At 62.8% G+C, this 110,137-nt stretch carries 116 protein-coding genes and 1 pseudogene (2 of these 117 only partly in view); 58 read left to right on the top strand and 59 right to left on the bottom strand.

Annotation, left to right across the window (positions count from 1 at the left end):
* Positions 1-541, top strand: the 3' portion of a protein-coding gene (gene bioB / locus AC0KWY_RS10330; RefSeq protein WP_474029562.1) for a biotin synthase BioB. 443 nt of this gene lie to the left of the window's left edge; 541 of the gene's 984 nt are visible here — the last part of the coding sequence; its start codon lies off the left edge, out of view; it ends in the stop codon at positions 539-541.
* The gene (locus AC0KWY_RS10325) at positions 538-1,425 is read left to right on the top strand and encodes a methyltransferase domain-containing protein (protein WP_474029561.1); all 888 of its coding nucleotides are present in this window, start codon (positions 538-540) and stop codon (positions 1,423-1,425) included. Before bioB ends, AC0KWY_RS10325 begins: the two co-directional genes overlap by 4 nt.
* A 4-nt stretch (positions 1,426-1,429) precedes the next feature.
* Here the strand turns inward: AC0KWY_RS10325 and AC0KWY_RS10320 are convergent, their stop codons facing one another.
* The 4 genes from AC0KWY_RS10320 to AC0KWY_RS10305 all read right to left on the bottom strand — a co-directional run bounded on the left by AC0KWY_RS10320 (position 1,430) and on the right by AC0KWY_RS10305 (position 4,163).
* Entirely contained in the window at positions 1,430-2,092 is a 663-nt protein-coding gene (locus AC0KWY_RS10320; RefSeq protein WP_474029560.1) for a protein-methionine-sulfoxide reductase heme-binding subunit MsrQ, read from the bottom strand.
* Between the two features lie 18 nt (positions 2,093-2,110).
* A complete protein-coding gene (locus AC0KWY_RS10315) occupies positions 2,111-2,959 on the bottom strand; it encodes an HDOD domain-containing protein (protein ID WP_474029559.1) in 849 nt (282 codons plus the stop codon).
* Positions 2,960-2,962: 3 nt separating this feature from the next.
* Complete coding sequence (locus tag AC0KWY_RS10310) at positions 2,963-3,394, bottom strand: CBS domain-containing protein (RefSeq protein ID WP_474029558.1); 432 nt, start codon at positions 3,392-3,394, stop codon at positions 2,963-2,965.
* 133 nt (positions 3,395-3,527) lie between these two features.
* On the bottom strand, positions 3,528-4,163 hold the full coding sequence (locus AC0KWY_RS10305; RefSeq protein ID WP_474029557.1) for a c-type cytochrome: 636 nt from the start codon (positions 4,161-4,163) through the stop codon (positions 3,528-3,530).
* A 108-nt stretch (positions 4,164-4,271) separates the two neighbouring features.
* Between AC0KWY_RS10305 and yihA the strand changes: the two genes are divergently transcribed.
* Together yihA and hemB are read left to right on the top strand one after the other, a co-directional pair.
* Positions 4,272-4,970 carry a ribosome biogenesis GTP-binding protein YihA/YsxC gene (yihA, locus tag AC0KWY_RS10300; RefSeq protein ID WP_474029556.1) on the top strand — a complete coding sequence of 233 codons (699 nt, stop codon included), beginning with the start codon at positions 4,272-4,274 and terminating at the stop codon, positions 4,968-4,970.
* A gap of 106 nt (positions 4,971-5,076) precedes the next feature.
* Complete coding sequence (gene hemB, locus AC0KWY_RS10295) at positions 5,077-6,072, top strand: porphobilinogen synthase (RefSeq protein ID WP_474029555.1); 996 nt, start codon at positions 5,077-5,079, stop codon at positions 6,070-6,072.
* A gap of 51 nt (positions 6,073-6,123) precedes the next feature.
* Here hemB and slmA read toward each other — a convergent pair whose 3' ends face one another.
* The 15 genes from slmA to AC0KWY_RS10220 form a co-directional block, all read right to left on the bottom strand.
* Positions 6,124-6,726: a nucleoid occlusion factor SlmA gene (gene slmA, locus AC0KWY_RS10290; RefSeq protein ID WP_474029554.1), complete on the bottom strand. Its 603-nt coding sequence runs from the start codon at positions 6,724-6,726 to the stop codon at positions 6,124-6,126.
* Positions 6,727-6,760: 34 nt separating this feature from the next.
* A complete protein-coding gene (locus tag AC0KWY_RS10285) occupies positions 6,761-7,402 on the bottom strand; it encodes a pyrimidine 5'-nucleotidase (protein WP_474029553.1) in 642 nt (213 codons plus the stop codon).
* Between the two features lie 3 nt (positions 7,403-7,405).
* A complete protein-coding gene (gene argB / locus AC0KWY_RS10280) occupies positions 7,406-8,293 on the bottom strand; it encodes an acetylglutamate kinase (RefSeq protein WP_474029552.1) in 888 nt (295 codons plus the stop codon).
* Between the two features lie 84 nt (positions 8,294-8,377).
* Positions 8,378-8,794 carry an Hsp20/alpha crystallin family protein gene (locus tag AC0KWY_RS10275; protein ID WP_474029551.1) on the bottom strand — a complete coding sequence of 139 codons (417 nt, stop codon included), beginning with the start codon at positions 8,792-8,794 and terminating at the stop codon, positions 8,378-8,380.
* A gap of 61 nt (positions 8,795-8,855) precedes the next feature.
* Complete coding sequence (nudB, locus tag AC0KWY_RS10270) at positions 8,856-9,317, bottom strand: dihydroneopterin triphosphate diphosphatase (protein ID WP_474029550.1); 462 nt, start codon at positions 9,315-9,317, stop codon at positions 8,856-8,858.
* The gene (locus AC0KWY_RS10265) at positions 9,302-9,685 is read right to left on the bottom strand and encodes a barstar family protein (RefSeq protein ID WP_474029549.1); all 384 of its coding nucleotides are present in this window, start codon (positions 9,683-9,685) and stop codon (positions 9,302-9,304) included. Before AC0KWY_RS10265 ends, nudB begins: the two co-directional genes overlap by 16 nt.
* 3 nt (positions 9,686-9,688) lie before the next feature.
* Positions 9,689-10,045, bottom strand: coding sequence for a guanyl-specific ribonuclease (locus AC0KWY_RS10260; protein WP_474029548.1), 357 nt, complete (start codon positions 10,043-10,045; stop codon positions 9,689-9,691).
* Positions 10,046-10,048: 3 nt separating this feature from the next.
* The gene (gene aspS / locus AC0KWY_RS10255) at positions 10,049-11,848 is read right to left on the bottom strand and encodes an aspartate--tRNA ligase (protein ID WP_474029547.1); all 1,800 of its coding nucleotides are present in this window, start codon (positions 11,846-11,848) and stop codon (positions 10,049-10,051) included.
* 19 nt (positions 11,849-11,867) lie between these two features.
* Positions 11,868-12,482, bottom strand: a complete 615-nt coding sequence (locus tag AC0KWY_RS10250; protein WP_474029714.1) for a DUF502 domain-containing protein — start codon at positions 12,480-12,482, stop codon at positions 11,868-11,870.
* Positions 12,482-12,730, bottom strand: a complete 249-nt coding sequence (locus AC0KWY_RS10245) for an FmdB family zinc ribbon protein (protein WP_474029546.1) — start codon at positions 12,728-12,730, stop codon at positions 12,482-12,484. The genes AC0KWY_RS10250 and AC0KWY_RS10245 overlap by 1 nt, the downstream gene beginning before the upstream one ends.
* Before the next feature lie 69 nt (positions 12,731-12,799).
* Positions 12,800-13,654, bottom strand: a complete 855-nt coding sequence (locus tag AC0KWY_RS10240; RefSeq protein ID WP_474029545.1) for a prepilin peptidase — start codon at positions 13,652-13,654, stop codon at positions 12,800-12,802.
* Positions 13,654-14,883 carry a type II secretion system F family protein gene (locus AC0KWY_RS10235; RefSeq protein ID WP_474029544.1) on the bottom strand — a complete coding sequence of 410 codons (1,230 nt, stop codon included), beginning with the start codon at positions 14,881-14,883 and terminating at the stop codon, positions 13,654-13,656. The genes AC0KWY_RS10240 and AC0KWY_RS10235 overlap by 1 nt, the downstream gene beginning before the upstream one ends.
* 16 nt (positions 14,884-14,899) lie before the next feature.
* Complete coding sequence (pilB, locus tag AC0KWY_RS10230; protein ID WP_474029543.1) at positions 14,900-16,615, bottom strand: type IV-A pilus assembly ATPase PilB; 1,716 nt, start codon at positions 16,613-16,615, stop codon at positions 14,900-14,902.
* 51 nt (positions 16,616-16,666) lie between these two features.
* Positions 16,667-17,974 carry an HlyC/CorC family transporter gene (locus AC0KWY_RS10225; RefSeq protein WP_474029542.1) on the bottom strand — a complete coding sequence of 436 codons (1,308 nt, stop codon included), beginning with the start codon at positions 17,972-17,974 and terminating at the stop codon, positions 16,667-16,669.
* Entirely contained in the window at positions 17,975-18,814 is an 840-nt protein-coding gene (locus AC0KWY_RS10220) for a cytochrome C assembly family protein (RefSeq protein WP_474029541.1), read from the bottom strand.
* A 29-nt stretch (positions 18,815-18,843) separates the two neighbouring features.
* Between AC0KWY_RS10220 and ffh the strand changes: the two genes are divergently transcribed.
* A complete protein-coding gene (gene ffh, locus AC0KWY_RS10215; protein ID WP_474029540.1) occupies positions 18,844-20,214 on the top strand; it encodes a signal recognition particle protein in 1,371 nt (456 codons plus the stop codon).
* On the opposite strand, the gene AC0KWY_RS10210 is transcribed toward ffh, so the two are convergent.
* Both AC0KWY_RS10210 and AC0KWY_RS10205 read right to left on the bottom strand, forming a co-directional pair.
* Positions 20,215-20,829: a lytic transglycosylase domain-containing protein gene (locus AC0KWY_RS10210; protein WP_474029539.1), complete on the bottom strand. Its 615-nt coding sequence runs from the start codon at positions 20,827-20,829 to the stop codon at positions 20,215-20,217.
* Positions 20,817-22,548, bottom strand: a pseudogene (locus tag AC0KWY_RS10205) (proline--tRNA ligase). Before AC0KWY_RS10205 ends, AC0KWY_RS10210 begins: the two are co-directional and overlap by 13 nt.
* A gap of 124 nt (positions 22,549-22,672) precedes the next feature.
* Here AC0KWY_RS10205 and AC0KWY_RS10200 point away from each other — a divergent pair.
* From AC0KWY_RS10200 to coq7, 3 genes are read left to right on the top strand one after another with little or no spacing between them, the layout of a single operon-like run.
* Positions 22,673-23,212, top strand: a complete 540-nt coding sequence (locus tag AC0KWY_RS10200; RefSeq protein WP_474029538.1) for an RNA pyrophosphohydrolase — start codon at positions 22,673-22,675, stop codon at positions 23,210-23,212.
* The gene (locus AC0KWY_RS10195) at positions 23,209-23,742 is read left to right on the top strand and encodes a CNP1-like family protein (protein ID WP_474029537.1); all 534 of its coding nucleotides are present in this window, start codon (positions 23,209-23,211) and stop codon (positions 23,740-23,742) included. Before AC0KWY_RS10200 ends, AC0KWY_RS10195 begins: the two co-directional genes overlap by 4 nt.
* A gap of 4 nt (positions 23,743-23,746) precedes the next feature.
* Positions 23,747-24,373, top strand: a complete 627-nt coding sequence (coq7, locus tag AC0KWY_RS10190; protein WP_474029536.1) for a 2-polyprenyl-3-methyl-6-methoxy-1,4-benzoquinone monooxygenase — start codon at positions 23,747-23,749, stop codon at positions 24,371-24,373.
* Between the two features lie 10 nt (positions 24,374-24,383).
* Here coq7 and AC0KWY_RS10185 read toward each other — a convergent pair whose 3' ends face one another.
* Positions 24,384-24,827, bottom strand: coding sequence for an OsmC family protein (locus tag AC0KWY_RS10185; RefSeq protein ID WP_474029535.1), 444 nt, complete (start codon positions 24,825-24,827; stop codon positions 24,384-24,386).
* Between the two features lie 577 nt (positions 24,828-25,404).
* Here AC0KWY_RS10185 and rplM point away from each other — a divergent pair.
* The 12 genes from rplM to AC0KWY_RS10125 all read left to right on the top strand — a co-directional run bounded on the left by rplM (position 25,405) and on the right by AC0KWY_RS10125 (position 34,245).
* Complete coding sequence (rplM, locus tag AC0KWY_RS10180; RefSeq protein ID WP_474029534.1) at positions 25,405-25,833, top strand: 50S ribosomal protein L13; 429 nt, start codon at positions 25,405-25,407, stop codon at positions 25,831-25,833.
* Between the two features lie 9 nt (positions 25,834-25,842).
* Complete coding sequence (rpsI, locus tag AC0KWY_RS10175; protein WP_474029533.1) at positions 25,843-26,235, top strand: 30S ribosomal protein S9; 393 nt, start codon at positions 25,843-25,845, stop codon at positions 26,233-26,235.
* A gap of 302 nt (positions 26,236-26,537) precedes the next feature.
* Positions 26,538-27,245 (top strand): DUF6776 family protein, encoded by a 708-nt coding sequence (locus tag AC0KWY_RS10170; RefSeq protein ID WP_474029532.1) that lies wholly within the window; start codon positions 26,538-26,540, stop codon positions 27,243-27,245.
* 43 nt (positions 27,246-27,288) lie between these two features.
* The gene (locus AC0KWY_RS10165; protein WP_474029531.1) at positions 27,289-27,690 is read left to right on the top strand and encodes a bactofilin family protein; all 402 of its coding nucleotides are present in this window, start codon (positions 27,289-27,291) and stop codon (positions 27,688-27,690) included.
* A gap of 35 nt (positions 27,691-27,725) precedes the next feature.
* Positions 27,726-28,076 (top strand): iron-sulfur cluster insertion protein ErpA, encoded by a 351-nt coding sequence (erpA, locus tag AC0KWY_RS10160; RefSeq protein ID WP_474029530.1) that lies wholly within the window; start codon positions 27,726-27,728, stop codon positions 28,074-28,076.
* Positions 28,077-28,862: 786 nt separating this feature from the next.
* On the top strand, positions 28,863-30,290 hold the full coding sequence (ccoN, locus tag AC0KWY_RS10155; protein ID WP_474029529.1) for a cytochrome-c oxidase, cbb3-type subunit I: 1,428 nt from the start codon (positions 28,863-28,865) through the stop codon (positions 30,288-30,290).
* A 16-nt stretch (positions 30,291-30,306) separates the two neighbouring features.
* Positions 30,307-30,942, top strand: a complete 636-nt coding sequence (gene ccoO / locus AC0KWY_RS10150) for a cytochrome-c oxidase, cbb3-type subunit II (protein ID WP_474029528.1) — start codon at positions 30,307-30,309, stop codon at positions 30,940-30,942.
* Positions 30,943-30,947: 5 nt separating this feature from the next.
* Positions 30,948-31,124 carry a cbb3-type cytochrome oxidase subunit 3 gene (locus tag AC0KWY_RS10145; RefSeq protein ID WP_474029527.1) on the top strand — a complete coding sequence of 59 codons (177 nt, stop codon included), beginning with the start codon at positions 30,948-30,950 and terminating at the stop codon, positions 31,122-31,124.
* Positions 31,125-31,139: 15 nt separating this feature from the next.
* A complete protein-coding gene (ccoP, locus tag AC0KWY_RS10140; RefSeq protein WP_474029526.1) occupies positions 31,140-32,033 on the top strand; it encodes a cytochrome-c oxidase, cbb3-type subunit III in 894 nt (297 codons plus the stop codon).
* Between the two features lie 112 nt (positions 32,034-32,145).
* Complete coding sequence (gene ccoG / locus AC0KWY_RS10135; protein WP_474029525.1) at positions 32,146-33,558, top strand: cytochrome c oxidase accessory protein CcoG; 1,413 nt, start codon at positions 32,146-32,148, stop codon at positions 33,556-33,558.
* A 13-nt stretch (positions 33,559-33,571) separates the two neighbouring features.
* A complete protein-coding gene (locus AC0KWY_RS10130; protein WP_474029524.1) occupies positions 33,572-34,078 on the top strand; it encodes a FixH family protein in 507 nt (168 codons plus the stop codon).
* Positions 34,079-34,104: 26 nt separating this feature from the next.
* Positions 34,105-34,245 carry a DUF3149 domain-containing protein gene (locus tag AC0KWY_RS10125; RefSeq protein WP_474029523.1) on the top strand — a complete coding sequence of 47 codons (141 nt, stop codon included), beginning with the start codon at positions 34,105-34,107 and terminating at the stop codon, positions 34,243-34,245.
* An 80-nt stretch (positions 34,246-34,325) separates the two neighbouring features.
* On the opposite strand, the gene AC0KWY_RS10120 is transcribed toward AC0KWY_RS10125, so the two are convergent.
* Positions 34,326-34,997, bottom strand: a complete 672-nt coding sequence (locus AC0KWY_RS10120; protein ID WP_474029522.1) for an NUDIX hydrolase — start codon at positions 34,995-34,997, stop codon at positions 34,326-34,328.
* A gap of 36 nt (positions 34,998-35,033) precedes the next feature.
* Between AC0KWY_RS10120 and motA the strand changes: the two genes are divergently transcribed.
* From motA to motD, 23 genes are all read left to right on the top strand, one after another.
* The gene (motA, locus tag AC0KWY_RS10115; protein ID WP_474029521.1) at positions 35,034-35,891 is read left to right on the top strand and encodes a flagellar motor stator protein MotA; all 858 of its coding nucleotides are present in this window, start codon (positions 35,034-35,036) and stop codon (positions 35,889-35,891) included.
* Between the two features lie 26 nt (positions 35,892-35,917).
* Positions 35,918-36,859 (top strand): flagellar motor protein MotB, encoded by a 942-nt coding sequence (motB, locus tag AC0KWY_RS10110; protein ID WP_474029520.1) that lies wholly within the window; start codon positions 35,918-35,920, stop codon positions 36,857-36,859.
* 84 nt (positions 36,860-36,943) lie between these two features.
* A complete protein-coding gene (locus AC0KWY_RS10105; protein ID WP_474029519.1) occupies positions 36,944-37,309 on the top strand; it encodes a response regulator in 366 nt (121 codons plus the stop codon).
* A 94-nt stretch (positions 37,310-37,403) separates the two neighbouring features.
* Positions 37,404-39,656 carry a chemotaxis protein CheW gene (locus tag AC0KWY_RS10100; protein ID WP_474029518.1) on the top strand — a complete coding sequence of 751 codons (2,253 nt, stop codon included), beginning with the start codon at positions 37,404-37,406 and terminating at the stop codon, positions 39,654-39,656.
* On the top strand, positions 39,656-40,156 hold the full coding sequence (locus tag AC0KWY_RS10095; protein ID WP_474029517.1) for a chemotaxis protein CheW: 501 nt from the start codon (positions 39,656-39,658) through the stop codon (positions 40,154-40,156). Before AC0KWY_RS10100 ends, AC0KWY_RS10095 begins: the two co-directional genes overlap by 1 nt.
* A gap of 40 nt (positions 40,157-40,196) precedes the next feature.
* Positions 40,197-42,581: a methyl-accepting chemotaxis protein gene (locus AC0KWY_RS10090; RefSeq protein ID WP_474029516.1), complete on the top strand. Its 2,385-nt coding sequence runs from the start codon at positions 40,197-40,199 to the stop codon at positions 42,579-42,581.
* 22 nt (positions 42,582-42,603) lie between these two features.
* The gene (locus AC0KWY_RS10085) at positions 42,604-45,423 is read left to right on the top strand and encodes a methyl-accepting chemotaxis protein (RefSeq protein WP_474029515.1); all 2,820 of its coding nucleotides are present in this window, start codon (positions 42,604-42,606) and stop codon (positions 45,421-45,423) included.
* A gap of 1 nt (position 45,424) precedes the next feature.
* Positions 45,425-46,327: a CheR family methyltransferase gene (locus AC0KWY_RS10080; protein WP_474029514.1), complete on the top strand. Its 903-nt coding sequence runs from the start codon at positions 45,425-45,427 to the stop codon at positions 46,325-46,327.
* Between the two features lie 11 nt (positions 46,328-46,338).
* Positions 46,339-46,947 carry a chemoreceptor glutamine deamidase CheD gene (gene cheD / locus AC0KWY_RS10075; RefSeq protein ID WP_474029513.1) on the top strand — a complete coding sequence of 203 codons (609 nt, stop codon included), beginning with the start codon at positions 46,339-46,341 and terminating at the stop codon, positions 46,945-46,947.
* Positions 46,948-46,975: 28 nt separating this feature from the next.
* Positions 46,976-48,049, top strand: coding sequence for a protein-glutamate methylesterase/protein-glutamine glutaminase (locus AC0KWY_RS10070; protein WP_474029512.1), 1,074 nt, complete (start codon positions 46,976-46,978; stop codon positions 48,047-48,049).
* A gap of 73 nt (positions 48,050-48,122) precedes the next feature.
* Entirely contained in the window at positions 48,123-48,428 is a 306-nt protein-coding gene (locus tag AC0KWY_RS10065) for an STAS domain-containing protein (protein WP_474029511.1), read from the top strand.
* 129 nt (positions 48,429-48,557) lie between these two features.
* A complete protein-coding gene (locus AC0KWY_RS10060) occupies positions 48,558-49,538 on the top strand; it encodes a chemotaxis protein (protein ID WP_474029510.1) in 981 nt (326 codons plus the stop codon).
* Between the two features lie 17 nt (positions 49,539-49,555).
* Complete coding sequence (locus AC0KWY_RS10055) at positions 49,556-50,494, top strand: chemotaxis protein (RefSeq protein WP_474029509.1); 939 nt, start codon at positions 49,556-49,558, stop codon at positions 50,492-50,494.
* A gap of 23 nt (positions 50,495-50,517) precedes the next feature.
* Complete coding sequence (gene cheY, locus AC0KWY_RS10050) at positions 50,518-50,913, top strand: chemotaxis response regulator CheY (protein WP_474029507.1); 396 nt, start codon at positions 50,518-50,520, stop codon at positions 50,911-50,913.
* A gap of 9 nt (positions 50,914-50,922) precedes the next feature.
* Positions 50,923-51,750 (top strand): protein phosphatase CheZ, encoded by an 828-nt coding sequence (gene cheZ, locus AC0KWY_RS10045; RefSeq protein WP_474029506.1) that lies wholly within the window; start codon positions 50,923-50,925, stop codon positions 51,748-51,750.
* A 12-nt stretch (positions 51,751-51,762) separates the two neighbouring features.
* Positions 51,763-53,649, top strand: a complete 1,887-nt coding sequence (locus AC0KWY_RS10040; protein ID WP_474029505.1) for a chemotaxis protein CheA — start codon at positions 51,763-51,765, stop codon at positions 53,647-53,649.
* 184 nt (positions 53,650-53,833) lie between these two features.
* Positions 53,834-54,967, top strand: a complete 1,134-nt coding sequence (gene flhB / locus AC0KWY_RS10035; RefSeq protein ID WP_474029504.1) for a flagellar biosynthesis protein FlhB — start codon at positions 53,834-53,836, stop codon at positions 54,965-54,967.
* 15 nt (positions 54,968-54,982) lie between these two features.
* A complete protein-coding gene (gene flhA, locus AC0KWY_RS10030) occupies positions 54,983-57,052 on the top strand; it encodes a flagellar biosynthesis protein FlhA (RefSeq protein WP_474029503.1) in 2,070 nt (689 codons plus the stop codon).
* Complete coding sequence (gene flhF / locus AC0KWY_RS10025; RefSeq protein ID WP_474029502.1) at positions 57,049-58,479, top strand: flagellar biosynthesis protein FlhF; 1,431 nt, start codon at positions 57,049-57,051, stop codon at positions 58,477-58,479. Before flhA ends, flhF begins: the two co-directional genes overlap by 4 nt.
* On the top strand, positions 58,472-59,359 hold the full coding sequence (locus AC0KWY_RS10020) for a MinD/ParA family ATP-binding protein (RefSeq protein WP_474029501.1): 888 nt from the start codon (positions 58,472-58,474) through the stop codon (positions 59,357-59,359). The genes flhF and AC0KWY_RS10020 overlap by 8 nt, the downstream gene beginning before the upstream one ends.
* Positions 59,359-60,114: an RNA polymerase sigma factor FliA gene (locus tag AC0KWY_RS10015; protein WP_474029500.1), complete on the top strand. Its 756-nt coding sequence runs from the start codon at positions 59,359-59,361 to the stop codon at positions 60,112-60,114. Before AC0KWY_RS10020 ends, AC0KWY_RS10015 begins: the two co-directional genes overlap by 1 nt.
* Positions 60,107-60,847, top strand: a complete 741-nt coding sequence (locus tag AC0KWY_RS10010) for a flagellar motor protein (protein WP_474029499.1) — start codon at positions 60,107-60,109, stop codon at positions 60,845-60,847. Before AC0KWY_RS10015 ends, AC0KWY_RS10010 begins: the two co-directional genes overlap by 8 nt.
* The gene (gene motD, locus AC0KWY_RS10005; protein WP_474029498.1) at positions 60,847-61,641 is read left to right on the top strand and encodes a flagellar motor protein MotD; all 795 of its coding nucleotides are present in this window, start codon (positions 60,847-60,849) and stop codon (positions 61,639-61,641) included. Before AC0KWY_RS10010 ends, motD begins: the two co-directional genes overlap by 1 nt.
* 36 nt (positions 61,642-61,677) lie before the next feature.
* On the opposite strand, the gene AC0KWY_RS10000 is transcribed toward motD, so the two are convergent.
* The 3 genes from AC0KWY_RS10000 to flgA all read right to left on the bottom strand — a co-directional run bounded on the left by AC0KWY_RS10000 (position 61,678) and on the right by flgA (position 63,158).
* Entirely contained in the window at positions 61,678-62,142 is a 465-nt protein-coding gene (locus AC0KWY_RS10000) for a flagella synthesis protein FlgN (RefSeq protein WP_474029497.1), read from the bottom strand.
* Positions 62,142-62,420: a flagellar biosynthesis anti-sigma factor FlgM gene (gene flgM / locus AC0KWY_RS09995; protein ID WP_474029496.1), complete on the bottom strand. Its 279-nt coding sequence runs from the start codon at positions 62,418-62,420 to the stop codon at positions 62,142-62,144. Before flgM ends, AC0KWY_RS10000 begins: the two co-directional genes overlap by 1 nt.
* A gap of 63 nt (positions 62,421-62,483) precedes the next feature.
* Positions 62,484-63,158: a flagellar basal body P-ring formation chaperone FlgA gene (gene flgA, locus AC0KWY_RS09990; protein ID WP_474029495.1), complete on the bottom strand. Its 675-nt coding sequence runs from the start codon at positions 63,156-63,158 to the stop codon at positions 62,484-62,486.
* Between the two features lie 93 nt (positions 63,159-63,251).
* Between flgA and flgB the strand changes: the two genes are divergently transcribed.
* From flgB to AC0KWY_RS09930, 12 genes are read left to right on the top strand one after another with little or no spacing between them, the layout of a single operon-like run.
* Positions 63,252-63,662, top strand: coding sequence for a flagellar basal body rod protein FlgB (gene flgB, locus AC0KWY_RS09985; protein WP_474029494.1), 411 nt, complete (start codon positions 63,252-63,254; stop codon positions 63,660-63,662).
* Positions 63,663-63,676: 14 nt separating this feature from the next.
* Complete coding sequence (gene flgC / locus AC0KWY_RS09980) at positions 63,677-64,093, top strand: flagellar basal body rod protein FlgC (RefSeq protein WP_474029493.1); 417 nt, start codon at positions 63,677-63,679, stop codon at positions 64,091-64,093.
* 12 nt (positions 64,094-64,105) lie between these two features.
* Positions 64,106-64,777, top strand: coding sequence for a flagellar hook assembly protein FlgD (locus AC0KWY_RS09975; protein WP_474029492.1), 672 nt, complete (start codon positions 64,106-64,108; stop codon positions 64,775-64,777).
* A gap of 13 nt (positions 64,778-64,790) precedes the next feature.
* Entirely contained in the window at positions 64,791-66,047 is a 1,257-nt protein-coding gene (flgE, locus tag AC0KWY_RS09970) for a flagellar hook protein FlgE (protein ID WP_474029491.1), read from the top strand.
* A gap of 34 nt (positions 66,048-66,081) precedes the next feature.
* On the top strand, positions 66,082-66,825 hold the full coding sequence (gene flgF, locus AC0KWY_RS09965; protein WP_474029490.1) for a flagellar basal-body rod protein FlgF: 744 nt from the start codon (positions 66,082-66,084) through the stop codon (positions 66,823-66,825).
* 12 nt (positions 66,826-66,837) lie between these two features.
* A complete protein-coding gene (gene flgG, locus AC0KWY_RS09960) occupies positions 66,838-67,620 on the top strand; it encodes a flagellar basal-body rod protein FlgG (RefSeq protein WP_474029489.1) in 783 nt (260 codons plus the stop codon).
* Between the two features lie 9 nt (positions 67,621-67,629).
* On the top strand, positions 67,630-68,286 hold the full coding sequence (locus AC0KWY_RS09955; protein WP_474029488.1) for a flagellar basal body L-ring protein FlgH: 657 nt from the start codon (positions 67,630-67,632) through the stop codon (positions 68,284-68,286).
* Between the two features lie 24 nt (positions 68,287-68,310).
* Positions 68,311-69,402, top strand: a complete 1,092-nt coding sequence (locus AC0KWY_RS09950) for a flagellar basal body P-ring protein FlgI (RefSeq protein WP_474029487.1) — start codon at positions 68,311-68,313, stop codon at positions 69,400-69,402.
* Positions 69,403-69,411: 9 nt separating this feature from the next.
* Complete coding sequence (flgJ, locus tag AC0KWY_RS09945) at positions 69,412-70,392, top strand: flagellar assembly peptidoglycan hydrolase FlgJ (protein ID WP_474029486.1); 981 nt, start codon at positions 69,412-69,414, stop codon at positions 70,390-70,392.
* A gap of 53 nt (positions 70,393-70,445) precedes the next feature.
* Positions 70,446-72,458 (top strand): flagellar hook-associated protein FlgK, encoded by a 2,013-nt coding sequence (flgK, locus tag AC0KWY_RS09940; protein WP_474029485.1) that lies wholly within the window; start codon positions 70,446-70,448, stop codon positions 72,456-72,458.
* A gap of 11 nt (positions 72,459-72,469) precedes the next feature.
* Positions 72,470-73,390, top strand: a complete 921-nt coding sequence (gene flgL / locus AC0KWY_RS09935) for a flagellar hook-associated protein FlgL (protein ID WP_474029484.1) — start codon at positions 72,470-72,472, stop codon at positions 73,388-73,390.
* On the top strand, positions 73,387-73,830 hold the full coding sequence (locus tag AC0KWY_RS09930) for a hypothetical protein (protein ID WP_474029483.1): 444 nt from the start codon (positions 73,387-73,389) through the stop codon (positions 73,828-73,830). Before flgL ends, AC0KWY_RS09930 begins: the two co-directional genes overlap by 4 nt.
* Here AC0KWY_RS09930 and fliR read toward each other — a convergent pair.
* The 13 genes from fliR to fliF form a co-directional block, all read right to left on the bottom strand.
* Positions 73,824-74,609, bottom strand: a complete 786-nt coding sequence (fliR, locus tag AC0KWY_RS09925; RefSeq protein WP_474029482.1) for a flagellar biosynthetic protein FliR — start codon at positions 74,607-74,609, stop codon at positions 73,824-73,826. The genes AC0KWY_RS09930 and fliR overlap by 7 nt on opposite strands.
* Position 74,610: 1 nt before the next feature.
* Positions 74,611-74,880 carry a flagellar biosynthesis protein FliQ gene (gene fliQ / locus AC0KWY_RS09920; protein ID WP_474029481.1) on the bottom strand — a complete coding sequence of 90 codons (270 nt, stop codon included), beginning with the start codon at positions 74,878-74,880 and terminating at the stop codon, positions 74,611-74,613.
* Positions 74,877-75,620, bottom strand: coding sequence for a flagellar type III secretion system pore protein FliP (gene fliP, locus AC0KWY_RS09915; RefSeq protein ID WP_474029480.1), 744 nt, complete (start codon positions 75,618-75,620; stop codon positions 74,877-74,879). The genes fliQ and fliP overlap by 4 nt, the downstream gene beginning before the upstream one ends.
* Complete coding sequence (fliO, locus tag AC0KWY_RS09910; RefSeq protein WP_474029479.1) at positions 75,610-76,029, bottom strand: flagellar biosynthetic protein FliO; 420 nt, start codon at positions 76,027-76,029, stop codon at positions 75,610-75,612. Before fliO ends, fliP begins: the two co-directional genes overlap by 11 nt.
* An 89-nt stretch (positions 76,030-76,118) precedes the next feature.
* Positions 76,119-76,559 (bottom strand): flagellar motor switch protein FliN, encoded by a 441-nt coding sequence (gene fliN, locus AC0KWY_RS09905; RefSeq protein WP_474029478.1) that lies wholly within the window; start codon positions 76,557-76,559, stop codon positions 76,119-76,121.
* Complete coding sequence (gene fliM, locus AC0KWY_RS09900) at positions 76,552-77,565, bottom strand: flagellar motor switch protein FliM (RefSeq protein ID WP_474029477.1); 1,014 nt, start codon at positions 77,563-77,565, stop codon at positions 76,552-76,554. The genes fliN and fliM overlap by 8 nt, the downstream gene beginning before the upstream one ends.
* Positions 77,566-77,571: 6 nt before the next feature.
* Entirely contained in the window at positions 77,572-78,141 is a 570-nt protein-coding gene (locus tag AC0KWY_RS09895) for a flagellar basal body-associated FliL family protein (RefSeq protein WP_474029476.1), read from the bottom strand.
* Between the two features lie 37 nt (positions 78,142-78,178).
* Complete coding sequence (locus AC0KWY_RS09890; RefSeq protein ID WP_474029475.1) at positions 78,179-80,275, bottom strand: flagellar hook-length control protein FliK; 2,097 nt, start codon at positions 80,273-80,275, stop codon at positions 78,179-78,181.
* A gap of 51 nt (positions 80,276-80,326) precedes the next feature.
* On the bottom strand, positions 80,327-80,785 hold the full coding sequence (gene fliJ, locus AC0KWY_RS09885; RefSeq protein WP_474029474.1) for a flagellar export protein FliJ: 459 nt from the start codon (positions 80,783-80,785) through the stop codon (positions 80,327-80,329).
* A 3-nt stretch (positions 80,786-80,788) separates the two neighbouring features.
* The gene (gene fliI / locus AC0KWY_RS09880; protein ID WP_474029472.1) at positions 80,789-82,207 is read right to left on the bottom strand and encodes a flagellar protein export ATPase FliI; all 1,419 of its coding nucleotides are present in this window, start codon (positions 82,205-82,207) and stop codon (positions 80,789-80,791) included.
* On the bottom strand, positions 82,192-82,905 hold the full coding sequence (locus tag AC0KWY_RS09875) for a flagellar assembly protein FliH (RefSeq protein ID WP_474029471.1): 714 nt from the start codon (positions 82,903-82,905) through the stop codon (positions 82,192-82,194). Before AC0KWY_RS09875 ends, fliI begins: the two co-directional genes overlap by 16 nt.
* A gap of 3 nt (positions 82,906-82,908) precedes the next feature.
* The gene (gene fliG, locus AC0KWY_RS09870) at positions 82,909-83,907 is read right to left on the bottom strand and encodes a flagellar motor switch protein FliG (protein ID WP_474029470.1); all 999 of its coding nucleotides are present in this window, start codon (positions 83,905-83,907) and stop codon (positions 82,909-82,911) included.
* Positions 83,897-85,636 (bottom strand): flagellar basal-body MS-ring/collar protein FliF, encoded by a 1,740-nt coding sequence (fliF, locus tag AC0KWY_RS09865; RefSeq protein ID WP_474029469.1) that lies wholly within the window; start codon positions 85,634-85,636, stop codon positions 83,897-83,899. Before fliF ends, fliG begins: the two co-directional genes overlap by 11 nt.
* 107 nt (positions 85,637-85,743) lie before the next feature.
* On the opposite strand from fliF, the gene AC0KWY_RS09860 reads away from it, so the two are divergent.
* The 3 genes from AC0KWY_RS09860 to fliE are packed head-to-tail and all read left to right on the top strand — an operon-like array spanning position 85,744 to position 88,658.
* Entirely contained in the window at positions 85,744-86,916 is a 1,173-nt protein-coding gene (locus AC0KWY_RS09860) for a sensor histidine kinase (RefSeq protein WP_474029468.1), read from the top strand.
* A 15-nt stretch (positions 86,917-86,931) separates the two neighbouring features.
* A complete protein-coding gene (locus tag AC0KWY_RS09855; RefSeq protein WP_474029467.1) occupies positions 86,932-88,284 on the top strand; it encodes a sigma-54-dependent transcriptional regulator in 1,353 nt (450 codons plus the stop codon).
* Positions 88,285-88,331: 47 nt separating this feature from the next.
* Positions 88,332-88,658, top strand: coding sequence for a flagellar hook-basal body complex protein FliE (fliE, locus tag AC0KWY_RS09850; protein WP_474029466.1), 327 nt, complete (start codon positions 88,332-88,334; stop codon positions 88,656-88,658).
* Positions 88,659-88,670: 12 nt separating this feature from the next.
* On the opposite strand, the gene AC0KWY_RS09845 is transcribed toward fliE, so the two are convergent.
* The 20 genes from AC0KWY_RS09845 to AC0KWY_RS09750 all read right to left on the bottom strand — a co-directional run.
* The gene (locus tag AC0KWY_RS09845) at positions 88,671-89,462 is read right to left on the bottom strand and encodes a flagellar brake protein (RefSeq protein ID WP_474029465.1); all 792 of its coding nucleotides are present in this window, start codon (positions 89,460-89,462) and stop codon (positions 88,671-88,673) included.
* Between the two features lie 22 nt (positions 89,463-89,484).
* Entirely contained in the window at positions 89,485-89,781 is a 297-nt protein-coding gene (locus AC0KWY_RS09840) for an EscU/YscU/HrcU family type III secretion system export apparatus switch protein (protein ID WP_474029464.1), read from the bottom strand.
* Positions 89,747-91,786, bottom strand: coding sequence for a flagellar hook-length control protein FliK (gene fliK, locus AC0KWY_RS09835; protein WP_474029463.1), 2,040 nt, complete (start codon positions 91,784-91,786; stop codon positions 89,747-89,749). Before fliK ends, AC0KWY_RS09840 begins: the two co-directional genes overlap by 35 nt.
* Positions 91,783-92,049: a hypothetical protein gene (locus tag AC0KWY_RS09830; protein WP_474029462.1), complete on the bottom strand. Its 267-nt coding sequence runs from the start codon at positions 92,047-92,049 to the stop codon at positions 91,783-91,785. The genes fliK and AC0KWY_RS09830 overlap by 4 nt, the downstream gene beginning before the upstream one ends.
* Positions 92,050-92,087: 38 nt before the next feature.
* Positions 92,088-92,507, bottom strand: coding sequence for a flagellar export chaperone FliS (gene fliS / locus AC0KWY_RS09825; RefSeq protein ID WP_474029461.1), 420 nt, complete (start codon positions 92,505-92,507; stop codon positions 92,088-92,090).
* 45 nt (positions 92,508-92,552) lie between these two features.
* On the bottom strand, positions 92,553-93,908 hold the full coding sequence (gene fliD, locus AC0KWY_RS09820; RefSeq protein WP_474029460.1) for a flagellar filament capping protein FliD: 1,356 nt from the start codon (positions 93,906-93,908) through the stop codon (positions 92,553-92,555).
* Positions 93,909-93,937: 29 nt separating this feature from the next.
* Positions 93,938-94,363: a flagellar protein FlaG gene (locus AC0KWY_RS09815; RefSeq protein WP_474029459.1), complete on the bottom strand. Its 426-nt coding sequence runs from the start codon at positions 94,361-94,363 to the stop codon at positions 93,938-93,940.
* Positions 94,364-94,443: 80 nt separating this feature from the next.
* Positions 94,444-95,118, bottom strand: coding sequence for a flagellin (locus tag AC0KWY_RS09810; protein ID WP_474029458.1), 675 nt, complete (start codon positions 95,116-95,118; stop codon positions 94,444-94,446).
* A gap of 158 nt (positions 95,119-95,276) precedes the next feature.
* Complete coding sequence (locus AC0KWY_RS09805) at positions 95,277-98,879, bottom strand: glycosyltransferase (RefSeq protein ID WP_474029457.1); 3,603 nt, start codon at positions 98,877-98,879, stop codon at positions 95,277-95,279.
* Positions 98,876-100,600 (bottom strand): tetratricopeptide repeat protein, encoded by a 1,725-nt coding sequence (locus tag AC0KWY_RS09800; protein WP_474029456.1) that lies wholly within the window; start codon positions 100,598-100,600, stop codon positions 98,876-98,878. Before AC0KWY_RS09800 ends, AC0KWY_RS09805 begins: the two co-directional genes overlap by 4 nt.
* A complete protein-coding gene (locus tag AC0KWY_RS09795) occupies positions 100,503-101,477 on the bottom strand; it encodes a hypothetical protein (RefSeq protein ID WP_474029455.1) in 975 nt (324 codons plus the stop codon). The genes AC0KWY_RS09800 and AC0KWY_RS09795 overlap by 98 nt, the downstream gene beginning before the upstream one ends.
* Before the next feature lie 52 nt (positions 101,478-101,529).
* Positions 101,530-102,459, bottom strand: coding sequence for a transketolase family protein (locus tag AC0KWY_RS09790; protein ID WP_474029454.1), 930 nt, complete (start codon positions 102,457-102,459; stop codon positions 101,530-101,532).
* Between the two features lie 88 nt (positions 102,460-102,547).
* Positions 102,548-103,477: an O-fucosyltransferase family protein gene (locus AC0KWY_RS09785; RefSeq protein WP_474029453.1), complete on the bottom strand. Its 930-nt coding sequence runs from the start codon at positions 103,475-103,477 to the stop codon at positions 102,548-102,550.
* Between the two features lie 56 nt (positions 103,478-103,533).
* The gene (locus AC0KWY_RS09780) at positions 103,534-104,352 is read right to left on the bottom strand and encodes a transketolase (protein ID WP_474029452.1); all 819 of its coding nucleotides are present in this window, start codon (positions 104,350-104,352) and stop codon (positions 103,534-103,536) included.
* Between the two features lie 13 nt (positions 104,353-104,365).
* Positions 104,366-105,109 (bottom strand): SDR family NAD(P)-dependent oxidoreductase, encoded by a 744-nt coding sequence (locus AC0KWY_RS09775; RefSeq protein WP_474029451.1) that lies wholly within the window; start codon positions 105,107-105,109, stop codon positions 104,366-104,368.
* Positions 105,110-105,170: 61 nt separating this feature from the next.
* Entirely contained in the window at positions 105,171-106,049 is an 879-nt protein-coding gene (locus tag AC0KWY_RS09770) for an FkbM family methyltransferase (RefSeq protein ID WP_474029450.1), read from the bottom strand.
* Between the two features lie 29 nt (positions 106,050-106,078).
* Positions 106,079-107,233, bottom strand: coding sequence for a hypothetical protein (locus AC0KWY_RS09765; protein ID WP_474029449.1), 1,155 nt, complete (start codon positions 107,231-107,233; stop codon positions 106,079-106,081).
* Positions 107,226-108,392, bottom strand: coding sequence for an iron-containing alcohol dehydrogenase (locus tag AC0KWY_RS09760; RefSeq protein WP_474029448.1), 1,167 nt, complete (start codon positions 108,390-108,392; stop codon positions 107,226-107,228). Before AC0KWY_RS09760 ends, AC0KWY_RS09765 begins: the two co-directional genes overlap by 8 nt.
* A 2-nt stretch (positions 108,393-108,394) precedes the next feature.
* Positions 108,395-109,678: a radical SAM protein gene (locus AC0KWY_RS09755; RefSeq protein ID WP_474029447.1), complete on the bottom strand. Its 1,284-nt coding sequence runs from the start codon at positions 109,676-109,678 to the stop codon at positions 108,395-108,397.
* Positions 109,679-109,818: 140 nt separating this feature from the next.
* On the bottom strand, positions 109,819-110,137 hold the 3' portion of the coding sequence (locus AC0KWY_RS09750; protein WP_474029446.1) for a mannose-1-phosphate guanylyltransferase/mannose-6-phosphate isomerase. 1,097 nt of this gene lie beyond the right edge of the window; the window shows 319 of its 1,416 coding nt (coding positions 1,098-1,416); the start codon falls outside the window, past its right edge — the gene reads right to left on this strand; its stop codon occupies positions 109,819-109,821.

The following is a 110,137-nucleotide window of genomic DNA, read 5'->3' as shown; positions in this document are numbered from 1 at the left end:
CAAGGAAGGTCAGGCCGGCAAGTTGAAGGAGGCCGGGCTCGACTACTACAACCACAACCTCGACACCGACAAGGATTTCTACGGCCAGGTGATCCGCACGCACACCCATGACGATCGGCTCGATACGCTCGATCAGGTGCGCGAAGCCGGCATCAACGTCTGCTCCGGCGGCATCATCGGCATGGGCGAATCGCGCAAGAACCGCGCCGCGCTGCTGGTCCAGTTGGCCAACCTGCCGACGCCGCCGGAATCGGTGCCGATCAACAACCTGGTGCCGATTCCCGGCACCCCGCTGGCCGAGCAGCCGCGTCTCGATCCCTTCGAGTTCGTGCGCACCGTCGCCGCCGCCCGCATCACCATGCCCGCTTCCTGGGTTCGCCTGTCGGCCGGCCGTCAGGAAATGAGCGACGAGCTGCAGGCGCTCTGTTTCATGGCCGGCGCCAACTCGATGTTCTACGGCGACGCGCTGCTGACCACCGGCAATCCCGATGTCGACCGCGACGATGCCCTGTTCGCCCGCCTCGGCCTGCGTGCGGTGTGAGTCAGGCTGACGCCGTCAGTTTCGTCGACCGCCATGCCGTCGCGCGCCGCTTTGCGCGCGCGGCAGCGGATTATGCGCAGCACGATTTCCTGGCCAGGGAGATCGATCGCCGCATGCTTGAGCGCCTCGATTATGTCCGTCTGCAGCCGCGGCGCATCCTTGATTTGGGATGCAGTCGGGGCGGTAGTTTTCCGGGCTTGCTCGAGCGTTATCCGCAGGCTCGCCTGCTCGGCGTCGATATCGCGCGCCCGATGCTGGCGGCGGCACGGCCGGCAAAACCCGGCTGGCGGCGCTGGCTGGGGCTCGATGGCGCCGCGCCCGACCGTCTGCAGGCGGCGGCGGAATCCCTGCCGCTGGCCGGGGCCTCGGTCTCCCTGGTGTGGTCGAATCTGCTGCTGCACTGGCTCGACCATCCGCTGCCGGCGCTGGCCGAAGCCCATCGCGTGCTCGAGGTCGGCGGGCTGCTGATGTTCTCGACGCTGGGGCCGGATACGCTGCAGGAGTTGCGCGCCGCCTTCGCCGATGGCTATGCCCACACGCAGCGCTTCACCGACATGCACGATCTCGGCGACATGCTGGTCGAAAGCGGCTACGCCGATCCGGTGATGGACATGGAAGTGCTGACCTTGACCTACGACGACATCGACAGTCTGTTCGCGGAACTGCGTGGTGCCGGTTCGGCCTGTGCGATGCACGCCAGGCGCCACGGCCTGACCGGCAAGGGGCGCCTGCAGGCGGTGCGCGAGGCTTATGAGCGGCTACGTAGTGCAGGTCGCCTGCCGGCAAGTTTCGAGGTGATTTACGGTCACGCCTGGAAGGCGGCGCCGAAGAAAACCGCCGATGGCCGCGCGATCATCCGTTTCGAGCGGGGCGGTCGTCCCTGAAGCGCTAATCCGGGCGTTTGCGGTAGAACTTCACCGCCTGCACCCGCTGGTCGGGCGCCGGTGTCGCCTTGCGTCGCCGTTCCTGGATCCGCCACCACAGCAGCAGGCCGAGGAAAACGGCGTAGCTCAGCGCCGCCGGGAGCTCTTCCGTCTTGCTCTGCCATAGCAGGTGCACGCAAGCCAGGATGGCGATCAGGTAGATGTTGCGGTGCAGTTCCTGCCATTTGCGCCCGCCGAGACGGCGAATCGCCATCGCGTTCGAGGTGGCGGCGAGCGGGATCATCAGAGCCAGGGCGGCCACGCCGACGGCGATGAAGGGGCGCTTGAGCACGTCGCGGGCGATCGCGGTGACGTCGAAACCGTGGTTGTAGCCAATGAAGCTGAACAGGTGCAGCAGACCGTAGGCAAAGGCGAACAGGCCGAGCATCCGGCGCAGGCGCAGCAGCCAGTGCTGCCCGGTGAGCGCGCGCGCCGGCGAGATGCAGAGCGTGAGCAGCAGGAAATTCAGCGTCCAGGTGCCGGTGAAGGCTTGCAGCGCTTCCGCAGGCTCCGGGCCCAGCGCGTTGTTTTGCAGTTGCCAGCCAAGCCAGGCCAGCGGTAAAAGCCCGCCGATGAAAACGAGCGTCTTGACGGCGTTGACGGGAATGTGGGTGGGCTTTTCGGTCATTTGCGGAGGTGTTCTGGCCTAGCGGCGAATGCCGAGCGCCGAGCGCAGCTCTTGGATATCGTCCTCAGCCTCCTGGACGAGGTCCTGGTAGCGGGCGCGGTCGGCGTCGCGCAGTTCCCGCGCGTCGGCTTCGTCGCTTTCTCCCATCCATTCCCGGTCGCCGCCGGCCAGCAGGTTGGCAAAGTAGAGGACGTCGCGCACGCTGCACGGGGTTTCGACGTTACACAGACAGTCGTGGTCGCTGATTGCTTCAATGATCCGCTCCGGGATTCCCAAGGCGTGCAGCAGGCTTTCGCCGATTCCTTCGTGCCAGCCGCAGAGCAGTTCCATCATGGCCTCCTGATTGCTCCGGTACTCCGGATATTCGGCCGCCCGGTACAGCAGGTAAAAAACGCCGATGTCGTGGACCAGGCCGGCCATCATGGCATCTTCCGGATTGATGCGGCCGATCCGTCTGGCCAGCACCCGGGCAATTGCCGCGACGTTGAGCGAATGGGTCCAGGCGCGATGCGCAATTGGCTCGTAAGCGGCAAGGTTGCGCGACTTGAGCATCTGGTCCATGGCCACTGCCAGCGAGATCGTGCGCACCGAGTCGAAACCGATACGGCCGATGGCTGTGCCCAGGTCGCTGATGGTTTTGGCGGCCGGATTGTAGGCAACGGAGTTGGCCAGGCGCAGCAGCTTGCTGGAGATCAGGGGCTCGATGCTGACCACCTGGACCACCCGGTCGATGTTGGCGAAAGGATCCTTCAGCGTGTTGCGCACGAGCAGCGCGGCGTCCATGCAGGTCGGAAAATTGATATCGCCGGAAAGCTCGTGGGCAATGTCCTCGAGAATGCGGAAATGCAGGCTGTCGTGCGCGCTCATGACTCAGCTGGCGATGTAACGCTCTAGTTCCTCGATCAGGAATTGCTGGGAGCAGATGATTTCCTTGACCATGTCGCCGATCGAGAGAATGCCGAGAACCTGCTGTTGATCGTCGAGTACCGGCAGATGCCGGAAGCGTTTTTCGGTCATCAGCGTCATGCATTCTTCCAGGGTGCTGTCCAGACTGACGTAGGCGACGCGGGAACTCATCATTTCGCGAACCGGGGTTTCCTTGGGGGAGAGGTTGTTCCGGATCTGTTTCCTGGCGTAGTCGCGTTCGGAAAAAATGCCGACCAGGCGGCCGTCTTCAAGGACCAGCAAGGCTCCGACATTGTGCTCGGCCATGATGCAGAGGGCGTGGAAAACGCTGTCGTCGGGAGCGACAGCTGCAAGAACCTGGGATTTGCCAGCCAGCAATTGCTTGAGCGTCTTCATGGTCAGTCTCCGCGTTGTTGTTTGTGGTGCGGACAGTCTAATCCCGGCGGCAATGCGCGACAAGAAAGCTTCCCGGATCGCGCAAAAACAAAGGGCAGCCCGCAGGCTGCCCTGAACCGATGCGGCGCAGTTATCAGCGCAGGCCGGCGGCGTAGTCGGCAACCGCCTTGATTTCGGCATCCGACAGCTTGGCGGCGATGGTGCGCATCATGCTTTCCGGATCGTTGGCGCGGGTGCCGGCGCGGAAGGCGACCAGTTGCGCTTCGGTGTATTCGGCGAACTGGCCGGCAAGGCGCGGATATTGCGCCGGCATGCCGGAGCCGGCCGGGCCGTGGCAACCGGCACAGGCAGGTACACCCTTGCGGAAATCGCCCTGGCGCCAGATCTTCTTGCCCAGCGCGAGGCTGGCTTCGTTCTTGGCCGATTCCGGCTTCAGCTTCTGGCTGGAGAACCAGGCAGCGACGTTTTTCATGTCTTCTTCGGTCAGTGCGGCAGCCATGCCGGCCATGATGGCGTTGTCGCGCAGTGCCGGCTTGCCGTCAGCTGTCTTGAAATTGGACAACTGCTTGTAGATGTACTGTTCGATCTGGCCGGCCAGGTGCGGATTGGCAGAAGTCATGCTGTTGCCGTCGGCACCATGGCAGGCGACACAAATGGTTTCGGCGACGATCTTGCCCTTGGCGGGATCGGCCTTGACTGTGGCTTGCTCGGAAGCGTGGGTGACAAAACTGGTGGCAAACAGGATTGCCATTGCCGCAGAACGGATCATTTTCGAACTCCTAGTGCGCATGAAGGGGCGCTTTGGCCGGAACGGAAGTTACAAACCTGTTATTCTATATTAGTTTCCCTTCTCCTAGGCGGGTCTTCCGCGTTTTTTATGCCTCTTTTCCAGAACGCAGTCTTCCATACGACCGTGGCCAATTTGCGTGACCTCCCGGCGGATGCAAGCTGCGAGGTGGCGTTTGCCGGGCGCTCCAATGCCGGCAAGTCGTCGGCGATCAACACCCTGGCGGGGCGGGTTCGTCTCGCCTTCGTCAGCAAGACGCCGGGGCGCACCCAGCATCTCAACTACTTCACGCTGGCGCCGGGAAAGTACTTTGTCAACCTGCCCGGCTACGGTTTTGCCAAGGCGCCGGAAGAGATTCGCGCGCAGTGGGAGGGGTTGATCGGTCCCTATCTCAGCCGTCGCGGGCCGCTGGCCGGGCTGGTGGTGATCATGGATTGCCGGCGGCCATTCACCGACCTGGATCGCAATCTGATCGAGTGGTTCAAGCCGACCGGCCGGCCGATTCATATCCTGCTCTCGAAAGCCGACAAGTTGTCGCGTCAGGAACAAACCAAGGTGCTGCGTGGGGTGAAGGCGGAAATTGCGGCCTGGGTGGGCGGAACCTACAGCGCCCAGCTATTTTCCAGTCTGAAGAAAACCGGGATCGAGGAAGCGGAAGGGGTGCTTTCCGGTTGGTTGGGCATCGATTCGCCGAAAAAGGCCGAGGCGGAAAACAAAGGGCCCCCGGACAAGGGGAATCCGGGGGCCAAAATGCCTCAACAGTGTCAAGGCACCCGCTCAGGGAGGTGAAGCGGGAGATGGCGTTAGCCATCGTGCCTCTCTGACCGCGGGGTTTGAAAAAAAGTTCCGCTCGGGTTTGAATTTTTATCTTTATTTTTTTGCAGGGATGTTCGACATGGCTGGCAATTTCCCCGGAACACGGATGCGCCGGATGCGGCGCGATGATTTCTCGCGTCGCCTGATGCGCGAATCGGTACTGACCCCGGACGATTTCATTTACCCGGTTTTCGTTCTCGAAGGCGAAGGCCGCATCGAGCCGGTGAGTTCGATGCCCGGCGTCGAGCGGCAATCGCTCGATGTCCTGTTGCGTACCGCCGAGCGCACGGTCAAGCTGGGCATCCCGGCGCTGGCGCTGTTTCCGGTGATCGATGCGCCGCTCAAATCGCTCGGTGCCGAAGAGGCCCACAACCCGGAAGGCCTGGTGCCGCGCACGGTGCGCGCGCTCAAGCGCGAGTTTCCCGAACTCGGCGTGATTACCGACGTCGCTCTCGATCCTTACACCAGCCACGGCCAGGACGGTCTGATCGACGAGACGGGTTACGTGCTCAACGACGAGACGCTCGCTGTCCTGGTCCGGCAGGCGCTCTGCCACGCCGAAGCCGGCGCCGACGTGGTCGCCCCGTCGGACATGATGGACGGACGCATCGGTCGCATCCGCGAGGCGCTGGAACACAACGGCCGCATCTACACGCGCATCCTCGCCTACTCGGCCAAGTACGCGTCGAGTTTCTACGGTCCCTTCCGCGACGCGGTCGGTTCTGCCGGCAACCTCGGCAAGGGCAACAAGTACACCTACCAGATGGACCCGGCCAACGGCGACGAGGCCTTGCGCGAAGTGGCGCAGGACCTCGATGAAGGCGCCGACATGGTGATGGTCAAGCCGGGCATGCCGTATCTGGACATCGTCCGCCGGGTCAAGGACGAGTTCGGCGTGCCGACTTACGCCTACCAGGTCAGCGGCGAGTACGCGATGCTCAAGGCGGCGGCGCAGAACGGCTGGCTCGACGAGCGGGCGGTAGTGCTGGAAAGCCTGCTCGCCTTCAAGCGCGCCGGTGCCGACGGCATCCTGACTTATTTCGCGCTCGATGCGGCGGAATACCTGAAGGGCTGATTCGGGTCGGAAAAGAAGCAAACAGGGCGGCCGACGGGCCGCCCTTGGCGTTTACGCGTCGCCAGCCTGCGACAGGCAGGCGAAGTAGAGCATCGGCCACTGCTGCGGCCATTGCGCCAGCGGTTCGCGGCTGAAGCCGGAACGGGCGTATTGTTCCCAGCGGCCGACGACGTAGCAGCGCAAGAGGTTGGCCAGCGCCCCGAAATCGGCGTCGGCCTTGAACTTCTCCTGCGTCGCGGCGATGCGCAGGGCCTGCTTGAGCGCCGCCTCGACCTTGTCGAGCAGCGCGTTGATGCGCAGTTGCAGGCGTTCGTTCTCATTGACCAGCGCATCGCCGATCAGCACCCGGGTCATGCCGCGGTTCTTCTGCGCAAAATTGAGCAGCAGGCCGAGGATCAGTTCGATCTGGCGGAAACCGCGGGGTTCTTCGCCGGTGATCTGGTTGATGACGCCGAACAGACTCTGCTCAATGAATTCGATCAGCCCCTCGAACATCTGCGCCTTGCTGGCGAAGTGGCGGTAGAGCGCGGCTTCGGAACATGCCAGCTTGCCGGCCAGGGCGGCGGTGGTGATCTTTTCCCCCTTCGGGGTTTCCAGCATTTCAGCCAGGGTTTGCAGAATCTGCAGGCGGCGTTCGCCCGGTTTGGTCGCCATCGATGTCGTCCCTCGAAGAATTTTTGTGCCCGGATTATAGACGAGCGCAGCGTTGCGGCAATTGCAGCACCGACGAAACCTGGACGTCAACGTAGGGCGAGCGGCGAGAGCCAGCGCTCACCCACACGGTTTTCATGCCGAGCTTGCGGGCGGTGACCAGATTGGCCAGGCTGTCTTCGACCATGATGCAGCGGCGCGGGTCGAGGCGCTCGGCACGCAACAGGGTGCGGAAGCCCTGCGGCATCGGCTTGGGCCGGAATTTCAGGCGTTCGACGGTGTATACCGCAGAGAAGTGCCGGGCCAGGCCGGTCAGTTCGAGCACCGCCTCGGCGTAGGCGCGCGGCGCGTTGGAGAACAGGATCTTGCGCCCAGGCAGGCGTTTGAGCGCGTGCAGCAGCGGTTTCTCGAACACCAGCATGCGGGCGAGGTCGGGGAACTGGTGGGTTTCGTGCAGGAAATGATGCGGGTCGATCGCGTGGTGGCGGATCAGGCCGAGCAAGGTTGCGCCGTAGCGCTGCCAGTAGTCCTGGCGCAGCCGGTTGGCGGCGCTTTTGTCGAGGCCGAGGTGGCGCTCGATGTACTCGCGCATCGCCCGGTTGATGTGCGGGAAGATGTGCGGGGAAGCGTTGTGCAGCGTGTTGTCGAGGTCGAACAACCAGACGCGTTCCCCGCGCATGGTTTAGTGCGACTTGATCATCGTGCCGACCCCGTGGTCGGTCAGGATCTCGAGCAGCAGCGCGTGTTCGACGCGACCGTCGATGATGTGCACGCCCTTGACGCCGTTGCGGGCAGCATCGAGCGCCGAGCCGATCTTCGGCAGCATGCCGCCGGACAGCGTGCCGTCGGCGACCATCTCGTCGATTTCCTTGGGCGTGATGCCGGTAATCAGCTTGCCGGCCTTGTCGAGCACGCCCGGCGTGTTGGTCAGCAGCACCAGTTTCTCGGCCTTGAGCACTTCGGCGATCTTGCCGGCGACGACGTCGGCGTTGATGTTGTAGGTCTCGCCGTCCTCGCCGACGCCGATCGGGGCGATCACCGGGATGAACGAGGCCTTGTCGAGGTGGTCGATCAGCGACGGATCGATCTTGGTGATCTGGCCGACCTGGCCGACGTCGATCAGGTCGCCCGGGTGATCCTTGTCTTCCAGCATCAGCTTCTTGGCGCGGATGCAATTGCCGTCCTTGCCGGTCAGGCCGACGGCCTTGCCGCCGTGCTGGTTGATCAGGTTGACGATGTCCTTGTTCACCTGGCCGCCGAGCACCATCTCGACGACTTCCATGGTTTCGGCGTCGGTGACGCGCATGCCCTGGATGAATTCGCCCTTCTTGCCGACGCGGGTCAGCAGGTTCTCGATCTGCGGGCCGCCGCCGTGCACGACGACGATGTTGAAGCCGATCAGTTCGAGCAGCACGACATCGCGGGCAAAGCAGCCTTTCAGGTGCTCGTCGGTCATCGCGTTGCCGCCGTATTTGACGACGATGGTCTTGCCGTGGAAACGCTTGATGTAGGGCAGGGCTTCGGCCAGGACGGCGGCCTTGGTGCCGGGGGCGAGGTTTTTGGTGGGCATGAGGGGCTCCTGATGGACTCGCCGCGGATTGTACAAAGAAAGCGGCCGGCTTGGGGGCCGGCCGGCACACGGGGGCGAGCTTGCCTATTCGATGGTCAGGCGCTTGCTCGGGCTGGCGATGCGTTTGGGCAGGGTCAGTTCGAGCACCCCGTCGGCGAAGCGGGCGACCGAGTGGGTGTCGTCAAGATCCTGCTGCAGCTGGAAGGAACGCGATACCTTGCCGAAATAGCGTTCCGAACGAAGTGTGCGCTCGCCTTCCTTGACTTCCTTTTCCTGGCGGATTTCGGCGCTGATCGAGACCTGGTTGCCGTCGACCACGACATGGATGTCTTCCTTCTTCACGCCGGGCAGTTCGGCGTGCACGAGGTAAGCGTCGCCTTGTTCCCTGACGTCCATCTTGATCGAGGGGGCTTGCTGGGGTTGCCCGTTGAAATCGACGGGGCGGACGAAGAAGCCGCGGAACAGATCGTCAAAGGGGGCGACACGGGGGATGTTGGCCATATTGGTTCTCCTTTCCGGTGAGTTTTCATGCAAAACCAATATAGGTCTGTTCGTTGCTATTTCAAGTCCACGGTTGCGGGATGGCGAGCAATCGGATCGCGTCTTGGTTGCTCCACGAGAAGCAGCGCTCGGCGGCTTCCTCGCGCGGCAGCCAGAGCCAGGCGCGATGCTCCTCGGGCGCGATACGGACGGCGACGCGCTCGGGCAGGCAGAGGCCGAACACCTGCTCGGTGTTGCCGTCGACGCCGGGCGCGTAGCGGTGGCGCCAGGCGGGATGGATCGTGTAGCGGTTTTCGATGCGCCAGTCGGTGAGGCGGTAAAGCCGGCTGTCGATACCGGTTTCCTCGAGTACTTCGCGGTGGGCGGTGACTGCGGGCAGTTCGTTGCCTTCGCGGCTGCCGGTGACCGACTGCCAGAAGCCGGGATGGCGGGCGCGTTCCAGCAGCAAGACTTCGCCGGCCTGGGTGTGGATCACCACCAGTACCGATTGGGGCTGCTTGTAGGCGGTCATGCTGTCGGCCACGGTGGAAGGGTTTCCGGCCCGTCTTCGAGGATGATGGCGAGCGCCGCTCCGTCTTCGCTACGTGCCTGGCAGGCGGCGTCGAGCACTGCGAGCAGGAGGGCGTAGTCAGCGGGAGACTGCTGCGAGAAGCGGGACAGTCTACGCAGGCGGATGACGGTGGCGGCGCCGTCGTGCCAGTCGGGGTTGCCCAGGCAGTCGGCCAGGGCGTCGAAATTGGCACCGTACCAGGCGGGAAAGTCCAGGGCGCGGCCGAGATGTTCCAGTAGTTGCTTGCGGTTTTCGCAAGTGGAGAAGTTGACGTCGATGTCGGAGGTAACGGAATGGTCTGCTGGTTGGCGGTAGAGGCCGCAGGGAGCGAGCGGGGTCATCGGCTATTCCCGGATGCGCCGGAAGGACTGGTAATGGTCTTCCGTGTAGTAATACTCGGCGGTTTTGCCGGCGACGATGCGGCGCGGGCCGCGATCCCTGCGGCCGGGCGTCTTCACCGTGTATTCGCGGTAGTAGCCGCGTGGCTGCTGCGGCAGCAGCTTTTCGAAATTGTTGAAGACGATGCCGTCGCGCTTGTAGGGGAAGGGGCCGCCCTGCTTGATCAGCGCCAGCGTCTCGCGCGCTTCGGGTGGCAGGCGGGCGACATCGATCGTCTGGCGGTCGCTGCTGCCGTTCCAGAATGCAAAAGCGCTTCCGATCGCCAGCAGCAGGACGATCAGGAAGCGCTGCCAGTGACGCATGCGTCAGCCCTGGCTGATTTCGACTTGGGTCTCGACCTTCTGCCGCAGGCGGACGTGCAGTTCGCGCAACTGCTTCTCGTCGACCGCCGACGGGGCGTCGGTGAGCAGGCACTGGGCACGCTGGGTCTTCGGGAAGGCAATCACGTCGCGGATCGATTCGGCGCCGGTCATCATGGTGACGATGCGGTCGAGGCCGAAGGCCAGGCCGCCGTGCGGCGGGGCGCCGTACTTGAGCGCGTCGAGCAGGAAGCCGAACTTGGCCTGTTGTTCTTCCGGACCGATGTTGAGCGCGGCGAAGACCTTTTCCTGTACGTCGGCGCGGTGGATACGCACCGAGCCGCCGCCCAGTTCCCAGCCGTTCAGCGCCAAGTCGTAGGCCTTGGCCAGGCACTTGCCCGGATCGGTGGCCAGGAATTCGAGGTGCTCGTCCTTCGGGCTGGTGAACGGATGGTGGCAGGCGGTCCAGCGCTTGGACTCGTCGTCGTACTCGAACATCGGGAAGTCGATGACCCACAGCGGCGCCCACTTGGCGCCGGTGACGAAGCCCTTCTCGTGGCCGATCTTGATGCGCAGGGCGCCGAGGGCATCGCTGACGATCTTGGCCTTGTCGGCACCGAAGAAGATCAGGTCGCCGGACTGGGCGCCGGTGCGTTCGAGCACGGTGCGCAGCGAGGCTTCGGAGAGGTTCTTGACGATTGGCGACTGCAGGCCGGTTTCATTGACCTGGGTGACGTCGTTGACCTTGATGTAGGCCAGGCCCTTGGCGCCGTAGATGCCGACGAACTTGGTGTATTCGTCGATTTCGCCGCGGGTCAGCGAGGCGCCGCCCGGAATGCGCATGGCGGCGATGCGGCCGCCTTCGCTGTTGGCGATGTTGGCGAAGACCTTGAAGGCGACGTCCTTGAAGGCGTCGGCGACATCGACCAGTTCGAGGGTGACGCGCAGGTCCGGCTTGTCCGAGCCGAAGCGACGCATGGCTTCGGCGTAGGTCATGCGCGGGAATTCCGGCAGGTTGACGTCGATCGCTTCCTTGAACACGGTGCGGATCAGCTTTTCCATCAGCGCGGTGATCTCGGCCTCGCTCATGAACGAGGTCTCGATATCGACCTGGGTGAATTCCGGCTGGCGGTCGGCGCGCAGATCCTCGTCGCGGAAGCATTTGACGATCTGGTAGTAGCGGTCGAAGCCGGCGACCATCAACAGTTGCTTGAACAGCTGTGGTGACTGCGGCAGCGCGAAGAACTGGCCGGCATGAACGCGCGACGGGACCAGGTAGTCGCGCGCGCCTTCCGGCGTGGACTTGGTCAGCATCGGCGTTTCGACGTCGATGAAGCCGTTGTCGTCGAGGAAGCGGCGGAAGGCGCGCGCGGTCTTGTAGCGCAGCATCAGGTTGTTCTGCATCTGCGGGCGGCGCAGGTCGATGACGCGGTGGGTCAGGCGGACGTTCTCGGAGAGATTCTCCTCGTCGAGCTGGAACGGCGGCGTGACCGACGGATTCAGGACTTCGATTTCATGGCAGAGGATTTCGACCTCGCCGGAAGCCAGGTTGGCATTGGTCGTGCCGGCGGGGCGCGGGCGGACCTTGCCGGTGATCTTCAGGCAGAACTCGTTGCGCACCGATTCGGCGATCTTGAAGGTGTCGGCGCGGTCCGGGTCGCAGACGACCTGGGCCAGGCCCTCACGGTCGCGCAGGTCGATGAAGATGACGCCGCCGTGGTCGCGACGACGGTGGGCCCAGCCGCACAGGGTGACGATCTGGCCGTCGAGACCAGCGTTGAGTTGTCCGCAGTAATGGGTACGCATGAGAAATCCGTGGGGTTGCTTAAGTGTGAGTAACGACGCGAGCGTGCGGTGGCGGGGCCACGACGCCCATCGAGATGATGTATTTGAGTGCCTCGTTGACGGTCATGTCCAGTTCGATCACATCGTTCCTGGGTAGCATCAGGAAAAAACCGGAGGTCGGGTTAGGTGTCGTTGGGACGTAGACGCTGACGTAGTCGCCCGGCAGATGGTTGCGAATGTCCCCGCCGGGGAGGCCGGTCAGGAAAGCGATGGTCCACGCACCCTGGCGAGGGTACTGGACCAGCAAGGCCTTGCGAAAGGCATTGCCGTTGGGTGCGAATAGGGTGTCGGAAACCTGCTTGACCGCCTTGTACACGGAATTGACGACGGGAATGCGCGACAGCAGCTTGTCCCACCAGCCAACCAGCTTCTGGCCGATGAAGTTCGCGGCCAACAGGCCGGTGAACAGGATCATGGCCAGTGTCAACAGCGCGCCGACACCTGGAATTGAAAAGCCGACCAGATTTTTCGGATGAACGGCTTCCGGCAGCAACTGCAGGGACTGATCAAGCGTATTGACAATCAGTGACAGCACCCAGACGGTGATGACCAGCGGAACCCAGATCAGGAGTCCGGTAATGAAGTAACGCTTGATTAACTGGCTGCGCACGACGAGCAGCTTCCTTCGCCGGTTTGGCAGGGCGGGGGCGAGGCTGGCTTGCTCCCCTTGAAGTCGGTGGCGTACCAACCGTTACCCTTCAATTGAAAACCTGCCGCCGACAATTGTTTGGCGTAGCTTTCCTGGCCGCAGCTCGGGCAGGTGGTCAGCGGCGCGTCAGCCATTTTCTGCAGATGTTCCTTCTGGAAACCGCAGGATTCGCAGCGATATTCGTAGATCGGCATGGGGCCCTCCAAAACCTTGAATTGTAACCGAAAGTGGAAAATCCGAATATCGGGGCCGGTTACGGGTTTTCAATAGGCCAGACCGAGATAGGTGGTGGTCAGTGTTGGCCCCCAGAACAGGGCAATGATGCCCGCACTCGCCAGATAGGGGCCAAAGGGAATCGGAATGTTGCGTCCATGGCGGGCGAACAAGATAAGGGCGATACCGACAATTGCGCCGACGACCGACGAGAGCAGGATGATTGCCGGCAGCATTTGCCAGCCCAACCAGGCGCCGAGCGCCGCGAGTAGCTTGAAATCACCGTAACCCATGCCCTCTTTCCCGGTCAGCAACTTGAATCCCCAGTAGATGCTCCAGAGAATCAGGTAACCAGCCATGGCGCCAATCACCGCGGACGGCAGGTCGGTGTAAACCTGAATCAGGTTGAAGGCGAGACCGAACCAGAGTAGCGGTAAGGTAATGCTGTCGGGGAGGAGTTGAGTGTCGAAGTCGATGAACGTCAGCGCTAGCAAGGCCCAGATCAGCAGCAACGCTCCCGCGGCTGCGTAGGTGTCGCCGAAGTGCCAGACGGCAAATGCCGAAAGTAACCCGGTCAGGGCTTCGATCAGTGGATAGCGCAATGAAATCGCTTTCCCGCAACCTGCGCATTTGCCCCGCAGAATCAGGAAATAGCTCAGTAGCGGGATGTTTTCGTAGGCGCGAATCGTATGGCCGCAGTGGGGGCAGCGCGAACGTGGGCGGGCGAGCGTTAGCGGTTCGGTATCCGCTGGTATTTCGCGGTTGCTGACTTCAGCGCATTGCGCCAGCCACTCGCGCTCCATCATTTTTGGCAAGCGATGGATGACAACGTTGAGAAAGCTGCCGACACAGAGGCCGAGCAGCCCCCCGAGGAGTGTTAGCAGCGATAGCGGAAGGCCTGTCATTAGCCGACTACGGCGCCAAGCTTGAATAGCGGCAGGTACATCGCGATAACCATGCCGCCGATCAGTGTACCGAGAACCACCATGATCATGGGCTCCATCAGGCTGGACATGGCTTCCACCGAGTCATCGACTTCCTGCTCGAAAAAGTCGGCGACCTTTCCGAGCATGGAGTCGAGTGCGCCAGATTCCTCACCGATGGCAACCATTTGCGTCACCATGTTGGGGAAAACCGTTGCGTCCTGCATGGCGTTGGTCAGGCTGGTGCCGGTCGAAACGTCGCTCTGGATCTGACGGGTCGCCATTTTGTAGATGTGGTTACCGGCTGCGCCGCCGACCGATTCGAGAGACTCGACCAGCGGCACGCCGGCCGCGAACATGGTCGACAACGTTCGTGTCCAGCGGGCAATCACCGCCTTGCGGATGATGTCGCCGAAGATTGGGAGGCGCAAAAGGAAACGGTCCATGACCATCTGCACCTTCTCGGAACGTTTCCAGGCAGCAAAGAAGGCGTACAGACCGCCGCCGATCGCGCCGAATATCAGCCACCACCATTCGACAAAGAAGTCGGAGACGGCGATGACGAACAGGGTCGGTGTTGGCAGATCGGCACCGAAATTGCTGAATACCTCCTTGAACGCTGGGATGACGAAAATCATGATCACGGCCGTGATGATGAACGCAATGACCAGCACGGCAATCGGGTAGAACAGGGCTTTCTTGATCTTGCCCTTGATTGCCAGGATTTTTTCCTTGTAGGTCGCCAGTCGGTCGAGCAGCGAATCCAGAATCCCCGCCTGCTCGCCAGCACCAACCAGATTGCAGTAGAGGGCGTCAAAGTATAGTGGGTACTTGCGAAACGCTTGCGATAGCGAGCTACCGGTTTCGACATCGGACTTGATGTCGAGCAGCAGTTTGCCGACCGCCGGATTGGTGTGGCCGCGACCGACGATGTCGAAAGTCTGCAGCAGGGGGACGCCAGACTTCATCATGGTGGCCAGTTGCCGGGTGAACAGGGTGATGTCTTTTTCGGAGACGCTGCCGCCGGTTTTGAAACGGACTTTCTTGATCTTCGCGTTGCTGATGCCCTGGCGGCGCAGGGTGGTTTGGACGACAGTCTCAGTGGCGGCGCGAAGCTCGCCGCGGACGGCCTTACCTTCCCTGTTGCGACCTTCCCACTGGAAGGTGCTTTCCTTGACATCAACAATTCTTGATTTTGCTGCAGTTGCCATTGCCGGGTCCTTCAGCTTAGATATTGGTTGTACTTAAAACTTCTTCGAGTGAGGTCAGGCCTTGTTTGACCTTGATCAGTCCGGATTCGCGCAAGTCGCGGACACCCTCCTGTTTCGCCTGTTTGGCGAGGTCGAGCGAGGTGGCTCCGCTCATGATCAGGCGTTGCATGGCTTCGCTGATCGGCATGACCTGATAGATGCCGACTCGTCCCTTGTAGCCAGTACCTTTGCAGCGTTCGCAACTGCCTGGGCCGTAAAGTATCCAGCTACCATCGAGTTCTTCAGCCTTGAAACCGGCGTCGAGCAAAGCCTGTTCTGGTACCTTGATCGGTTGCTTGCAGGTGCAGAGGCGACGGGCCAGGCGTTGAGCAGTGATCAGCAGGATGCTGGAGGCAATGTTGAAGGTCGGCACGCCCATGTTCATCAGGCGGGTCAGGGTTTGCGGTGCGTCATTGGTGTGCAGGGTCGATAGCACCATGTGCCCGGTTTGGGCTGCCTTGATGGCGATTTCTGCGGTTTCCAGGTCGCGGATTTCGCCCACCATGATGATGTCGGGATCCTGGCGCAGGAAGGCTTTCAGTGCGACAGGAAAGGTCAGGCCGGCGCGATCGTCAACGTTGACCTGATTGATGCCGGTGAGATTGATTTCCGCCGGATCCTCGGCCGTTGCAATATTCACGCCATCCTTGTTGAGGATGTTGAGGCAGGTGTAGAGCGAGACGGTTTTCCCGGAGCCGGTAGGCCCGGTGACCAGAACCATGCCGTAGGGACGGTTGATCGCATCGAGCAGGATGGCCTTCTGATCAGGGTCGTAGCCCAGCGCTTCGATTCCCAGTGTCGCCGAGGTCGGGTCGAGGATACGCAGTACGATTTTTTCGCCTTGCAGGGTGGGCAAGGTGCTGACGCGGAAATCGATGGCTCGCGATTTGGAGATGACCAGTTTCATCCGGCCGTCCTGGGGAACCCGTTTTTCGGCGATGTTGAGGCGCGAGATGACCTTGATCCGGGAGGCGATCTTTTCCTTGATCGCCAGCGGCGGGGTGGCGACTTCGCGGAGAATGCCGTCAATGCGGAAGCGTATTCGGTAGAATTTTTCGTAAGGCTCGAAGTGGATGTCGGATGCGCCATCGTTGATGGCGTCGAGCAGAATTTTCTGAATGAACTTGACGACCGGGGCGTCGTCGATGTCCTGGGCTGCCGCTTCGTCGGCTTTGCTGGTGCTTTCTTCATCGAGAAAATCAAGGTTGATTTCCTCGTCATTGAAGCTCTTCAGCGCATCGGTGGCGGACTCCGAGTATTTCGCCACCAGTGGCAACAGCTTGGGTTGCTCGACAACGATCGGGTCAACGCTCAGCCCGCTCTGGAAACGAATTTCGTCCAGCGCTCGCAGGTTGGTCGGGTCGGCAATGGCAATCGACAGGCGGTTGCCTCTTTTATTTAGAGGAATTACCTTGTGCGTTGCAATCAGCTTGCGGTCGATTGCGTCCTGCGGGATATGGCGTTCGTCCAGGGCGTCGAGGTCGAACAGTGGATAACCGAAGGTCTCTGCGGAAAAGCGCGCGATATCGATGGCGCTGGCCTTGTTCGAGCTGATCAGCTGTTCGATGAGCGAGGTTTTTGTCGCAGTGGCTTGACGCGACACTTCTTCCGCCTCGGCCTCTTTCAGGCGTCCGGCCTGGACGAGCGCGCGGGCCAGGCCGCTGAGCGGGGAGTTTTGTGGAGTCGCTGCCATCAGATCGGGTATGTGCGGGTGCGTAGATGCCGTATGGATCGCCCGATGATGCTACGGGGGAGGGGCTTTGTAAAGACTGGCGGGCATTTCTGTCGGGCGGGGCCGGTAAATCCGGGCGGTGACGATGCTGCGGTCGCGGGTCTGCAGGATTTCCACGGCGATGTCATTGAGCTTGAGTCCGACATCCGCGTCCGGAATGTCCTGGAAGTATTCGAGAATCAGGCCGTTGAGCGTTTTGGGGCCATTGAGTGGCAAATCAAGTCCCAGCATGCGGTTGATGTCGCGGATTTGCCGGGTCCCGTCGACCACGGCACTGCCATCCTTGTCCCAGCTCAGATCGGCGTCTACGCCGGGAATCGTGGTTGTGAAGTCGCCGACGATTTCCTCGATGATGTCTTCGAACGTTAGCAAGCCGAGAATATCGCCGTACTCGTCAACAACGAAACCGATTCGCTGCCGGTTTTCCTGGAAGAAGCTCAACTGCGAAAAGACGGCGGTTCCTGCCGGGATGTAATAGGGGGGGTGGAGTTGTTCAAGCAAGGCGGTTTCGCTGAAATCGGTTTCCGAAAGCGCCGAAAGCAGGCGGCGTACGGGCAGGATGCCAAGCAGGTGGTCGAGCGATCCGTGGCAAACAGGCAGGCGACTGTGATGGCTGGTTAGCAGTTGCTGCTGGACTGACTCCCAGTCTTGGTCAAGGTCCAGTATCTCGATGCTGCGGCGCGGGGTCATCATGTGTTCGACGGTGGTTTCATTGAGGTCGAACAGACTGTTGAGGATGGCCTGGTGTTTTTTGGGGATCACATTGGACGATTCCAGTACCAGGCTGCGCAGTTCTTCCGGAGAGAGTCGGTTGCTCTGCTCGTTGGCGCGCAGGGATAGCCCCGTGATGCGCAGCAGGCCTGCCGCGAAGAGATTGACGAACCAGACCACTGGGTAGCAGAGACGCAGTAGCGGAGTCAGCAGGTAGGCGATGATCGGTGCCAGGCGATCGGCATAGCTGGCGCCGATGATTTTGGGCGTGATCTCTGAAAAGACCAGGATGGCAAAGGTGATGATCAGGGTGCTGGCGCCGAGTGCCCATTTTTCATCGCCGAACATTTGCAGAGCGATCACGCTGACCAATGTGGCGGCCGCGGTATTGACTAGGTTGTTGCCAAGCAGGATGACGCCCAGCATCTTGTCCGTTTGCTCCAGCAAGGCAATCGCTTTGCGGGCACCGCGGTGACCATTCTGTGCGAGGTGGCGAAGACGGAAACGGTTGGCCGCCATCATTGCCGTTTCGCTCATGGAAAAGATCGCCGACAGGGCGAGTAGTCCGAGCAGCGCGCCAAGCTGGAAGGATAGGGGGACGTTGTCCAATTACAGGCGGCCGAGAACGATCTCGATGACGAAACGGCTGCCGAAATAGGCCAGGATCAGCAGTCCGAAACCGGCGAGAGTCAGCCGCAGGGCGCGCTTACCGCGCCAGCCCCAGACATGGCGTCCGAATAGCAGGGTGGCGAAGATCGCCCAGGAAGCGATGGCGAATACGGTCTTGTGGTCGAAGGCCAGCGGTTTGCCAAAGATGTGTTCGGAAAAGAACAGGCCACTACCGACGGCCAGTGTCAGCAGGATGAAGCCCAGCATCAGCATGCGGAACAGCAGCGATTCCATGGAAAGGAGCGACGGCAGGCTGGTCAGGCTGCGATTGACGATGCGCCGATGCAGGGCGTTTTCGGTGAAGCCCATGAAAACGGCGTGCAGCGCAGCCAGGGTCAGCAGGCTGTAGGCCAGCATGGCAGTCAGAAAGTGGAACTGGAAGCCGGTGGCGTCGGCGTGGGCGACCAGGTGGTCGGCGGAAAAGATCGCCGGCAGCACGGTGCAGGCGGCGGCCAGCGGCAGGACCATCGGCTGCATGCCTTCCATGCGGGCCATGAAGCTCTCCAGCCAGTAGATCAGCACGGCCAGCCACATCATCAGCGAGAGGGCGAGAGCAACCGAAAAGTGCATGCCGTCCTGGCTGAGCAGCGTACCGAACAGGCCAAAGCCGTGGATGATCAGCGTCAGGCCGATGGCGCCGCGTTCCCAGGGGAGCATCGGGCAGGCGACGCATTGGCCATCGCGGTCGCGCCAGCGGGTGTTCCAGAAATGAAAACCGAGCGCGCCATAAATCAGCGCGGCGAGGATATGCATGGAAAGCTGAATTACAATGTCGGCCATCCGCGAATTCTACTAGAAGCCCATCTGACATGCTCGATAACCTGACTACCCGCCTTGCTCGCGTCATGAAGACCTTGAAGGGCGAGGCGCGCCTGACCGAATCCAACATCGCCGATGCCCTGCGTGAGGTGCGCATGGCGCTGCTCGAGGCCGATGTCGCCTTGCCGGTGGTCAAGGATTTCATCGCCGCGGTCAAGGAGAAGGCGGTCGGCCAGGAGGTCATTGGTTCGCTCAACCCCGGCCAGGCGCTGATCGGGGTCGTCCATGGCGAACTGACCAAGATCATGGGTGATGCTCATGAAGGCATCAGTTTCAACACCCAGCCGCCGGCCATCGTTCTGATGGCGGGTCTGCAGGGGGCCGGCAAGACGACGACGGTGGGCAAGCTGGCCAAGTTTCTCAAGGAAAACCACAAGAAGAAGGTGCTGGTGGTTTCCTGCGACGTTTACCGGCCGGCGGCGATCGAGCAGTTGAAGTCGGTGGCTGCGCAGGCCGGGGTCGATTTCTTCCCGTCTGCCGTCGGTGAAAAGCCGGAGGCGATCGCCGCCGCGGCGATCGATTGGGCGAAGCGTCACTACCACGACGCGCTGCTGGTCGATACCGCTGGCCGCCTCGCCATCGACGAAGAGATGATGGCGGAAATCAAGCGCCTGCATGCCGCGATCAAGCCGATCGAGACGCTGTTCGTGGTCGATGCCATGCTCGGCCAGGATGCGGTCAATACGGCACGGGCCTTCAACGAGGCGCTGCCCCTGACCGGTGTCGTGCTGACCAAGCTCGACGGCGACGCGCGCGGCGGCGCCGCGTTGTCGGTACGCCACATCACCGGCAAGCCGATCAAGTTTGCCGGCGTCGGCGAGAAGCTCACCGGCCTCGAAGCCTTCCATCCCGAGCGGATGGCGTCGCGTATTCTGGGCATGGGCGACGTGCTGTCGCTGATCGAAGAAGCCAAGAAAGGCATCGACGAAGAGAAGGCGGTGGCTTTCGCCAAGAAGCTCAAGGCCGGCAAGGGCTTTGATCTCAACGACTTCAAGGAACAGATCGGCCAGATGCGGGCGATGGGCGGCCTGACCTCGCTGATGGACAAGTTGCCGGCCCAGTTCGCGCAGGCCGCCGGTCAGTTGCCGGCGGGTACGGAAAACAAGATGATCGGCCGGGTCGAGGGCATCATCAATTCGATGACGCCGCAGGAGCGTGCCAAACCGGAACTGATCAAGGCCAGCCGCAAGCGCCGGATTGCTGCCGGGGCTGGGGTGCAGGTCCAGGAAGTCAATCGTCTGCTCAATCAGTTCGAGCAGACGCAGAAGATGATGAAGCAGTTTTCCAAGGGCGGCATCGGCAAGCTGATGCGCGGCATGAAGGGCATGATGCCCGGCGGCATGGGCGGTTTCGGCCGCTGATCAGCGGTCGTTGGCGGCCAGCCCGGGCGGGCTGGCGTAGCCCCAGTTGTTCTGCCAGGCGCCGCGCACCAGGTTCGGGTATTCCGGCTTGCCCAGGCTGCCGTTGTAGCGTCCCAGGGCGCGGTAGAGGTCGCCCTTTTCGATGTCCAGATAATGGCGCAGGATGGTGCAGCCGTAGCGCAGGTTGGTCCGCATGTCGAAGAGGTTGTCCTCCGGGCGGCCGATCACCTTGATCCAGAACGGCATCACCTGCATGTAGCCGCGCGCGCCGACGGTTGAAACGGCGTACTTGCGGAAGGCCGATTCCACCTGGACCAGGCCGAGCACCAGTTGTGGATCGAGGCCGGCGCGCGTCGCTTCATAGTGGATGCTGCGCAGCAGGTCGATCCGGTAATTGCGGTCGGGGATGCGGCGGGCCAGTCGGCCCGACATCTCGGTCAGCCAGTTGGCGGCTTCCTGCGACGACTTGAACGAGCTGACCTGCGGCCGGCTGTCCGAAACCGCCTCCTGTAGCGCCGCCCGCACGCTGGCGGCGAGCGGTTCGTACTTTTGCCCGCCCGCCTGGGCAACCGCCGAGGCGCAGCACAGCCAGACAATGCCGATCAGGCGCCGCACAGCTTCTCCTGCAGCAGGCCGACGATCTCGCCCTGGGCGACCATCGTCGCTTCCGCCTCGGTACGGCCTTTGTACTCGAACTGGCCATCCTTCAGGCCGCGCTCGCCGATCACCACGCGGTGTGGAATGCCGATCAGCTCCATGTCGGCGAACATGACGCCGGGGCGTTCGTTGCGGTCGTCCAGCACGACGTCGATGCCGAGTTTCTTCAGGTCGGCGTAGAGCTGGTCGGCGGCGGCCTTGACCGCTTCGCTCTTGTGGTAGCCCATCGGCACGATGCAGACGGCGAAGGGGGCGATGGTCGGCGGCAGGATGATGCCCTTGTCGTCGTTGCCCTGCTCGATGGCAGCACCGACGATGCGCGAAACGCCGATGCCGTAGCAGCCCATCTCCATGATCTGGCTCTTGCCGTTCTCGTCGAGGAAGGCGCAGTTCAGGGCCTTGGCGTACTTGCTACGTAACTGGAAGATGTGGCCGACTTCAATGCCGCGGCAGATGCCGAGCACGCCCTTGCCGTCCGGCGAGGGGTCGCCGGCGACGACGTTGCGGATGTCGAAGACTGCCGGTTCGGGCAGGTCGCGGCCGAAATTGACGCCACTGAGGTGGAAGCCGGCCTCGTTGGCGCCGCACACGAAGTCGCTCATTGCGGCGACCGTACGGTCGGCAAAGACCGCCACCTTGCCGGCGTTCGACACCGACCGGGCCGATATAGCCCGGAACGCAGCCGAGATACTCCTGGACTTCGCCGTCGGAGGCGAAGCGGAAAGCGCCGAGCGCCGGGATCTTGGCTGCCTTGATCTCGTTCAGTTCGTGGTCGGCGCGCAGCAGCAGCAGGGCAAACTGTTTGTCGCCGTCCTCGCGTTCGGCGACGACGGCGATCGACTTGACGATCTGCGTCGGCTCGATTGCCAGGAAGGTGGCGACATCGGCGCAGGCCGTCTTGCCCGGCGTCGCGATCCTTTCCATCGTCTTGCCGGCAGCGGCACGCGGGGTTGCCGGGGCGACGGCTTCGGCCAGTTCGACGTTGGCGGCGTAGTCGGAGTCCGGGCAGAAGGCGATGTCGTCCTCGCCGGAATCGGCCAGGACGTGGAATTCATGCGAGCCGTCGCCACCGATGGCGCCGGTGTCGGCCGCCACGGCGCGGAACTTCAAGCCGAGCCGGTTGAAGATGCGGCTGTAGGTGGCGTACATGTTGCCGTACTCGCGGACCAGGTCGTCGAACGAGGTATGGAAGGAGTAGCCGTCCTTCATCAGGAACTCGCGGCCGCGCATGACGCCGAAGCGCGGGCGGATCTCGTCGCGGAACTTGGTCTGGATCTGGTAGAGGTGGATCGGCAACTGGCGGTAGCTCTTGACGTCGCGGCGGACGACGTCGGTGATGACTTCCTCGTGCGTCGGGCCGATCACGAAATCGCGCTGGTGACGGTCCTTGAAACGCAGCAGTTCCGGGCCGTAGGCCGGGCCGCGGCCCGACTCTTCCCAGAGCTCGAAGGGCTGCACGGCCGGCATCAGCAGTTCCAGCGCACCGGCCGCGTTCATTTCCTCGCGGACGATGTTCTCGACCTTACGCAGCACGCGCAAGCCGAGCGGCATCCAGGTATAGATGCCGGCCGCCGAACGCTTGATGTAGCCGGCGCGCAGCATCAGTTTCTGGCTGACGACTTCGGCGTCGGCCGGGGCTTCCTTGAGGGTGGTGAAGAAGAACTGCGAGGTACGCATGGAATGCTCTTGAATTCGTGGAAAAAAGCGGATTTTACACGGAGCGTGTTCTTTGCCGCTTTTTTGCGTATCGACGCCCTTTGTGAAAGAATCCAGGTAACCCAATATTTTTAGCAGGTTTTCTATGCTCGACCGCGAAGGCTTTCGCCCGAACGTCGGCATCATTCTTTGCAACGCCAAAAACGAGGTCTTCTGGGGCAAGCGCATACGTGAACATTCCTGGCAGTTTCCACAAGGTGGCATCAAGCGGGGCGAAACCCCGGAAGAAGCGATGTACCGGGAACTGCATGAAGAGGTCGGGCTGCGTCCCGAACACGTGCGCATACTCGGGCGGACCAAGGGCTGGCTGCGTTACGAAGTGCCGAATCAATGGATCAAGCGCGAATGGCGCGGGTCTTACAAAGGCCAGAAGCAGATCTGGTTTCTTCTCCGTCTGGTCGGGCGCGACAGCGACGTCAGCTTGCGGGCAACCGCAAAGCCGGAGTTCGACGCCTGGCGCTGGAACGACTACTGGGTGCCGCTGGAGGCGGTGATCGAATTCAAGCGCGGCGTCTATCAGCAGGCCTTGAATGAACTGGTGCGTTTTCTGGAGCAGGATCGTCGGCCGTCCCGAAACTCGCGAGCGGGTGACGAGCGGTTGCCGGGCGAGGAGGATCTCGGGTGAGCTTCCGATCGCTTCGACGACAGCTATTTGTCCTGCTGGTTGCGCTGGGGTGGCTTACCAGTAGTTACGGCGCCGGTCTTTTTGGGGAAGACGAAGGCGATTCCAAATGGCAGGAGCAGGAAGTGAGTTTTCCGGTGCTTCCCGCCGACGATGCGTGGTTTGCCTTCGATGCTCGCGCGCTTTCCGCGCATCGTTTTTTCGTTGATCTTGCATCGCTGAGCGTTGGAGGCGATGGTGTTGTCCGCTATGTGTTGCGTCTGGAGAGTGAGGCCGGCTCCCGCAATGTCCGGTTCGAAGGGATTCGTTGTTCGACCCGGGAGTGGCGGCTCTATGCCACCGCGAGACGTGATGGCACTTGGGTCAAGTCGTGGAACGAGCGTTGGGAGAAGCTGCGTGACGGCGCTTCGGAACGGCATCGCGTGACCTTGTTCGCAGATTATTTTTGCCCTGGAGGCGTGATTGCCCGGGATGTGCGCGAGGTGGAAGGTGCCTTCCGTAAAGGTGGGCATCCGGACAATCATCTGTGGTGAAGCAATGACTTTGGATCGTTGGATTCTCGAATTCGATCGTTGTCTGCGTACCCTTGCGGCTCCCGCGCGCTCGCGGCGGCCTGTTCCCGGTGATGCGCTGTCTGGTGAGCAGGTAACGGACGATCTCGAGCGTCGTCACGCCTTGGGCTTGATGCGGGTAAATCATAGTGGCGAGGTTTGCGCGCAGGCTCTCTATCAAGGGCAGGCATTGACCTGTCGCCGTGGCGAGGTGCGCGACGCGCTACAGCAGGCGGCAGCCGAGGAGGTGGAGCATCTGGCCTGGACCGAGCAACGGATTCGCGAGCTTGGGGGGCGGGTCAGTGTGCTCAATCCGCTTTGGTATATGGGGTCGCTGTCGCTAGGCGTACTGGCCGGGGTTGTTGGTGATAAATGGAATCTGGGATTCCTGGCGGAAACCGAGCGTCAGGTCGAGATGCATCTCGAGGGACACCTGCAGCGTTTGCCTGCTGAAGACCACCGTTCCCGGGAAATCGTCGAACAGATGCGAGTCGACGAGCGGGCGCATGCCGAGATGGCGGTTCGGTACGGCGCGGCAGAGTTGCCTCAGCCGATTCGGCTGGGCATGAAAGCGATGGCCCGAGTGATGACCGGGCTTGCTTATCGCTTGTGACGGAGGAAAGTCACCGGGGAGCGGTTGCGGTTTCCTCGATGATTTCGTGGCTGGTGGTGATCACCGCCGATTGAGCCAGCATGATCGAGGCGGAACAGTATTTTTCCTTGGATAGCCCGATTGCGCGCTCAACCGCTTCGGGTTTCAGGTTCCTGCCCTTTACCCGGTAGTGGAAGTTGATGCGTGTGAATACCTTGGGATCGGTTTCGGCGCGCTCTGCGTTCAGCGTCACGTCGCAGGCGCTGATCTCCTGGCGGCCTTTTTTCAGGATCATCACGACATCGAAGGCGGTGCAGCCGCCTGCGCCGGCCAGCAGCATTTCCATTGGTCGCGGCGCTAGGTTGCGCCCCCCTGCTTCAGGCGCTCCGTCCATCATCACCGCGTGTCCGCTGCCTGTTTCAGCAAGGAATGACATCCCTGCATCACTTCCTGTCCATCTGACCGTGCAATCCATTCTGTTCTTCCTGTTTGAGAGGTGGGGATGATGCAGGATTTTACCCGGTAAGTGCGATTTGCCATGTTGCGATGCAACAAAACTGCTTTGGCTCGAATTGAATCCTGGTTGAGGTTCCCCGGTTATTCATTGGTATATGAATAGTCTTGTTGTTAAAAAAACTACAATTAAACATATGTGTAACTGACATAAATTTATATTATTTGTTGATAGATTCAAAGATGGTGCAGCGCACAAATATTTCTTGCGGGTGGGGGCTTGTTTGGGCAGAATGGGAACCGTTGGAACTGTGGTGCAGTACTGGTCCTCGGTTCAGATTTGTCTCCTCCACCCTCCTCCTTTGGTGTGGATTTAACGCGGCTCAGCGAGCCGCGTTTTTTTTGTCAGTCTTTCTTGATGGTGTCGAGCCTGGGGGCGTAGGTCTGTCTGCTATCTGGTGCTTTGCGTGTCAGTAGTGGCGGAGTTTTCGCAAAAAAACGAGCTTGGTAAGGTCAAGACTGATTGACAGAGCTGTTGCGGATGGTTATAGTCTGCAGCTTTCTCAATTCTGCGCCCCATTTTTCAGGACGGCACACACATGAAAACGTTTTCCGCCAAGCCACATGAGGTGAAGCGCGAGTGGTTTGTGGTAGACGCCACAGACAAGGTGCTCGGCCGCCTCGCCACCGAAATTGCCCGTCGTCTGCGTGGCAAGCACAAGGCCATCTATACTCCGCACGTCGATACCGGTGACTTCATTGTTGTTACCAATGTCGAGAAGATTGCCGTTACTGGCAACAAAGCGGAAGACAAGAAGTATTTCCGTCATTCGGGTTATCCGGGTGGGATTTACGAGACCAATTTCAAGAAGATGCAGCAACGTTTCCCAGGGCGTGCTCTGGAAAAGGCCGTCAAAGGCATGCTGCCGAAGGGGCCGTTGGGTTACGCCATGCTGAAGAAGCTGAAGTGCTATGCCGGCGACCAACATCCTCATACCGCTCAGCAGCCCAAGGCGCTGGAAATCTAAGGGGGCATCATGGCAGAAGCTTATTTTTACGGTACTGGCCGGCGCAAGAGCGCGGTGGCTCGTGTTTTCATGAAGCGCGGTTCCGGCGTGATTGTGGTCAATGGCAAGCCGGTTGACCAGTTTTTCTCCCGGGAAACGGGGCGCATGATTGTTCGTCAGCCGCTTGCGTTGGTCGAGCAACTGGCGGGCTTTGACATCAAGGTGAATGTCACTGGTGGTGGTGAGTCGGGGCAGGCGGGTGCGGTTCGCCACGGTATCACGCGGGCTCTCATCGAATTTGATGCTGCTTTGAAGCCGGCGCTTTCGAAGGCGGGATTCGTTACCCGTGATGCTCGCGAGGTTGAGCGGAAGAAGGTTGGTTTCCACAAGGCCCGTCGGCGCAAGCAGTTCTCCAAGCGCTAAGTTTTCCGAAAAGCCGCCTCCGGGCGGCTTTTTTCTTGTGGTGCGCCCGCGGTAAGTGCACTCTTGTGGGAGTAATTTCTATCGTAAGTTGATCGCGACCTGCAAGCCGGGTGTGCTTGCATGAGAGCCGCGGTGCGTGGGCGGGAGCGGTGCGGAGGGTTCTGTCGAGCTGGATGATGGGGTGAGGATGGTCTGCTGTGACTGTCTCGCAATTCGATACGAACCCCGCTTTGTCGCCGGCTGCTGGGCGGAGTGGGATAATTTGCCTTATAGTCAAGGGTGTTGATTTCTGTGAGCGATTGATGCCAACCCCTGCTGTCAGTTTGCGCATAAAGCGCTTTCGAAGTCGTTTTGGTATTGCTGCCCCGCGCGTTGTGGTGCGTAGCGCTCTGCCCGCCTACTGGTTGGTTGTTGGGGCGGCTGGTTTTCTGTTTGTTTTGTTTGTCCTGCTCTGGTTGTTTCGCATTGGCGGGCTTGGCGAAAGCGAAAAGCTTGAGGATTTGCGTGAGCGTCTGAGTGCTCAACAGGCGGAGCTTGTTGCGCTTCGGTCGCTGGCTGGGACCGGGCAGAGTGCCGTCAGCATGGAACGTGCTGCACAACAGCAGCTTGTTGCCAGGATTGCCGAACTAGAGGCAGAAAATGCCGCGCTCAAGGAGGATATGCTGATATTTGAGCGTCTTATTCCTGTGGTGGGCCAGGATTCTGTGGCTCGCATCGAGAGTTTGCGCGTCGCGCCTGTCGCGGGGACGCAATATCGATATCGCTTGCTTTTTGCATATCAGTCTGCTCAGCGTGAGGCGGTCTTCCTGGGGCGGTATGAAGTTGCCGTGAGTTACAGGGGGGCGTCAGGGGGGCTGGGGCGCCTTCCCTTGGCTGGCGGGGTGGAGATTCGCCACTTTCTCCGGCGTGAAGGAGTCTTCGACTTGCCTGAGGGGGCTGCTCTGCTCTCGGTCGAGGCCCGCTTGCTGCAAAATGGTAAAGTTGTGGCGGAACAGACAATAGGCTTTTGATTGGCGGATTGTTTCGCGGTTGAAAATTTGCCGGAGGAATGGAATGTTTGGGAAGAAGGCACCAGGTGGATCTCAGGCAAGAATTGATAGTTTGATTGGGGCTGGAACCTGCATAGAGGGTAAGGTCCGGTTTGGTGGTGGGTTGCGTATCGATGGTGAGGTGCGTGGTAGTGTCGAGTCGATTTCCGGTGGGGGGGCGACTACTCTGGTTTTGAGTGATCAGGCTCGCATAGAAGGAGCTGTCGCCGTTGGGCACCTGGTGCTGAATGGGACTATTGTCGGACCTGTTTCTGTAAGCGAAACACTTGAAATGCAACCCAAGGCAAGAATCGTGGGAGATGTTTCCTATGCTGCGATTGAAATGCATCATGGGGCTGTCATCGAGGGCCGGCTCGTGCACGCTGTGGCAAAGGATGGGGAACCAATTTCCCCTGATCTGGCCTAATTGTTACTAATTTTCAAAATTTTCAGGAGTTTTCAATGAGTGATCTTGCCGAAACCCTTGCGCCGATTATCTTCACCGACAGTGCTGCCCGCAAGGTCAGGGAGCTGATTGAAGAGGAGGGTAACGCCGAACTCAAACTGCGAGTCTTTGTCACCGGTGGCGGTTGTTCGGGGTTCCAGTATGGCTTCACGTTTGACGAGGTAGCTGCTGAAGACGATACCACCATGGAAAAAAATGGTGTGCAACTGCTCATTGATCCAATGAGTTATCAGTATCTGGTCGGTGCGGAGATCGATTACACCGAAGGTCTTGAAGGGTCTCAGTTTGTCATTCGAAACCCGAACGCGACATCGACCTGCGGCTGCGGTTCCTCTTTCTCGGCTTAGTTCGTGGCAAAGCCTCAATCCGAGATGGGCCGAAGAAAATAAGCCCCCTAAGGGCTTTTTTGGTTTTGCTCTGTCGTAGGATGGGGCTTGGTTTGCTTCTAGAATTTCGGTTCGGAATAGTCGATCAGGGGTTGGTTGAAAGTCGAGCGACCTGGAGGGGGCGAGCGGTTGCGGGTGGGTTAGGGTGATGGCTGCTTGCTTAAGCAGTCGTCGGCCTGCCTGCTTGCACTCTGTTTCGCGATGGGGCGCTGCCGGCCGACAACAATCCGCTTGAGAATGCCTCCTGCCGGTTGCGCTCAGGCGCTCGTAACTCGGTTTTGACCTGTTCGGAACGGGCGGCGGGCAAGTGAGTGCCATCCAAAGCTTGCTGGCAATCGCCAGACTGAACAGCTTGGAGCCTGCAGCCTGGCTCAAGGATATCCTGGCTCGATCCGCTGATTCAGTCCGGTAGTTCCTTTGGCAGGCTGCTGCCGCATCGCTGGCTGCACGGGTTTGCTGCCCGATCGGAAATCAGGCCGGGTACGCCTCGAGGTTCGTCTCGGGGTGTCTGTACGCGAGCGCCTGGCCGTTCCTTGTTCCTTCTGTAAATTGCCTTGTCAGGCAGCGAAGGTCGTCCTCCCTTTCTCCTTTGTGCTGGGAGGGTCTTGCCCGCTTCTGCCGTAGATGATCGCTCGATTGATCTATGTCAAAACACCTCATCGCAACTAGAATACCATCCGCTTTCAAGTGCCCCCTTGGGTTCAGGGAAGGTGGGCATTCTGTTTTCCATTAACGAGAGGTGGGTTCATGTCTGGAACACAAACCACATACAATGATAAGGTCGTACGGCAATTTGCCTTCATGACCGTCATCTGGGGCATCGTCGGCATGCTGGTCGGTGTCATTATTGCTGCACAACTTGTCTGGCCGGAATTGAATATCGGCCCGTGGCTGCACTTCGGGCGCTTGCGTCCGTTGCATACCAACGCGGTAATTTTTGCGTTTGGTGGTTCGGCGCTCTTTGCAACGTCCTACTGGTGCGTTCAGCGTACCAGCCATGCCCGCCTCTGGGGCGGCCCCTTGGTCCCCTTCACCTTCTGGGGTTGGCAACTGATCATCGTTCTGGCGGCTCTTTCTTTTCCGTTGGGTATTACTACCGGTAAGGAATACGCTGAGCTCGAGTGGCCGGTCAACATCCTGATCACGTTGGTCTGGGTTGCTTACGCGCTGGTTTTCTTCGGTACGATCGCCGTACGCAAGGCTTCGCACATTTACGTGGCCAACTGGTTCTACGGCGCGTTCATTATCGCCATTGCGCTGCTGCATATCTTTAACAGCATGGAAATGCCGGTCACGCTGACCAAGTCCTACTCCATGTATGCTGGCGTTCAAGATGCTATGGTTCAGTGGTGGTACGGCCACAACGCAGTTGGCTTCTTCCTGACTGCAGGCTTCCTTGGCATGATGTACTACTTCGTTCCGAAGCAGGCCGGTCGTCCGGTGTATTCCTACCGTCTGTCGGTGGTCCACTTCTGGGCGCTTATCTTTACCTACATGTGGGCCGGTCCGCACCACCTGCACTATACCGCGTTGCCTGACTGGACTCAGTCTGTCGGCATGCTGTTCTCGCTGATCCTGCTGGCTCCGTCCTGGGGTGGGATGATCAACGGCATCATGACCCTGTCGGGTGCCTGGCACAAACTGCGTGATGACCCGATCCTGAAGTTTCTGATCACCTCGCTCTCCTTCTACGGTATGTCTACCTTCGAAGGCCCGATGATGTCGATCAAGACGGTCAACGCGCTGTCGCATTACACCGACTGGACCGTCGGCCACGTACACTCGGGGGCGTTGGGTTGGGTGGCCATGGTTTCTATCGGCGCCATTTACTACCTGTTGCCTCGTCTGTTCGGCAAGAAGGAAATGTATAGCACCGCGCTGATTACTGCTCACTTCTGGATTGCTACCATCGGTACCGTTCTCTACATTGCTTCGATGTGGATCGCCGGTGTGATGCAAGGTTTGATGTGGCGCGCAGTCAACGCAGACGGTACGCTGGCTTACAGCTTCGTCGAGTCGGTCAAGGGGTCTTACCCGTTCTGGGCGATCCGTTGGTTGGGTGGCGTTCTGTTCCTGTTGGGCATGCTGATCATGGCTTACAACATGTTCAAGACCATGGCCGGTGGCAAGGTTCAGGATGTGCCGGTGATCGCTCCGGCTGGTCATCACGCCTGATTTGGGAGAGATAACAATGTTGAAACACGAACAAATTGAAAAGAGCGTTGGCCTGCTGATCGTTTTGACCCTCTTGGTGGTCAGCGTGGGCGGTCTGCTGGAAATCGTTCCGCTCTTTTTCCAGAAGTCGACGACGACGCCGGTGGAAGGTACCAAGCCTTATGACCCTGTTCGTCTCGCTGGTCGCGATGTCTATATCCGCGAAGGTTGCTATCTTTGCCATTCGCAGATGATTCGTCCGTTCCGCGCAGAGACGGAACGTTACGGCCACTACTCGGTGGCGGGTGAGTATGTTTATGACCACCCGTTCCAGTGGGGCTCCAAGCGTACCGGTCCGGATTTGCATCGGGTTGGCGGTCGTTATTCGGATGAATGGCAACGCGCTCACCTGATGAATCCGCGCGACGTCGTGCCGGAATCCAACATGCCTGCCTTCGCTTTCCTGGCCAATACTAAGGCTAAGAGCACGGTTGGTGCTGATATCGAGAAGAAGATGCAAGTCATGCAGACGTTCGCCAACATGCGTAATCTGCCGACTTATTCCGAGGCCGATATCAAGGGTGCCAAGGCTGCGATTGGTGACATGACCGAGATGGATGTTCTGATTGCTTACCTGCAGGGTATGGGTACGGCACTGAGCACGATGAAGTAATGGCCATGGACATCAACGATCTGCGCTCCATCATCACAGTTGCCGGTTTGCTCTGCTTTCTGGCGATCGTGGGATGGGCTTACGGCAAGGGCAGTCGCAAGGGGTTCGACGAGGCTGCCAAGCTGCCGTTCGCAGAGGATGATGATGACGGTGCGGCGGGAAACGCGTCGCACCGGCGCTGAAATAAAGGAAAGCAAATGAGCGATTTCGTTAGCCAATTTTGGAACCTGTACGTCATTGTGATCGTACTGGTCAGTGTTGTGGGATGCTGGGTTTTCCTGCTCCTGCAAAGCAAAGCAACCTTCACTCCGGGTATTCCGACCGGACACGTCTGGGACGAAACCCTGGAGGAGTACAACAACCCGATGCCGAAGTGGTGGAGCTGGCTCTTTGTCATCACCGTGGTTTTTGCGCTGGTTTATCTGGCGCTGTACCCCGGGCTCGGTAACTTCAAGGGTATGCTCGGCTGGACCTCCGTCGGTCAGCACTCGGTTGAAGTGGCCAAGATGGACGCTGCAGTCAAGCCGCTGTACGACAAGTATCTGGCGATGGACGTCAAGGCCGTTGCCGGTGACAAGCAGGCCATGGAAATGGGCAAGCGCCTCTACCTGACGTACTGCATGCAGTGCCATGGTGCGGATGCTCGCGGCGCCAAGGGCTTCCCCAATCTGACCGACGGCGATTGGCAATGGGGCGGTGAGTCCGCTCAGATTGTCGAAACCATCTCTGCCGGCCGTATGGGTGTCATGCCGCCGCATGCCCAACTGGGTGCGGAAACCATCAAGGATCTCGCCAACTACGTTCGTTCGCTGTCCGGCCTGCCGCACGACGCCGTTCGCGCTGGCAAGGGGCAGACCGCCTTCAACGAAGCGGGTTGCGTTGGTTGTCACGGTGTCGACGCTCACGGCATGCAAGCCTTGGGTGCCCCGAACCTGACCGACAAGGTCTGGCTGTATGGCTCCTCTGAAGCGACCATCATTGAAACCATCACCAATGGTCGTACCAATAAGATGCCAGCCTGGAAGGATTTCCTGGGTGGTGCCAAGGTACATCTGCTGGCCGCTTACGTGACTAGCCTCAGCGCCAAGTAATTGGGGCATGACAGGGGAGAGGCTGAAAAGCCTCTCCCTTTTCGTTTGCTAGTAGGCATACTTATCAAAATGGTGTTGTGCGGAGCAGCATCATTCTGATAACGAGGCTTCAATGAACTCCAAAGAAGAGAACAAGCCCGATACAGGGGCGGATTTGGCAAAAGCATCCTTTTACGAGAAACACCGGAAAATCTACATCCGGGAAGTAAAAGGTTGGTGGGCGACATGGCGCTGGATATTTGTCTGGCTGACCCAGATTCTTTTCTATGGAGCGCCATGGCTGATCTGGAATGATCGTCAAGCGATCCTGTTCCATCTCGTGGAACGCAAGTTCTACCTGTTCGGTCTGGTGCTGTGGCCACAGGACGTCTTTTATCTGGCAGTCCTGCTGATCGTTTCGGCCTATGCGCTGTTCCTGTTCACCGCAATCGCAGGGCGCTTGTTCTGCGGCTACGCTTGTCCGCAGACGGTTTACACTGAAATTTTCATGTGGATCGAGAACCGCATCGAGGGTGATCGGTCGGCACGCATGAAACTCGACCAGGGGCCGATGACTGCGACGAAGCTGGCGCGCAAGGCGCTCAAGCATGCGCTATGGCTCTCGCTCTCGTTGTGGACGGGGTTTACGCTGGTCGCTTATTTCACGCCGGTGCGCGAGTTGCTGGCGGCCCTGCCCTTTGGATTGTCCGGTTGGGAGTTGTTCTGGACTGCCTTTTATGCCGGGTTTTGTTATATGCAGGCCGGTTTTCTGCGGGAGCAGGTTTGCAAGTACATGTGTCCTTACGCCCGCTTTCAAGGGGTGATGTTTGACCCCGATACGCTGGTGATCACCTACGATCCGGAGCGCGGCGAACCACGCGGTGCGAGGAAAAAAGGGGGCGATAACGACCGCCTGGGAGACTGTGTTGACTGCAATCTTTGCGTGGTTGTCTGCCCGACCGGGATCGACATCCGCAAGGGTATTCAGTATGAGTGCATCGGTTGTGGCGCCTGTATTGATGCCTGCGATCCGGTCATGGACAAGATCGGCAAGCCCCGGGGCCTGATTCGCTATACGACGGAGAACGCCCTGGCCAAGCATTTCGGGGCCTCGGAGGTGATGGCGCATATCCTGCGTCCGCGCATCATCCTGTATTCGCTCATCCTGCTTGCGATCTGCGTGGCGGCTGCGTGGTCGTTGGCCAACCGGGTGCCGCTGATGGTTGATGTCATCCGCGATAGATCGGTTCTGTCGCGGGAAGCGGAAGATGGCTCGATCGAGAATGTTTACAACCTGAAGTTCATGAACACCACGGAAGCTTCACAGCGCTATCGCGTCACGGTTGACGGACTCGCTGACGTGAAGCTTGCCGAGGACGAACTGGTGGTTGAGGTTGAAAGTGCCAAGAACCACGAGTCCACCGTTGTCGTGCGCGTCCCGCCGGAGTCCGGTCAGAAGGGGGCAAACACGATTTATTTCAACATCAAGGCTGAAAGCGACGACAAGATTGCCGTTCGTGAAAAAGCCTCTTTCCTGATGCCCTGACATGAGTGCGAGCATGACACTGAAAAAAGATGACAAGCCCTGGTACAAGGAGCCCTGGCCGTGGCTGTTGATGCTCGGCCCGGGGCTGGTGATTGTTGCCGCGGTTGCTACCATATGGTTGGCCGTAGTGAGTGCCGACGGTCTGGTGACCGATGATTATTACAAGCAGGGGCTCACGGTCAACCAACGTTTGCAACGTGACCACGAGGCCAGCAAGCTGGGGCTGCACGCCGATTTGATGCGCTCCGGTCAGAATTTGCGTCTGCTGGTGAATACGCGCGAGGCGATTGCTTTGCCGGAGGTTCTGACCTTGCGTCTGGCGCATCCGACGCTGAACGTGAAGGATCAACTGATCGAAATGAAATCCGAAGGGGCGGGTTTCTTTGGAGGGGTGCTGGCCAGTGAAGTGGCCGGACGCTGGTATGTCACACTTGAAGACCCTGCGGGGCAATGGCGTCTTCATGGGGAGTGGCATGCCAGTCTTGACGAGCCGCTACGCTTGAGTGCAAAGGCGGATTGATTGTTCTTGTGATTGGGAGGTGATTTATGGCTTGGAATCTGTTGTTTACCAGTGATATCGGTTTGATGAGTCTGGTCGTGATCGTGGGTGTGGTCGTGATCGGTGCCTACATGGGCAAGATTTACTCGAGCAAGATGAACGAGGAATTGAACACCAAAGGCAAATAAACGCCACGGTGTTTCCCGAAAAATCCCCGCTGTCCCGACGGCAGCGGGGATTTTCAATTTTGTGCCGGAGCGGTTTGCGATCAGGGCGTCAGCGAGAGTTCGTGAAAACTGAAATGGCCGTGATTGCGCTCTCCCAAGTAGGCTTCAAGACAGCGGCGGACACTGTGGAACGAAATGTCGTCCCAGGGGATGGCAGCCGGTTCGAATAGCCTCACTTCAAGACTTTCTTCGCCAGCTGAAAATGTGGCATCCGCCATTTTGCCGCGATAGAAGAGATGCACCTGGTTGATGTGGGCAATATTGATCATGGCGAAAGCGGCGTCGAGCAGCACCGTCGCTCCGGCTTCTTCTCGTGTTTCGCGGATCGCCGCTTCGGCCGTGCTTTCCCCGTTCTCCATGAAGCCGGCCGGCAGCGTCCAGAAGCCGAGGCGCGGTTCAATTGCCCGTCTGCAGAGCAGGATGCGGTTTTCCCATTCGGCGATGCAGCCAACGATCAGGCGAGGGTTTTCGTAATGGATGTGGCCGCAAGCGGGGCAGGTCAGGCGAGGTAGATTGTCGCCGTCGGGTATCCGGCGGACGGCTTGGGTGCCGCAGGCGATGCAGAAGGACATGGGGTGAAATGGGTTACGCGATGCCGCCAGTCTATCACTGCGAAAATTGCGGACGGTGTGTGCCGCATGGATGCGCTTATACTTCTTTTGCGCTTCCCGAAGGCCTGTGGCTACAATAGCGGCAACCAATAAACGGGTCATCCGTAACGTCGTGCGCCGCGCTAAAAGGGGTTTCACATGTTTTTGATCGTCGGCTATGTCATCATCCTGGCTGCCTCGCTCGGTACTTACTCCGTGCACGGCAGCCTGCTGGCGTTGTGGGTACCTCTTGAATATCTGGCGATCATCGGTCTGACTATCGGCGGGTTTGTCGCCGGCAACGGCATCAAGGTGATCAAGGCGACCGTCGCCGCCGTGCCCGGGGTCCTGAAGGGTTCTCCCTACAATAAGGCCTACTATGTGGACGCATTGGCGCTGCTTTTCGAAATTCTGTCGAAAGTACGCAAAGAGGGTTTGATGTCGATCGAGGGCGATGTCGAGAATCCGGAATCCAGTCCGATTTTCAGCAAGTATCCCAACATCGTTGCCGATCACCACGTCCTCGAATTCATGACCGATTACCTGCGCATGATGGTCGGCGGCAATTTGAATACCGTCGAGATCGAAAGCCTGATGGATGTCGAACTCGAAACCCATCACCATGAAGCGGTGGAGCCTGCCCACGTGGTTTCCAAGGTGGCCGACGCGACACCGGCATTCGGTATCGTCGTCGCCGTGATGGGGGTGGTGAACGTCATGGGCTCGGTGGGCGAGCCACCGGCCGTTCTGGGCAAGATGATCGGCGGCGCGCTGGTTGGTACCTTCCTCGGGATTCTGGTTTCCTACGGCTTTGTGGCGCCGGTGGCGGGGCTGCTTGATCAGCGGGCGCAGGAGTCGGGGACGATTTTCAAAACCATCAAGATGGTTCTGCTGGCGTCCATGTCCGGCTATGCGCCGCAAGTTGCCATCGAGTTCGGGCGCAAGACGCTCGGTGCCCATGATCGCCCCAGCTTCAGCGAGCTTGAGGAAGAACTGAAGGCCCGCAAGGGTAAGTAAGGCCTGGCCTTGCAGAATAGAAAACGATGAGCGACGACTCCACCCGCCCGATAATCATCAAGCGCAAGAAGGTTGTCGCCGGCGGCGCGCATGGCGGCGCCTGGAAGATCGCCTATGCCGATTTCGTCACGGCGATGATGGCTTTCTTCCTGCTCATGTGGCTGCTGGGATCTACGGCCAAAGGGGATTTGCAGGGGATCGCCGATTATTTCCAGAATCCGATGAAGGTGGCGATGTCGGGGGGCGATGGCGCTGGCGACGCGACCAGTATCCTGAAGGGGGGCGGTCAGGATCTGACCCGGCAGTCGGGGCAGGTGAAGAAGGGCGATATCGAGGCGAAGCGGACCAGCTTTTCGAAGGAAGCCAAGCTTGAGTTCCAGCGCAAGGAGCGTGAGCGCCTCGAAGTGCTGAAAGCCGACATCGAGAAGATGATCGAGCAGAGTCCGCAACTGGCGCAGTTCAAGAAGCAGTTGCTGCTCGACATCACCTCCGAGGGGCTGCGCATCCAGATCGTCGATGAGCAGAACCGGCCGATGTTCGATTCCGGCGGTGACGTGGTCAAGCCCTATACCCGCGATCTGTTACGGCAGATTGGTCAGGCGCTCAATGGCGTTTCCAATCGCATCAGCCTGGCCGGTCATACCGACGCCGCGCCATTCGTCGGCGGCGTCCAGGGCTTCTCCAACTGGGAGCTTTCGGCAAATCGGGCCAATGCCTCGCGGCGCGAACTGGTGGCCGGTGGAATGGAAGCGCACAAGGTGTTGCGTGTGGTCGGTCTGGGATCGACCTTGCTGTTCGACAAGAACGACCCGCTGAATCCGGTCAACCGCCGGATCAGCATCGTGGTGCTCAACCAGCAGACCGAAAAGGCCATACTCAACGAAGAGTCCGGCGATGAAGTCGAAGTTGATGGCGATTCGTCCGGGGCGCTCGAATTGCCGGGGGCCGACAAGGTTCAGGCCAAGTAGTGGCCGGCGAATGGCGTATTTGTCGCTGACAATCGGGGAGTGGCGTCAGTGGCGGCTAATGTGTGATAGAAACTAGAGGAAAAAATGGCCAAAACCATTCTTGCAGTTGATGACTCTGCATCCATCCGCCAGATGGTCTCGTTTACGTTGAAGAGTGCCGGATACGAAGTAGTCGAGGCGGTGGACGGTCAGGATGGTCTGGACAAGGCCAAGTCGCGCAGCATCAATCTGGTGCTGACCGATCAGAACATGCCGCGCATGGATGGCTTGACCCTGATCCGGAACCTGCGGGCGATGCCGCAATACGCCTCGACGCCGATCTTGATGCTGACGACCGAGTCTTCCGATGCGATGAAATCCCAAGGTCGCGCTGCCGGTGCAACCGGCTGGCTGGTCAAGCCCTTCGATCCCCAGAAGTTGATCGAAGTCGTGCGCAAGGTCATCGGCTGAATCTCCCATGCCTGCCTGAAATCTTCTCGCATGGGGCGATCGCCGCGGCCGGCGATGCTCCCCGAGCGTTTGAGGAGGAAGCGTGTCTATCGACATGAGTCAGTTTTACCAGGTGTTTTTCGAAGAATCCGAAGAGCATCTGGCTGCAATGGAGTCCCTGCTGCTGGCGCTGGATATTGCACATCCGGATGCCGAGCAATTGAATGCCATTTTTCGCGCCGCACATTCGATCAAGGGCAGCGCGGGAACCTTCGGTTTTTCCGATCTCGCGGAAACCACGCACATCCTCGAAAATCTGCTGGATCGCATCCGCAAGGGGGATCTCGCCTTGCGTCCTGAGATGGTCGATGCCTGTTTGCAGGCTGGCGACGTCCTGCGCAGCATGCTCGATGTGCACCAGGGGCGGGGTAGTGTCGAGCAGTCTGTTGTAGATGCGCTGTGCCAGCGTTTGCGCCAGCTTTCCGATGGCGGCGGGCTGGCTCCGGTCGCCGCCGCGCCCGCGCCGGTCACAGCGCCCGCGCCAGCGCCCGCGCCTTTGCCGGCCGCGGACCGGACCTGCTACGAGATTGGTTTTGTGCCCACCTCGGTTGCGGCCAGCGGCGTCGGCTTGAACAATCTTCTCGACGAACTGCGCAAGCTCGGGGAGTTGGTGATCCTCCAGTCTCCGGTGCCGGCGGGAAGTGTCGGGCAATGGCTGTTGCGTTTGACGACGACGGCCGCCCGGGAGAGCTTCGCCGAGCAGATCGATTTCATCGCCGAAAGTGGCGCCTGGTATGTCGGGGAGGCTGAACAGGCCGTTGCCGATGACGCCGATTTCGGCTTCTTTGCCGACGCGCCGGGCGCCCCAGGCGCGCCGGCGGTAGCGGCGCAGCCGGTGGTCGAGGCTTACGGATTTTTTGAACCTCTGTCCGAGCCAAAACCGGCAGAAGACCCCGGCTACGGGTTTTTCGAGCCCCTGCCGGCCCCCGTTGCCGAGCCGCCGCAGGTTGAGGAGGGTGATGGTTTCGGGTTTTTTGCGCCCCTTCCTGCGCCGCTGCCGATAGTTCCGGACGCCCCTCTCAGCGAGGCCGTGCTCGAGACAAAGTCACCCGCGCCGGCCGGGAACGGGGAGCCGCGTCAGAAGGCGCCACCGGCCAATGCGTCAACCGATTCTTCAATCCGCGTCAGCGTCGAGAAAGTCGACCAATTGATCAATCTGGTCGGCGAGCTGGTGATCACTCAGGCCATGCTGTTGCAGACCTCGTCGCAGATGCAGGATGCCGCGCCGGAGCGCCTGCTCAACGGACTGACGCAGCTGGAACGCAACACCCGGGATTTGCAGGAAGCGGTGATGTCGATCCGGATGTTGCCGATCTCCTTCGTCTTTTCCCGCTTCCCGAGAGTGATCCGCGACCTGTCGGCGAAGCTCGGCAAGCAGGTCGAGCTGAAGACGCTGGGTGAGACGACCGAACTCGACAAGGGGCTGATCGAGCGCATTGCCGATCCGTTGACCCACCTGATCCGCAACAGCCTGGACCACGGCATCGAATCACCGGAGCGGCGGATCGCGGCGGGCAAGAGCCCGGTTGGGACGATCACCCTGAAGGCTTACCACCAGGGGGGCAACATCGTCATCGAAGTCGGTGACGACGGTGCCGGCTTGCCGCGCGACAAGATTCTGGCCAAGGCGCGCGAACGCGGCCTGCCGGTTTCCGACCAGATGAGCGATCAGGAAGTCTTCAACCTGATCTTCGAAGCCGGCTTTTCGACCGCCGAGCAGGTCACCGACGTTTCCGGCCGCGGCGTCGGCATGGACGTCGTCCGCCGCAACATCCAGGCGATGGGCGGGCGCGTCGAAATCGACTCGATGGCCGGCATCGGCACCCGGATGACGGTGCGCCTGCCGCTGACGCTGGCGATCCTCGACGGCATGTCGGTCGCCGTCGGCGACCAGATCTACATCCTGCCCCTGTCGTATGTGCTTGAATCGCTGCAGCCGATGCCCGGTGAAATCCGCACCCTGTCCAACCAGGCGCGGGTGGTACAGGTGCGTGGCGAATATCTGCCGGTTCTGGTCCTGCACGAAATGTTCAAGTTGCAGTCGGTGTGGAACGACTTCACCCAGGGCATCATGGTGGTGCTCGATGCCGACGGAATTCGCGTCGCCCTGTTCGTCGATGCCCTGCTCGGGCAGCATCAGGTCGTGATCAAGAGTCTCGAGGCGAACTACCGGAAAGTGCCGGGTATCTCCGGCGCGACCATCATGGGCGATGGTCATGTGGCATTGATCCTGGATGTCTCGGCCATTGCGGCAATGGCCAGGAATCATCTGCACAAGGCCGACGCAGGGCCGTTGAGGAGCGAATGATGGAAATCAGCAAACAGCAGGCTGGCGCGCTGGCCGAGGACGATTCGGTGGCCAGCGAGTTCCTGACCTTTACCCTGGGTTGCGAGGAATACGCGATCGATATCCTGAAGGTCCAGGAAATCCGCAGCTACGAAACGCCGACACTGATCGCCAACGCGCCGCCTTTCATCAAAGGGGTCGTCAATCTGCGCGGGACCATCGTTCCCATCGTCAACCTGCGCATCAAGTTCAACCTCGGCAAGATCGAATACACCCCGTTCACCGTCGTCGTCATCCTCAATATTGCCCGCCGGGTGATCGGGGTGGTCGTCGATAGCGTCTCCGACGTGCTGTCGCTGACGCCGGCACAGATCCGGCCGGCGCCGGATTTCTCGGGCTCCTTCGACACCCGTTACATCCTCGGTCTGGCCAGCGTCGAGCAGCGGATGTTGATCGTCACCGACATCGAACGGCTGATGAGCAGTGCGGACATGGAACTGGTCGAAGCCGCAGTTGAATGAACACGCCAAAAAAAGGGAGCAGGGAGACGCTATGTTGAACATGCGCAATTTCAGGATCGGCAGCCGCTTGATCGCGACAACGGTGGGCGCCTTGTCGTTGATGATCGCTTTCGTCGTCGTCGCCTTGATCAGCCTGGGGATGATCGGCGAGAAAGTGCAGACCATCGCCGTCGATAACGCACAGGGCATGGAGCTCGCCAGTACCATGCGCCGCGACGTCGATAGTCTGGGTCTGCATGCGCGCAACGCCTTGCTGTTCGAGGAGCTCGCCCGCCAGAAGGAGGCGGCGCAGGGGGTGACCGACAACCTCGCCCAGTTGCAGCAGCTTGAGACGCAACTCGGCGCCAACCTGCCGGCGGCGGCCCAGGGCGTCATGGAACGCCTGCCGACCCTGCGGGAGGAGGCGGCGGGATCGCTCAAACAACTGTTCGCCCTGGTTGTCGAGGGCAACCGGCCGGCGCTCGAGCAGCATTTCGAGAGCCATCTGGGGCCGCGCCTGCGCGCCTGGCAGGAAGCGATCGATACCCTGAACCTGGCGCAGAAGGCGGCGACCGCCAGTGCGCTCGAGGAAATCGCGACCATCCGTTCCACCGTGCAGAACCTGCTGTTCGGCTTGATCGTCCTGGCGGTGGTGGTGATGATCCCCTCCGGGATCTGGGTGACCCGCGGCATCACCAACCCGCTGTCGGCTGCCGTCGATGTGGCGGAGTCGGTTGCCGCCGGCAATTTCGACAATCGCATCGAGCCCGGCGGTAACGACGAGCCGGCGCACCTGTTGCGGACGCTGGCGCAGATGCAGGCCGACCTCAAGGAACGCAGCGCCAGCGAGCGACGGATCGCCGCCGAGGCGCTGCGGATCAAGGTGGCGCTCGATGTCGGCTCCAATTGCGTCATGCTGCTCGGTCCCGATGGCCGGATCATTTATGGCAACGACGCTCTGGTCGCCATGATGCGCGAGGCGGAGGCCGACATCCAGCAACAGTTGCCGGAATTCCGCGCCACCGCCGTCCGTAACGCCGATTTTCGCGTTCATGCCTTGAATCCGGCCTTTGCCGCCGAGCAGCTCGTCGGCCTTGTCGAACCGCAACGCAGCGTGATCCGCATCGCCAACCGGACTTTCGCCCTGGTCGTGACACCGGTTTACGGCGGGGAAGGCGGTCGTCTCGGCACGGTAATCGAATGGCAGGACCGGACCGGCGAAGTGGCGATCGAACAGGAAGTCAGCGGCATCATCGACGCGGCGGCAGCCGGCGATTTCTCGCGGCGCATTGCCAGCAGCAACAAGCACGGCTTCTTCCTGAAACTGGCCGAGGGCGTCAATAGCCTGCTCGACGCCAATGGCCAGGCGCTCGAGGAAGTCGGCTGCATGCTCGCCCGCCTGGCCAAGGGCGATCTCACCGAAAAGATCGAAACCCCTTATCAGGGCTTGCTCGGCAAGGTGCGCGACGATGCCAACAGCACCGTCGATCGACTCTGCGAAATCGTCCTCTCGATCAAGGAGGCCACCGATTCGATCAATACCGCTGCCCGCGAGATCGCCCAGGGCAACCAGGACCTTTCCGGCCGTACCGAACAGCAGGCGTCCAGCCTGGAAGAGACGGCATCGAGCATGGAGGAACTCACCGGTACCGTGCATCAGAACGCCGACAACGCGCGGCGTGCCAACGAACTGGCGGGCGAAGCGCAGCGCGTCGCCGAGCAGGGCGGCAACGTGGTTGGCCAGGTCGTCGTGACGATGAGTGCCATCCAGAAGGCGAGCGCCCGGATCGCCGACATCATCGGGGTGATCGACGGCATCGCCTTCCAGACCAACATCCTTGCCCTCAATGCCGCGGTCGAAGCGGCGCGGGCCGGCGAACAGGGACGGGGGTTCGCGGTGGTGGCGACCGAGGTGCGCAGCCTGGCCCAGCGCAGCGCCGCGGCGGCGAAGGAAATCAAGGCGTTGATCGCCGATTCGGTGAGCAAGGTCAATGCCGGCAATCGTCTGGTCGATCAGGCGGGAACGACGATGACCGAGATCGTTTCCAGCATCCAGGGCGTGGCGCGGCTGATGGCGGAAATTTCCGAAGCCAGCCGCGAGCAGAGTTCCGGCATCGAGCAGGTGGGACGCGCGATCAACCAGATGGACGAAGTCACTCAGCAAAATGCCGCGCTGGTCGAGGAAGCCGCTGCCGCCGCCGAAAGCCTGCGCGGTCAGGCTCAGCGTCTGGCGCTGGCGGTGGCCGCCTTCCACCTGGAGGCCGAGGTCATGCCGGCAGTCGGGCTGGCGGCAGAAGGCCGGCCCGGGGCGCGTCAGTCAGGGCGGCGTCTGCTTAGTGAAAAAAACCAACATTCGGCGGCGCTGACCGCGGATTTCCCCCGCAAACTGCTCGCCGGCAACGTCCCCGCGCCTTCCGGCCAGGCAGATGAGTGGGCCGAGTTCTAATTCCCCCAGGAAAGGCAGATTCATGCGCAACAACCAACCTGTCACTTCGAACGAGGTGCTCCTGGACGCCGACACCCTGATCGTCTCCCGGACTGATCCGAAGGGACTGATCACCTACGTCAACAAGGCATTCGTCGATATCAGCGGTTTCGTCGAGGCGGAACTGCTGGGGCAACCGCATAACATCGTCCGCCATCCGGACATGCCGGTCGAGGCCTTTGCCGATCTCTGGCGCGACCTGCAGGCCGGACGGCCGTGGACCGGCATGGTCAAGAACCGCTGCAAGAATGGCGACTTCTACTGGGTGCTGGCTACCGTCACGCCGTTGCGCGAGAACGATCAGCTCGTCGGTTACCTGTCGGTGCGGCGGATGCCGAGCCGCGAACAGGTGAACGCGGCGGAAAATGCCTATCGCCTGTTCCGTGAACGGCGCGCCGGCGGTTTGCAGATCCGTCACGGGGTCATGGTCAATGGCGGTCCCGGCTGGTTTGCCGGCTGGTCGTTGCGGCAGAAGCTGTTTGCCGGCTTTGCCACCCTGCTGCTGGCGACCGCGCTGGTCGCCGGGATCGGCGCCTGGGGCGCCGGCCGCAACTACGACAGCGCGGTCAGCCTCAATGACGAGGGCGTGTTGCCGATCCAGTCGCTGGCGGTGATCGGCCGCCTGATGGCGGAAAACCGCAGTCAGATCATGTTGAGCCTGCAGCACAACCCGCTGGGTGGTTACGCCAGCCTGCACGATCACGACCTTCAGTTCCACCTCCGGCAGATCGACGCCAACATCGCCGAAATCAGCCGCCAATGGGAGAGTTATCAGCAGCATGTCGAGGCGGGTTCCCTGCAGGAGACGGCGAACGAATTCCAGCAGGCGCGCGAGCGCTTTGTTCAGGATGGCCTGTTGCCGGCCAAGACCGCCTTGCTTGAAGGACGTTTCGACGACGCCAACCTGATCCTGCTCAACAAGATCAATCCGGCGTATGCCAAGGCTGCCGCCAAAGCCGAGGAACTGTTCCGGATGCGTGTGGAAGGGGCGCGGGCGCTGGTCGCCGATAGCAAGGCGCTATACACGACGACCCTGACCTGGAGCATCGGCCTCACTGCGCTGGCACTCGCCCTCGGCCTGTGGATCGCGGTGGCGATCACCCGCTCGATCACGCGGCCGATCGGCGAAATCATCGCCACCTTCCGCGAACTGGCGAACGGCAACTACACCCGCAATGTCGATGTGTCGCGCAACGATGAAATGGGCAAGGTGCTGCAGGGGCTGATGTCGATGCAGATCCAGCAGGGCTTCAGCGTTGCCGAGGCGCAGCAGCTCGCCAACGACAACCTGCGCATTCGCATCGCCCTCGATTGCGTCAATGCCAACCTGCGCATTGCCGACGACGACGGCACGGTGATCTACGCCAACAAGGGGCTGCAGCGCACGCTGCGGCGGATCGAACCGGCGCTGCGCGAGCGGCATCCCAACTTCTCGGTCGACCGTTTCATCGGCAGCAGCATCGGCGACTTCTACGCCGATCCGCAGGCCGCGCTGCGTGGTCTGCGCGAGCTGCAGACCACCCGCAACACGGAAATGGAAATCGGCGGGCGAATCTTCAACGTCGTCACCAATCCCATCGTCAATGAGCGGGGCGAGCGTCTGGGCACGGTCGGCGAATGGCTGGACCGCACCGCCGAGATCAATGCCCAGCGGCTGGTCGCCGATCTGATCGAGCACGCTGCCGCCGGCAATCTGGAAGCGAGGCTCGACGCCGACGCGCTGGAAGGCTTCTACCGGGAGCTGGGGCGCGGCATCAACCGCCTGTTGGAAACCACTGGCGCGGCGATCGGCGAAATCGCCGGGCTGTTGTCGCGGATCGCCGCCGGCGATCTACTGCATACGGTCGACACCGATTACCAGGGCACCTTCGGCCAGTTGAAGAACGACGCCAATCAGACCGTCCAGCGCCTGCGCGAACTGGTCGGAGGCATCCAGTATTCGGCGGAAACCATCAATGTCGCGTCGAAGGAAATCGCCTCCGGCAACCAGGATCTGTCGGTGCGCACCGAGGAGCAGGCGAGCAGTCTTGAAGAAACCGCGTCGAGCATGGAAGAGCTCACCGCCACGGTCAAGCAGAACGCCAGCAACGCCCGCCAGGCCAACGAACTGGCTGGTAACGCCCAGCGCATCGCCGAGCAGGGTGGCGAAGTAGTCGGCAAGGTGGTCGAGACCATGGGCTCGATCAACCAGGCGAGCGCGCGGATCGCCGACATCATCGGCGTGATTGACGGAATTGCCTTCCAGACCAACATCCTGGCGCTCAACGCCGCCGTCGAAGCGGCCCGTGCCGGCGAGCAGGGGCGGGGCTTCGCCGTGGTCGCCACCGAAGTGCGCAACCTCGCCCAGCGCAGCGCCGCCGCTGCCAAGGAAATCAAGGGCTTGATTTCCGATTCGGTCGAGCGGGTCGAAGTGGGCAGCAAGCTGGTCGACCAGGCCGGGGCGACGATGACCGAGATCATGAGCAGCATCAAGCGCGTGGCGCGGATCGTCACCGACATCGCCGAGGCCAGCCGCGAACAGAGCGCGGGGATCGAGCAGGTCAGCCTGGCGATCAGCCAGATGGACGAAGTCACGCAGCAGAACGCCGCCCTCGTCGAACAGGCGGCGGCCGCCGCCGAGAGCCTGGAAGAGCAGGCGGAATCGATGGCGCGCGGGGTTGCCGTGTTCAAGCTTGCCGAGGGGGCGGCGGCGGTGCCGAAGTCGAAGCCCCGGGCCCTTGCCGCGCCAGCGCACAAACCGGCAGCACGGCTGAAGAATCCGTCGCCATCGCTCAGTCTGGACGACGAATGGGAAGAGTTCTGACATGACGATAGAGCCAAAGCGTCCGCTCCCTTCCCTGGGCAGCTTGCGTAACGACCTCAGCCGGGTGCTGCCCAAAGACACCGGCGTGCGCGAGTTCCAGTTCTCCGACGCCGACTTCGAGCGCGTGCGCAAGCTGATTTACCAGCACGCCGGGATTTCGCTGTCGCCGGTCAAGAAGGACATGGTCTATTCGCGCCTGGCAAGGCGTCTGCGGGCGCTCAACAAGCACTCCTTCACCGATTATCTGGACGCTCTGGAGCGACACGGCGGCGACGAGTGGGAGCGTTTCGTCAATTCCCTGACCACCAACCTGACCTCCTTCTTTCGTGAACCGCACCACTTTCCGATCCTGGCCGAGCACCTGCGCCAGATCGGCAACCGGCGGCCGGTGCGAATCTGGTGTTCCGCCGCGTCAACCGGCGAGGAGCCCTATTCGATCGCGATGACGGTGGCCGAAACCTGCGGTGCCGATGCGTCGCATGTCAGCATCATCGCTTCCGATCTCGATACCAACGTGCTGGCGACTGCCCAGAAAGGGGTGTACGCGATGGACCGGCTGGAGAAGATGTCGCCGGAGCGTCTGCGGCGCTTTTTCCTGCGCGGCACCGGCAATCAGGAGGGGTTTGCTGCGGTGCGTCCGGAGTTGAAACGGATGATCGAGTTCCGCCGCATCAACCTGCTCGACGCCACTTATCCGGTGAAGGGGCCGCTCGACATCCTGTTCTGCCGCAATGTCATGATCTATTTCGACAAGCCGACGCAGTACCAGATACTCTCCCGTTTCGCCCCGTTGATGCAGCCCGATGGCCTGCTCTTCGCCGGGCATTCCGAAAGCTTCCTGCACGCCGCCGATCTATTCCGCTCGCAGGGCAAGACGGTTTACGTGCTGGCCGGGGCTCGCTGATAAGGACGCGCGTGCAACACGCTTACAACGAAAACCTGGCGACCAATCGCTATTTCGACCGGCATTTCTCCAGCGATGCCGCGAAGATCCTGCCCGGCGAGTATTTTGTCTCCGATCAGGGAATCCTGCTCGTCACCGTGCTCGGCTCCTGCGTTGCCGCCTGCATTCGCGATGTCGATGCCGGTATCGGCGGGATGAACCATTTCATGCTGCCCGATGACGGTGGGCGCTCGGAAACAGTCGGCACCTCCGCGCGCTATGGCTCGTATGCCATGGAAGTCCTGATCAACCACCTGCTGAAGATGGGGGCCCGCAAGAGTCGCCTGGAAGCCAAGGTCTTCGGCGGGGGAGCGGTGATGTCCAGCCTGTCGAGCAGCAACGTTGGCGTGCGCAACGCGGAATTCGTGCTCAACTACCTGAAAACCGAAAAAATTCCCGTCGTTGCCAAGGACTTGCTCGATTCCTATCCGCGCAAGGTATATTACTTTTCACAGACGGGGCGCGTGCTGGTGAAGAAGCTGCACCGCGTCCACAACGAAACCCTGTTCAGTCGCGAACGGGATTACAAGGAGAGACTGTCTGGCGCAAGCATGGGCGGCGATGTGGAGCTTTTTATCTGATGTTCGATCAGTGCGATGGTGACGGCAAATGAAGAAAACGCGTGTCCTGATCGTGGACGACTCGGCACTGATGCGTTCGTTGCTGACCACCATGATCAACGGCTTTGCCGATCTCGAGGTGGTCGGCACGGCGCCCGACGCGTCGAGTGCGCGCGAGTTGATCAAGACCCTGGCGCCCGATGTATTGACTCTCGATGTTCACATGCCGGGCATGGATGGCCTGGCATTCCTCGAACGCCTGATGCGCCTGCGGCCGATGCCGGTGGTGATGGTTTCGTCCTATACCGGCGAGACCTCGGAAACGACGCTGCGCGCGCTGGAACTCGGTGCCGTCGATTTCATCGGCAAGCCGCGTTCGGACTTTCCCAATTCGATGGAGGCCTATGCGGAAGAACTGGCTGAAAAGATCCGGACAGCAAAAAGCGCGCGTCTGCGCGGCAGCCACGCGCCTGTTGCAGGCGCCGGTGCTGCCAGGAGTCCTCGTCCAATGACGCTGGCCAAGACCACGACGGCCGCGTCGCCGTATTCGACCAGCAGTGGAAAGATCATCTTTCTCGGCGCGTTAACGGGGGGAACCGAGGCGATCAAGGAATTTCTCCTCGGCATTCCGGAGACTTGTCCGCCGATCCTGATCGTGCAACACATGCCGGAATCCTTCACGACTTCCTTTGCCCGTCGCCTGGACGGCCTTTGCGCACCGCGCGTGATCGAGGCGCAAGGCAACGAGAGGGTCGAGGCCGGCACGGTGTATATTGCGCCGGGGCATTCCCATCTGCGGATCCGTCGTAGTGGTGGCAATCTGCAGACCGAGCTGTCGGGGTCCGAGCCGGTCAACCGGCATCGTCCGTCGGTCGATGTGTTGTTCGATTCTGCCGCCGAAGTGGTTGGCCGCCAGGCGATTGGGGTCATCCTCACCGGCATGGGCAAGGACGGTGCCCTGGGGATGCAGCGCATGCGTACGGCAGGGGCCAGGACTTTCGGGCAGGACGAGGCAAGTTGTGTGGTCTACGGCATGCCGCGTGAGGCCTACCTGATTGGTGCGGTAGAGGAACAGTGGCCATTGGAAGAAATGGCACGCAAGGTGATGGCAGCGGTACGCTGATTCAGCAAAGGGGCTTGCTGGAATCGCCGAAAGTATTAAACTTGTGCTGTTTTTGATATTTTTAGGAATCATAATGCAGGCAACTATCAGGCAGGATGCGGGAATGGCAACGATTGCGCTGGCCGGTCGTTTTGATTTCAACACGCACCGGGATTTCCGCGCCGCGTATGAGCCGCTGGTCAGCGACGATGCGGTGCGCGCGGTGACGGTGGATTTTTCCGGGGTCGACTATCTGGACAGTTCAGCCCTCGGGATGCTGCTGATGCTGCGCGACAAGATGGGGGGCTGCGGCAAGGATGTGGTGTTGTCCGGGGTCCAGGGGAGCGTCCGGCAGGTTCTGGAAATTGCCAATTTCAGCAAGCTGTTTCGCATTGTTTGATTCATAAGTCATGTGGCGTGTCCGGTGCGGCTTTTGCCGTGCCAGGCGTCGATGTTGGCTGAACGGCCAATTGCATGGTAGTTTTGCCTGATATGAAACCTAGGCACGATCCCGGGTGAGGGGAAAAGAATGTCGGAACTACTGAAAAATATTGATGCGCGAACCAAGCTGGCGGGGACCAACAAGCTTGAAATCCTGTTGTTCTTCCTCGGCGTGGATCAGCGGACCGGGCGTCGCGAAACCTACGGCATCAACGTTTTCAAGGTGCGGGAGGTGATGCGCACACCGGCCATCACGGCGGCGCCGGACATGCCGCCCTCGGTCGAGGGGATGGTCAGCCTGCGTGGGGCGCTGGTGCCGGTCATCGATCTCGCCAAGTATTCCGGGATCGCCGCCGATACGCCGCGCGAAATCATGATCGTCACCGAGTACAACGGGCATACACAGGGCTTTCTGGTCGAGGGCGTCGATACCATCCTCCGTCTCGACTGGAGCAAGATGCGCGTGCCGCCGGAAATGCTGACGGCACAGACCGGCGGTCTGGTCACCGCGGTCACCGAACTCGAAGACAACCGCCTGGTGATGATGATGGATGTCGAAAAGGTACTGGCGGAAACAACCAGCATCGACAACGAAATCATGTTCCGCAGTGTCGTTCCGGTCGATCGTCCGGATGCGACGGTCTTTTACTGCGACGATTCCAGTGTTGCACGCAAACAGATCGAGCGCACCCTGGAGGCGATGGGGGTACGCGGATTGGGCGCGCTCAACGGCCGGCAGATGTGGGACGAGATGGAAAAAGTCGCGGGCTATGCAAAATCGGTCGGCAAATCGGCCTCGTCGCTGATCAGCCTGGTGCTGACCGACATCGAAATGCCGGAAATGGATGGCTACATCCTGACCAAGAAGATCAAGTCCGATCCGCGCTTCGCCAATATTCCGGTCATCATGCACTCGTCCTTGTCGGGGATGTCCAATCAAAAGCTCGGGCAATCGGTCGGCGTCGATGAATATGTGCCCAAATTCGAACCGCAGCGCCTGTCCGAGACCCTTGCCCGACGCCTGAAGGGTGAGAGCGATGGTGAAGGCGGGGCGCTTGCCAAGCGTTGAGCCGCCGGGAGACGATTATGAATCTGGTCGAAAACAAGAATTTGCTCGATAGCGTCGATGCGCGCACGCGTCTGGCGGGCTCCAATAAAATGGAAATCCTGCTGTTTTCCCTGGGGACCCGGGAAATCTTCGGCATCAACGTGTTCAAGGTCAGGGAAGTCGGGCGCACGCCCCACATCACCAAGACGCCGAACATGCCGCGCGGCGTTGAGGGATTGATTTCCCTGCGCGGCAACGTCATTCCGGTGTTGTCGCTGGCGCCCTTCATGCAACTGGAGGGGGTGCCTCCCGGATTGGGCAAGACCATGATGGTCGCCGAGTATTCCAAGCGGACCCTGGGCTTCCTGGTGCACGAGGTGGATCGCATCATTCGCGTCGACTGGGACCGGGTCAAGGCGCCGGAAAGCGTGCTGAGCGCCAACCATGGCCTGATAACCGCCGTCATCGAACTGGAGGGCGGCGGCCTGGTATCGATCCTCGATGTCGAGCAGATTCTCGCCAACGCCTTTGGCGAGGCCCTGGTCGTCGATATCCTGCCGGCCCAGGTCGATCCCGATACCAGCGTGTTTTTCGTCGATGACTCGATCGTCGCTCGGCGCAAGATTTCCGAAGTGCTGGATAAACTCGGCGTCCGGCACAAGCATGCGACCAATGGCATGGAAGCCTGGACCCGCCTGCAGGCGATCGCTGCCCACGCGCAGCAGATCGGCAGCGTCCTGCGCGACGAGATCCGGCTGATCCTGGTCGATGCCGAGATGCCGGAAATGGATGGTTACGTGCTGACCAAGAACATCAAGGCCGACCCGCGTTTCGAAGGGGTGCCGGTGGTCATGCACTCGTCGCTGTCGTCCGAGGCTAACCGGGCGATGGGCAAGGCGGTGGGGGTCGATGCCTATGTGGCGAAGTTCGACGCCGAGGCGCTGGCGGATACGCTACGTCCCTTGATCGAGCGATAACGGATTGAATACTGGAGTTTTGCATGGCTGCTGATCCCAAAACACGATTTCTGGTAGTGGACGATTTTTCGACCATGCGCCGCATCGTTCGCAACCTTCTGAAGGAATTGGGTTTTACCAACGTCGACGAAGCTGAGGATGGAGCTATCGCCTTGCAGAAGCTGCAAGGCGGTGGTTTCGAGTTCGTCGTCACCGACTGGAACATGCCGAACATGGACGGTCTGACGCTGTTGCAGACAATCCGGGCGACGCCGCACCTGAAGCATCTGCCGGTATTGATGATTACCGCCGAGGCGAAGAAGGAAAACATCATCGCGGCAGCGCAGGCCGGGGCGAGCGGCTACATCGTCAAACCGTTCACGGCTGGGACCCTGTCCGAGAAATTGACCAAGATTTTCGAAAAATACGGCCAGGGCTAGGGGGAAAGCATGTCAGCAAGTAACGATTCCGCCGACCTCGAGGCACTGTTCGATTCGATCGCTGCCGATTACACGGTCATTCCCCCGGCACCGGCGGCGCCGCCGCCGACAGCCAAGATCGCCGATGGCGACAATGATGAACTGCAGGCCTTGTTCGACAGCGTTGTGGCCGAAAGCGCGGCCAGCCAGCAGGCAAAGCCTGCGGAAGAAGCCGACGGCCAATGGCCGCAGCAGGAGGCGGTGTTCAACCGCATTGGCCAGATGGCGCGGGTGCTGCACGACACCCTGGGGCAACTCGGCTACGACAAGCTGCTGGAAAAGACCGTGGCCGCCCTGCCGGACGCCAAGGACAGGCTGGCGTATGTCGCCAACCTGACCGAGCAGGCGGCGTGTCGCGTGCTCAACGCGACCGATATCGCCGGTCCGTTGGTCGATGACATGGAAAACCGCTCGCAAAGCCTCGGTCAGGCCTGGGACAAGGTTTTCGCCAACCAGACCAGCCCGGGGGAGTTCCGGCAGCTGGCGATCGAAACCCGGGAATTCCTGAAGCAGCAGTTGCCGGAGAAGACCCGGGCGACTCACGCGCAGCTGACCGAAATCATGATGGCCCAGGATTTCCAGGATCTGACCGGGCAGGTGATCAAGAAGATCGTCACCCTGGCGCAGGAGCTCGAAAGCGGCCTGATGGGCCTGCTCATCGAGGTCTTGCCCGAGGCCCGCAAGACCGACGAAGTGACCAGTCTGATGAACGGTCCCGTGGTCAATGCTGAGGGACGCTCCGATGTCGTCGTCAATCAGGAGCAGGTCGATGATCTGCTCGACAGTCTAGGGTTCTGAGGAGGAACTGAGATGAGCGACTTTTCTGGCATGGAAGATCTGCTGCAGGATTTCCTGCAGGAAGCCCACGATCTGCTCTCCGATGTCGATAACAAGCTGGTCGATCTGGAAAAGACTCCCGACGACAAAGGTCTGCTGAACGACATCTTTCGCGGTTTTCATACCGTCAAGGGCGGCGCCGGTTTTCTCAATGCAACCGAACTGGTGACGCTTTGCCATCTCACCGAGAATCTGTTCGATCGCTTGCGCAACGGCGAACTTGAACTGACCGCCGAACTGATGGACGTGATCATGGACGCCACGCGCGGCGTCCGCGACATGTTCGGTGAGTTGGGGCAGGGGGTGCAGCCGCAGCCCGCCGATGGGCGAGTGATCGCCGCGTTGCAGGGGGCGCTCAATGGCGAAACGCCTGCGCCTGAGCCGGTCGTCCAGCCGACGCTGGCCAAGCCGGCGGTCGCGGCTGCGCCGGCGGCTGCCGGCGAGCCCGATTGGGCGGCGCTGCAGGCGGCGGTGACGGGGGAGAAGGCGCAGGCAGCCGAGGGCGAACTGATCACCCGTGCCGAGTCGGCGCCGGTCGGTGCCAAGGCGCCAGCCAAGGCCGCCCAGGCGCCTTCGCCGTTCGGGCGGCGGGCGGGCGATCGTCCTTCGGCTCAGGGCGCGAGCTCGCGACGGGCGGAAGAGCGCGGCCGGGAGAACACGATCCGCGTCGATACCTCGCGTCTCGATCAGGTGCTCAACCTGTCCGGCGAAATCGGCCTCACCAAGAACCGTCTGACCAGCCTGCGCGCTGACATCCTGGCCGGCAAGAACGATTCGGAAACCCTGCATGCGCTCGACCAGGCGGTCAGCCAGCTCGATCTGCTGGTTTCCGATCTGCAGAACTCGGTGATGAAGACCCGGATGCAGCCGATCGGCCGCCTGTTCCAGAAATATCCGCGGATTGCCCGCGACCTGGCTCGGCAGCTCGGCAAGGATGTCGAGCTGGTGCTGGCCGGCGAGGAAACCGAAGTCGACAAGACGATGATCGAGGATCTGGCCGATCCCCTGATCCACCTGATCCGCAACGCGGTCGACCATGGCGTCGAAATGCCCGAAGAGCGCTCGGCCGCCGGCAAGCCGGCGAAGAGCCTGGTTCGCCTGGAGGCGCGCCAGGAGGGTGATCACATCGTCCTGATCATTGCCGACGACGGGCGCGGCATGAGCGCCGAGCGCATTCGTGCCAAGGCGGTGGACAAGGGGCTGATCTCGGAAGAAGAGGCCAACACCCTGGACGAACGGCAGAGTCTGAACCTGATCTTCCTGCCGGGCTTCTCGACCAAGACGCAGATTTCCGACGTCTCCGGGCGCGGCGTCGGCATGGACGTGGTCAAGACCAATATCCAGAAGCTCAACGGCTCGGTGGAAATCCGCTCGGAACCCGGCAAGGGCTCGGTGTTCCTGATCTCCCTGCCGCTGACCCTGGCCATCCTGCCGGTCTTGTTGGTGCTGCTCGGCGACCAGCCGTTTGCCCTGCCGCTGTCGCTGGTCCGGGAAATCCTGCCGATCGACCAGCAGCGCATCCAGGAAGTCGGCGGCAAGGAAACACTGGTCGTGCGCGGCGAAGTGCTGCCGGTTATCTCGCTCGCCAAGCTGCTCGGTTGGGACATCACGCGGCCGCCCGAATACGGCGTTTTCATGCAGACCGCCGAGCGCAGCTTCATCCTTGGTGTTGACAGCTTTGCCGGGCGCGACGATGCCGTCATCAAGTCGCTGGAAGACTTCCGGCCGAAGGGCGTGGCCGGCGTGACGACGCTGTCGAACGGGCAGATCGTGCTCATCCTCGACATGAAGGAATTGCTCGCCGATTACGGGCAGCATGCCGAAGTGGGAACGGCGATCCGTAATTTCGAGTTCTCCTGAAAGACGATTTCCTTGCCGGTCAACGAGTTAGGGAGGAGGCTTAGGCCTCCTCCCTTTTTTTGGGGTTTTGCTATTTGTCATTGGCTTGCGTTGTTTACCTCGAAACTGATTAAAAAAGACGCGCTACCTATTTAATTTCTTTGGTTTTTTTCTATAATAGCCATACCCTGTACAGATATTGGTCATGGCTGAAGACAGCGATCTCGAGAAAACTGAAGAGCCAACCGGTCGGCGTATCGAGCAGGCGCGCGAAAAAGGGCAGATTCCCCAGTCGCGTGAGCTCGGTACCTTCACCGTGCTCATCGCTGCCGCCATGACGCTGTGGATGATGGGGGGCTGGTTCCTTGACCGGAGCCTGGCCCTGGGGCGCAAGGCCTTTACCCCGGAAATCCACCATCTGCTCGAGCCGGCAATGATCGTCCCGCGCATGGTCGAGTTGTTCGCCGACGCCTTCTTCGTGTTCTCGCCGCTCTTCGGCCTGTTGCTGCTGGCGGCGATTCTGCCGCCGTTCTTTCTCAACGCCTGGGTGTTCGCACCGAATGCCCTGGTTCCCGATCTGCAGCGCATGAATCCCTTGAGCGGCCTGGGGCGGATGTTCTCCTGGAACAGCCTGATGGAGCTCGGCAAGGCGGTACTCAAGGCAACGCTGGTCGGTGGCGTTGCCGTCCTGCTGATTTCCAGCCAGCGCGACGCGATCTTCGGTCTGCTTGCCGAACCTCTGGAAACCGGCCTGGCGCACGCTGGCGACATGCTGATGTTTTCCTTCCTGATGCTCGTCCTCGCGCTGCTCATCGTGGTCGCCGCCGATGTTCCCTTCCAGCTCTGGCACTACTACCACAAGCTGAAGATGACCAAGGACGAGGTCAAGCAGGAAATGAAGGAAATGATGGGCGACCCGATGGTCAAGGGGCGGATCCGCAGTCTGCAGATGCAGGCGGCACGGCGCCGGATGATGCAGGCGGTGCCGCAGGCCGACGTGATCGTCACCAACCCGACGCACTACGCAGTGGCGCTTGCCTACAAGGCCGGTATGGCGGCGCCGAAAGTCGTGGCCAAGGGAACCGGCGTGATTGCCCTGAAGATTCGCGAGCTCGCCGCCGAGCACGCGGTGCCGACACTGGAAGCGCCGCCGCTGGCGCGTGCCCTGTACAAGCACGGCGACCTCGACAAGGAAATTCCGGCGGCGCTCTACAGCGCGGTTGCCGAGGTGCTCGCCTACATCTACCAACTGGCTCGCTGGCGCGAAGCCGGCGGTGCCTATCCGGTGCCGCCCAAGCAGCTGCCGGTGCCGCCTGAACTCGTTCCGGAGGCAGCGTAAGTGGCGGCCGGTTCGATGCGTCTGCAAAACCTCCTCGGGCGGCTGAATGTCATCCAGATGGCGGCACCGATATTGATCCTCATGATCTTGTCGATGATGGTCCTGCCGTTGCCGCCGTTCATCCTGGATCTTTTCTTCACCTTCAATATCGCGATCGCCGTCCTCGTCCTGATGGTCGCGGTCAATACCCAGAAGACGCTCGATTTCTCGGTGTTTCCCACCGTCCTGCTGGTGACCACGCTGATGCGCCTGTCGCTCAACGTGGCATCCACCCGCGTCGTGCTGCTCGAAGGGCACAACGGACCGGACGCCGCCGGCAAGGTGATCGAGGCTTTCGGTCACTTCCTGGTGGGCGGCAACTTCGCGGTCGGCATCATCGTCTTCATGATCCTCGTGGTGATCAACTTCATGGTCATCACCAAGGGCGCCGGGCGCGTCGCCGAAGTTTCCGCGCGGTTCACCCTCGATGCGATGCCGGGCAAGCAGATGGCGATCGACGCCGACCTCAACGCCGGCCTGATCGGCGAGGAAGATGCCCGGCGGCGGCGCAGCGACATCGCCCGCGAGTCCGAGTTCTACGGTTCGATGGACGGTGCGTCGAAATTCGTCCGTGGCGACGCCATCGCCGGCATCGTCATCATGTTGCTCAACGTCATCGGCGGCCTGATCGTCGGTATGGCGCAGCACGACATGCCAATCGCCGAAGCCGGCCGGGTCTATACGTTGCTGGCGATCGGCGACGGCCTGGTGGCGCAGATCCCGGGGTTGATCATCTCGATCGCCGCCGGCCTGGTGGTCACCCGCGTTTCCGACGATCGCGACATGGGCCAGCAGTTCGTCAGTCAGATCTTCAGCAATCCCAAGGTGCTCGGCATCACCGCCAGCATCATCGCTCTGCTCGGCATGATTCCCGGTATGCCCAACCTGGTCTTCCTGCTCATCGCCGGTGGTCTGGCCTGGTTCACCTGGCGGCTCAGCGAGAAGCAGCAGAAGATCGTCACCACCCCGGTCAAGGTTGCGCCGCCACCGATTCCCGAAGCCGTCGAAGCCAGTTGGAGCGATGTCGCACCGCTCGATGTGCTCGGCCTCGAAGTCGGGTATCGCCTGATCCCGCTGGTGGACAAGACCCAGGACGGCGAATTGCTGCGCCGTATCCGCGGTATCCGCAAGAAGTTCGCCCAGGAAGTCGGTTTCCTGGTTTCGCCGGTACATATCCGCGACAACCTGGAGTTGAAGCCGAACGCCTACCGCATCCTGTTGAAGGGCGTCGAAGTCGGCGCCGCCGAAGCCTATGCCGGCCAGTTCCTGGCGATCAATCCCGGTCGCGTCGCCGGCACCCTGAGTGGCACGCCGACCAAGGACCCGGCCTTCGGCTTGCCGGCGGTGTGGATCGACGTCATGCAGCGCGACCAGGCGCAGGCCTATGGTTATACCGTGGTCGACGCCTCGACCGTCGTCGCCACCCACCTCAACCACCTGATCCTGACGCATGCCGCCGAACTGCTCGGTCGCCAGGAGGTGCAGCAACTGCTCGATCATCTGGGCAAGGAAATGCCCAAGCTGGTCGAGGATCTGGTGCCCAAGGTCCTGCCGCTCGGCACCCTGCAGAAAATCCTCCAGGGCCTGCTCGACGAAGGCGTACACATTCGCGACATGCGCACCATCATCGAGACCGTCGCCGAGCAGGCGCTGCGCACGCAGAGCGCCGACGACCTCATCGTTCAGGTGCGCATCGCGCTCGGTCGTGCCATCGTTCAGCAGCTCTTCCCCGGCAACGGCGAAATGCAGGTCATGTCACTCGATCCGACGCTGGAGCGACTGCTCGCCCAGGCCGTCGCCGGCGGCTCGGAAAACACCAGCTTCGAGCCCGGTCTCGCCGACACCCTGGTCCGCGAAACCGCGGCCGCCGCCGGACGTCAGGAAGGGCTGGGCCTGCCGGCCGTCCTCCTGGTGCCGTCCAGCCTGCGCCTGCTGCTCTCCAGATTCCTGCGCCGCACCGTACCGCAACTGAAGGTGCTGTCGCACAACGAAGTTCCTGAGAATCGAATCATCAAGGTGACCTCGATCATCGGAGGTAGAACATGAACGTCAGAAAATTCATTGCCGCCAATGCGCGGGACGCCTTGAGAAAAGTCAAGGAGACCCTCGGCAACGACGCCATCATCCTGTCCAACCGCGGTGTGCCGGGGGGGGTCGAGATCATGGCGGTGGCCGCCCGCGACATGGCGATGATCGTGCCGACCCCGGCCGGCGACGTCGTGCCGCCGCCCGAACGCGCCGTCGCGCCGAGTGTCGATGACGATTACCGGGTCATGCTCAGCTCCGCCCGGGCCCGGGTCAGCGGTACGATGCCGCCGGCGCAGCCGCAACCGGCGTCGCGGCCGCAGAATCCGCCGCCGATGCAAAGGCAGGCCGCCCAGGTCAATGCCGGCATTCCGCGCACTGGCGCCTTGCGCCAGACGGAAGTTCCGTCCCGCCCCGCCGCGCCGCCGCCGCAGCGTCCGCAGCAAGCCGCGCCGGCGCAGACGCAGGCCGCGCCGGCGCGGCGCCCGGAGGCCGAAGTCGTGCCGCAGGCGGTGATGGATGAAATCCGTTCACTGCGCAAGATCGTCGAGCAGCATCTGGCCGGCTTCGCCTGGGGCGAGAGCGCCCGATCCGAACCGGTGAAAACGGAAGTTCTGCGGCAGATGCTCGATGCCGGATTTTCGCCGCAGATGGCGCGCGACCTGCTCACCGACCTGCCGCCGGAAATGGATGCCGGGCAGGCGATGGCCTGGGTCAAGGGGGCGGCTGATCGCTCGCTGACCATCGTCGGCAGCGAAGGCGACATCGTCGACCGCGGCGGCGTCTATGCGCTGGTCGGGCCGACCGGCGTCGGCAAGACGACGACCACGGCAAAGCTTGCCGCCCGTTGCGTGCTGCGCCACGGGCCGAGCAAGGTGGCGCTGGTGACCACCGACGGCTACCGGATCGGCGCCCATGAACAACTGCGCATCTACGGCCGGATTCTCGGCGTCGCCGTCTATCTGGTGAAGGATGCGCTGGAACTGCGCCAGACCCTGATCGAACTGCAGCACAAGCACATGGTGCTGATCGACACCATGGGGATGAGCCAGAAGGACAAGCTGGTCCCCGAGATGAACGACATGCTGGCCGGCTGCGACGTGCAGCGCCTGCTGCTGCTGTCGTCGACCTCACGCGGCGACACTCTGGACGACGTGATCCGTGCCTACGCCGGTTACAACCTGGCCGGTTGCATCCTGACCAAGATCGACGAAGCGGCGAGCCTGGCGGCGCCGCTCGACGTCATCATGCGGCACGGCCTGCCGCTCTATTACGTCTCCAACGGCCAGCGCGTGCCGGAAGACCTCCATCTGCCCAACCGCAGCTACCTGCTGCACCGGGCCTTCAAGGACGTGCCGGAGACCTCGCCGCACAAATACAACGGCGTCGAACCCGGCCTGATCATGGCCAATGCCGGGATGATGGCAGTAGGAGGCCGTCGTGGCTGATTTCCGCGTGGACCAGGCGGCTGGCCTGCGCCGCCTGTTTGGCAGCCACGGGCTGCAGGTGGTGACTTTCGTCGCCGGTTGCGAGGGCGTCGGGCGCAGCGTCACCGTCGCCAATCTCGGCGTCGCCCTGGCCCGTCTGGGCAAGGAAGTGCTGATCATCGACGAACATGCGCCGGGTGACGACATAGCGGCGACCTTCGGCATGCAGGGCGCTTACGACCTGCTCAATGTCGTGCAGCGCGAACTTCCCCTGCAGCAGGTCCTGCTGCGGCCGATGAGCGGTCTCGCCATCCTGCCGGCGGCAAAGGCAGTGCGCAAATTGGGTCGGCTGTCCTTGCACCAGCAGCAGACGCTGGTCGATGCGATGTCCGGCCTCGAACGCTCGGTCGATGTTATCCTGGTCGATGCGACGATTAGCCACCCGGCCGGCTTCTCGCCTTTCGGCCTGGTCTCCCAGGAAACCGTGGTCGTCCTCTCCGGCAACAGCGCGTCGATCACCGAAGCCTACGCACTCATCAAGAAAGTCAGTCACGCTTTCTCGCGGCGGCATTTCCGTATCCTGGTGAACAAGGTGCGCAGCCTCGACGACGCCCGCTCGATCTACCAGAACATCGCCCAGGTGGCGACGCAGCGCGGTGTGGCGACGCTCGACTACGCCGGCGCCATTCCTTACGACGAGGCCCTGCGCACCGCCAGCCAGCTATGCCGGCCGGTGCTTTTCCAGGTGCCGGACTCGCCGGCAGCCAACGCCTTCCGCGATCTGGCGGCGGACATGCAGTACTGGCAACAGGGCGACGCCGGCCAGGGCGGGGTCGAACAATTCCTTCAGCAACTGCTACACTTGAGCCAACGCATAACACCGAACGTCTTACGAGCCTGATGTACACCGCCGCAGGGCAGCCAGACCGGAACGAGTTGGTTCAGCGCTTCGTGCCGCTGGTGAAGCGTGTCGCCTATCACTTGCTGGCGCGCCTGCCGGCCAACGTGCAGTTCGAGGATCTGGTGCAGAACGGCATGATCGGCCTGCTCGATGCGATCGACCGTTTCCAGGAAGGATTCGGCGCCCAGTTCGAGACCTACGCCACTCAGCGCGTGCGCGGCGCGATGCTCGACGGCCTGCGCGCCAACGACTGGCTGCCGCGCAACCTGCGCCGCGAACTGCGGCGCATCGAACAGGCGATCAACCAGCTCGAGCACCAGCACGGTCGCGCCCCTTCCGAGCAGGAGCTGGCCGACGCGTTGGGCATGCCGCTGACCGATTACCAGAAACTGCTGCAGGAAGCGCGCGGCCATCAACTCGTCTATTACGAGGATTTCGGCGACGAGGACGATGCCGATTTTCTCGAGCGCCATTTCGTCGACAGCGACGGCGACCCGGCCGGCATCCTGGAAGACAAGGACATCCGGGAGAACCTGGTGAAGGCGATCGCCCGCCTGCCCGAGCGCGAGAAGCTGATGATGGCCCTGTACTACGAACAGGACCTCAACCTGCGCGAAATCGGCGAGGTCATGGGCGTCACCGAGTCCCGCGTCTGCCAGTTGCACAGTCAGGCGATCGCCCGGCTGCGTGGGCAACTGGTCGGTGAGGTCAAGCAGGTGGTGGGGCGCCGGCGCAAGGAGAAGGCGATTGGATAAGATCAGCCTGGCCGGGTTGGCGATCGGCTTGCTGGCCATCGTCGGCGGACAACTGCTCGAAGGCGGTCATGTCGGTTCGCTGGTCCAGCCGACGGCCCTGCTGATCGTGCTCGGCGGCACCTTGGGCGCCGTGCTGCTGCAGAATCCCTTTCCGGTTTTCAAACGCGGCGTGCTGATGGCGCGTTGGGTCTGGTTTCCGCCGACCTTCGACCAGAAGCGCAGCATCGACCAGATCCTGCAGTGGAGCCAGCTTTCCCGCCGCGAGGGGCTGTTGGCGCTGGAGAATCACCTGCCCGGGGTGAAGGACGAATTTACCCGCAAGGGGCTGCAGCTCCTGGTTGACGGGGCCGACCCCGAGCGCATCCGCGAATTGCTGGAAGTCGATATCGACAGTTACGAGCAGGAGTGGCGCCAGTCGGCCAAGGTCTGGGAGTCGGCGGGCGGCTACTCGCCGACGATCGGCATCCTCGGTGCCGTGATGGGCCTGATCCACGTCATGGAAAACCTCTCCGACCCGACCAAGCTAGGTTCCGGGATCGCCGTCGCCTTCGTCGCCACCATCTACGGCGTCGGCCTCGCCAACCTGATCTACCTGCCGATCGCCGGCAAGCTGAAGTACTACATCGCCCGCCAGGTCTCGGTGCGCGAAATGCTGATCGACGGCCTGGTCGGCATCGCCGTCGGTGACAACCCGCGCATCATCGAAAGCCGGCTGAAGGGCTATCTGCACTGATGGCGCGGCGGCGACAGCGCGAGGAAGAGCACGAGAACCACGAGCGCTGGCTGGTCTCGTACGCCGATTTCATCACCCTGTTGTTCGCCTTCTTCGTCGTCATGTACGCGATTTCATCAGTGAATGAGGGCAAGTACCGGGTGCTGTCCGATTCGCTGGTCAACGCTTTCAAGAACACCACCGGTTCGCCTGGCGGACAGCCGATGGTGGTGATCCAGGGGGCGCCGGTGATGCCGCCGAAGCCGGTGACCAAGCCGGACCGGGTGGCGGCGGCGAAGGTTGAGGCGGCCCGGGTCGCGCAACGCGAGACGATGCGCGATGTGGCGGGCGATATCATGCGTGCCCTGCAGCCGCTCGTCGCCCAGGGTAAGGTTCGCCTGCTCGAGACCAGCCGCGGCGTCACCATCGAAATCAACGACAGCATCCTCTTCTCCCTCGGTCAGGCCAACCTGCAGCCGGCATCGATCAGCGCCTTGCAGGCGGTGGCCACGGTGCTGGCGGATTCCGACTTCCCTATCACGATCGAAGGGCACACCGACAACGTGCCGATCGCGACACCGCAGTTTCCTTCCAACTGGGAGCTGTCGGCGATGCGGGCGACCACCGTGCTGCGCCTGTTCAACGATGCCGGTGTCGGCGCCGAGCGGCTGACGGCGATCGGTTACGGCGACACGCGGCCGGTGGAAACGAATACGACCGTGGAAGGGCGGGCGAGAAACCGCCGGGTCAGCATTCTGATCGATTCGGAGCGCCCGGAGCAGCCGACCGAACTGTCGGCGCAGCCGCTGCAATAAACGAGGATGTGAGGCGGATTCGGGCCGGAAACGGCTTCAGGCCGAGTTGACGATACGACTGCCGCTGCTGCCCGTGCTTTGCCCGTCACTGCCGTAGAGCGGTTTGTCGCGCAGGCGCTGGGAGAGGATCTCGATGGCTTCGCTGGTCTTGCTCAGGTGCATGGCGATCAGTTCGCCGTTCAGGTTGTGCAAGCGCTTGGCTTCCGTGGCCAGGGCGAGGATTTCGTTCCACAAGGCGGCGTTTGCCGATTCCTGCGGGTGGCGGGCCAGCCATTGCTGCATCGCGGCGCGCCCGCTGGCGCCGCCGGGAACCGCAGTCGTCGCACTGCGTCGGCTTTCAATGGCATCAAGCTGGCTGGTCAACGCCAGTTTCGTCTGACCGATTCCGTCCAGCGCTTCCGGGCGGATTTCCTTCAGGGCTGCGGCTTCCTCGTGCAAGCAGGCGATGAACCGGTCAAGCAGTTCCTTTTCCTGCAGCAGAAGCTCGCGAAGTGAGGGCATCAGGCCTTGCGCTGACTGTTGACCAGATCGCGGGCGGTTTCGAGCAGACCGTCGGCGATGGCTTCGGGGTTGATTTCGAAGCGTCCCTGAGCGATGGCTTCCTTGATTTCCTGAATCTTGGCGGCATTGACCGGTGGTTCCTGCGGCGAACCCATGGGAGCGGTCGAAGCGGCGCTGAGGCTGACCGCTTCGCTGTTGCGGTTGGCTGTGCCGGCTTTGGCCGGTGTGCCTCCCGTGCGCACGGAAGTGGCGCTGAAGGTCGAGGTGTCGATTTTCATGTTGAAACCCGGTGTGCTTTTGATCTTGTTCGTGATAACGGTTGCTCTGGCCTGAACTTTAGCCTAATTCGACAAAAGAATGGAGCCATCTTCCTGCACCACGCCGCCGAGGGTTTTTCCGGAAGTCATCCGCACCCGCGCCACCTCGCCAACGGCGGCATTGTTCAGGGCCTTGCCTTCGGCCTTGGCTTCGAAGCCGTTGCCCCGCGCGATGACCCGGACCGCCTGCCCCTGGTGGACCACCAGCGGCGAGCGCAACTGGTTGGCGCGCAGCGGATGCCCGGCGCCGATCGAATTGCGCAGGGTCTTGCCCACCGCTTGTTCCGGCTTGAGCAAGGTGCCGGGGGGGAGGCCGGCCAGGTCGCCGCGGTTGAAGGCCAGGTCGTCGCTCTGGATGTTCTTGCCGGCGAGCAGCGCCTTGCGGGTGACGACATAGTCGGCGATCACCGAAATCTGTACCGGTACCAGGATGTTCCATTCAACCGGCGCCAGGCAGCGCACGCCGACATGGATTCTTCCCAGATTGCGCGGGTTGGCCGGCGGGTTGGTTTCCAGCGCGCTGCAGGCAGGGAGCTGGCTGCTGTCGATCGGCCCGGCGACCACCTGGATTTCGCCGGGCTGGCCTGCCGCCAGTTTGCGGCCAAGATCTTCCGCTGCTTTCAGGATCGCTTGCGGTTCGCTGGCGGCGAGCGGTGGCGACACCAGCAGCAACAGGGTCAGGAGCAGGAAGATGGGCATGCCGTCATTGTGCCCGAGTAGGAAGTTGGAGAGAAGTTCAGATCTGGCACGCTACCTGCTTCTATTCTCCGCAAATCTTGGGAGATAACGCAGATGGCCAATCTTGAAAGTCACCTTGGCGTATATAGCAAGGCGCTGGATTTGCGGGCGCAGCGCCAGCAGGTGCTTGCCTCCAACATTGCCAATGCCGATACGCCGAACTACAAGGCGCGCGATTTCGATTTCAGCCAAGCCATGGCGCAGGCGATGGCCGGCCAAGCGACTGACGGCGCGCTGCCGATGGCGCGGACATCCGCCGGCCATATCGCCGGCGGCAATGGCGCTGGCGGGGTTCGTCTGCAGTACCGCAGCGAGACGCAATCGGCGGTCGATGGCAATACCGTCGATATGGACGTCGAGCGCGCGCAGATTGCCGACAACGCGATTCAGTACCAGATACTGACCCAGCTGATCAGCGACAAGTTCAGTGGCTTGCGTACCGCGATGAGCGGCACCCAGGGCTAATCAGGAGAAGATAGATGAGCCTGTTCAACATTTTCCAGGTTTCCTCGAGCGCGATGACCGCGCAATCGATGCGCCTCAACACGGTTGCCTCCAACCTCGCCAACGCCGACAGCATCGTCACCGCGGACGGCAAGCCCTATCGCTCGAAGCAGGTGGTTTTCGAAGCGACGCCGATGGGGGCCGACGCCACGGTTTCAACCGGCGTTCGCGTCCGTCAGGTGGTCGAAAGCGCGGCCCCGGCACGCATGGTCTACGACCCGAAGAATCCAGCGGCCGACGCCAAGGGCTACGTGTCCTATTCCAATGTGAATGTCGTCGAGGAAATGACCAACATGATTTCGGCTTCCCGTTCCTACCAGGCCAACGTGGAAGTGATGAATACCGCCAAGAGTCTGATGATGCGGACTTTGCAGATCGGCCAGGGACAATAACCGGAGTTTGACATGAGCACCCAGAGCGTAAATTCCTCTTCGACCCATCCGCTGTACAAGGAGCCGACGACGACCACGACGACCTCCGCTGCCGATGACATGCAGACCAGATTCCTGACGCTGCTGACCACCCAGTTGAAGAATCAGGACCCGTTGAATCCGACCGACGCCAACCAGATGACGGCGCAGTTGTCGCAGATCAGCACGGTCAGCGGGATCGAGAAGCTGAACACGACGATGGAAAAGTTGCTGGGCAGTTACAGCGCGGCCCAGAACATGCAGGCGGCAGCAATGATCGGCAAAACGGTATTTATTGCCGGCAACGAAATGGAACTTGGCAGCGAGGGGGCGATCGCCGGCTTCAACCTTGAGAGCGCCGCCGAAAGTGTCACCGTGAAGATCCGTGACAGCGATGGCAACCTGGTGACGACGCAGGACATCGGCGCCATGCCGGCCGGCATCGGCAGCTTCTTCTGGGACGGCACGAAGGCAGACGGGACCAAGGCGGCGGAGGGAACCTACAAGTTCACTTTCGAGGCGACCAAGGGAACGACCAAGGTCAAGGGTGAATCCTTGCAGGCTGGCACAATTAATGCTGTAACGATGTTGTCCTCCGGAGCTTCGCTGGTGCTCAACGGCAACAAGAACGTCAGCTACGCAGACATCCGGCAAATACTGAACTGATTGGAGAAAGATCATGGCATTTCAACAAGGACTTAGCGGGCTGAACTCGTCGGCGCGGGCGCTTGACGTGATCTCCAGCAACGTGGCCAACGCCGCGACGGCAGGTTTCAAGGCGAGCAGCACCGTTTTCGCGGATGCTTTCGCGTCGGCCATGGGCGGTGGTTCGTCGTCCGCCCAGGTGGGCATGGGCAGCGTCAATCAGGCGGTACGGCAGAGCTTCACGCAAGGTGCGGTCACCGCCACCAGCAATCCGCTGGACATGGCGATCGGCGGCAACGGCTTCTTCGTCATCCAGCGCGGCAACGACACGGTCGCCTACACCCGTAACGGCCAGTTCGACCTCGACAAGAACGGTTACGTCGTGACGGCGCTCGGCGAGCGCCTGATGGGGTACCAGAGCGTCGGTTCCGACGGCATGGTGTCCTACATCGGTTCCACCACCCCGCGCCCGCTCTACGTGCCGCCGCAGGGGATCGCCGCCAAGGCGACCGGCAATACCAGTACCCCGGTCACGGTGCGCGCCAACCTCGACTCGCAACTCGAAGTGCCGGCCTCGGCGCCGTTCGATGTCAACGATCCGGACTCCTACAGTTTCGCGACTTCGGTAGCGGTCTACGACAGCCTCGGCAACCAGCATTCCCTGAACATGTATTTCGTGCGCGAAGCACCGACGACGTCGAATACCTGGGGCGTTTACACCACCTTCGACAACAGCGCGCCGACCACGCAGAGCGACATCGTCTTCAACTCGACGACGGGTGCCTGGGCGTCCGGCGGTACCGGGACGATCAACATCCCGTCGGCGACACTGGGTACCGGGGCGGCCGACCTGACCTTCGATTACGACCTGTCGCAGTTCACGCAGCGGCGTGCCGACTCTGCGGTTTACGAAACGACCCAGGACGGTTCGCCGCCGGGAGAAGTGGCCGCCGTTTCGATCTCGGCCGACGGCATCATGCAGGCGAGCTATACCAACGGTCAGACCCGCGAACTCGGTCGCGTCATCCTGGCCACCTTCCGCAACCCGAACGGCCTCTCTTCGCTCGGCGACAACCTGTGGGGCGAGTCGATCGATTCAGGTAGTCCGGCAGTCGCGGCGCCCGGCGAAGGCTTGAACGGCACGATCAGCTCGGGGCGCATCGAAGAGTCGAATGTCGACATGAGCCAGGAACTGGTGCAGATGATCATCCAGCAACGGAATTACCAGGCCAACGCGCAGTCGATCAAGACCCAGGATCAGTTGCTGCAGACGCTGATCAGCATGCGCTGATCGAACGGATTGACGCTGCACTGACGGAATTGCCATGGACCGCCTGATCTATACCGCGATGACCGGCGCCAAGCATGTCTTCATGCAGCAGGCCGGCACCGCGAACAACCTGGCGAATGCCAGCACGATCGGCTTCAAGGCGCAGGAGCACCGCTTCCGCGCCGTCGAGGTCCAGGGCAATGCCATGCCGACCCGCGCCTTCGTCGTCGATGCCTCGGTGGCCGACGTCTTCGACGCCGGTCCGCTGATGTTCACCGGGCGCAGCCTCGATGTCGCGGTGCAGGGCAGCGGCTGGCTGGCGGTCCGCTTGCCGGACGGCGGCGAAGCCTATACCCGGGCCGGCAGCCTGGACGTCAATGTCAATGGCGAACTGCAGACCAAGTCCGGTCATACCGTGATGGGCGACGGCGGTCCGATCGCCATTCCGCCCGACAACAACATCGAGATCGCGCCCGACGGCACGGTTTCGATCATTTCCACCTTCGGCACGCCGAACAACGTCAACCCGGTCGGCCGCCTGAAGCTGGTCAATCCGGGCGACGGCGAACTGGTGCGCGGCGACGACGGCCTGTTCCGTCTGCGCAGCGGCCAGCCGGCGCCGGCCGACGAGAACGTCCGGGTCGCTTCCGGAACGCTGGAAGGCAGCAACGTCAACGTGACCGACGCGATGGTCAACCTGATCAGCCTTTCCCGGCAATTCGAACTGCAGATCAAGATGATGCAGACCGCAGACCAGAACGCACAGCGCGCCGATCAGTTGCTGTCGCTCAGTGCTTGATAGGAAAACCAGATGATTCGCTCCCTGTGGATAGCCCGGACCGGTCTCGATGCCCAGCAGACCCAACTGGACGTGATCGCCAACAACCTGGCCAACGTCAGTACCAACGGCTTCAAGCGTGCCCGGGCGGTATTCGAGGATCTGCTCTACCAGAACATCCGCCAGCCGGGGGCGCAGAGCTCGCAGCAGACGCAGGTTCCCACCGGACTGCAGCTCGGCACCGGGGCTCGCACGGTGTCCACGGCGCGCATCTTCACCCAGGGCAACCTGCAGAAGACCGAGAACACGCTCGATGTCGCGATCAACGGAGCCGGTTTCTTCCAGATCCAGCTACCCGACGGCACCACCGGCTACACCCGTGACGGTTCGTTCCAGAAGGACAGCCAGGGCCAGATCGTCACCTCCGAAGGCTATCCGCTGCAGCCGAACATCACCGTTCCGGCCGACGCCGTCTCGCTGACGATCAGCAACGACGGGATCATCAGCATCACCCAGTCGGGCAGTTCGGCGACCACCGAAATCGGCACGGTGCAGCTTGCCACCTTCATCAATCCGGGCGGTCTGCAGAGCATCGGCCAGAATCTTTTCCTGGAAACCGCCGCCAGCGGCGCGCCGACACCCAACACGCCGGGCAGCAATGGTGCCGGGATCGTCAGCCAGGGCTATGTCGAGACTTCGAACGTCAATGTGGCGGAAGAACTGGTGACGATGATCCAGACCCAGCGGGCCTACGAGCTGAACTCCAAGGTGATTTCCACTTCCGATGCCATGCTGGGACGCCTGACGCAGTTGTGAGGTGCAACCATGAAAGTCCTGTTTTCTATCGCCTGTCTCCTGCTTGCCGCCTGTTCCAGCGTGCCGCCAACCAATGTGCACCAGCCGATGACGGTGCGTCCGGAAGTGCGGCAACTGGCGCCGGCTGCCAACGGCGCCATCTACCAGGCGGCCGCCGCCCGGCCGCTGTTCGAGGACCGGCGGGCGCGCTTCGTCGGCGACACGATCACCGTCCGCATCACCGAGAACACCTCGGCGTCGAAGAAAGCCAGCAACAAGCTTGACCGCAGCAACAGCCAGAAGGCGGGAATCACTGCCTTTGCCGGCATGCCGGTCAGCGGCCTGAGCGGTCTCGACATGGCTGCCAGCAGCTCGACCAACTTCAACGGCAAGGGCGAGGCGGCAAACAATGCCGTGTTCAGCGGCAATCTGACGGTCACCGTGATCGATGTCCTGCCCAACGGCAACCTGCTGGTATCGGGCGAGAAGCAGATCGCGATCGGTGCCGAACAGGAATTCATCCGCATCTCCGGCGTCGTCAATCCTTCTTTCGTCGATTTCTCCAATACTGTCGATTCGGCGAAGATCGCCGACGCGCGGATCGAATACAAATCGTCCGGGCAGGTTGCCGATGGACAGGTCATGGGCTGGCTGGCACGCTTCTTTCTTAGTGTCTTGCCGTTCTAGTCCATCCGCCGGGGAATACCGCTCATGAAACTGCTGTCTGCCGCTACCAGGAACCTGCGCCTGGCGCTGCTCGCCTGTTGTCTGGGGCCCGTATTCGCCCTGCCGGCGCATGCCGAGCGGGTCAAGGATCTGGCGGCGCTGCAGGGGGTGCGCAACAACCAGTTGATCGGCTACGGACTGGTGGTCGGTCTCGACGGGACCGGCGACCAGACGACGCAGACGCCGTTTACGACGCAGGCCATCGGCAACATGCTGTCGCAGATGGGGGTCAATCTGACCGCCGAGCAGACCAGCAAGCTGCAACTGAAGAACGTCGCCGCGGTGATGGTCACCGCCAATCTCGGGGCCTTTGCCAAACCCGGTCAGACGATCGATGTCACGGTGTCGTCGATGGGCAATGCCAAGAGCCTGCGTGGCGGCACCTTGCTGCTGACGCCGCTCAAGGGCGCCGACGGGCAGATTTACGGAATGGCCCAGGGCAGCGTCATGGTCGGCGGCGTCGGTGCCGGTGCCGGCGGCGCCAGCGTCACGGTCAATCACCTCTCGGCGGGCCGCATTCCCGGCGGCGCGACAGTCGAACGCAGCGTGGCGACAGCGCTCGGCCAGGGCGGTTTCGTCTACTACGAGCTGGCGGAAAGCGATTTCGGCACGGCGATGAGCATGGTCGAAGCGATCAACAAGGCGATGGGAGCGGGCACGGCGCAGGCCATCGATGGCCGGCGGATCGCCTTGCGCGCCCCGGAGGCTGCCGATGCCCGGGTGACCTTCCTCGGTCGGGTGGAGAATCTCGAAGTGCGGGCGGCGACGGCGCAAGCGAAGGTCGTCGTCAATCCGCGGACCGGCTCGGTCGTCATGAATCAGCGCGTCGCCTTGCTGCCTTGCGCGGTGGCGCACGGCAACCTGTCGGTGGTCGTCGATGCCGGCGCCGGCGGCGGCAGTCCGGATATTCAGGTCAATCAGGATGCGGGTAGCCTGGTCAGCGTCAAGGCCGGCACCAGCCTGGCCGACGTGGTCAAGGCGCTGAATGCGCTGGGCGCCAATCCGATGGACTTGCTGGCCATTCTCCAGGCGATGAAGGCGGCCGGCGCGTTGCGTGCCGAACTGGAAGTGATCTGAGTCGCCGCCATGTCGATCAAGGTTCAGAACACGCCCACCCGCGCAGCCTTCGACATGGGGGCCACCCAGGACCTGCGCGAGCAGTTGCGCAAGGATCCGCAGGCCGGGCTGAAGGCGGCGGCGCAGCAGTTCGAGACCCTGTTCCTGCAGATGGTCCTCAAGAGCATGCGCGATACCGTGCCCAGCGACGGCCTGTTGCAGAGCGACCAGACGCGGTTCTACAACAGCCTGCTCGATCAGCAGATGGCCCAGAACATGGCCTCTTCCGGCAATGGTGTCGGCTTCGCACGGCTGATCGAACAGCAACTGGGCCGCCAGTACGCGCCGACCGACGGCGCGGCAGCCGGTGACGATCTGTCGGCAATCCTTGCCGGCAAGGACTTGCCGCCCGCGCTGCCGCCGGCGACCAATGTGCAGTACCGCGAAGTGCCGAGCAGCCTGCCGACCTCGGCGGCCTATCCCGCGCCAAGTGCTGCAAGTTCGGCAGAGGCGGGCGTCGGCAGTAAGACGACGGTCGCCACCACTCCGAAGGAATTCGCCAACCAGGTCTGGCCGCATGCGGTCGAGGCTTCCCGCGCCACCGGCATCCCGCCGCAGTTCCTGGTCGCCCAGTCGGCGCTCGAGAGCGGTTGGGGAAAAAGCGAAATCCGCAAGGCGGACGGGACGTCCTCGCACAACCTCTTCGGTATCAAGGCCGGGCCGGGCTGGACCGGCGACACGGTGGCCGTGACCACGACCGAGTACGTTGACGGCAAGCCGCAACAGGTCGTCGAGAACTTCCGCGCCTACGCTTCCTACGCCGAAGCCTTCCGCGATTACGCCAGCCTCTTGCGCAACTCCCCGCGTTACGGTGGCGTCATCGGTACCCAGGATGGCACGGAGTTTGCAAGAAGGTTGCAGGCGGCAGGTTATGCCACCGATCCGAAATACGCGGAGAAGCTGGCCAGCATCATCAACGGCCCAACGCTCCGCCAAGCCCTGATCGGTTGATATCCGCCTTAACTTTCTGGCCGGGGGGCCGTAGACCTCCCAAGAGGTGAAAGATGGCAACAGGACTTTTCAGTATCGGTGTCAGCGGCATCAAGGTGTCGCAAATGGGTCTGCTGGCGACCGAGCACAATATCGTCAACGCGAACACCGCCGGCTATTCGCGCCAGACGACGGTGCAGTCGACGAGCGGCGCGGTGTATACCGGCCAGGGCGCGGTTGGCCAGGGCGTCGAGATCAACACGATCAAGCGGATGTACGACAATTACCTGTCCGGTCATGTCAACACCGCCCAATCCAGCGTCGGCCAGCTTGAAGCCTTGCACACCCAGTTGTCGCAGATCGACAACCTGTTTGCCGATTCCAGCGCCGGCCTGACGCCGGCCCTGCAGAGCTTCTTTACCGGCGTCCAGTCGGTGGCCACCGATCCGTCGTCGGCGCCGGCCCGGCAATCGATGGTCAGCTCCGCCCAGACCCTGGTTTCCCGCTTCGACCTGCTGAACACCCGTCTCTCGGATATGTCCGAGCAGATCAACAGCCGGATCGACAATGCGGTATCGATGATCAACAGCTACGCCAAGGAAGTCGCTTCCTTCAATCAGCGCATCGTTGCCGCGCAGGGCGCCTACGGGCAACCGGCCAACGACCTGCTGGACCAGCGTGACCAGGTGATCAACGAACTGAACAAGCTGATCAAGGTAACGCCGACGTCCAATGGCGACGGTTCGCTCAATCTCTTCTTCGGCAACGGGCAGCAGCTGGTGGTCGGCACCAGTGCGATGACCTTGACCGCGCAGCCGGCGCAGGCGGATGCGTCGCGGACCGTGGTCGGTTTGCAGGGCAAGAACGTTGCGCTGGAGCTTCCCGAATCGACGATCATCGGCGGCGAACTCGGCGGCTTGATGGAGTTCCGCAGCGGCTCGCTCGACAAGGTCAAGGCCGAACTCGGCATGGTCGCCACCTCGCTGGCGCTGACCTTCAATGCCCAGCACGCGCTGGGTCAGGACATGCTGGGCAACATCGCCGCCGACGGCGGCAGCCTGCAAAAGGATTTCTTCACGCTGGGTACGCCGAGCGTGCTGGCCAACGCCAAGAACACCGGCAGCGGCTCGATCGGCGTCAGCTTTCTGCCGCCGGTGGCGAACGCTAGCACGGCCAACGACGGCGGTTTTTACACCAACCTCAAGTTGTCCGATTACCAGGTGAAATTCGGCGCCGCCGGCGCTTATTCGATCACCCGCCTGAGCGACAACGAAGTCGTCGCAAGCGGCAGCGGTAGCGGCACGGTTTCCCTGCCTGACGAAGGTCTGAGCTTCAATATCGGTGCGGTCGGCGCCGAAGGCGATCGTTTCGTCGTCAAGCCTTACAGCAACAGTATCGAGAGTCTCACCGTCAACAGCAAGATCGCCGGCGATCCCAAGCTGATCGCGGCGGCGGCACCGGTGCGGGTGAGCCAGGCGCAGGCCAATACCGGCAACATGCAGATCGGCCAGGGCAGCGTTGGCGTCGGCTATTCGGCGGCTTCCCTGCCGCAGACGCTGACGGCGTCTGCGACGGCGCTGAACGGGGCGACCGGTAGCTGGACCGCGAGGTATGCCGACGGGACGTCGGTGAACGGCAGTGGCAGCATTCCGCTGAACAATGCCGGGCAGGCACTCGACAACATCGAGTTCTCCGGGATGTCGTTCTCGGTCGGCGGTACGCCGGCTGTCGGCGACCAGTTCACCTTTGCGCGCAATACCGGCGGCGTGCAGGACGGCCGCAACGTGTTGCAACTCGCCAACCTGCAGACGGCAAAGACCATGTCCGGCGGCACAGCAAGCTACCAGCAAACCTATTCCAAGCTGGTCGCCGATAACGGAATCCAGACCAGCGAAGCGAAAATCCGCAAGGACGCCCAGAATGCCGTTCTCGATCAGGCGTCGGCGTCCCGTGACTCGTTGTCGGCAGTCAATCTCGACGAAGAAGCGGCCAACCTGATCAAGTATCAGCAGGCCTATCAGGCGGCAGCCAAGATCCTGTCGGTCGGCAGCACCCTGTTCGACACCTTGCTGTCGCTCAAATCCTAAGGGAGAGCAAAATGCGCATTAGTACTTCGATGCTCTTCGGCACCGGAACCAAGGGGCTGCAGGACTTGCAATCAGAGGTGTTCAAGCTGCAGAACCAGATGTTGACCGGGCGCCGCATCCTGACCCCGTCCGACGATCCGATCGGCGCCTGGGAGGCCCAGCAGGTCGGCCAGTCGCAGTCGATCAACAAGCAGTACATGAGCAACCAGGATACGGCGATCTCGCGACTGTCGTACATGGAAGCCAACCTCACCAACCTGGGCGATGGCCTGTCCCGAATCTACGAGCTCGCGGCGACCGGCAAGAGCGGCTCGGAAGTGCAGCGGGCAGCGCTGGTTCCCGAACTCGAGGAACTGCTGCAGAACGTCCTGACCCTGGCCAACGCCAAGGACGGGACCGGCAACTACATCTACAGCGGCACCATGTCGTCGACCAAGCCGTTCACCGCCACCGGCAGCGGCATCGCCTATGCCGGCGACCAGGGACAGCAGCAGCTCCGGGTCTCGTCGTCGAACGTCATGGAGATGGGGCACAACGGTTTCGATGTCTTCATGCAGGTCAAGGATGCCCAGGGCAACCAGAACGGTAGTTCGATTTTCGAGACGGTCCAGAACCTGATCGACATCTTCGATCCGACCAGCGGTGTCCCGTTCGACGAAACGACGCGGGCGCAGTTGCAGGAACAGTTGAGCGTTTCCATCGACCATGTGGCGAACCGGATCGCATCGGTCGGCACGCGGCTCAACACGCTCGATGACCTGAAGGTTGCCGGCAAGGATTTCGACCTGCAGTACGCCACCCGCCTCCAGGATCTGCAGGAAGTCGACTACACCGCGGCCATTTCCCAGTTCTCTCAACTGCAATTCCAGTTGCAGGCGGCGCAGTTGACCTTCAAGCAATCCAGTCAGATGAGTCTGTTCAGCATCCTGTGAAGCGCTCAATCCTCTTGATCATGGCCTGCTGCGTGGCCCTCGGCGGCTGCAGCACGGCGGGCACCGGCACCTTCTCGCTGGCTGCCAACACCAACGTCAAACTCGGCATGGTGCTCGCCGCCGCCGCCGCGGTTTACCTGATTTACGACCCGCTGGCGCCGAACTGGGAAATCGAGGAGGCCAAGCTCGCCGACGACAGCTACCGGCTGTCGATGAAGATGAAACGCTTCCACACCGGCGGCTCGGGCGAGGCCTTGCAGGTGCTCAAGCGACGGGCGCGGCAGTTGCAGGAGGAAAAGGGCTTTGTCGCTTACCAGATTGCCAGTTACAGCGAAGGTATCGAATCCCAGACGCCGATTGCGCAACGCGTCGCCGAAGGAACGATCCGCCTGGTCAAGGGCGAGTCCGCCGATTCCTTCGCGTTGAACGGCGCCTACTGAAGCGCCGGTTGGGCGAATTCCAGCATCGCCCGGATCGCGAAGTCGTAGAGTTCCTGAAAGGGAACGGCGAGGTAGCGCAAGCTCAGGCCGATGATCACGAAGCCGCCGGCCAGCGTCAGCGGGAAACCGAGGGCCAGCAGGTTGAGCTGCGGGGCGGCCTTGCTCAGGACGCCGAGGGCGATGTTGGTGATCATCAGCGCGATCAACACCGGCAGGCAGAGCAGCAGGCCGGCGGAAAAAATCTTGCCACCGAGTTCGGCCAGGTTGCGCCAACTGTTGGGTGAGAGCGCTTCCGGCGCCACCGGGATCAGCTCGAAACTGCGGGCCAGGGTGGAAACGAAGAGCAGGTGGCCGTCCAGCGCCATGAACAGGAGCAGCGAGAGCAGCCCGATGAATTCCGAGAGTACCGGCGTCTGGCCGCCTTCCAGCGGGTCGTAGAAGGTGGCGAAGCCGAGACCCATCTGGAAGCCCATGTAGGTGCCGGCCATGTCCACGGCGGCAAAGACGACGCGGGCGGCAAAGCCCATGGCGATGCCGATCAGCATCTGTTGCGCCAGTATCCACAGGCCGGCCAGCGAGCCGGGCTGCACCACCGGCATCGGCGGCAGCACCGGGGCGATGGCGACGGCGATGGCCAGCCCGAGGATCAGGCGCGTCCGGCGCGGAATGCCGGCGGTGCTCCACAGGGGAACGGTGGCGATCAGGCCGAGCGTGCGGGCCAGTGGGTAGGCGTAGAAAACGATCCAGGCATCGATCTGCGCCGTGCTCAGGCTCAGCATGTCAGCCGATCAATTGCGGGATGCTGCCGAACAGGCGCTGGATGTAATCGACCATGTACTGCAGCATCCAGGGGCCGAACAGGATCAGGACCAGGAAGATCGCCACCAGCTTCGGCACGAACTGCAGCGTCGCCTCGTTGATCTGGGTCGCCGCCTGGAAAATGCTGACGATCAGGCCGACCGCCAAGGCCGCCAGGAGCATCGGTGCCGACAGCATCAAGGCCGCTTCGATGGCCTGACGGCCGATTTCCATCACGGTACCCGGCGTCATGGGTTGAAGCTCTGGACCAGCGATCCGATGACCAGATGCCAGCCATCGACCAGGACGAACAACATCAGCTTGAACGGCAGGGCGACCATGATCGGCGACATCATCATCATCCCCATCGACATCAGGATGCTGGCGACGACCATGTCGATGACCAGGAAGGGGATGAACAGGATGAAGCCGATCTGGAAGGCGGTCTTCAGTTCGCTGATGACGAAGGAGGGAACCAGGATGCGGAACGGCACGTCTTCCGGCTTCTCGATCTTGTCGATGCGGGCGATGCCGGCGAACAGCGCGATGTCGGCCTCCCGCGTCTGTTTGAGCATGAAGGCGCGCAGGGGAACGGCGGCGCGTTCGCCGGCCTGCATGATGTCGATGCGGTTTTCGGCGAGCGGTACGTAGGCCTCTTCGTAGATGCGATCGAGCGTCGGCGCCATGATGAAGAAGGTCAGGAACAGCGACAGCCCGACCAGGATCTGGTTGGGCGGCGCGGTCTGCGTGCCCATCGCGTGGCGCAGCAGCGAGAGGACGATGACGATGCGGGTGAAGCTGGTCATCATCAGCACGGCGGCGGGAATGAAGGTCAGTGCCGTCAGCAGGACCAGCGTCTGGATGGTCAGGCTGTAGGTCGTTCCGCCGCCGCCGGTTGGCGTGCTGTTGATCGCCGGCAGGCCGGTGGCCTGGGCGAACACCGGGCCGGCGAGGGCCAGCGCAAAGAGGGCCAGGGGCAGCTTATTGCGCATGGTCGCGGCGCTCGCGGATGCGTTGCAGCCAGTCGCCAAAAGGCGGCGTGGCTGGCGCTTGGCCATCACCCGAGGCCTTTTCGGCAACGCCTTTGGGCAAGGTGTGCAGGGTCCGGATCTGGCCGGGGACGATGCCGATGACCAGCCACTGCTCCTCGACTTCAACGAGGACGATGCGCTCCTTGGGGCCGAGCGCGATGCCGCTGATCACCCTCATGTTGCCCTGGCCGAAACGCTTGCCACCGGAAACCTTGCGTGCCGCCCAGGTGGCGAGGAAGAGGAGGCAGACGATGAAGATCAGCGCCAGCGTTGCCTGCACGTAAGTGCCGCTGGAAATGCCGGGGGCGGCAGTTTCCGCGGCGAGCGCCGGCAGCGGCAGAAAAGCGGAAATCGGGAGAAGGCGCGGCAAGGCGGCAGGCGGCAGGTAAGGAAAGTGCGCTATCTTAAACCCAAAACCCCGGCTGCTGAGTTTCCGCACGGGGAGCGGCGGCCGAAGGCTCAGCGGTTGATCTTGCGCATGCGTTCCGAGGGCGTGATGATGTCGGTCAGCCGGATCCCGAATTTGTCATTGACCACCACCACTTCGCCCTGGGCGATCAGCGTGCCGTTGACCAGGACATCCATCGGCTCGCCGGCCATCGCGTCGAGTTCGACGACCGAGCCGTGGGCGAGCTGCAGCAGGTTCTTGATGGTGATCTTGGTGCGTCCGAGTTCGACGGTGATCTGGACCGGAATGTCCAGGATCATGTCGAGTTCGTTCATGACGCCGCCGGTCGCCGGCGGCGCGGCGAAGGAGGGAAAGATGTCGGCCGGCTGCGCCGCCGGCTGGACGGCCGCGCCGGTCGCGTCGATGGTGGCCTGCTCGGCCATGGCAGCGGCCCAGTCGTCTTCGCTGATCTGGTCGTTGACCATACCGGGATTCTGCATTTCTTCAGACATTCTTTTCTCCCTTGGCGGGTTCGCCGCCCAGTTCGGGGGGTGAGGCAATGAATTTCTCGACCTTCAGCGCGTACTGCCCGTTCTGCTGGCCGTAACTGCATTCCATCAGCGGCACATTGTCCACCAGCGCTTCGATGCTGGATGGGATGGTGATCGGAATCACATCACCCGGTTTCAGGCGGAGAATCTCGCGCAGCGAAACCTTGCCCGTGCCGAGCAGGGCGACGATTTCCACTTCGGCCCCCTGCAATTGCTTGCGCAGGGTGCTGATCCAGCGTTTGTCGGTCGATAGCTGGTCGCTCTGCATCGTGCTGTAGAGCAGGTCGCGGATCGGTTCGAGCATCGAGTACGGGAAGCAGATGTGCATGTCGGCGGTGGCGCCGCCGAATTCCAGCGTGAACGAGGTCGAGACGACAATTTCCGACGGGGTCGCGATATTGGCGAACTGCGAGTTCATCTCCGAGCGGATGTACTCGAACTGGATGGTGTGTACCGGCTTCCAGGCCTTCGAATATTCGGCGAAGACGACGCCCAGCAAGCCCTGGATGATGCGTTGTTCGGTAGCGGTGAAATCGCGTCCTTCGACCCGGGTATGGAAGCGCCCGTCGCCGCCGAACATGTTGTCGACGACCAGGAAGACCAGGTTGGGGTCGAAGACGAACAGCGCCGTGCCACGCAGCGGCTTGGCGGCGACCAGGTTCAGGTTGGTCGGGACGACCAGGTTGCGGATGAATTCGCTGTACTTCTGCACGCGGATCGGGCCGACCGAGATTTCCGCGTTGCGGTGCATGTAGTTGAAGAGGCCGATCCGCAGGTAACGGGCGAAGCGCTCGTTGACCAGTTCCAGCGTCGGCATCCGGCCGCGGACGATCCGTTCCTGGGTGCCCAGGTTGTAGGCACGAATCCCGGATTCGTCTCCGCCGCCCTCTTCCGGATCGTCGGTTTCCCCAGTGACGCCCTTGAGCAGGGCGTCAACTTCGTCCTGGGAGAGAAAGTCGCCAGCCATGGCTCCTTACTGGATGATGAACGAGGTGAACAGCACCGAAACCACAGGGCCTTCGGCGTGCACGACTTCGCCCTTCTTGTTCTTGGTCGGTGGTTCGATGGCCGAATTGATTTCGTTCATGATTTCGCCGGCCAGTTTTTCCTTGCCTTCCTTGGGCAGAAGTTCAGAGGCCTTCTTGCTCGACAGCAACAAGGTCACGTTGTTGCGGATGCGGGGCATCAGTTGTGCCAGTTGCGCTTGCGCATCCGGGCTTTCGAGTTCCAGCGAGAGGACGACCTGCAGGTACTGGTCGCCGGTTTCCGGGACCAGGTTGACCGTGAACGCATCGAGGTTGACGAAAACCGGCGGCGCGCCATGATCCTTCTTCTTGGCAGACTTCTTCGCCGGCTTGTCGGTTTCTTCGGCCACTTCCTCATCGCCCGCTTCGGCGTCGTCGCCCTTCTTCAGCAGCAGGGCTGCGGCGCCGCCGGCAATGACCAGCAGCAGCACGACCGCCACAATGATGATGAGCAGCTTCTTGCTTTTCTTCGGTGGGGCTTCGGCGCCCTCTTCGGCTGGCTTCGCATCCTTCGCCATGGTTCTCCCTCTCCTTTTACCCTCGGATCACGCTCTTCTATGCGAACAGGTCAACCAGACCTCGTCCGCTCTGGATCAAGCGACCGGAGGATTGCGCCTCCAGCGGCGATTCAGCGGGAAGTATAGCGCCTTCGCCCGGGGAACGGGGCGAGGGCGTCGATTGGGCAAAGGCCTCGCGCGGCGTTTGCTGCGATTGCGAGCCGACATTCGCCTGGCCGAGCTGGATGCCCGAGTTCGACAGTTGTTCACGCAGGCGCGGCAAGGCATCTTCGAGCACCTGACGGACTTCCGATGAAGCGCTGGAGAACTGGACCGACATCTGGTCGCCGCTCATGTCGATCTTGACCCGGATCGGGCCGAGCTGAGCCGGGTTGATGTCGATCTGCGCCGAACTCTTTTCCCCCTGGGCCAGAACCACGACGCGTTCGCCGAGATGTTCGGCCCAGCGCGGATCGCGCAGATGGGTCGGCAACTGGACGCTGGCTTCCGTATTCTGCGCTGCGTCGGTTCCGGCATTCGCGGCCAGCCCCGCCACAGCTGCGCCATTTGCCGCTGCTGCCGGCATGGCGGCAAGTTTTGCCGAGTCCGCCGGGGCGATCGTGCCGTCCGCCGTGCTCAAGTGCGTATCGTCGCCAGCCGCGAAGGTCGTGCTTGGCGGCTTAACTTCCGGCATTGGCAACGCGCTGCTGGTGGTGCGCAGCGCTGCTGTCGATTCGGAAACGGCAAGGTCTTCCTCGTTGCTGCCGCTGCTGGTCGCAGCCAGCGGGGCGGTCGTGCTGGTGCGCGTTTCCGGGGCCGGGTTGCGGATGCTCGGGCGGCGGCCGAGCTGGGTGTCGGTCGCGCCGCTTGCCAGAACGGCTTGCGCCGGCGCGTTGCTCGTCAGTGCGGCGCCCGTGGGCTGCGTCACCAGGGTCGGCGGGCTGATCTCCTGGGGGGCTGGGCGTCCGGGCGTTGCTGCTATTTCCGGTGCGTCGCTGCCGGCGCCGGCGGGGCGTTGCGCGGCACCAGCACTCGGCGGTGTGGCCGGGGTCACGCGGGAAGTTGCAGTCCGGTTGGCCTCGAGAGCCGCCGCGTTCCTGGCTTCCCGTGGGCTGTCGGTGGCGGTGGGGGGGATCGGCAAGGCGGCCGGCATGTTGGCGTCGGTGACGCGGTTTGTGTCGGCCGTCTGCGCTGTGGGGGCGGTCGCGCTGGCGACCCGTGCCGGTACGCTGGACGGGTTCGAAATCGGGTTCGAAGTCGGGTTCGAAGTCGGGTTCGAAGTCGGGTTCGAAGTCGGGGGCGTTGCCGTACTCGGCCGGTCGCCGCTGAAGGCTCGGGAAATCGCCGTGCGTTGGGTTGGCGGCGCTTCTTCCGCGCTGTTTTGCCGGGACGGCAACTTGCCGGGCGCAGTAGCGGCAGCGATGTTGGCTGGCGGATTCCGCCCGCTTTCGGCGGTTACCGCACTGTGGGCAGTGACGGGGGCGCTGAGGTTGGCCGTGGCGGGCGTCGGCGATTTTGCCGTCGGCTCGTCAGCGAGTGCTTGGCGAGGCGCCTCTACGCTGGCAGGGAGTTCGGCGGAGGCGGTGGCGCGTGTCGTCGGGAGGGTGAAGCGCCGCTCGGCAAAGCGCCCGTCGCCGGCCGGCAGCGCCTGGGGCGTCGCTTCGCGGCTCGGGGCCTGGCTGCTGGCGGTCTGCTCGACGCGGGGCGCCGGGGCGTTTGCCGTGTCGGTTGGCGGGGTGCTCCGGGGCGTGATGATTTCGAGTGCGGCGGCCGCTGCCGCCAGGGCTTCTTGCGCTACGTCCTGCGCCGGGTCGGCGCTTGCCGGCGCAGTTCGGTTGCTCGGCGTCGGTTCGCTGCCATCGCCGGAAACGAAGGCGCGACGTTCGCCGGCACTGGGCGCGGGGATCAAGGCCGCGAGCAGGGCGGCATCCGGAACGGCAGTCTCGGGCAGGAGTTGCGCTACTTCGCCATCGATCGTCGGCAGGGCGTTCGTGCTTTCTCCGGCTTCCGCCGTGCGTGTGGCGGAGGATAAGTGCCCTTGCAACAGTCCGGCAAAGCCGCCTGTCAGTGATTCCCCGCCGGCGCCCTGGGCACTGCCAGTGCTTTTGCCGTGGCGGCCGTGGATGGTCGAGTGCAGTAAGGCTTCGATGCCCATGATGATTCCTGGTTTATGCTTGCACCAGGATTCAGCAATTAACGTGCCGGGCTAGTCCGGTGTTCCGTCTTTCGTCTGCGTGGCGAATTTCCGGGTGGTGAATTCGTCCAGCAGTTTTTGTTCCTTCTTGTCTTCCTTGCGCCGCTCACGTTCGTCGTGGCGATCCGAGAGGGTGCCGATGGCCTTCAGGCGGGTGTTTTTCTCCCGCCAGTCCTGCTGGCCGCGGGCCGTGTTGTTTTCCGACTGGCCGACGATCTGCCGTTGTTGCTGGATTGCCTCGTCGATGCGGGCCAGGAAATCCTGGTAATTGGCCAGCACTTGTCGGGTGATTCCTTGAGAGATGGCCTGGCGCAGCCGCTCCGCGTATTCGGCGCGGTAGTTCTCGAGCATCTGCAGGCGACTGCGGGCGTTCTGTTCGGCGGCGATGAGCTGGCCGAGGCGGCGGGTGGCTTCGTCGGTCTTTTCCTGCATCAGTTCGAGCAGGGGCTGCAGGGAGAAGGTGGAACTCATGGCTTACATGAAAAGCTGGGCCAGGTGGGCGACCCCGGTCTGGAAATCGGATTTCTCGTCGATCCGCTGCTGCAGGAAGGCTTCCATGTTCGGATAGTTGGCGACGGCCTGGTCGAGCACCGGGTCGGAGCCGGGAACGTAGGCGCCGACCGCGATCAGGTCGCGCGAGCGCTGGTAGCGCGAGAACAGGACCTTGAAGCGGCGGATGTTGTCGAGCTGCTGGTTGTCGATCAGGTTGACCATGGCGCGGCTGATCGACTGTTCGATGTCGATCGCCGGGTAGTGGCCGGCATCGGCCAGGCTGCGGGTGAGCACGATGTGGCCGTCGAGGATGGCGCGCGCCGAGTCGGCGATCGGGTCCTGCTGGTCGTCGCCTTCGGCGAGCACGGTGTAGAAGGCGGTGATCGAACCGCCGCCTTCCGGCCCGTTGCCGGCGCGCTCGACGAGTTGCGGCAGACGAGCGAAGACCGACGGCGGATAGCCGCGGGTGGCCGGCGGTTCGCCGATGGCCAGGGCGATTTCCCGCTGCGCCATGGCGTAGCGGGTGAGCGAGTCCATGATCAGCAGGACCTGGCGGCCCTGATCGCGGAAGTATTCGGCGATCGTCGTTGCGTAGGCGGCGCCCTGCAGGCGCATCAGCGGCCCGGTGTCGGCGGGGGCGGCGACGACGACGGAACGCCGCCGGCCTTCCTCGCCGAGGATCTGTTCGATGAATTCCTTGACTTCGCGACCGCGCTCGCCGATCAGGCCGACGACGATCACTTCGGCTTCGGTGTAGCGCGCCATCATGCCGAGCAGCACCGACTTGCCGACGCCGGAGCCGGCGAACAGGCCCATGCGCTGGCCGCGGCCGACGGTGAGCAGAGCGTTGATGGCGCGGATGCCGACGTCGAGCGGGTGTTCGATCGCCGCCCGGCTCATCGGGTTGATCGGCCGGCTCTGCAGCGGCCGGGCATGCGCGGCGTGCAGCGGCCCCTGGCCGTCGAGCGGGCGGCCGACGCCGTCGACGACGCGGCCGAGCAGTTCGTCGCCGACCGGGACCTGCTTGGCGCGGTCGATGGCGCGCCGCTTGAGGTAGCCGGGCTGGTCGATCTGCGGCGCCGGGCTGGGCACGTCGAAGGGAACGACGCGGGCACCGGGCGCCAGGCCGAAGACTTCATCGGACGGCATCAGGTAGAGCTTTTCGCCGGCAAAGCCGACGACTTCGGCTTCCACCGGGGCGCCGATGGTCGGGAAAATGCGGCAGGTGCTGCCAAGTGGCAGCTTGAGTCCGGTGGCTTCCATGACCAGGCCGTTGATCCGGGTCAGGCGACCGCTCGGCCAGAGCGGCTGCGCGTTGCCGGCGGCGAGCCGGCAGCCGTCAAGGAATTTCTGCCAGCGTCCGCTGTGGTCGACCGAGGCGTCGTTCAACGGAGCAGCCATCGTTCCGGATCGACACCGATCGCTTCGAGCACCCGCTTCCAGCGCGTCGCCAGGTTGGCGTCGATTTCGCTGTGGCCGGCCTTGAGCAGGCAGCCGCCGGGAGCGATGGCGCTGTCCGGCACCAGCTTGAGGTTGCTCTGGGCGACCAGTTCGTCGAGCGCGTCGCGCAGGTGGTCGAGGTCGTCCGGGTTGGCGTGCAGGGCGATGCTGCCGTGATGCAGCGGCAGCGCCTGCAGCGCTTCGCGGATCACCGGCAGCAGCAGCTCGCGCTGGGTTTTCAGGCTGCTGCCGACGACTTGCGCGGCAACTTCCAGCGCCAGGTCGAGCAATTGCTCGGCGACTTCCTGATCGAGGCGGTTCAGGGCGTCGCGCAGGGCGCCTGTCATTGCCGCCAGGCGGGCGACTTCCTGCTCGCGCGCGGCGAGCGTCGCCGCTTGAGCGGCTTGCAGGCCTTCTTCGTAACCGGCGCGATAGCCCTCGTCATGGGCCTGTTCGTGCATCTGCTCGATTTCGTCGGCGGTCGGCAGGGTGAACGAGGTAGCGTCGACGCTTTCGCTTTCCGCTTCCGGCAGCGTTGTGCCCGGCGCGGCTTCCGCTTCGCGCGCGGGCGCCGCCGGCGGCGCGGCGGGAGCGTCGAAGGCGTTGGCTTGCCAGCGCTGGTAGGCGGCCAGTTGTTCCTTGGGAATGACGCCAGCCATGCCTTAGATCATCTGCTCGCCGCCGGCGCCGCCGAGGACGATCTGTCCTTCGTCGGCCAGTCGGCGGACCACCTTGAGGATTTCCTTCTGTTCCGCCTCGACTTCGGAGAGGCGGACCGGACCCTTCGACTCGAGATCCTCGCGCAGCATTTCCGCGGCGCGTTGCGACATGTTCTTGAAGATCTTCTCGCGCAGTTCCGGCGAGGCGCCTTTCAGCGCGAGGACCAGCGAGTCGGACTGGACTTCGCGCAGGATCATCTGGATCGAGCGGTCGTCGATGTCCATCAGGTTCTCGAAGACGAACATCTCGTCGAGGATCTTCTGCGCCAGGTCGGGGTCGTACTCGCGGATCGCGTTGACCACCGAAGTTTCGTTGGCGGTGCCGATGAAGTTGAGGATTTCGGCGACGGTGCGCACGCCGCCCATCGCCGTCCGCTTGATGCTGGCCGAGCCGGAGAGGATGCGCAGCATCGCTTCGTTCAGCTCGCGCAACGCCGACGGCTGGATGCCTTCCAGGGTGGCGATGCGCAGCACGACGTCGTTGCGCAGGCGCTCGGTGAAGTGGTTGAGGATTTCGCTGGCGTGGTCGTGTTCGAGGTGAACGAGGATGGTGGCGATGATCTGCGGGTGCTCGTTCTTGATCAGGTCGGCGACGGTCTGCGCGTCCATCCACTTCAGCCCTTCGATGCCCGAGGTCTCGCCGCCCTGCAGGATGCGCGAGATCAGGTTGGAGGCCTTGTCGTCGCCGAGCGCCTTGGTCAGCACCGAGCGGATGTAGTTGTCGGTGTCGACGTGGACGGCGGAATGTTCCTCGATGTCCTTGTGGAAACTGTCGAGCACGGCTTCGACCGTGGTCCGCGGTACCGACTTGAGGGCGGCCATCGCGTGGCCGAGCTTCTGCACCTCGCGCGGGCCGAGGTGCTTGAGCACTTCGGCGGCATGGTCCTCGCCCAACGCGATGAGCAAGGTCGCGCTCTTTTCCAGTCCGTCTTCAGCTGGCATTGGCGCCCATCCATTCTCTGATGATGTTGGCTACCGCCTTGGCGTCGTTCTGTGCCAGGTCGCGGGCCTTTTGTACCTTGACCGCGTAATGGTCGATCTGCACGGCTTCCTCGTCTTCCGCCTCGTCGCCGGTGGCGCCGGGATGGCCGGCGGTTCCGGCGGCGCCGGCGGCCTCGCTGGCCTTGGGCGGCGGCGGGAACATGGTCTTGAGCGCCGGCTGGATGATCTTGAAGTAAAGGAAGGCGATGATGGCGGCAATCAGCAGGTATTGCAGCGATTCCTTGCCAATGCCCAGTAGTTCCGGGTCCTTCCAGACCGGCAGGCTGATCTCTTCCTTCTCGACGGCGGTGAACGGCGCATTGGCGACCGAAATCGAATCACCGCGTTCCTGGCTGAAGCCCATCGCTTCCCGGACGAGATCGTTGATCTGCTTCATCTCGCTGTCGGCGAGCGGCTTGGTGATGTCCTTGCCGGTCTTGGCATCGACGTCCTTGCGGTGATTGACGACGACGGCGGTGGTCAGGCGGCGGACCGCGCCCATGCCCTGTTTGGTGTGGCGGATGGTGCGGTCGAGCTCGAAATTGAGCGTCGAGTTCTTGGCCGTGCTGATCGGCTGGCCGGCAGCGTTGATCGGCGCGGTGATGCCGGCAGCGTCGATGCTGCCCGGCACGTTGCCCGGTCGCTGGCCGGGCGCCCCGGTGTTACCGGTGGCCGGGGCGGTCAACGGCGCGGTGGCGGGCACCGGCGGCTGGTTGGTCAGGGCGCCGGGCACGCCGCCGGTGGCTTCGTTGACGCTGGCGGTTTCGTTGTTCTGCCGGCTGCGGATCGCCGTCGTTTCCGGCGTCGCGTTCGGGCGGAAGGTTTCGGCGGTCTGTTCGCTCTGCGAGAAGTCGATGTCGGCCGCCACCTGGACCTTGAAGTTGTCGGGGCCGAGGACCGGCTTCAGGATGTCCTCGATGCGGGCGACGATGCCGTTCTCGACCTCCCGGACGTATTTCAGCTGGGTGGCGTCGAGGCCGGCTTCGGTCAGCTTGTTCTTCAGGGTCGACAGCAGGCTGCCGTTCTGGTCGAGGATGCTGACGTTGCCGGGTTGCAGTTGCGGCACGCTCGAGGAGACGAGATGGGTGATGCCGGCGACCTGGGTGCTGTCGAGGGCGCGGCCGGGATAGAGGCTGAGCATCACCGAGGCGGTCGGCTTCTGTTCCTCGCGGACGAAGACCGAGGGTTTGGGGATCGCCAGGTGCACGCGCGCCGCCTGGACCGAGCCGATCGACATGATGGTGCGCGCCAGTTCGCCTTCCAGGCCGCGCTGGTAATTGACCTGTTCGGCAAACTGGCTGATGCCGAACTTCTGGTTCTCCATCAGTTCGAAGCCGATCATGCCGCCGCGCGGCAGGCCTTGCGAGGCGAGCTTCAGGCGCACTTCGTGCACGCGCTCGGCCGGCACCATGATGGCGCCGGTGTTCGACATGCGGTGCGGAATGTTCTGCTGTTCCAGGGTGGCGACGATGTTGCCGCCGTCGCGCTCGTCGAGGTTGGAGAAGAGAACCTTGTAATCCGGCTGCCGGCTCCACAGAATGGAGCCGACGATCAGCGCGACGATCGCCGCGATGGCGACGGCCAGCCCGATCTTCTGCCGCTCGCTGAGGCGATTGAAGGCCTCGCGCAGGCGCTGCACCTGGCTTTCAGGGGGTGCATTTCCTGCGGTGGTATCGGTGGTTGCTGCCATCAAGTGCCGGGTCGATCAAAGAGAAACAGAAGAAGAATCAATCGGGAAGCCAAATTTTCCTAGAAATATTCTACTATTACCGGCGCCGAATGCACCCGATCATTTTAATGACAAACCCTCCGAGCCAGGCCGCCGAACCCGTTGTGGCCGATAAAGCCGCCGAATTGCAGCGGGCATTCGCCATGTTCAACCAGGTCTCGGCCGAGCTGACCCAGGCTTATGAAGCCCTGCAGTCGCGGGTGACTTCGTTGACCGAGGAACTGGCCGTCGCCAATGGCGAATTGCGTCGCCAGTACCGGGAAAAGGAGGCTCTGTCGGAGCGCCTTTCCTCGCTGCTCGACGCCCTGCCGGCGGGGGTCGTGTTGCTCGACCAGGGCGCTCGGGTCACCGCCGTCAATCCCGCCGCCATCGCCATGTTCGGCGAGGCGGTGCTGGGCCGGCACTGGGGCGACGTGGTCGGCCAGTCGCTGGCGCCGACGCTGACCGTCGGCGAGTGGTTGCTCGGCGAGGCGCGGGTGTCGATCGCCGAAAGTACGCTGCCTTCCGGCGATGGCAAGTTGCTGCTGATCCACGACATCACCTCGGCGCAGCGGATGAAGGAAGAGCTCGAGCGCAGCCAGCGGCTGGCGGCGATGGGCGAAATGGCGGCATCGTTGGCGCATCAGTTGCGCACGCCGCTGGCGGCGGCCCTGCTCCATGCCTCCAACCTGGGCCAGCCGGGGATCAGCGACGAGGTCCGCAGCCGTTTTTCGGAGAAGGCGACCGGTCAGTTGCGGCGACTCGAACGGCTGATCCAGGATGTCCTGCTCTTCGCGCGCGGCGAAAGCATCGGCCACGACGTGATCCCGGCCGGCGAACTGCTGGCCGACGCGGCGCAGACGATGGACGCCCTGATGCGCGAACATGGCATCGAATTTGTATTGGTCGACCACTGTGCTGATGCGAGAATCGTCGGCAGCCGCAAGGCGCTGTTCGGCGCCCTGGTCAACCTGCTGGAAAACGCACTGCAGGCGACGCCGGCGGGCGGCAAAATTTGCCTGACCGGCAATTTTTGCAAGGACTGGCTGACCTTGTCGGTGCGCGATACCGGGCCGGGCATTGCGCCGGAGAAGCGGGGGCGCATCTTCGAACCGTTCTACACGACCAAGGGCCAGGGCACCGGTCTTGGCCTGGCCATCGCCCTCGGCGTGGCGCGCGCGCATGGCGGGACGATCGAAGTCGCGCCGGCCAGTGGCGAGGGCGCCGAGTTCGTGATGACGCTGCCGGTAGCGGCAGCCTGAAATGAAAGTGAAGCAATGAGCGAACATAACCTGCCGGTTCTCGTCGTCGAGGACGATCCCAGCTTGCGCGAGGCGATCGGCGACACGCTGGAACTCGCCGGCCGCAGCTATCGTGCCGTCGATGGCGGCGAGGCGGCCTTGCGCGCGCTCGACGAAGAGGCCTTCTCGATCGTTGTCAGCGACGTGCGCATGATGCCGATGGACGGTATCACCCTGCTCAAGGAGATCCGCGCCCGCCTGCCGCACCTGCCGGTGCTGCTGATGACCGCCTACGCGGAGGTGGACAAGGCGGTCGATGCGATGCGTTCCGGCGCCTGCGATTTCCTGCTCAAGCCTTTCGAGCCGCAGGCGCTGCTCGCGCATATCAACAAGTACGAACTGGCGGCGACCCGCGACGATGGCGGCGTGATTGCCGAAGACCCCGGCAGCCGCGACCTGTTCGCCATCGCCGGGCGTGTCGCCCAGACCGATGCGACGGTTCTGCTCACTGGAGAATCGGGGGTTGGCAAGGAAGTGGTCGCTCGCTTCATTCATCGAAACTCGGCCCGGCGCGATGGTCCTTTCGTCGCCATCAACTGTGCGGCGATCCCCGACAGCCTGCTCGAGGCGACCCTGTTCGGTTACGAGAAAGGCGCCTTCACCGGGGCGCAGCAGGCGCAGGCCGGCAAGTTCGAACAGGCACAGGAGGGTACCTTGCTGCTCGACGAAGTCACGGAAATGCCGCTGGGCCTGCAGGCCAAGCTGCTGCGCGTGCTGCAGGAAAGGGAAGTCGAGCGGGTCGGCGGCAAGAAGCCGGTGGCGCTCAACATCCGCATCGTCGCCACCTCCAACCGCGACATGGCGGAAGCAGTCGCTCGCGGCGTCTTTCGTGAAGACCTCTACTACCGGCTCAACGTTTTCCCGGTGGCGATTCCGGCCCTGCGCCAGCGACCGCTCGACATCGTGCCGATCGCCCGCCATTTCATCGCCGAGCATGGCAGCCGCTTCGGGCGCACCGGCATGCGGCTATCGCCGGCGGCGGAGCGGGCGCTTACTGCGCATGCCTGGCCGGGCAATGTCCGGGAGCTGGAAAACGTCATCCAGCGCGCCTTGATCCTGGCGCCGGGGCAGGAGATCGCGGCGGAACACCTGAACCTGCCGGCAACGGCCGCCTTGCCGCTGACCCCGGCAAACAGCGCCGGACAGCCGGTTGCCGCGAAAAACGGCGATAATAGGAACATCAAGGATCTCGAACGCGAGCACATCCTGCAGACGCTGGCCGAAGTCGGCGGTTCACGCAAGCTGGCGATCGAGCGTCTGGGGATTTCCGAGCGGACCTTGCGCTACAAGTTGCAGCAGTATCGCGAGGAAGGGCATTACCAGGACTGATGTTGGCCTGCTTCTTGCTCGGAATTGCCTGCGAAAAGGAGTGACAGATGGACACCAAGGGTATCGAACAGATGTTGAGCACGTTGCGGGCAACCGCCGCGCAGGCTTCGAGCCTGCCCGCTGCCGGCAATGCCGGCACGACGGCTGGCGTGACCGATTTTGCCGAGGTGCTGAAAAACTCCATCGACAAGGTCAACCAGGCCCAGAAATCGGCCAACCAGATGGCGGAAAAACTTGCCGCCGGCGACAGCAACCAGAATCTTCACGAAGTGATGATTGCCCTGCAGAGCGCCAGCGTTTCGTTCCAGGAAATGGTCCAGGTCCGCAACAAGCTCGTCACAGCCTACCAGGACGTGATGAACCTGCAGGTCTGAGCGCTCGCCGGATCAGGTGTAGCCGTTCAGGCGGGCCTTGTTTTCGCGTTCCTGTCGGGTGATATAGCGCTCGATCAGGGTCAGCCGGGTCCCCGGCAGGTTGAAGAACTCGCAACCCAGCCTTAACTGCGGCTGGCCGTCGTGCATTTCCAGTTGGGCCAGTTCGCGCACCCGGAGATTGACCGAGAGCACGCTTTCGCCGGGAATGTCCAGGCGGCAGTCGGCAAACAGTTCGCCCAGTGAAAACTTTTCCACCATCTCGATCGGTGCTACCAGGCAGACCCCGCCGCCGCTGATGTCGTGCAGCGGGAAATCGAAGACTTCGCTGCGGCCGTCGCCGTGCTGCCGGATCAGGCGGCAGCGCAGGGGGTTGAGCAGCGGCGTCTGGATGCGGAAGAACTCGCGGCGCTGCAGGCGCAGCATTCTCTCCGGCAGGAGGCTGGTCAGCGCGTTGCGATCTTCCCAGGTGTCGGGAAGCAGACGCTGCAGGTGGAACTGGATCTTGATCCGGTCCAGGTTGGCGCACAGTGTGGCGACGCCGGCCTGTACGGCTTGCTGCAGGACTTCCGCCTGGCGCGGAGCGTCGATCACGATGCTGCGCCGGTTCTCGTCGACGGCCAATATCGTGCTGAGGAAAAACTTTTCGCCGCGATCGAAGTAAACGCTGACAAATCCCCCCTGTTTGGTCAGCGCGCGCAGATTGCGCAGGATTTCCAGCGGGTTGTTCTGGATGAACTGGCCGAACTGGTCGGGTTGGTCGATTTCGAATAGGGTCGTGGAAGCGGTGTTGCTGACGGTGGGCATGGTGGCGCTTTGCTCGATCGGGTTAGACCTTGGGCGGTTCCGGATGCTCGCCTTGTTCGATCCGGTACAGCCAGGCCAGTAGTTCGGCTACGGCCATGTATAACTGCGGCGGGATGTGTTCGTCAATATCGACCTGGGTCAGCAAGGCGACCAGTTCGGCCGATTCGTGCACATAAACCCCATGTTCCCTGGCTTTGGTGATGATCTGTTCGGCGATCAGCCCCTTGCCCTTGGCGACGACGCGAGGGGCGGCATCGGTCTGGCTGTAGGCCAGGGCGACCGCTTCACGCAGCGGATTCGGTTTCGGGGAGTGGTTCATGATCGACGCGTATCTGGCCGATCGACAGACCGGCATCTTCAAATTGCCGGCGCAACTCGGCGAGGCGTTCCTGTAGCTGCGTCGCGCTCGCCGCATCGCCGGCGGCGATGCGCAGGCTGATCTGTCCCGAGCCTTGCAGCGAAATCCTGGCATCGACATCGCCGAGAATCGGTAGCGACAGTTTCAGGCGGGTTTGCCAGCGCTTGCCTTCCTCGTCGCCGCCGCGGCGGCTATCCGGATCTTCGCCGATTTCCCACCACAGATTCTGCCCCGGCCAGATCTGGCCCTGCCAAGCGTAGTTCTGATTGGCCAGGCCATCGAGCTGTTGCTGGACGAGCGGGGCGATGTCGCGCGGAATCCCGGCCGGGCCGGGGGGCAGTCCCGGTGCCTGGGTTTTTTCGGCCAGCGCCGTCGAAGCCGGGGCGGTGGCCGGCGGGGCCTGGCTTCGTCCGCTGTCCCGGCTGCTCTCGGCAAGGTTTGCCGGTCCGCTGGCGCTAGGCTTGGCACTTGCCGCCTGGTCACGGAAGGGCTCGGCCGTCGGCGTCGGGTTTGGCAGAGCCGCCTGTTCACGCGGGCCGCTGGCGGGCGGTGGCGATGGTGGAGAAGAGGGTAAGGCAAGGGGCGAGGTGCTTGCGGACGGTTCGCCGCTTTGCGCTGTCCAGGCGGTTCTCGGGGGAAACGCCTCGTAGACCAGATGGCCTTGCCTGAGCAGCGGCGGTGGCAAGCCGCCGGTGGTTTGCCGAGCGGCTTCCGGCACGCCTGCTCCCGGAAGTGCTGGCGGGGGCGAATTGGGGGCGGCAGGGCCTGCTGGCGATGCCGGGTTGCCAGTGGCCTGCGGCAAAGCGCCCGGCGTGACCTGCGGCATCGGGGCTTGGGGCGTGGCATTGGCTGGGGGCGGCCCGGCAGGCGTGGCAGCATTGGCCGGGGCGGCATAAGGCGCTGCGGTCGAGGCTTGCGGAGACGGTTGCGAAGACGGTTGCGAAGACGGTTGCGCGCCGGATGCCTGGCTGGGCGGCGTCGCGGCCTGACCGGGAATCGACTGGGTAGGCGAGTTGGCCGTGGGTTGCTGTGCAATGCCCTGTGCCGGGGGGGGCTGTGGCGGACTCGACTCGTTAGCGCCGGCGGGGGGCTGCGTGTTGCCGGGAAGCTGGCTCGGCATCGCCGCGGTCGTCGGTGAATTGGCGGGCGCCTGGGCGCTGCCGCCCGCTGCCGGGAGCGATGTTCCGGCAGTGCCGGGGAGGAGCGGGTTCGCGGAATTGGCACCGGTGGGCGCTGCGCCGCCGGGGAGACTGGCTGGGGTGGCCGCTGCCGGGGCCTGCCCCGAGGGGTTGTGGGCCGGTTGGGCGGCGCTTTGCCCGGGATTGTTTCCCGCGGTCGGCGGCATTGCCGGGGCGGGTAGCCGGCCTTGCGGTTCCTGACGCAACTGCTCGGTCGGCAGCCGGCCGGCGGCCCAGCGCGCCTGGTGGGCTTCGTAAAACATGCCGCTTTGCGTCAAGGCCTGCTTCAGTACCGGGACCAGTTGGGCGGCATCCTTCGGCATGTTCTGGACCAGCGCCTGGTTGCCGTTGAGCGGCGCCGCCGGTGCTCGCTTGCCGTCGACCGTCAGTTCCTGCAGCAGGTCGCCGATCATCCGGCCGGTGTTGCTCAGCGAGGTGGAAACCGAGACCGGCTGTTCCTTGGCGGCCGGTTCGCCGCGATTGGCGACGAAGGCGAGGGTCAGCTTGCCGTCGGATTCGGTGACTTCGAGTTCCAGGCTGTCGCCGGCTTTGGCGGAGAACGGCAGGGAAAGGGTGATTTCCCGCTGGCCGACCATCGCCCGATAGGTGCCGTTGGCCTGCATGCCCTGGATTTCCGCCATGATCCGCTGGCCCGGCACGAGGTTGCCAAGGACGTCGGCGATGCGCTGGGTAGCTGCAACGGGCTGGGTTTGCTGGGGCTGTTGGGTCGCGCTGTGCGACTCGGTCAGTACCGAGCGTAGCGAACTGGCGACATCCGGCGGAATCATGAGCTAGATTGCGGCGGGCGATTTTTCGTGAAGGCTTGCACCAGGGGCGCGATTTGCGCCTGACGTTCGCGGCATTCGCCGATGGCCTTTTGGAGCTTGTCCTGCAGGCTGGCGAGTTGAGTGGAGGAGATTGCTCGTTGTCCGATCAGGGCCGGGTTTTTGACGGCCTCGAGCGCTTGTAGAAGAGCCGCCTGCTGGTCGGCGACAGCGTCCCAGTTGCCTTCGCGCAGCAGTTTGAGAAGTGCGTCGAGCGCAATGGACAAATCGCTGAAAGCGCTGCTTCCTTGCGGAATCTCGTCGTTCAGGGCTGGGTTCCTCCGGTCGAGCCCTGCTTCCTCAGGTTGTCGCCCATTTCGCGCCAGGCACCGCCAATTTCCGCGAGCAGTTTCTGGACTTCGGCGATGGCGCGTTCGTCCTGATGGATGTTGGCATAGATCAGCCGGCTCACCATGTATTCGTACAGCGCACTCAGGTTCTTGGCGAGGTCGCCGCCATGTTCCTGATTGAGACTGTCCGCCAGACCATGGGAAATGATGTCGATGGCCTTGATCAGGGCGTCCGAGCGGCCACGGATGTCCTTCTGTTCGAGGCAGGCTTTGGCCTTGAGCAAGGCGGCATCGGCGCCGTCGAACAGCAGGACGATCAGCCGGTGCGGATCGGCACCCAGGATGTCGGCATCTTGGCCGATCTGCTTGTAGGCGTTGGGTGAACTGGCGAACATGGTTTACTGGCTCATTGAAGCTGGGTTGCAACAGTATAGCGAGAGTTAGCCGCTCGATGAACTCAGGGCTGCGAATGTTTGCGTGAGGTAGCTGCTGGTCGTGGACATTGACGATACCAGAGTGTCCAGAGCGGTGAATTGAGCCCGGTAGCGCTTTTCGATCAGTTCCAGCCGCAATTCCATCGCTTCCTTGTCGTCGGCGAAGCGGGCCGAGGAAGTCGTCAGACCATTGACCCGGTTGCTGACCACGCCGTCGCTTCCCTGGAAGTTGGCGAGGGCATCGCCGAAGGCGTTGCCGTAGGCGTTCAGCGTCGTGATGACGTCGCCGGAATTTTCGCCCAGGGCCTCTTGCAGGGCTGCGCTATCCAGCGACAGCTTGCCGTTCGACTGGATGGAAATGCCGAGGTCGGAGAGCGCCTTGAAGCTGCTGTCGGCGACACCTGCCGGTTCGGTGGTTCTGGCGTCGCCCAGGGCGGTCAGGATGCTCCGCGCCGCGCTGTCGCCGGAAAAAGCGCCGCCGACCTTGGTCGTCGAGTCGTAAGTCGAGTTGGTCTTGATGTCGTCGACGACCGCGTTGAAGGCATCGACAAAGGACTGCACCGAGGAGACGATGCTCGCCTTGTCGGTGGCTACGGTCAGCGTGGTGCTGCCGATTTTGCTGGCGGTGATGTTCAGGCCGGAAATCGAGCTGGAAAAGCTGTTGGTACTCGAACTGACGTCGATGCCATCGATCTTCATCAAGGCATCTTTGGCATCGGAGCGGGCAAGACCGGCGGTGGTTATATCGAAACTGCCCAGCGCCGCCTGGCTGCCCGAGGCGGTCATCGTCGAATTCAGGCTGAAGCTGTTGCTGGCGCCGCTATCGTCGCCGGTCAGCACCATGCGTTGTGTTCCGGTGGCCGTGGTGACGACCGTTGCCGTCACGCCGATCTTGTTCTCGTTGATCTGGGCGGCAACTTCTTCCAGGGTATAGGTCGCTTGCCCGGTCAGGCTGATCGATTTCGCCTGGCCGGCGACCGTGAAGTTCAGGTCGCCCTGGTCGAACGTCGTTCCGGCGGCATACTCGCTGGTGAAGCTTTTCTGGGCGCTGGCAAGTTGCGTGACCTCGATGCCATAGCTGCCTGCGGCGGCATTGTAAGCCGCGCTGGCCGATACGATCGAGGTGTCCGCTGCGGTGGCCGAGCGGCGCTGCAGGCTGGACTCGAAACTGAGCGTGGTGCTGCGGGTCTCCAGCGTTGACAGCTTCGATTTCAACGTTCCCCATGCCGAAAGCTTGGCTTCGGTCGTGGTGATCTTGCTTTGCAGCATGTTGAGCGGGATTCTCTCCGCGTCCATGATCTTGGTCAGCATGCTTTGCAGGTCAACGCCTGCGCCGATACCGAGTGAGCTGTAGCTTGCCATGATGGTTTACCCCGAAAAGATCGGACGGATCAGGCTTTTTCGCGCACGAAGAGGCCTTGCAGCTTGTCCAGTGCCTGGGCCAGCTGGATTGCCTCCTCGGAGGGGATTTGCCGGATCACTTCCTTGGACTGGCTGTCGAGAACCTTGACTACGCGCGTTCCCGAGGTCTCGTCGATCGAGAAGCTGATCTCCGAGTGAAGGGTCGAAACGAAGTCGGTGAGTTTCTGTACGGCATCTTCGAGTGGCGTGTCGCTGATGCTCTGCGGCGTGCGATCCTTGGCTTCGGCAGTTTTTTGCGCTGCCTGGCTGGTTGAGCTAGCCGTTTGCGTGGACCGGGTCTGAGCGGTAGTACTCGACGTCGGTGCAGGCGCCTGCCTGACCGAAGCGCCGCCACTGCCCATCGTGCCAGAGATGGGTGGTGCTGCGACGTTGGTACCGATGGATTCGATCGTCATTTCATGCTCCCGAATTAAAGCACAAAGAGGTGTGGGGCTTCTGCAAGCCACCACACCTCAAAGCTACTGACCCGAACTAGTTAGCGGAGCAGGGAGAGTACGTTTTGCGGGAGCGCGTTGGCTTGAGCGATCATCGCCGTGCCGGCCTGTTGCAGAACCTGGAAGCGGGACAGACGCGAGGTTTCTTCGGCGAAGTCGGCATCCATGATCCGGCTGCGGGCGGCTTGCTGGTTTTCGTAGGAAGCGCGCTTGGCCTGGATGGCGTACTCGGCGTTGTTCATCGTCGCGCCATGGTTGGTACGCTCTGACGAAACTGCCGTCAGTGCCGATGCTGCCGTTTCCGTACCTGCCACACCGACCGTCGTGAAGGTGGTACCGCCGAAGGTCGCGATAGCGGCGTTGGCGTCGGTCTGAATGGTGGCTGCCTGGGCGGTCAGCTTGGCGATTTCCGCTCCGCCGCCACCCATCTTGTTCAGTTCGATGACGCGGGCCATGATGTCGCCGACCACTTGCAGCGCGCCGTCAGCGATCTGCGCCGACGAGATGGTGTCGGATTGCTGGCGGATTTCAACGGCGGTCAGGCGGGCGGAGGCATCGATCTTCATGCCGGAGGCCAGACCCGTCGCGTCGTCCTTGGCGGAATTGACGCGCAGACCGGAGGAGAGACGCTCGAGAGCGGAAGCCAGACCACGCGAGTTGTTGGCCAGGTTCTTCTGGGCATTGAGCGAGTAGGTGTTGGTGTTGATTTGCGACATTTTCTTTCTCCTGAAAAATTGATCTTTTGGGTCGGGCCGATCTTGCCATGGCCTTTAACACCCCGCCGATGCGGAGATCGTTCCGCTGACAGGTTGATTTACGACGCGTGCAGTAACTTCTTTAGTGCGTTTTCAAAAAAACTTTCGATGTCGGGAAATCAGTCAGGAAGATGGGCGGCCAGCCAGTCGTTCACGCGATTCTCCAGCAGGTAATTCTGACAGACCCAGTCGCGCATGGCGACCCCTTCGCGTTCGCGGGCGTCGGCGTCGTGGATGCGGGCGCGCAGGGCTTCGACCCAGGCATCGACGCTGTTGGCGACGCGGCAGGCCGGGCTGTCGCGGTAGGGGTCGATGTCGGTGCAAACCACAGGAATGCCGAGAATCCCGTATTCCAGCAGGCGCAGGTTGCTCTTGCCGCGGTTGAACTCGGTCTGCGCCAGCGGCGCGACAGCGATGTCGAAATTCAGCGCGGCGAGATAGGCCGGGTAGTCCTCGAAGGCGATGGTGTCGTGGAATTCGGCGAGCAGCGGCAGGACGTCGCGCGGGCACATGCCGAAGAAGACCCAGTCGGCCTCGTGGCGGGTGCGTTCGATGATTTCCCGGAGCAGCAGCAGGTCGGCGTGGTGCGTGGAGCCGCCGGCCCAGCCGATGCGGGGGCGTTTGCCGGTGCGCTTCTGGCTGCGCAGTGGCAGCCAGATTTCCTGTTCGAGACAGTTGGGCGCGATGCGGATGTCGCCGATGAAGCTGCTGTAGCGATCGGCCAGGAATTCGGTGGAGACGACCATCCGGTCGCAGCGGTCGAGGGCGTATTGCAGGCGGGCGCGGGCGTTGGCCGGGATGTTCTTGAAGAAGGGGTTGCTCGGGTCGAGGCCGGTGATCAGGTCGTCCAGCGCGTAGACGGTGAATGGGCGGCCGGGTGCCCGGTGCCAGCGATCGAGCGCGGCGAGCGGGCGGTCGAAGATGTAGTTCTGGACGATTGCCGTGTCCGGCGCGAGACGAAGCAGTTCGGGGACGGTCAGGTAATTCGGGTTCTTGGTGCTCTGCATCCACACGCACTGGCTCGCCAGGCCGAGCTTGCGGGCGGCTTTCAGGGGCGAGGTGATGCGGTAGTCGCCCTGGCCGTTGGGGATCGGGCAGGCGAAGATGCGTGGCCGGTCGCTGGGCAGGAACTGCCACTGCGCCCGGAACTTGGTTTCCGGCAGCGGGCTGTAGGTGGTCAGCGACAGGTTGGGGTTCCACAAGGGGTCGACAGCGGCGGGGCGACCCCAGCGCGCGTTCAGTTCGTGCGCCGCTTCTTCACCGGCGATGGCGGCTTGCGCCTTGTAGGCGGGGTCGTAGTCGAGGGTCGGGCTTTCCGGGCCGTTGAAGACGACGACCGAAGCCGGCTGGAAGAGCAGCCGGCGTTGCTTGTCGCGCAGTTTCAGGAAGAGGTCGGCATCGGCCAGATGGTCGCCGAAAAGCGTCTCGTCCATGCCGCCGGCTTCGAGGTAGTCGGCGCGCCGCCACAGCACGCAGCCGGAAGACAGGGTGCTGGTGTCGCGCGGCGCGCTGGCGTGTTCGAGATAACCCGGCTGGCCGAGCGTGATCTTCTGTTGCTCGGGATAGCCGCGGCTGCCCATCAGGCCCAGCACGCAGCCGGCGGCCCAGATTTCCGCCTTGCCGGGCGTGATCAGCAGCGGGGCGACGGCGGCGACAGCGGGCTGGAGCAGCGGGCGGAGCAACTCGTCGAGCCACTGTTCCTGGACGATGGCGGCTTCCTCGCGCAGCAGCACGACGTAGTCGGCGTCGCTGGCCGCCATCGCCAGGTTGCCGCGCGCGGCATGGTTGCCTTGCGGCGACGGGCGGAGGACGCGGATTCGTCCTGGCGCGGCGGCCGGGGCGTCGGTGCTCAACCAGTTGTCCAGTTCGTTGTCGCCAGTTTTTGGATCGACGACGAGCAGGACTTCGAAGTCCGGGTAATGCGTCAATTTCAGGATGCTGTTCAGGCAACGCGCCAGCAGGTCGAGCTGCCCCTGCGAGAGCAGGGCGATGCAGACCTTGGGCGCGGGCGACGGCAGGGGATAGCGGATGTTCCAGGCGTTGCCGGTGACCGGCACGATTTCGGCGCCGGGCGCGCGCCGGCCGAGGAAGTCGAGCAGGGCGTGCAGGCAGGCCTCGGTGTCGCTCGGGAAAGCCTGCGGGTAGGTGATCAGGACGTCGGCAATGTGTCCGATGCTCGCCCAGTCATGCTGTTCGGCAATGCTGAGCAGGTGCCGGAACCAGGGGCTGCCGGCCGGTGCCGCACCGGCGGCGAGATAGGCCGGGCGGCGCACGCAGAGCGGGCCGGCGAGGTCGCTGGCGAGCAGCCGCGACGGGTTGCAGCCCGGTTTGAAACGCGGCGCCTGGCGCTGGCCGGCCGGGTCGGTGCAGTCGTCATCGACAAAAAAGGCCTGGATAGCGGGCGAGCGGGCGGCTTCCGTGGCGATCCGCCACAGGTACAGGGGGTCGAGGCGGGCGCCGGGCGGGATTTCCAGGACCCAGTCGGCGGCGGCCGCCTCCACCAGCACTGCGATGGCGACTGGCTGGCCAGCGGCCACTTCGTGCCAGCCGATGTTGGGCAGTTCGGCGAGGCCGTCCGGTGCCGGCAGCGGGGTGACGATGTCGAGGCGCCAGGCGTCGAGATACTGCTCGCCGAGGCTGTCCAGCGTGTCGGCGAGATGCGCCTCGGCGCCCGCCGGCAGGCGGAGCAGGATCTGGAAGCTCGGCCATGCCGCTTCGCCGGCGCGGGGCGCCAGTTGCTGCAGGTCGACGGGGTCGAGACTACGGGCGGCGAGCCAGTTCCGGTAGGCCTCGTCGGGCGGGCTTTCCGGGATCGGGGCTGGCGCTGTGGTCGGGGCATCGTCGGCTTCTTCGTCGCGTTTCTTGGCCTGAACGGCGCGAGGCACTTCCGACAGGGAGGCGACTGCCGTCGGCACGGGCAGTCCGGCCTTGCGGAAGATGGCGATGCTGCTGCGTTGCAGCGTGTTTTCCTGCCAGGTGCGCAGGACGGCCTGATCGTCGGCGAAGGCAGCAGTCGTCCAGGTGTGGCCGGGCGGCCGGGCAAATTCCTGGGAATCCAGATAAGGGCCGTGCTTCTCCAGGAAACGGTCGGCGTAATGCTGCTGGCGGCTGTCGAATTTTCCCGCCGAGTGGTGGATCAGCGGGATGTCGCAGCAGACGCCGATCCGGTAGCCGGCGCGGTAGGCGGCAAAACTGAAATCGAGGTCGTAGAGGTGGAAGCCGTCGAAGGTCACGGCGTCGAAACCGACCTGCCGCGCCACGTCGGCGCGGGCGATCATGCACAGGCCGTCGATCGCCTTGATCTCGCCGGCGACCGGCCACTGCAGCGCACCGAAGACATCGAGGGTGATTTGCCGCGATTGCGCCGGGGCGTGCGCGATGACGCCGTGCAGGAAGGGCAGGTCGGCGCCCGCCCACAGGTCGCTGACCAGCTTGCTGGCGCCGGCAAAGCCGAGGAGGTCGAAATGCGTCAGGCGGTGCACGACCTTGGCGGCGAAATCCGGGTCGAGGATCAGGATGTCGTCGTGAGAGAAGATCAGGATGTCGCCGCTCGCCTGCTGGATGCCGCGGTTGTAGCCTGCGGCCAGCGAAGCGGCGTCGTGGATGCCGATGATCTCGCAGCGGTGGCCGGCGAGCAGGCGCCGGTAAGCGGCGCTGACCTGGGCGAATTTGCCTGCATCGATGCTGCAGACGATGACGGAGAAGCTCGGGGTCGGGTTCATGATGCGCGGAAAGCCTGCAGGATGCGTTCGGAGAAGTCGGCGACGAAGGACTCGGCACTGCTTGCCAGAGAAGCGCGCAGGGCGGATCGGCCGGCCACCTTTTCCCGGCTGGCGCCGAGTTGCCGGGCGCGGGCGGGATAGTCGGCGGCGCTGGCGGCAACGCAATGCGCCAGACCGGCCAGGCGCAGCAACGCGGCCGGGCGTCTCGACCAAGGCAGCGGCGAGTCGATCGCCACGTAGGGGCGGTTCATCCACAGACAGGTCGGCAGCGCCTGATCGCCGTCGCCATGCAGCGGCGCCAGGCCGACATCGACGTCGTTCCACGCCTGGCACAGCGCTTTCGCGTCGCTGGCGCGGACGAAGTGCAGCCGTTGCGGCGCTATCTGGCAAGCAGCGAAGTCGGCAGCCACCCGCTGCCCGGCTGCGTCGTCCAGTTCGCCCAGGTTGAGGGTCAGCGAGGCGGCGGGGTCGTCGTTCAGCAACTGGGCGAAGAGTGCCCAGGCTTCCCGGTTCAGCCTGGCGACCGGCGTCAGGCAGGCGAAGCGGGGGCCGCCCGGCGGTGGCTGCCGGATGTCGACGTCCGGCAGGTCGAGGTATTCGCCCAGGCCGGCCAGCGTCAACGCGCCGGCCTCCCCGCGGTCCGCTGCTGGCGCGGCGAGGCCTGCGCCGTACATGCTCAGGATCTCGCCCGCCGGATCGAGCGGCAGTTCGCTCCACGACAGCTTCAGCGGCGTCGCCGAGGCGAACAACAGGCTCGCCCGCTGCGCCGCGCCATGGCCGTCCAGGCTGACCAGGATGTCGGTGTCGAGTTGTTCGAGCAGCGCCTCGACCGTCGCATCGTCGCGGTCGAAGGCCTGCAGGTAGGCGTCGCAGAGCAGCGAACAACGCTCGGCCAGCTCGTTGCCGGCACTGTAGGGGTCGTTGTTGACCAGGATGGTGCGAAATTCGCTCGCCGGCAGCAGGCGGAACAGGGCTTCGAGCTGTCTGGCCGCCGTCGGCTGGCCGAAATCGCTGATCAGGAAGGCAATGGCAAGCGTTTCTCCGGCAGCGCGCCAGCGGCGGGGGCGACGCGCCGGCAGCGCCGGGAAATGCTGGCGGAAGCTGGCGATCTCCTGGCCGATTTCGCCGGGGGAAGCGTCGCTGCGGCTGAGCATCCGGATCAGCAGGCTCTGGTAGGGGGCGACCCGGCGGCCGCGCCGGCAGGCCTGGATGATGTCTTCCAGGTTGCCCTGGCGGGAGGCCAGCTCGATCAGCTTGGCGAGGATTTCCGGCTGCCGGCTGGTTGCCGAAGCTGCGCTCAGCATCCACAGCGCGTCCTGCGCCTGACCGTTGCGGTAGAGGGCTTCGGCCAGTTCGGGATAGGTTGACGGATCGGAGGGATCGCGTTGCTGGTATTCCTGGAAATAGCGGATGGCGTCGCGCGGGTTGCCGCAACGCAGCAGATGGCGCGCCAGTTCGGCGAGATAGTCGGCGCGTTGCGGCTCCAGCAGCATCGCTTCGGCGACGAAGGAAGCGCTGTGCTCGAACATGCCGAGATCGGCGCTGACCAGCGCGAGATGGAAGAAGGCCTCGCCGTCGTCCGGGAAGTTGGAGACGTAGCGCGACAGCAGCAGCAAGGCGCCCTCAAGGTTGCCGGCCTGGCGCTGGGCGATGCCGGCATTCAGGTCGTTGCGCGGCAGGCCGGCGATGTTGCGGCTGCTCTTGCCGTAACAGCTTTCCATGCTCGCCGCCGCGGCGGCTTTCTGGGTGAGGTTCGACGAAGGCTTCGAACTGGGGTTCGAATCGCTGGTAGATGGCTAGTGCCTGGCGATGGATTTCGTGCACCGTCGCCTTGGCGCGCCGGATTTCGTCTTCGCTGTCGCCCCAGGCAATCCCGTCATTGCTGAAATCGCTGACCGGCATCGCCGGAAGCCAGTGCTCGTTGGGGAGATAGACGATCGGACAGCCGCACATCCGGGCTTCGACGGTGATCGCTCCCTCTTCGTAGCAGTACAGCAGTTCGGCGGTCTTGAAGATGTCGCTGAGTTCCTGCAGCCTGCGCGGCTGCCGCGGCGAGATTTCGATGGCGCCGTCGGTGACGGGCAGCAGTTCGCCGCCCGAACTGAGCAGGCGGTTGAAGAAGAAATACCTGCCTGAACGCTCTGCCTCGGGAAGCCCCGGTCCGAACAGGCGGGGGTCGGAGGCCGGGACGGTCAGCAGCGGAATTTCGGGGTGATCGACAAATGCCTCGCGATAGCCGATCGTGATTTCCCCTTCGGCAAAGTCGGCATGGCCGGAGATCTTGCCCGGCGGCGCCAGCAGCCAGCGCACCGGAACGCCGACGCCGAGCGGGGTGCCGCGGGTGATTTCGGGGTAGATGACGATCGGCTTGAGGTCGAGCGCGAAATGGCGATTGATGACGGCTTCGGTCAGGCACGGGGTCCACAGTTCGGGCGAAGTCTTCGGCGTGACGACATAGGCTTCGTAACCGTGCAGGTTCAGGATGTGACACAGGTAGTGCATCACCCGGATGCCGCAGGAAAGTTCGGTGAAGTCCGGCGCGTACAGGTAATAGGGGTGCCGGTACTGCCGGTGGTGTTCTTTGATCGAGATCTGCATTGCGGCCTGGGCGGTAGGGAAAAGCGGGAGGACGGGGGCGGGAGGTGTCGGTTCAGGCGGCCGGGGCAAGGCGCCGGTAGCGTTCGCCGATCCGGCCCGCCAGTTTGCCGGGCGTCAGCCCGTAGTGGTCGAGCAGGAAAGCGTACTCCCCGCTCTTGCCGAATGCGTCGGGCAGCGCGATCGGCAACAGCGGCGGATGCGCGTCCATGGCGCAGAGATGCTCGGCGACGGCGCTCCCCAGCCCGCCGATCCGGCTGTGTTCCTCGATCGTCACGAGCAGCCGGGCGCTGCCGGCGAGATGGTCGAGGTGCGCGGTGTCCAGCGGCTTCAGGGTGTGCATGTCGGTGACGCTGCAGGCGATGCCTTCCTGCGCCAGGAGGTCGGCGGCAGCCAGCGCTGCGTGCACCATCGAACCGCAGGCGACGAGCGCGACGTCGCCGCCTTCGCGCAAGGAGATCGCCCGTCCGAGCTGGAACGGGAAATCCTCGCGATAGACGATCGGCGTGTTGGGGGCTCCGGTCAGCCGGATGTACATCGGCCCGGCATGGCTGGCCGCGGCGAACACGGTCTTGGCGATGGCGCCGCAATCGGCGGGGCAGACCACGGTCAGGTTGGGGATGCTGCGCATGATGGCGGCGTCTTCCAGCCCGTAGTGCGAGTTGCCCAGAAAGCCCATGCCCAGTCCGCTGCCGATGCCGACCGCCTTGACGTTGAAGCCCATGTAGCCGAGGTTCATGCGGATCTGCTCGGCGGCGCGCATGGTGATGAAGGGGGCGAACGAGGTGGCGAAGACGGTGAAGCCTTCCTTGGCCAGGCCGCCGGCGACGCCGATCAGATTCTGTTCGGCGATGCCGACGTTGAGGTAGCGCTCGGGATAGGTCTGCTTGAAGCGGTCGAGGCCGGACGAATTGCCGAGGTCGGCGGAAAGGACCAGCAGTTCGGGACAGCTCTCGGCCAGCGCCAGGATGGCCTGCCCGAACATGCCTCGCGGTCCCAGTCTCGACCAGAGGCGAACATTTCCAGTAGAAAACTCCATCGGCGATCTTTCGGCGTGAGGGTTGGGCGCGGGCTCAGATCAGGCTGAACGCGAACTTCCGCAGTGTACGGTGCTGGCGGCCGACGATCGACATCAGCGTCGTCCGGTTGTTGTGCAGCAGCCCGGCCAGCACCGAAAAACCGGAGTAGCCGCCTTGCGGCGCTTCCTTGTTGATCTTCAGCGGCAGCGTCACCAGGTAGGTGGAGAAGGCCAGCAGTAGCAGGTTGACGATGGCGTCCAGGTTGCGCTGGCGGGCGAGGCTGTCGTCGGTGAAGAAATGGATGCGCTTGTCCTCGCCGGTCTCCAGGTTCGAGAACGAGATGACGCGGTCCTCGCCGATGATCGCGCGGGCGTCGTCGAGCACCGCCTGGGAGTCGGTGCACACCAGGATCGGCGTGTTCTCGAAGGTCTTCAGTTCGTGCAGGCTGTTGTGGTAGTCGGTCTCGTAGTCGGTGTTGCGGATGTGGATGCCGACGTAATCGCGGCCGATCGCTTCCAGACGCTCGATCAGCAGGTTGACCACGCTGTCGTGCAGGCGCATGCGCTGCAGGGCGCAGATCGAATGCTGGCCGCTGCCGCCGGTATGGTGCAGCAGGTATTTGGTCGGGTAGTGCTTGTGCGTTTCGAAGGTCAGCGGGGTCAGGGTGGACGATTCGACATAGAGCCGCTTGTCCCACGAGAAATGGAAATCGTAGTCGCGCACCTTGCCCATGACGCAGTAGGGGAAGATCGAGTTGTTGGCCGCCTCGATGTCGGCCTCCGTCGCATCCAGGACCAGCCCCTGCTGCTGGCTGACGAAATAATTGGAAATGCGGTCGCGGAAATGGATGGCCTTCTCGTATTTGGTATCGACGATGACGGTGCGGCTGAATTTCTCGGCGTAGCGGCAGCAGTGCTCGATCTGGCACAGCATGTCATTGAGGCCGCCTTGCGGGCGGCAGAGGATGTATCCGTTGGTGTTCATCTGGGCTATGGCGCGGGTGGCGGAGGGAGTGATGGGAGGCGGCGGGTTGGCCGGGCTTAGCGGCAGGGCACTGAGAGTTCTTCGACGGCGCTATCGTAGCTGGCCTTGGTCAGCCGGTTGTGGTGCCATTCGTTGTTGTTTTCCATGAAGGAGATGCCCTTGCCCTTGACCGTGCGGGCGATCAGCGCGCGCGGCCGGTCCGGCGAGGGGGCGGTGAGCGCCGCGTGCAGCGCCGGGATGTCGTGGCCGTCGACCGTGACGGCGTTCCAGCCGAAGGCGGCGAACTTTGCCGCGAGGTCGCCGAGATCGATGATCTGCCGGCTTTCGCCATCGCTCTGCAGACCGTTGTAGTTGACGATCGCCACCAGATTGGCTAGCTTGAGCTGGGCGGCGAGCATCACGCCCTCCCAGATCGCGCCCTCGTTGCATTCGCCGTCGCCGAGCAGCACGTAGGTCTTGTGTGCCTGGCCTTTCTTGCGGGCGGCGAGCGCGATGCCGATCGCCAGCGAGAGGCCGTGCCCGAGGCTGCCGTTCGACGACTCGATGCCGAGCGCCGGGTTCATCACCGGGTGGGCAATCAGGTCGCTGCCGTTGGTCTGGAAGGAAGCGAAGGTTTCCTCGGAAATTATTCCGGCTGCCAGCAGCGCGCTGTAGTAGCCGAGGACGCCGTGCCCCTTGCTCAGGATGAAGCGGTCGCGTTCCGGCCACAGCGGATCGTTGCGGTCGAAACGCAGCACGCTGCCGTAGAGGGTGGCGGTGATGTTGACCATCGACAGGCCGCCGCCGAGGTGGGCGCTCAGATTGCAGGCGTGGCTGATGTCGAGGATCTTGCGCCGCATGAAGCGCGCCATCTCTGCCAGTTCGTCGAAATTCATCGCGGGGGTGCTCCTACAGAATGCCGCCGTCGGCGCGGATGACCTGGCCGGTAATGTAGCTGGAAAGGTCGCTGGCCAGGAACAGGGCGACGTTGGCAATCTCTTCCGGCCGGGCGGCGCGCTTCAGCGCCGAGGCGGCGATCAGCCGTTCGCGGGCGGCCGGGTCCATCTGCTCGTACATGTCGGTATGGGTGATGCTGGGGGCGATGGCATTGACCCGGATGCCGGCGCCGCCGAGTTCGCTGGCCAGGGTGCGGGTGGCCTGGATCAGCGCCGCCTTGCTGGCGCCGTAGGCGGTCATCCCCGGTTCGCCGATGAGGCCGGCGACCGAGGCCAGGTTGATGATGCTGCCCGAACGCTGGCGCGTCATCAGGCGCGAGATCGACTGCGTGAACTGCAACTGGGCGAAGAAGTTGATTTCGAAGATCTGCCGCAGGTCCCGCTGCGTGGTCATCTGGAACAGCGCGCCGCTGGCCGCGCCGGCGTTGTTGACCAGGATGTCGATCCGGCGCCGCAGGCCGACGATGCGGGCGATGGCTTCCTTGGTCGCGTCGGCCGAGGTCAGGTCGAAGGGCAGGATGTCGATGCTCACGCCATGCCTGGCCGCGAGTTCCTGGCAGTGCTGCGCGAATTCCGGGTTCTCACTGCGGATGCAGGCGATCGCGCTGGCGCCCTGGGCAACGAAGGCGTTCAGGGTGGCCAGGCCGATGCCGCGGTTGCAGCCGGTGATGATGGCGAGTTTGTCTTTCAGGAGCATGAATCGTTATGCCGTGATGGGAGGTCCGGGATGCCTGGCGCCGAAGCGGACGGCAGGGCGGCTAGCCATGGCGCCGGAAGACGCAGTTGTTTTCGCCGAAATAGTTCTGCACCCGCTTCTTTTTTGCCAGATGGAAGCCGGCGCCTTCGATGATGCGGCGGCAAGCTTCCGACTGTTCGTTATTTTCCTCCAGTTCGATGAAAATCGAACGCAGTCCGGCGTCGGCCAGGGTTTCGGACATTCCCTGAATGACCTCGAGTTCGCAGCCGTCCACGTCGATCTTCAGATGGTTGGGGCGGGGAATGCCGCTGACGCGGATGAAGTCGTCGAGCCGATACTTCATCACCGCCTGCACGTATTCGGGCTCGAATGCCTCGAAGCCCCGCTCGACCGGGCGGTCGAGTATCTTCAGGTGGCCGCCGGCCTCGAAACGCTTGATGAACAGCCGGCCCAGCGTCGTCTGGCTGGAAAGGGCGATGTTGAACGAACTCATGCCGGCGGCGATGCGCTGGCGGTTGAGGTAGGTGTTGCGGTTGAGCAGCGCGAAGTTCTCGATTTCCGGTTCGAAGCCGATCACCTGCTTGCCGGTCACCGCGGCGTAGAGGGCAAAGATGCCGTTGCTGGCGCCGATGTCGTAGAAGACCGAGCCGCCTTCCATGTCGTCGATGTAGTCGAGCAGTTCGGGTTCGATGTATTCCTGGCCGAGGGCCTGCCAGAGCAGCCGTCTGGACGGGGTGTGGAACACCAGCGGCTGGCCGCGCAAGCAGGTCTCGCTGTTCTGGTCGATCTGCTCGAGTTCGCTGACGCGCCGGTAGCGTTCGCTGCCGGCCAGTTCTTCGAGGTCGATCCGTGCCACCAGCGGCGCCGGATTTTCTCCGGCCGCCAGTCGCCTTTCGTATTCCGCGCGCTGCCTGAGGGCGCGGCGCTGGCTGTCTTCCATGGCTTCTCCGGTGGCGGATGGTGAGGGGCTCATAGCAGTCTCAGGTCCAAACGATGCAGGCCGGCATCCTGGCAGGTGCGGCAGTGCGGGTTGAATTTCCGGGTGGCGATGATTTCTGCCAGCGATGCGGCGAGCGGCGTCGTGCTCAACGGCGCCGCGCTGTAGAGGTGGCAGGTGGCGAGCGAACCGTCGGCGTTGAAGACCGGAAAGACCCGTTCGCACATGCAGTTCTTCTCGCGCTGCAGCCGGGCTTTGGCGAGCGCCGCATCGACGTCGAAGCCGCAGCATTGCTCGAGGTCGTGCCGGGCGGCGGCCGTCGGGTGGCTCGCGTAGTGCAGCAGCGCCGTGTAGTCCCAGGGATAGGACAGATCGTCGGCGTAGATGATGTTTGCCCGTTCGGGCAGCCGGGGCGCGGGGCCGGTAAAGCCGGTCCTGACGACCTGGGTCGGCAGGTTGCCGGGAATCCGCTCGAGAAAGGCGGCGATTTCCCGCTCCGCTCTCGGCCAGGCGGTGTCGGGAAAAAGGCTGCGGAATTCTGCTTCCCGCGCCAGTGCAAACAGGCGCAGGCGCAGCGGGTGGCGGGTGCGGGGCGTCAGCAGCCCGTCCGCCGGCATGTAGGTGCTGACGGTGAGCGGGCCCAAGGCGTCGAGTCCGGCCAGCAGGTCGTCGATGCCGGCAAAGGCCAGCGGGTCGGGAAAACCGGCGACTTCGACGCAACTGCCGGCGAGCGCCTGGCGGTGCCTGGCGACGAAATCGAGAATGTCGTCGACCGCGATCCTGTAGCCGGCGCCGGGCGCGAGACGGACTAGCAGCTTCGGCCGGAACAGCGCGTGGTGAAAGAGGTAGTCCCGGTCCTTGATGAAGCCGCGCGCCGTCAGCAGCTCGACGATCTGCCGCCGGTACGAGAGCGAGGCGACGACGACGCAGTGGGATTGTGGATCGATAGCGTGTTCGGCGAGGTACTGCCCGGGATCGGCGAGCACGGCGGCGTCGCCGAAACGCTCGAAGCCGACGTGCTGCATGGTCAGGACGACGATCGGCCCGGCGACGCGGTAATGCTCGCGCAGACTCGCCAGCGTCTCGACGCAGGCTTCGTTGCCGCCCCAGACGATCAGTTGCCGGGTGCCGACCAGGCTTGCGAGTTGCTCCGGCGCCAGGCCGGCGAAGCTGCGGATTTCACGCATCGAGACGCTGGATCGTCCGGCGCAGCACCTCGCCGACGTCTTCCTTCGCCACGCCCTTCTGTTGCCAGAAGGCGTCCCGCTCGTCGAGGAAGGCGGCGATTTCCGTTTCGCCGATCGGCGCTCGGCCGTCAGCGGCCGGCTGGCCGAGGATGCCGCTTTCCGCGATATGGCGGTGCAGGTCGAAATCGGCGATCACGGATTTGCCGTGGAAGGCATTGAGCGCCGTCACCGAGCGTGCCATCAACTGCTCGAAACGCGCGCGTTTGCCGGCATTGGCCGGATGCGCGAGATACTCCGGCAGGACGCGGGCCAGGGTTTCGCCGTGCGCCATCGGGAAATGCGCCGACAGGAAGACGGCGATTTCGTGGGTCACGGCATCCACCGTGACGCCCCGGCCGAGCGTCGCGCCATCGATGATGAACGACGAAATGCGCGAGAAACGCAGCAGGTCCTCGTCGGCGAATTCGCCGCTCACCAGGCGGCGATGCAGGTCGAGGATGGTCGACAAGGCGGTGATGCAGAGACCGTCGTTGACCAGGCAGACGGGGTCGGGCCGGATGCACTGTTCCAGGACGTGCATGTAGGCATCGAACATGCTCAGGTGCAGCTGCCGGCGGGGCAGCGTCGCCGCGAATTGCGGGTCGAAGGCCATGACCCGCGGGAAGCAGTGGATTTTCGAAATGGCGCGCTTGTTCCGGCGGGCATCCTTGACCACGAAAGTGCTGTTCGATTCCGAGGAGGTGCCGGGCAGGCTGCTGATGACGGCGATCGGCAGGGCCGGCGTATCGAAGGGCGAGGCCAGCAGTTGCGCCCATTTTTCGTCGGCATTGCCGGGGAAGTGGGCGCAGACCGCCGCCGCCTTGGCCAGGTCGATCACCGAGGCGCCGCCGACGCACAGCAGCAGCGTCACCTGCCGCTCGCGCAGGGTGTCGGCGAGGGCGCCGACGCCGAGGTAATCCGGTTCGCCGGCGGCATGGGAGATCTGGCGCAGGCAGATCCGGGCGTCGAGCGGGGCGAGCGCTTCCGCCAGCCCCGGCGCGTTCATGGCGCTGGCGCTGGCGATCAGGGCGATTCTGCCGGCGTCGCCGATTTCCCGGGCGAGCGCCGGGACCGCGTTGTCGCCGAAGATTTTCTTGGTCGGACAATAACTGAAGTACATGGTCAGGCTTTGGGCGAGTCGTTCTTGCTGCTGGCGATGGCGATCGTGGTCATTCTCTTGTCCTCGCGCCCGTTGACGTCGAATACCCGGTGCATGCCGTGTGCCATGCAGCGCTGGCAGAAGCCGGACGATTCGCGCAGTTCGAGCAGTTCGGACATGCTGGTTTCGAGATAGGTCGCGTCGCCGACGAAGGGCTGGGTCATGTTGCAGCACTGCATGACCCGACCGTCCCAGCGGATCGTCGGAAAGGCCTTGATCACCGGGCAGTGCTTGTCGCGCTGGGCTTGCGCCCACTGGATCTGGTCGTGGATGTCGTAGAGCAGGTACTTGTTGGCTTCCAGCATCACGTCGGGCAGCGGGGTGCCGAGCACCACGTAGTCGTGCACCTTGCCGGGGAAGATGTTGGCGAGGATGGGCACGAACTGGAAGTTCAGCGATTCGGCGAAGCGGCGGGCGGCGAGCATTTCCTCGCCCTGGTTGTTGTTATAGACGCAGTAGTGATACTTCACGAAGGTCTCGGCGCCGTGCTTGTCGATCATTTGCCGCAGCTGGATGCAGTTGTTCCTGAACTTCTCGAAGTCGCCGCCGGTGTGGGTGATCTCGTAGTTGTCGCCGAAACCGGAGCTGGTGACGATCAGGATGTCCGGGTCGGCGGCGATGAAGGAATCGAGATGGCGGATATTGTTCAGGTTCGAGGAGAACTCGGTGGCGATGCCCCGCGCGTGGCAGGCGCGCACCATTTCGCCGACCTCGGGATGGAGCAGCGGTTCGCCCCACAGATACAGCGCCAGCGAGTTGAGGAAGGGGATTTCCGCCTTCAGCTTGTCGAGGATGGCGCTGAAGGTTTCCAGGCGCATCATCTTCTGGTTGTGGTTCGCGCCGGGAATCCCCATGTCGCAGGTGATGCAGCGCAGGTTGCAGATGCCGACCGTCTCGATGGTCGGGAAATAGCGGCAGAGCGCCGAATTGAAAACGAAATCCCGTCCCTCGACATAGCCGCGTTCGAGGCAGAATTTTTTCGCCAGCGCGCGGGTTTCCCGGTGCTTGGTGCAGATGACGATGAAGGCGGCGGCCGGGGTGTCGCTGAATGCCGCCGGATGCACCACCGGCACGCCGCGCAGGAAGCCGTGGTTGAACTGCCGGGTGTCGATGAAGCCGCGGGTCGGCCGGTAGTGGCTGGAGATCATCCGCGACACGCCGACGCCTTCGACGTTGCCGCCATAGATGTAAACCTCGCGGCCGTTCAGCAGCTTCTGGAAGGCCGGCCAGTCTGGGATATTGTGCATCGTCGTGTCTTCGGCTGAAGCGTCGCGGTCAGGCCGCTAAACGCTGATGTTCTGGAACGGAGGCGCCGCCGCGCCCGCAAGCTTGGCTGGGTGAATCCGTTTCAGCATGATATACGAGCGCCGACGCGCGGTCGGCGTCTTCATGTCCGGCCATAACGGTCTTCCAGCCTGACGATGTCGTCTTCGCCCAGGTAGGAGCCCGACTGCACCTCGATCAGTTCGAGCGGAATCTTGCCCGGGTTTTCCAGGGCGTGCAGTACGCCGACCGGAATGTAGGTGGACTGGTTCTCCGTCAGCAGGTAGGTCTGCTCGCCATTGGTGATCCGGGCGGTGCCGCTGACGACGATCCAGTGTTCGGCGCGGTGGTGGTGCATCTGCACCGACAGTTTGGCGCCCGGCCGCACCGTGATGCGCTTGACCTGGTAGCGCACGCCGTTCTCGATGCTGTCGTAGATGCCC

It is taken from the genome of Azonexus sp. MM2026_4 (genome assembly GCF_055901855.1).
This window is presented reverse-complemented; position numbering and strand designations above follow the sequence as displayed.

What these genes read in the sequence shown, in the direction of transcription:
- flgM (WP_474029496.1), bottom strand. Translation starts at nt 62,420, where the DNA reads ATGAAAATCGACACCTCGACCTTCAGCGCCACTTCCGTGCGCACGGGA.
- AC0KWY_RS10185 (WP_474029535.1), bottom strand. Translation starts at nt 24,827, where the DNA reads ATGGATTGCACGGTCAGATGGACAGGAAGTGATGCAGGGATGTCATTC.
- slmA (WP_474029554.1), bottom strand. Translation starts at nt 6,726, where the DNA reads ATGGCGACCAAACCGGGCGAACGCCGCCTGCAGATTCTGCAAACCCTG.
- flgA (WP_474029495.1), bottom strand. Translation starts at nt 63,158, where the DNA reads ATGCCCATCTTCCTGCTCCTGACCCTGTTGCTGCTGGTGTCGCCACCG.
- fliE (WP_474029466.1), top strand. Translation starts at nt 88,332, where the DNA reads ATGGACACCAAGGGTATCGAACAGATGTTGAGCACGTTGCGGGCAACC.
- aspS (WP_474029547.1), bottom strand. Translation starts at nt 11,848, where the DNA reads ATGCGTACCCATTACTGCGGACAACTCAACGCTGGTCTCGACGGCCAG.
- AC0KWY_RS09785 (WP_474029453.1), bottom strand. Translation starts at nt 103,477, where the DNA reads ATGAACACCAACGGATACATCCTCTGCCGCCCGCAAGGCGGCCTCAAT.
- flhB (WP_474029504.1), top strand. Translation starts at nt 53,834, where the DNA reads ATGGCTGAAGACAGCGATCTCGAGAAAACTGAAGAGCCAACCGGTCGG.
- rpsI (WP_474029533.1), top strand. Translation starts at nt 25,843, where the DNA reads ATGGCAGAAGCTTATTTTTACGGTACTGGCCGGCGCAAGAGCGCGGTG.
- flgK (WP_474029485.1), top strand. Translation starts at nt 70,446, where the DNA reads ATGGCAACAGGACTTTTCAGTATCGGTGTCAGCGGCATCAAGGTGTCG.
- AC0KWY_RS09975 (WP_474029492.1), top strand. Translation starts at nt 64,106, where the DNA reads ATGAGCACCCAGAGCGTAAATTCCTCTTCGACCCATCCGCTGTACAAG.
- flhA (WP_474029503.1), top strand. Translation starts at nt 54,983, where the DNA reads ATGCGTCTGCAAAACCTCCTCGGGCGGCTGAATGTCATCCAGATGGCG.
- fliD (WP_474029460.1), bottom strand. Translation starts at nt 93,908, where the DNA reads ATGGCAAGCTACAGCTCACTCGGTATCGGCGCAGGCGTTGACCTGCAA.
- AC0KWY_RS09795 (WP_474029455.1), bottom strand. Translation starts at nt 101,477, where the DNA reads ATGCAGATCTCGATCAAAGAACACCACCGGCAGTACCGGCACCCCTAT.
- AC0KWY_RS10285 (WP_474029553.1), bottom strand. Translation starts at nt 7,402, where the DNA reads ATGCGCGGGGAACGCGTCTGGTTGTTCGACCTCGACAACACGCTGCAC.
- fliI (WP_474029472.1), bottom strand. Translation starts at nt 82,207, where the DNA reads ATGGCTGCTCCGTTGAACGACGCCTCGGTCGACCACAGCGGACGCTGG.
- AC0KWY_RS09770 (WP_474029450.1), bottom strand. Translation starts at nt 106,049, where the DNA reads ATGGAAGACAGCCAGCGCCGCGCCCTCAGGCAGCGCGCGGAATACGAA.
- AC0KWY_RS09895 (WP_474029476.1), bottom strand. Translation starts at nt 78,141, where the DNA reads ATGGCGAAGGATGCGAAGCCAGCCGAAGAGGGCGCCGAAGCCCCACCG.
- AC0KWY_RS09890 (WP_474029475.1), bottom strand. Translation starts at nt 80,275, where the DNA reads ATGGGCATCGAAGCCTTACTGCACTCGACCATCCACGGCCGCCACGGC.
- AC0KWY_RS10200 (WP_474029538.1), top strand. Translation starts at nt 22,673, where the DNA reads ATGCTCGACCGCGAAGGCTTTCGCCCGAACGTCGGCATCATTCTTTGC.
- AC0KWY_RS09875 (WP_474029471.1), bottom strand. Translation starts at nt 82,905, where the DNA reads ATGGCTGGCGTCATTCCCAAGGAACAACTGGCCGCCTACCAGCGCTGG.
- AC0KWY_RS10130 (WP_474029524.1), top strand. Translation starts at nt 33,572, where the DNA reads ATGACACTGAAAAAAGATGACAAGCCCTGGTACAAGGAGCCCTGGCCG.
- AC0KWY_RS09780 (WP_474029452.1), bottom strand. Translation starts at nt 104,352, where the DNA reads ATGAATTTCGACGAACTGGCAGAGATGGCGCGCTTCATGCGGCGCAAG.
- AC0KWY_RS09860 (WP_474029468.1), top strand. Translation starts at nt 85,744, where the DNA reads ATGACAAACCCTCCGAGCCAGGCCGCCGAACCCGTTGTGGCCGATAAA.
- AC0KWY_RS10105 (WP_474029519.1), top strand. Translation starts at nt 36,944, where the DNA reads ATGGCCAAAACCATTCTTGCAGTTGATGACTCTGCATCCATCCGCCAG.
- AC0KWY_RS09755 (WP_474029447.1), bottom strand. Translation starts at nt 109,678, where the DNA reads ATGCACAATATCCCAGACTGGCCGGCCTTCCAGAAGCTGCTGAACGGC.
- AC0KWY_RS10080 (WP_474029514.1), top strand. Translation starts at nt 45,425, where the DNA reads ATGACGATAGAGCCAAAGCGTCCGCTCCCTTCCCTGGGCAGCTTGCGT.
- flgB (WP_474029494.1), top strand. Translation starts at nt 63,252, where the DNA reads ATGGCCAATCTTGAAAGTCACCTTGGCGTATATAGCAAGGCGCTGGAT.
- AC0KWY_RS09955 (WP_474029488.1), top strand. Translation starts at nt 67,630, where the DNA reads ATGAAAGTCCTGTTTTCTATCGCCTGTCTCCTGCTTGCCGCCTGTTCC.
- motA (WP_474029521.1), top strand. Translation starts at nt 35,034, where the DNA reads ATGTTTTTGATCGTCGGCTATGTCATCATCCTGGCTGCCTCGCTCGGT.
- hemB (WP_474029555.1), top strand. Translation starts at nt 5,077, where the DNA reads ATGGCTGGCAATTTCCCCGGAACACGGATGCGCCGGATGCGGCGCGAT.
- AC0KWY_RS09845 (WP_474029465.1), bottom strand. Translation starts at nt 89,462, where the DNA reads ATGCCCACCGTCAGCAACACCGCTTCCACGACCCTATTCGAAATCGAC.
- AC0KWY_RS10265 (WP_474029549.1), bottom strand. Translation starts at nt 9,685, where the DNA reads ATGACCCCGCTCGCTCCCTGCGGCCTCTACCGCCAACCAGCAGACCAT.
- AC0KWY_RS10170 (WP_474029532.1), top strand. Translation starts at nt 26,538, where the DNA reads ATGCCAACCCCTGCTGTCAGTTTGCGCATAAAGCGCTTTCGAAGTCGT.
- AC0KWY_RS10220 (WP_474029541.1), bottom strand. Translation starts at nt 18,814, where the DNA reads ATGGCCGACATTGTAATTCAGCTTTCCATGCATATCCTCGCCGCGCTG.
- ccoO (WP_474029528.1), top strand. Translation starts at nt 30,307, where the DNA reads ATGTTGAAACACGAACAAATTGAAAAGAGCGTTGGCCTGCTGATCGTT.
- ccoN (WP_474029529.1), top strand. Translation starts at nt 28,863, where the DNA reads ATGTCTGGAACACAAACCACATACAATGATAAGGTCGTACGGCAATTT.
- AC0KWY_RS09840 (WP_474029464.1), bottom strand. Translation starts at nt 89,781, where the DNA reads ATGAACCACTCCCCGAAACCGAATCCGCTGCGTGAAGCGGTCGCCCTG.
- AC0KWY_RS10245 (WP_474029546.1), bottom strand. Translation starts at nt 12,730, where the DNA reads ATGCCGATCTACGAATATCGCTGCGAATCCTGCGGTTTCCAGAAGGAA.
- flhF (WP_474029502.1), top strand. Translation starts at nt 57,049, where the DNA reads ATGAACGTCAGAAAATTCATTGCCGCCAATGCGCGGGACGCCTTGAGA.
- AC0KWY_RS10120 (WP_474029522.1), bottom strand. Translation starts at nt 34,997, where the DNA reads ATGACCCGTTTATTGGTTGCCGCTATTGTAGCCACAGGCCTTCGGGAA.
- AC0KWY_RS10015 (WP_474029500.1), top strand. Translation starts at nt 59,359, where the DNA reads ATGTACACCGCCGCAGGGCAGCCAGACCGGAACGAGTTGGTTCAGCGC.
- ccoP (WP_474029526.1), top strand. Translation starts at nt 31,140, where the DNA reads ATGAGCGATTTCGTTAGCCAATTTTGGAACCTGTACGTCATTGTGATC.
- argB (WP_474029552.1), bottom strand. Translation starts at nt 8,293, where the DNA reads ATGCCCACCAAAAACCTCGCCCCCGGCACCAAGGCCGCCGTCCTGGCC.
- AC0KWY_RS10310 (WP_474029558.1), bottom strand. Translation starts at nt 3,394, where the DNA reads ATGAAGACGCTCAAGCAATTGCTGGCTGGCAAATCCCAGGTTCTTGCA.
- fliN (WP_474029478.1), bottom strand. Translation starts at nt 76,559, where the DNA reads ATGTCTGAAGAAATGCAGAATCCCGGTATGGTCAACGACCAGATCAGC.
- AC0KWY_RS10165 (WP_474029531.1), top strand. Translation starts at nt 27,289, where the DNA reads ATGTTTGGGAAGAAGGCACCAGGTGGATCTCAGGCAAGAATTGATAGT.
- fliQ (WP_474029481.1), bottom strand. Translation starts at nt 74,880, where the DNA reads ATGACGCCGGGTACCGTGATGGAAATCGGCCGTCAGGCCATCGAAGCG.
- AC0KWY_RS10260 (WP_474029548.1), bottom strand. Translation starts at nt 10,045, where the DNA reads ATGCGTCACTGGCAGCGCTTCCTGATCGTCCTGCTGCTGGCGATCGGA.
- fliG (WP_474029470.1), bottom strand. Translation starts at nt 83,907, where the DNA reads ATGCCAGCTGAAGACGGACTGGAAAAGAGCGCGACCTTGCTCATCGCG.
- AC0KWY_RS09950 (WP_474029487.1), top strand. Translation starts at nt 68,311, where the DNA reads ATGAAACTGCTGTCTGCCGCTACCAGGAACCTGCGCCTGGCGCTGCTC.
- AC0KWY_RS10065 (WP_474029511.1), top strand. Translation starts at nt 48,123, where the DNA reads ATGCAGGCAACTATCAGGCAGGATGCGGGAATGGCAACGATTGCGCTG.
- motB (WP_474029520.1), top strand. Translation starts at nt 35,918, where the DNA reads ATGAGCGACGACTCCACCCGCCCGATAATCATCAAGCGCAAGAAGGTT.
- AC0KWY_RS10070 (WP_474029512.1), top strand. Translation starts at nt 46,976, where the DNA reads ATGAAGAAAACGCGTGTCCTGATCGTGGACGACTCGGCACTGATGCGT.
- flgL (WP_474029484.1), top strand. Translation starts at nt 72,470, where the DNA reads ATGCGCATTAGTACTTCGATGCTCTTCGGCACCGGAACCAAGGGGCTG.
- fliP (WP_474029480.1), bottom strand. Translation starts at nt 75,620, where the DNA reads ATGCGCAATAAGCTGCCCCTGGCCCTCTTTGCGCTGGCCCTCGCCGGC.
- ccoG (WP_474029525.1), top strand. Translation starts at nt 32,146, where the DNA reads ATGAACTCCAAAGAAGAGAACAAGCCCGATACAGGGGCGGATTTGGCA.
- AC0KWY_RS10055 (WP_474029509.1), top strand. Translation starts at nt 49,556, where the DNA reads ATGAATCTGGTCGAAAACAAGAATTTGCTCGATAGCGTCGATGCGCGC.
- erpA (WP_474029530.1), top strand. Translation starts at nt 27,726, where the DNA reads ATGAGTGATCTTGCCGAAACCCTTGCGCCGATTATCTTCACCGACAGT.
- AC0KWY_RS09810 (WP_474029458.1), bottom strand. Translation starts at nt 95,118, where the DNA reads ATGTCGCAAATCAACACCAACACCTACTCGCTCAATGCCCAGAAGAAC.
- AC0KWY_RS10235 (WP_474029544.1), bottom strand. Translation starts at nt 14,883, where the DNA reads ATGGCAACTGCAGCAAAATCAAGAATTGTTGATGTCAAGGAAAGCACC.
- AC0KWY_RS09775 (WP_474029451.1), bottom strand. Translation starts at nt 105,109, where the DNA reads ATGCTCCTGAAAGACAAACTCGCCATCATCACCGGCTGCAACCGCGGC.
- AC0KWY_RS10315 (WP_474029559.1), bottom strand. Translation starts at nt 2,959, where the DNA reads ATGAGCGCGCACGACAGCCTGCATTTCCGCATTCTCGAGGACATTGCC.
- AC0KWY_RS09760 (WP_474029448.1), bottom strand. Translation starts at nt 108,392, where the DNA reads ATGTACTTCAGTTATTGTCCGACCAAGAAAATCTTCGGCGACAACGCG.
- AC0KWY_RS10145 (WP_474029527.1), top strand. Translation starts at nt 30,948, where the DNA reads ATGGACATCAACGATCTGCGCTCCATCATCACAGTTGCCGGTTTGCTC.
- flgE (WP_474029491.1), top strand. Translation starts at nt 64,791, where the DNA reads ATGGCATTTCAACAAGGACTTAGCGGGCTGAACTCGTCGGCGCGGGCG.
- AC0KWY_RS10125 (WP_474029523.1), top strand. Translation starts at nt 34,105, where the DNA reads ATGGCTTGGAATCTGTTGTTTACCAGTGATATCGGTTTGATGAGTCTG.
- yihA (WP_474029556.1), top strand. Translation starts at nt 4,272, where the DNA reads ATGCCTCTTTTCCAGAACGCAGTCTTCCATACGACCGTGGCCAATTTG.
- cheZ (WP_474029506.1), top strand. Translation starts at nt 50,923, where the DNA reads ATGTCAGCAAGTAACGATTCCGCCGACCTCGAGGCACTGTTCGATTCG.
- flgC (WP_474029493.1), top strand. Translation starts at nt 63,677, where the DNA reads ATGAGCCTGTTCAACATTTTCCAGGTTTCCTCGAGCGCGATGACCGCG.
- fliR (WP_474029482.1), bottom strand. Translation starts at nt 74,609, where the DNA reads ATGCTGAGCCTGAGCACGGCGCAGATCGATGCCTGGATCGTTTTCTAC.
- AC0KWY_RS09815 (WP_474029459.1), bottom strand. Translation starts at nt 94,363, where the DNA reads ATGACGATCGAATCCATCGGTACCAACGTCGCAGCACCACCCATCTCT.
- ffh (WP_474029540.1), top strand. Translation starts at nt 18,844, where the DNA reads ATGCTCGATAACCTGACTACCCGCCTTGCTCGCGTCATGAAGACCTTG.
- pilB (WP_474029543.1), bottom strand. Translation starts at nt 16,615, where the DNA reads ATGGCAGCGACTCCACAAAACTCCCCGCTCAGCGGCCTGGCCCGCGCG.
- AC0KWY_RS10040 (WP_474029505.1), top strand. Translation starts at nt 51,763, where the DNA reads ATGAGCGACTTTTCTGGCATGGAAGATCTGCTGCAGGATTTCCTGCAG.
- AC0KWY_RS10085 (WP_474029515.1), top strand. Translation starts at nt 42,604, where the DNA reads ATGCGCAACAACCAACCTGTCACTTCGAACGAGGTGCTCCTGGACGCC.
- fliS (WP_474029461.1), bottom strand. Translation starts at nt 92,507, where the DNA reads ATGTTCGCCAGTTCACCCAACGCCTACAAGCAGATCGGCCAAGATGCC.
- AC0KWY_RS09765 (WP_474029449.1), bottom strand. Translation starts at nt 107,233, where the DNA reads ATGCGTGAAATCCGCAGCTTCGCCGGCCTGGCGCCGGAGCAACTCGCA.
- AC0KWY_RS10060 (WP_474029510.1), top strand. Translation starts at nt 48,558, where the DNA reads ATGTCGGAACTACTGAAAAATATTGATGCGCGAACCAAGCTGGCGGGG.
- flgF (WP_474029490.1), top strand. Translation starts at nt 66,082, where the DNA reads ATGGACCGCCTGATCTATACCGCGATGACCGGCGCCAAGCATGTCTTC.
- AC0KWY_RS10000 (WP_474029497.1), bottom strand. Translation starts at nt 62,142, where the DNA reads ATGCCCTCACTTCGCGAGCTTCTGCTGCAGGAAAAGGAACTGCTTGAC.
- AC0KWY_RS10100 (WP_474029518.1), top strand. Translation starts at nt 37,404, where the DNA reads ATGAGTCAGTTTTACCAGGTGTTTTTCGAAGAATCCGAAGAGCATCTG.
- AC0KWY_RS09800 (WP_474029456.1), bottom strand. Translation starts at nt 100,600, where the DNA reads ATGGAAAGCTGTTACGGCAAGAGCAGCCGCAACATCGCCGGCCTGCCG.
- fliM (WP_474029477.1), bottom strand. Translation starts at nt 77,565, where the DNA reads ATGGCTGGCGACTTTCTCTCCCAGGACGAAGTTGACGCCCTGCTCAAG.
- fliK (WP_474029463.1), bottom strand. Translation starts at nt 91,786, where the DNA reads ATGATTCCGCCGGATGTCGCCAGTTCGCTACGCTCGGTACTGACCGAG.
- AC0KWY_RS10095 (WP_474029517.1), top strand. Translation starts at nt 39,656, where the DNA reads ATGGAAATCAGCAAACAGCAGGCTGGCGCGCTGGCCGAGGACGATTCG.
- fliF (WP_474029469.1), bottom strand. Translation starts at nt 85,636, where the DNA reads ATGGCAGCAACCACCGATACCACCGCAGGAAATGCACCCCCTGAAAGC.
- AC0KWY_RS10305 (WP_474029557.1), bottom strand. Translation starts at nt 4,163, where the DNA reads ATGATCCGTTCTGCGGCAATGGCAATCCTGTTTGCCACCAGTTTTGTC.
- AC0KWY_RS10240 (WP_474029545.1), bottom strand. Translation starts at nt 13,654, where the DNA reads ATGACAGGCCTTCCGCTATCGCTGCTAACACTCCTCGGGGGGCTGCTC.
- flgG (WP_474029489.1), top strand. Translation starts at nt 66,838, where the DNA reads ATGATTCGCTCCCTGTGGATAGCCCGGACCGGTCTCGATGCCCAGCAG.
- motD (WP_474029498.1), top strand. Translation starts at nt 60,847, where the DNA reads ATGGCGCGGCGGCGACAGCGCGAGGAAGAGCACGAGAACCACGAGCGC.
- AC0KWY_RS09790 (WP_474029454.1), bottom strand. Translation starts at nt 102,459, where the DNA reads ATGTTCGGGCAGGCCATCCTGGCGCTGGCCGAGAGCTGTCCCGAACTG.
- AC0KWY_RS09805 (WP_474029457.1), bottom strand. Translation starts at nt 98,879, where the DNA reads ATGAACCCGACCCCGAGCTTCTCCGTCATCGTCTGCAGCATCGATGCA.
- flgJ (WP_474029486.1), top strand. Translation starts at nt 69,412, where the DNA reads ATGTCGATCAAGGTTCAGAACACGCCCACCCGCGCAGCCTTCGACATG.
- coq7 (WP_474029536.1), top strand. Translation starts at nt 23,747, where the DNA reads ATGACTTTGGATCGTTGGATTCTCGAATTCGATCGTTGTCTGCGTACC.
- AC0KWY_RS09855 (WP_474029467.1), top strand. Translation starts at nt 86,932, where the DNA reads ATGAGCGAACATAACCTGCCGGTTCTCGTCGTCGAGGACGATCCCAGC.
- fliJ (WP_474029474.1), bottom strand. Translation starts at nt 80,785, where the DNA reads ATGAGTTCCACCTTCTCCCTGCAGCCCCTGCTCGAACTGATGCAGGAA.
- AC0KWY_RS10320 (WP_474029560.1), bottom strand. Translation starts at nt 2,092, where the DNA reads ATGACCGAAAAGCCCACCCACATTCCCGTCAACGCCGTCAAGACGCTC.
- cheY (WP_474029507.1), top strand. Translation starts at nt 50,518, where the DNA reads ATGGCTGCTGATCCCAAAACACGATTTCTGGTAGTGGACGATTTTTCG.
- AC0KWY_RS10275 (WP_474029551.1), bottom strand. Translation starts at nt 8,794, where the DNA reads ATGGCCAACATCCCCCGTGTCGCCCCCTTTGACGATCTGTTCCGCGGC.
- rplM (WP_474029534.1), top strand. Translation starts at nt 25,405, where the DNA reads ATGAAAACGTTTTCCGCCAAGCCACATGAGGTGAAGCGCGAGTGGTTT.
- AC0KWY_RS10090 (WP_474029516.1), top strand. Translation starts at nt 40,197, where the DNA reads ATGCGCAATTTCAGGATCGGCAGCCGCTTGATCGCGACAACGGTGGGC.